Source organism: Geosporobacter ferrireducens (assembly GCF_001750685.1).
GTDB lineage: Bacteria > Bacillota > Clostridia > Peptostreptococcales > Thermotaleaceae > Geosporobacter > Geosporobacter ferrireducens.
In genome coordinates this window covers 2,076,174-2,191,516 of the sequence record NZ_CP017269.1, presented here as the reverse complement: position 1 = coordinate 2,191,516, position 115,343 = coordinate 2,076,174, and the positions used below count along the sequence as shown (strand labels likewise).

93 protein-coding genes, 4 pseudogenes and 5 riboswitches (2 of these 102 cut by a window edge) are annotated in these 115,343 nt (G+C 39.7%); of the genes and pseudogenes, 87 read left to right on the top strand and 10 right to left on the bottom strand.

Annotation, left to right across the window (positions count from 1 at the left end; genetic code table 11):
* The 21 genes and pseudogenes from Gferi_RS10425 to Gferi_RS10340 all read left to right on the top strand — a co-directional run.
* Positions 1-2,515 carry the final stretch of a S8 family serine peptidase gene (locus Gferi_RS10425; protein ID WP_069976192.1) on the top strand. The gene continues 6,059 nt to the left of window position 1, outside the view, so the window shows 2,515 of its 8,574 coding nt (coding positions 6,060-8,574); its start codon lies off the left edge, out of view; it ends in the stop codon at positions 2,513-2,515.
* Positions 2,516-2,530: 15 nt separating this feature from the next.
* A complete protein-coding gene (locus Gferi_RS10420) occupies positions 2,531-3,178 on the top strand; it encodes a hypothetical protein (RefSeq protein ID WP_069976190.1) in 648 nt (215 codons plus the stop codon).
* Between the two features lie 89 nt (positions 3,179-3,267).
* Positions 3,268-5,193: an RHS repeat domain-containing protein gene (locus Gferi_RS10415; protein ID WP_069976188.1), complete on the top strand. Its 1,926-nt coding sequence runs from the start codon at positions 3,268-3,270 to the stop codon at positions 5,191-5,193.
* A 196-nt stretch (positions 5,194-5,389) separates the two neighbouring features.
* Positions 5,390-5,818 carry a hypothetical protein gene (locus Gferi_RS10410; protein ID WP_069976186.1) on the top strand — a complete coding sequence of 143 codons (429 nt, stop codon included), beginning with the start codon at positions 5,390-5,392 and terminating at the stop codon, positions 5,816-5,818.
* Between the two features lie 79 nt (positions 5,819-5,897).
* Positions 5,898-6,659, top strand: a complete 762-nt coding sequence (locus Gferi_RS10405) for a transposase (RefSeq protein ID WP_069976184.1) — start codon at positions 5,898-5,900, stop codon at positions 6,657-6,659.
* A 50-nt stretch (positions 6,660-6,709) separates the two neighbouring features.
* The gene (locus Gferi_RS28100) at positions 6,710-6,868 is read left to right on the top strand and encodes a hypothetical protein (RefSeq protein ID WP_156782370.1); all 159 of its coding nucleotides are present in this window, start codon (positions 6,710-6,712) and stop codon (positions 6,866-6,868) included.
* A 194-nt stretch (positions 6,869-7,062) separates the two neighbouring features.
* Positions 7,063-7,539: a hypothetical protein gene (locus tag Gferi_RS10400; protein WP_156782369.1), complete on the top strand. Its 477-nt coding sequence runs from the start codon at positions 7,063-7,065 to the stop codon at positions 7,537-7,539.
* Between the two features lie 90 nt (positions 7,540-7,629).
* Entirely contained in the window at positions 7,630-8,025 is a 396-nt protein-coding gene (locus Gferi_RS10395) for an RHS repeat domain-containing protein (RefSeq protein WP_069976176.1), read from the top strand.
* A complete protein-coding gene (locus tag Gferi_RS28475; protein WP_069976174.1) occupies positions 8,025-8,747 on the top strand; it encodes a hypothetical protein in 723 nt (240 codons plus the stop codon). Before Gferi_RS10395 ends, Gferi_RS28475 begins: the two co-directional genes overlap by 1 nt.
* A 19-nt stretch (positions 8,748-8,766) precedes the next feature.
* Positions 8,767-9,093, top strand: a complete 327-nt coding sequence (locus Gferi_RS10385; protein WP_069976172.1) for a hypothetical protein — start codon at positions 8,767-8,769, stop codon at positions 9,091-9,093.
* A 316-nt stretch (positions 9,094-9,409) separates the two neighbouring features.
* A complete protein-coding gene (locus Gferi_RS28095; protein WP_156782368.1) occupies positions 9,410-9,586 on the top strand; it encodes an RHS repeat domain-containing protein in 177 nt (58 codons plus the stop codon).
* Positions 9,587-9,643: 57 nt separating this feature from the next.
* Positions 9,644-10,885: an IS21 family transposase gene (istA, locus tag Gferi_RS10380; RefSeq protein ID WP_069976170.1), complete on the top strand. Its 1,242-nt coding sequence runs from the start codon at positions 9,644-9,646 to the stop codon at positions 10,883-10,885.
* Positions 10,885-11,664 (top strand): annotated as a pseudogene (istB, locus tag Gferi_RS10375) (IS21-like element helper ATPase IstB). Before istA ends, istB begins: the two are co-directional and overlap by 1 nt.
* 46 nt (positions 11,665-11,710) lie before the next feature.
* Entirely contained in the window at positions 11,711-12,550 is an 840-nt protein-coding gene (locus Gferi_RS10370; protein WP_069976168.1) for an RHS repeat domain-containing protein, read from the top strand.
* 15 nt (positions 12,551-12,565) lie between these two features.
* Positions 12,566-12,730 (top strand): annotated as a pseudogene (locus tag Gferi_RS29460) (RHS repeat-associated core domain-containing protein); the annotation flags it as partial.
* 204 nt (positions 12,731-12,934) lie between these two features.
* The gene (locus Gferi_RS10365) at positions 12,935-13,801 is read left to right on the top strand and encodes a hypothetical protein (protein ID WP_069976166.1); all 867 of its coding nucleotides are present in this window, start codon (positions 12,935-12,937) and stop codon (positions 13,799-13,801) included.
* A 621-nt stretch (positions 13,802-14,422) separates the two neighbouring features.
* The gene (locus tag Gferi_RS10355; protein WP_069976162.1) at positions 14,423-15,400 is read left to right on the top strand and encodes an RHS repeat domain-containing protein; all 978 of its coding nucleotides are present in this window, start codon (positions 14,423-14,425) and stop codon (positions 15,398-15,400) included.
* Between the two features lie 15 nt (positions 15,401-15,415).
* Positions 15,416-15,580, top strand: a pseudogene (locus tag Gferi_RS29455) (RHS repeat-associated core domain-containing protein); the annotation flags it as partial.
* A gap of 204 nt (positions 15,581-15,784) precedes the next feature.
* Positions 15,785-16,486 carry a hypothetical protein gene (locus Gferi_RS28660; protein ID WP_236932722.1) on the top strand — a complete coding sequence of 234 codons (702 nt, stop codon included), beginning with the start codon at positions 15,785-15,787 and terminating at the stop codon, positions 16,484-16,486.
* 17 nt (positions 16,487-16,503) lie between these two features.
* Positions 16,504-16,878: a hypothetical protein gene (locus Gferi_RS10345; RefSeq protein WP_069976160.1), complete on the top strand. Its 375-nt coding sequence runs from the start codon at positions 16,504-16,506 to the stop codon at positions 16,876-16,878.
* A gap of 172 nt (positions 16,879-17,050) precedes the next feature.
* Entirely contained in the window at positions 17,051-17,812 is a 762-nt protein-coding gene (locus Gferi_RS10340) for a transposase (protein ID WP_069976157.1), read from the top strand.
* Positions 17,813-18,158: 346 nt separating this feature from the next.
* Here Gferi_RS10340 and Gferi_RS10335 read toward each other — a convergent pair whose 3' ends face one another.
* Positions 18,159-18,593 carry a hypothetical protein gene (locus Gferi_RS10335; protein WP_069976155.1) on the bottom strand — a complete coding sequence of 145 codons (435 nt, stop codon included), beginning with the start codon at positions 18,591-18,593 and terminating at the stop codon, positions 18,159-18,161.
* A 230-nt stretch (positions 18,594-18,823) separates the two neighbouring features.
* Here Gferi_RS10335 and Gferi_RS10330 point away from each other — a divergent pair, with 230 nt between their 5' ends.
* Entirely contained in the window at positions 18,824-19,738 is a 915-nt protein-coding gene (locus tag Gferi_RS10330) for a copper amine oxidase N-terminal domain-containing protein (protein ID WP_069976153.1), read from the top strand.
* Positions 19,739-20,031: 293 nt separating this feature from the next.
* Positions 20,032-21,381: a CCA tRNA nucleotidyltransferase gene (locus tag Gferi_RS10325; protein ID WP_179948122.1), complete on the top strand. Its 1,350-nt coding sequence runs from the start codon at positions 20,032-20,034 to the stop codon at positions 21,379-21,381.
* A 323-nt stretch (positions 21,382-21,704) separates the two neighbouring features.
* Here Gferi_RS10325 and Gferi_RS10320 read toward each other — a convergent pair whose 3' ends face one another.
* A complete protein-coding gene (locus tag Gferi_RS10320) occupies positions 21,705-23,009 on the bottom strand; it encodes a stalk domain-containing protein (RefSeq protein ID WP_069976149.1) in 1,305 nt (434 codons plus the stop codon).
* 590 nt (positions 23,010-23,599) lie between these two features.
* Here Gferi_RS10320 and Gferi_RS10315 point away from each other — a divergent pair.
* Together Gferi_RS10315 and Gferi_RS10310 are read left to right on the top strand one after the other, a co-directional pair.
* Positions 23,600-24,187 (top strand): RNA polymerase sigma factor, encoded by a 588-nt coding sequence (locus tag Gferi_RS10315; protein WP_069976147.1) that lies wholly within the window; start codon positions 23,600-23,602, stop codon positions 24,185-24,187.
* Positions 24,180-25,130, top strand: a complete 951-nt coding sequence (locus Gferi_RS10310; RefSeq protein ID WP_069976146.1) for a hypothetical protein — start codon at positions 24,180-24,182, stop codon at positions 25,128-25,130. Before Gferi_RS10315 ends, Gferi_RS10310 begins: the two co-directional genes overlap by 8 nt.
* A gap of 153 nt (positions 25,131-25,283) precedes the next feature.
* Here Gferi_RS10310 and Gferi_RS10305 read toward each other — a convergent pair whose 3' ends face one another.
* A complete protein-coding gene (locus tag Gferi_RS10305; protein WP_069976144.1) occupies positions 25,284-26,066 on the bottom strand; it encodes a hypothetical protein in 783 nt (260 codons plus the stop codon).
* Positions 26,067-26,203: 137 nt separating this feature from the next.
* Here Gferi_RS10305 and Gferi_RS10300 point away from each other — a divergent pair, with 137 nt between their 5' ends.
* The 13 genes from Gferi_RS10300 (at position 26,204) to Gferi_RS10240 (ending at position 46,409) form a co-directional block, all read left to right on the top strand.
* Positions 26,204-26,995 (top strand): REP-associated tyrosine transposase, encoded by a 792-nt coding sequence (locus Gferi_RS10300; protein WP_207645815.1) that lies wholly within the window; start codon positions 26,204-26,206, stop codon positions 26,993-26,995.
* Positions 26,996-27,034: 39 nt separating this feature from the next.
* Positions 27,035-30,073, top strand: coding sequence for an AAA family ATPase (locus Gferi_RS10295; RefSeq protein ID WP_069976141.1), 3,039 nt, complete (start codon positions 27,035-27,037; stop codon positions 30,071-30,073).
* 24 nt (positions 30,074-30,097) lie between these two features.
* Positions 30,098-33,205: a tetratricopeptide repeat protein gene (locus tag Gferi_RS10290; protein ID WP_069976139.1), complete on the top strand. Its 3,108-nt coding sequence runs from the start codon at positions 30,098-30,100 to the stop codon at positions 33,203-33,205.
* Positions 33,168-33,749, top strand: a complete 582-nt coding sequence (gene mocA / locus Gferi_RS10285; RefSeq protein ID WP_069976137.1) for a molybdenum cofactor cytidylyltransferase — start codon at positions 33,168-33,170, stop codon at positions 33,747-33,749. The genes Gferi_RS10290 and mocA overlap by 38 nt, the downstream gene beginning before the upstream one ends.
* Positions 33,750-34,001: 252 nt before the next feature.
* On the top strand, positions 34,002-34,286 hold the full coding sequence (groES, locus tag Gferi_RS10280) for a co-chaperone GroES (RefSeq protein ID WP_069976135.1): 285 nt from the start codon (positions 34,002-34,004) through the stop codon (positions 34,284-34,286).
* Positions 34,287-34,319: 33 nt separating this feature from the next.
* Positions 34,320-35,948 carry a chaperonin GroEL gene (gene groL, locus Gferi_RS10275; RefSeq protein ID WP_069976133.1) on the top strand — a complete coding sequence of 543 codons (1,629 nt, stop codon included), beginning with the start codon at positions 34,320-34,322 and terminating at the stop codon, positions 35,946-35,948.
* A gap of 728 nt (positions 35,949-36,676) precedes the next feature.
* Entirely contained in the window at positions 36,677-37,279 is a 603-nt protein-coding gene (locus Gferi_RS10270; RefSeq protein ID WP_069976131.1) for an HD domain-containing protein, read from the top strand.
* Positions 37,280-37,559: 280 nt separating this feature from the next.
* Positions 37,560-37,738, bottom strand: a riboswitch (cobalamin riboswitch).
* A gap of 105 nt (positions 37,739-37,843) precedes the next feature.
* Positions 37,844-38,053: riboswitch (cobalamin riboswitch) on the top strand.
* A gap of 176 nt (positions 38,054-38,229) precedes the next feature.
* The gene (locus Gferi_RS10265; protein WP_069976129.1) at positions 38,230-39,165 is read left to right on the top strand and encodes a DUF4430 domain-containing protein; all 936 of its coding nucleotides are present in this window, start codon (positions 38,230-38,232) and stop codon (positions 39,163-39,165) included.
* An 8-nt stretch (positions 39,166-39,173) separates the two neighbouring features.
* Positions 39,174-40,058 carry an energy-coupling factor transporter transmembrane component T gene (locus Gferi_RS10260; RefSeq protein ID WP_069976127.1) on the top strand — a complete coding sequence of 295 codons (885 nt, stop codon included), beginning with the start codon at positions 39,174-39,176 and terminating at the stop codon, positions 40,056-40,058.
* Positions 40,031-41,611 (top strand): ABC transporter ATP-binding protein, encoded by a 1,581-nt coding sequence (locus tag Gferi_RS10255; protein WP_069976125.1) that lies wholly within the window; start codon positions 40,031-40,033, stop codon positions 41,609-41,611. Before Gferi_RS10260 ends, Gferi_RS10255 begins: the two co-directional genes overlap by 28 nt.
* A gap of 1 nt (position 41,612) precedes the next feature.
* Positions 41,613-42,236: an ECF transporter S component gene (locus tag Gferi_RS10250; RefSeq protein WP_069976124.1), complete on the top strand. Its 624-nt coding sequence runs from the start codon at positions 41,613-41,615 to the stop codon at positions 42,234-42,236.
* 13 nt (positions 42,237-42,249) lie between these two features.
* Entirely contained in the window at positions 42,250-43,104 is an 855-nt protein-coding gene (locus tag Gferi_RS10245) for a prenyltransferase/squalene oxidase repeat-containing protein (protein ID WP_069976121.1), read from the top strand.
* A gap of 56 nt (positions 43,105-43,160) precedes the next feature.
* Positions 43,161-46,409 (top strand): stalk domain-containing protein, encoded by a 3,249-nt coding sequence (locus Gferi_RS10240; RefSeq protein WP_069976119.1) that lies wholly within the window; start codon positions 43,161-43,163, stop codon positions 46,407-46,409.
* Positions 46,410-46,449: 40 nt separating this feature from the next.
* On the opposite strand, the gene Gferi_RS10235 is transcribed toward Gferi_RS10240, so the two are convergent.
* The 3 genes from Gferi_RS10235 to Gferi_RS10225 all read right to left on the bottom strand — a co-directional run bounded on the left by Gferi_RS10235 (position 46,450) and on the right by Gferi_RS10225 (position 47,735).
* Positions 46,450-46,947, bottom strand: coding sequence for a hypothetical protein (locus tag Gferi_RS10235; protein ID WP_069976117.1), 498 nt, complete (start codon positions 46,945-46,947; stop codon positions 46,450-46,452).
* 235 nt (positions 46,948-47,182) lie between these two features.
* A complete protein-coding gene (locus Gferi_RS10230) occupies positions 47,183-47,461 on the bottom strand; it encodes a spore coat protein (protein WP_069976115.1) in 279 nt (92 codons plus the stop codon).
* Between the two features lie 52 nt (positions 47,462-47,513).
* Positions 47,514-47,735: a hypothetical protein gene (locus Gferi_RS10225; RefSeq protein ID WP_069976111.1), complete on the bottom strand. Its 222-nt coding sequence runs from the start codon at positions 47,733-47,735 to the stop codon at positions 47,514-47,516.
* A 215-nt stretch (positions 47,736-47,950) separates the two neighbouring features.
* Here Gferi_RS10225 and Gferi_RS28090 point away from each other — a divergent pair, with 215 nt between their 5' ends.
* The 16 genes and pseudogenes from Gferi_RS28090 (at position 47,951) to Gferi_RS10165 (ending at position 62,875) form a co-directional block, all read left to right on the top strand.
* Positions 47,951-48,127 carry a hypothetical protein gene (locus Gferi_RS28090; RefSeq protein ID WP_156782366.1) on the top strand — a complete coding sequence of 59 codons (177 nt, stop codon included), beginning with the start codon at positions 47,951-47,953 and terminating at the stop codon, positions 48,125-48,127.
* Between the two features lie 22 nt (positions 48,128-48,149).
* Entirely contained in the window at positions 48,150-48,341 is a 192-nt protein-coding gene (locus Gferi_RS10220; RefSeq protein ID WP_069976109.1) for a hypothetical protein, read from the top strand.
* Positions 48,342-48,487: 146 nt separating this feature from the next.
* Positions 48,488-49,638: pseudogene (larC, locus tag Gferi_RS10215) on the top strand (nickel pincer cofactor biosynthesis protein LarC).
* A gap of 231 nt (positions 49,639-49,869) precedes the next feature.
* Positions 49,870-50,007 (top strand): hypothetical protein, encoded by a 138-nt coding sequence (locus Gferi_RS28625; protein ID WP_179948121.1) that lies wholly within the window; start codon positions 49,870-49,872, stop codon positions 50,005-50,007.
* A gap of 93 nt (positions 50,008-50,100) precedes the next feature.
* A riboswitch (purine riboswitch) is annotated at positions 50,101-50,202 on the top strand.
* A gap of 163 nt (positions 50,203-50,365) precedes the next feature.
* Positions 50,366-51,826: an IMP dehydrogenase gene (gene guaB, locus Gferi_RS10210; RefSeq protein ID WP_069976107.1), complete on the top strand. Its 1,461-nt coding sequence runs from the start codon at positions 50,366-50,368 to the stop codon at positions 51,824-51,826.
* A 15-nt stretch (positions 51,827-51,841) separates the two neighbouring features.
* On the top strand, positions 51,842-53,377 hold the full coding sequence (guaA, locus tag Gferi_RS10205; protein WP_069976105.1) for a glutamine-hydrolyzing GMP synthase: 1,536 nt from the start codon (positions 51,842-51,844) through the stop codon (positions 53,375-53,377).
* Positions 53,378-53,426: 49 nt separating this feature from the next.
* Positions 53,427-53,567: a hypothetical protein gene (locus Gferi_RS28085; protein WP_156782364.1), complete on the top strand. Its 141-nt coding sequence runs from the start codon at positions 53,427-53,429 to the stop codon at positions 53,565-53,567.
* Between the two features lie 48 nt (positions 53,568-53,615).
* Positions 53,616-53,741, top strand: coding sequence for an RHS repeat protein (locus Gferi_RS29025; protein WP_169832981.1), 126 nt, complete (start codon positions 53,616-53,618; stop codon positions 53,739-53,741).
* Between the two features lie 83 nt (positions 53,742-53,824).
* On the top strand, positions 53,825-54,319 hold the full coding sequence (locus Gferi_RS10200) for an ankyrin repeat domain-containing protein (RefSeq protein ID WP_069976101.1): 495 nt from the start codon (positions 53,825-53,827) through the stop codon (positions 54,317-54,319).
* Between the two features lie 338 nt (positions 54,320-54,657).
* Positions 54,658-56,064 carry a sigma-54 interaction domain-containing protein gene (locus tag Gferi_RS10195; RefSeq protein WP_069976099.1) on the top strand — a complete coding sequence of 469 codons (1,407 nt, stop codon included), beginning with the start codon at positions 54,658-54,660 and terminating at the stop codon, positions 56,062-56,064.
* A 233-nt stretch (positions 56,065-56,297) separates the two neighbouring features.
* A complete protein-coding gene (locus tag Gferi_RS10190) occupies positions 56,298-57,470 on the top strand; it encodes a thiolase family protein (RefSeq protein WP_069976097.1) in 1,173 nt (390 codons plus the stop codon).
* A 25-nt stretch (positions 57,471-57,495) separates the two neighbouring features.
* Entirely contained in the window at positions 57,496-58,320 is an 825-nt protein-coding gene (locus Gferi_RS10185; RefSeq protein WP_069976095.1) for a BKACE family enzyme, read from the top strand.
* A gap of 14 nt (positions 58,321-58,334) precedes the next feature.
* Positions 58,335-59,105 carry a cyclase family protein gene (locus Gferi_RS10180; protein WP_069976093.1) on the top strand — a complete coding sequence of 257 codons (771 nt, stop codon included), beginning with the start codon at positions 58,335-58,337 and terminating at the stop codon, positions 59,103-59,105.
* 77 nt (positions 59,106-59,182) lie between these two features.
* Positions 59,183-61,162 carry a sodium:solute symporter family protein gene (locus Gferi_RS10175; RefSeq protein ID WP_236932721.1) on the top strand — a complete coding sequence of 660 codons (1,980 nt, stop codon included), beginning with the start codon at positions 59,183-59,185 and terminating at the stop codon, positions 61,160-61,162.
* A gap of 209 nt (positions 61,163-61,371) precedes the next feature.
* Positions 61,372-62,028, top strand: coding sequence for a hypothetical protein (locus Gferi_RS10170; RefSeq protein ID WP_069976089.1), 657 nt, complete (start codon positions 61,372-61,374; stop codon positions 62,026-62,028).
* A 397-nt stretch (positions 62,029-62,425) separates the two neighbouring features.
* The gene (locus Gferi_RS10165; RefSeq protein ID WP_069976087.1) at positions 62,426-62,875 is read left to right on the top strand and encodes a CBS domain-containing protein; all 450 of its coding nucleotides are present in this window, start codon (positions 62,426-62,428) and stop codon (positions 62,873-62,875) included.
* A gap of 240 nt (positions 62,876-63,115) precedes the next feature.
* Here Gferi_RS10165 and Gferi_RS10160 read toward each other — a convergent pair whose 3' ends face one another.
* Positions 63,116-64,009, bottom strand: a complete 894-nt coding sequence (locus tag Gferi_RS10160; RefSeq protein ID WP_069976085.1) for an AraC family transcriptional regulator — start codon at positions 64,007-64,009, stop codon at positions 63,116-63,118.
* A 120-nt stretch (positions 64,010-64,129) separates the two neighbouring features.
* On the opposite strand from Gferi_RS10160, the gene fabF reads away from it, so the two are divergent.
* From fabF to thiE, 23 genes are all read left to right on the top strand, one after another.
* Entirely contained in the window at positions 64,130-65,368 is a 1,239-nt protein-coding gene (gene fabF, locus Gferi_RS10155; protein WP_069976083.1) for a beta-ketoacyl-ACP synthase II, read from the top strand.
* A gap of 187 nt (positions 65,369-65,555) precedes the next feature.
* Positions 65,556-65,813, top strand: a complete 258-nt coding sequence (locus Gferi_RS10150) for an RHS repeat protein (protein ID WP_069976081.1) — start codon at positions 65,556-65,558, stop codon at positions 65,811-65,813.
* Positions 65,814-66,138: 325 nt separating this feature from the next.
* Complete coding sequence (prdR, locus tag Gferi_RS10145; RefSeq protein WP_069976079.1) at positions 66,139-67,905, top strand: sigma-54 dependent transcriptional regulator PrdR; 1,767 nt, start codon at positions 66,139-66,141, stop codon at positions 67,903-67,905.
* Positions 67,906-68,262: 357 nt separating this feature from the next.
* On the top strand, positions 68,263-69,549 hold the full coding sequence (prdC, locus tag Gferi_RS10140; RefSeq protein WP_179948120.1) for a proline reductase-associated electron transfer protein PrdC: 1,287 nt from the start codon (positions 68,263-68,265) through the stop codon (positions 69,547-69,549).
* A gap of 55 nt (positions 69,550-69,604) precedes the next feature.
* A complete protein-coding gene (gene prdA, locus Gferi_RS10135; RefSeq protein WP_069976076.1) occupies positions 69,605-71,476 on the top strand; it encodes a D-proline reductase (dithiol) proprotein PrdA in 1,872 nt (623 codons plus the stop codon).
* A 42-nt stretch (positions 71,477-71,518) separates the two neighbouring features.
* The gene (locus tag Gferi_RS10130) at positions 71,519-71,776 is read left to right on the top strand and encodes a CBO2463/CBO2479 domain-containing protein (RefSeq protein ID WP_069976074.1); all 258 of its coding nucleotides are present in this window, start codon (positions 71,519-71,521) and stop codon (positions 71,774-71,776) included.
* Positions 71,776-72,504: a D-proline reductase (dithiol) protein PrdB gene (gene prdB, locus Gferi_RS27565; protein ID WP_083273481.1), complete on the top strand. Its 729-nt coding sequence runs from the start codon at positions 71,776-71,778 to the stop codon at positions 72,502-72,504. Before Gferi_RS10130 ends, prdB begins: the two co-directional genes overlap by 1 nt.
* A gap of 81 nt (positions 72,505-72,585) precedes the next feature.
* Entirely contained in the window at positions 72,586-73,344 is a 759-nt protein-coding gene (gene prdD, locus Gferi_RS28990; RefSeq protein ID WP_069981378.1) for a proline reductase cluster protein PrdD, read from the top strand.
* Positions 73,345-73,357: 13 nt separating this feature from the next.
* On the top strand, positions 73,358-73,825 hold the full coding sequence (locus tag Gferi_RS28985) for a glycine/sarcosine/betaine reductase component B subunit (protein ID WP_069976069.1): 468 nt from the start codon (positions 73,358-73,360) through the stop codon (positions 73,823-73,825).
* A complete protein-coding gene (locus Gferi_RS10105) occupies positions 73,826-74,830 on the top strand; it encodes a proline racemase (RefSeq protein WP_069976067.1) in 1,005 nt (334 codons plus the stop codon). It begins immediately after the preceding gene.
* Positions 74,831-74,861: 31 nt separating this feature from the next.
* Entirely contained in the window at positions 74,862-75,740 is an 879-nt protein-coding gene (locus Gferi_RS10100; protein ID WP_069976066.1) for a sulfite exporter TauE/SafE family protein, read from the top strand.
* Positions 75,741-75,921: 181 nt separating this feature from the next.
* Positions 75,922-77,943: a methyl-accepting chemotaxis protein gene (locus Gferi_RS10095; RefSeq protein ID WP_069976065.1), complete on the top strand. Its 2,022-nt coding sequence runs from the start codon at positions 75,922-75,924 to the stop codon at positions 77,941-77,943.
* Between the two features lie 152 nt (positions 77,944-78,095).
* On the top strand, positions 78,096-79,385 hold the full coding sequence (gene hemL, locus Gferi_RS10090; RefSeq protein ID WP_069976064.1) for a glutamate-1-semialdehyde 2,1-aminomutase: 1,290 nt from the start codon (positions 78,096-78,098) through the stop codon (positions 79,383-79,385).
* Between the two features lie 189 nt (positions 79,386-79,574).
* A complete protein-coding gene (locus Gferi_RS10085; RefSeq protein WP_069976062.1) occupies positions 79,575-82,043 on the top strand; it encodes a sugar phosphate nucleotidyltransferase in 2,469 nt (822 codons plus the stop codon).
* A gap of 50 nt (positions 82,044-82,093) precedes the next feature.
* Complete coding sequence (locus Gferi_RS10080) at positions 82,094-90,634, top strand: GH36-type glycosyl hydrolase domain-containing protein (protein WP_069976060.1); 8,541 nt, start codon at positions 82,094-82,096, stop codon at positions 90,632-90,634.
* A gap of 336 nt (positions 90,635-90,970) precedes the next feature.
* Complete coding sequence (locus tag Gferi_RS10075) at positions 90,971-91,153, top strand: uracil-DNA glycosylase (RefSeq protein ID WP_069976058.1); 183 nt, start codon at positions 90,971-90,973, stop codon at positions 91,151-91,153.
* Positions 91,154-91,271: 118 nt separating this feature from the next.
* Positions 91,272-91,739, top strand: coding sequence for a hypothetical protein (locus Gferi_RS10070; protein WP_069976052.1), 468 nt, complete (start codon positions 91,272-91,274; stop codon positions 91,737-91,739).
* A 217-nt stretch (positions 91,740-91,956) separates the two neighbouring features.
* Positions 91,957-93,135 carry a 5-(carboxyamino)imidazole ribonucleotide synthase gene (gene purK, locus Gferi_RS10065; protein WP_069976050.1) on the top strand — a complete coding sequence of 393 codons (1,179 nt, stop codon included), beginning with the start codon at positions 91,957-91,959 and terminating at the stop codon, positions 93,133-93,135.
* Positions 93,132-93,656, top strand: coding sequence for a 5-(carboxyamino)imidazole ribonucleotide mutase (gene purE, locus Gferi_RS10060; protein ID WP_069976048.1), 525 nt, complete (start codon positions 93,132-93,134; stop codon positions 93,654-93,656). The genes purK and purE overlap by 4 nt, the downstream gene beginning before the upstream one ends.
* Before the next feature lie 73 nt (positions 93,657-93,729).
* Positions 93,730-93,842: riboswitch (TPP riboswitch) on the top strand.
* Between the two features lie 78 nt (positions 93,843-93,920).
* Complete coding sequence (thiW, locus tag Gferi_RS10055) at positions 93,921-94,424, top strand: energy coupling factor transporter S component ThiW (protein WP_069976046.1); 504 nt, start codon at positions 93,921-93,923, stop codon at positions 94,422-94,424.
* A complete protein-coding gene (gene thiD, locus Gferi_RS10050; RefSeq protein ID WP_069976045.1) occupies positions 94,424-95,224 on the top strand; it encodes a bifunctional hydroxymethylpyrimidine kinase/phosphomethylpyrimidine kinase in 801 nt (266 codons plus the stop codon). The genes thiW and thiD overlap by 1 nt, the downstream gene beginning before the upstream one ends.
* A gap of 22 nt (positions 95,225-95,246) precedes the next feature.
* Entirely contained in the window at positions 95,247-96,059 is an 813-nt protein-coding gene (thiM, locus tag Gferi_RS10045; RefSeq protein WP_236932720.1) for a hydroxyethylthiazole kinase, read from the top strand.
* A complete protein-coding gene (thiE, locus tag Gferi_RS10040) occupies positions 96,049-96,672 on the top strand; it encodes a thiamine phosphate synthase (protein ID WP_069976041.1) in 624 nt (207 codons plus the stop codon). Before thiM ends, thiE begins: the two co-directional genes overlap by 11 nt.
* A 141-nt stretch (positions 96,673-96,813) precedes the next feature.
* Here thiE and Gferi_RS10035 read toward each other — a convergent pair whose 3' ends face one another.
* Positions 96,814-98,805 (bottom strand): methyl-accepting chemotaxis protein, encoded by a 1,992-nt coding sequence (locus Gferi_RS10035; RefSeq protein ID WP_069976040.1) that lies wholly within the window; start codon positions 98,803-98,805, stop codon positions 96,814-96,816.
* 284 nt (positions 98,806-99,089) lie between these two features.
* Entirely contained in the window at positions 99,090-99,977 is an 888-nt protein-coding gene (locus Gferi_RS10030) for a LysR family transcriptional regulator (protein ID WP_069976039.1), read from the bottom strand.
* Positions 99,978-100,088: 111 nt separating this feature from the next.
* On the opposite strand from Gferi_RS10030, the gene Gferi_RS10025 reads away from it, so the two are divergent.
* From Gferi_RS10025 to purD, 8 genes are all read left to right on the top strand, one after another.
* Positions 100,089-103,871, top strand: coding sequence for a phosphoribosylformylglycinamidine synthase (locus tag Gferi_RS10025; protein ID WP_069976037.1), 3,783 nt, complete (start codon positions 100,089-100,091; stop codon positions 103,869-103,871).
* A 140-nt stretch (positions 103,872-104,011) separates the two neighbouring features.
* Positions 104,012-104,113, top strand: a riboswitch (purine riboswitch).
* Positions 104,114-104,370: 257 nt separating this feature from the next.
* Entirely contained in the window at positions 104,371-105,708 is a 1,338-nt protein-coding gene (locus Gferi_RS10020) for an NCS2 family permease (RefSeq protein ID WP_156782363.1), read from the top strand.
* A gap of 238 nt (positions 105,709-105,946) precedes the next feature.
* Complete coding sequence (gene purC, locus Gferi_RS10015; protein ID WP_069976035.1) at positions 105,947-106,645, top strand: phosphoribosylaminoimidazolesuccinocarboxamide synthase; 699 nt, start codon at positions 105,947-105,949, stop codon at positions 106,643-106,645.
* Positions 106,646-106,666: 21 nt separating this feature from the next.
* Positions 106,667-108,082, top strand: a complete 1,416-nt coding sequence (gene purF, locus Gferi_RS10010) for an amidophosphoribosyltransferase (RefSeq protein WP_069976032.1) — start codon at positions 106,667-106,669, stop codon at positions 108,080-108,082.
* Positions 108,083-108,093: 11 nt separating this feature from the next.
* Positions 108,094-109,137 carry a phosphoribosylformylglycinamidine cyclo-ligase gene (purM, locus tag Gferi_RS10005; RefSeq protein WP_069976030.1) on the top strand — a complete coding sequence of 348 codons (1,044 nt, stop codon included), beginning with the start codon at positions 108,094-108,096 and terminating at the stop codon, positions 109,135-109,137.
* Positions 109,125-109,793 carry a phosphoribosylglycinamide formyltransferase gene (purN, locus tag Gferi_RS10000; RefSeq protein WP_069976028.1) on the top strand — a complete coding sequence of 223 codons (669 nt, stop codon included), beginning with the start codon at positions 109,125-109,127 and terminating at the stop codon, positions 109,791-109,793. The genes purM and purN overlap by 13 nt, the downstream gene beginning before the upstream one ends.
* A complete protein-coding gene (gene purH, locus Gferi_RS09995) occupies positions 109,759-111,300 on the top strand; it encodes a bifunctional phosphoribosylaminoimidazolecarboxamide formyltransferase/IMP cyclohydrolase (protein WP_069976026.1) in 1,542 nt (513 codons plus the stop codon). The genes purN and purH overlap by 35 nt, the downstream gene beginning before the upstream one ends.
* 17 nt (positions 111,301-111,317) lie before the next feature.
* On the top strand, positions 111,318-112,577 hold the full coding sequence (gene purD / locus Gferi_RS09990; RefSeq protein ID WP_069976024.1) for a phosphoribosylamine--glycine ligase: 1,260 nt from the start codon (positions 111,318-111,320) through the stop codon (positions 112,575-112,577).
* Positions 112,578-112,853: 276 nt separating this feature from the next.
* On the opposite strand, the gene Gferi_RS09985 is transcribed toward purD, so the two are convergent.
* Entirely contained in the window at positions 112,854-113,309 is a 456-nt protein-coding gene (locus Gferi_RS09985; RefSeq protein ID WP_069976022.1) for an Lrp/AsnC family transcriptional regulator, read from the bottom strand.
* A 244-nt stretch (positions 113,310-113,553) separates the two neighbouring features.
* Between Gferi_RS09985 and Gferi_RS09980 the strand changes: the two genes are divergently transcribed.
* Complete coding sequence (locus tag Gferi_RS09980; protein ID WP_069976020.1) at positions 113,554-114,456, top strand: Gfo/Idh/MocA family protein; 903 nt, start codon at positions 113,554-113,556, stop codon at positions 114,454-114,456.
* An 18-nt stretch (positions 114,457-114,474) separates the two neighbouring features.
* A protein-coding gene (locus Gferi_RS09975) for a histidine kinase (RefSeq protein WP_069976018.1) crosses the window boundary here: on the top strand, positions 114,475-115,343 show its 5' portion. It continues 718 nt past the right edge of the window; the window shows 869 of its 1,587 coding nt (coding positions 1-869); its start codon is at positions 114,475-114,477; the stop codon falls past the right edge of the window.

Sequence of the window (115,343 nt, the reverse complement as noted above, 5' to 3'; positions counted from 1 at the left end):
AGACGGCAGCTTAGAGTCCAAGACAGACCCTATGGGACAGCGCTTCGGCTGCAGCTACGACCTGCATGGACGGCTGATCAAAGAAACCGTCAACGGCACGGTCAAAAAAGAATATACCTATGATCCCAATGGAAACCCATTGACCATGACCGATGCCAAAGGAACCGTAACCATGGCCTATGATGAAGAAAATCGACTGATCAGCAAACAAATACCTGGTCAGGGCACACTCCACTATGCCTACGATGTCACAGCGGGGGCAGGCCCGGGGGAAGTAAAAAGTACCCTAACAGATCCCGAAGGAAACACCACCACAAAAACCTTTGACAAAGCCGGAAGACTCAAAGCCGTAGAAAACAAGGGAGAGGTGACCCAGTACAGCTACAACGACAACGGAGGCCGAAAAGAAATCCTCTACCCGTCAGGCACAGAAGAAACCTACCAGTACAGCAAGCGGGGAGAAGTCACAAAACTTACCAACAAAAAATCCGACGGCACCCTCATAGACGAATACACCTATACCTATGATGACAACGGAAACCAGCTGACCAAGACAGAAAACAGGGGAACCACCACCTACACCTACGACAGCGTCAACCGACTCAAAGAAGTCCAGGAGCCCGGTGGCATAAAAACCACCTTTGAATACGACAAAGCAGGAAACCGGACCGCACAAATCGAAGTAATGGCAGGAGCCGTCAAACTGACCAACTACAGCTACAACAACAAAAATCAGCTGGAAAGAGAAACCCTGCAGGAGGCAGGAAAAACCATCGAAAAAACCTATCACTATGATGCCAACGGCAACCTGGTCAGCAAAGCAGACCATCAAATCCAGGCCCTATCCGATAAAGACCTGGAAACCGTGACACTCTCCCTGGCCGGAGACGGAATCACAAATGAATTGACCCTATATAAATATAACGAATACAACCAGCTGATAAAAACCATAACCGGGAATCAGACCATAGCCTATGGCTACAACATCGAAGGCTACCGGGATGCCAAGCATATGATAACCCAAAACAAAACAGGAAGCATCTCAGAAGAGACCCTGCTGTTCATCTACGACGGCAGCAAAGTCATACTGGAGACAGACATAACAGGAAACATCAAAGCAGAAAACACCTACGGCCTCAACCTGATCGCAAGAAAAGCAGACAACGAAAAAGCCTACTACCTGTACAATGCCCATGGGGACGTAACCGCATTAACAGATCCGGCAGGAAAGATCCTGGGAACCTACCAGTATGATGCTTTTGGTAACATAAGAGAAAAGACATACGAAAAACCAAACCCCTATACCTATGCAGGATACCGCTACGATGAAGAAATAGATTTATACTACCTCAATGCAAGATATTACGACCCGAAGATCGCCAGATTCATCACACAGGATACCTATAAAGGACAGCTAAATGATCCATTAAGCCTAAACCTATATACTTACTGTGCCAACAATCCAATCACATACCATGACCCAACGGGACACTTTATAGAGACAATTATAGGGGCAACAATAGGTGCAGCAATAGCAGCAACGAAAGCCGTAAGAGATAAAGAAAGAAGTGGTGGGGGAAGTAGTACAAGTAGCAATACAAATAATAGTGCACAAACAGGTAACAACAGCGGAAAAGTGATGAAATCAAATCAGTTTAACGAAACCATCTACAAGCTAGTCGGACTGACAACCTATTTTGCATTAAAAAGTACCAGCGATATTGCAGGAACAACTTCAGGGCGGGAAAGTATTGTAAGTGGATCAGGTATATTGGTTGCTTCTGCAAGTAAGTTTCTATCATCTGATCCAAAACACAAGGTAAATAAGGGTACGAAAAAACCTGATGTGCTCGTTGTATTTGCTGCAGGTATTAATACGAATGCTTCTGATAATCTATTTGGAGACATGCAATCAAAACTGATGGAAAGGTATGCAACCGAAGGGAAGACAGTTACATTTAAAGAAGTCTATCCTCTACAGGAAATTAAAGATACATGTGCATTAAAACAAATCAGTAAGGTTGGATTGCATATGCAATACGGTACAGGAGGCAAAGTGGTCGTAGATGCTGTTAACGAGTATATAAAGCAAAATGGTAATCCTGCACAAATAGTATTGATTGGACATAGTGGAGGAGGACAGGCAGTTGGGGATGCAATTGTTAAACTAGGTAAACAGGATGTAGATGTATATCATGCAGTACAAATTGGGGCACCTAGAGAACAGGTGGTAAAGGAATATGTAGATAAGATTACCAGAGTGCAGGTTAAAAGTGACTTTGTTTCAAATAATGTAAAAGTAGGTACGGAGGTAGTTCTTCCACCAGGTCCATATATTAAGGCTATAAAAGAGATATTTACACATAAAATGCCTGAGATTAGGTATGTTGATATAAATGTTAAAGGGGAAGCTTGGGGAGGACACTCCGCATATTTTAAATCTGAAATACTAAATAAATCTGGAGTAGATAATGTTACAACCACTGTAGATGCTTTTTGGGATAAAATTAAATAATGGAGGAGTTAGATTATGTTAAAAAAGAAAAGTAATAATTCCCAAGCTAAGTTGATTATTAGGTTAGTGGTTATTGGAAGTATATTATTAGGAATTTCAATTCTAACTTTCAGAGATGAGATAGGTAATATAGTATTAAAAAACAAGATGTATACACCAAAGGACGTATTAGTTTCTCAAGAAATACTAATGCGTGATATAGAAATTATGAAGGCTATAGAAGGAATTCAGGGACAAGTATTATTACTTAAAAATGAGGCCAATCTTAATAAGTGGTGGGAGAAGTCGTTTTTGGATAATAATGGAGAGTTAATAGAAGGCAACATTATTCATGTGGGTATAAATAACAGAATTTTTGCTGATTCGAAAAAACCTCTTGAAGTACGATTTTTAATTAGAGTAATGATTTATCTTAGAGAAAGAGAAACAGATACAGAAGTAGGCAATATTGTTGGTATAGCTGGTGGTTTTACACGAAATGCAGTTGAAGTATTTGAAGGAAGTCAATCAATAAAAATGAGTGTAGAGGAATTTGAAGAGCTATACAAAGCGGCTAATGTTTCAGGACTTGATACTAAGAAACAGATTGATATTTTGACAGATTTGTGGATAAATAAAACAGGTTATTGGAGAAGGGGATTGTTTGGTAAAGAGGAGGAATAAAATAGAGTCAAAAAGGGACGGTTCTAAATGACTCATTTCTGAAAGTGTGGATGAGAGCTAGTTTATGTGCGACAAGGAGAGATTCTCTTTTGTCGCATTTTTCTTTCATCTACAACCGTGTCAACCGACTCAAAGGAGTCCAGGAACCCGGAGGCATAAAAACCACCTTTGAATACGACAAAGCAGGAAACCGGACCGCACAAATCGAAGTAATGGCAGGAGCCGTCAAACTGACCAACTACAGCTACAACAACAAAAACCAGCTGGAAAGAGAGACCCTGCAGGAGGCAGGAAAAACCATCGAAAAAACCTATCACTATGATGCCAACGGCAACCTGGTCAGCAAAGCAGACCATCAAATCCAGGCCCTATCCGATAAAGACCTGGAAAACGTAGCACTCTCCCTGGTGGGAGAGGGAAGCACCGATGCACTGACCCTGTACCAATACAACGAATACAACCAGCTGATAAAAACCATAACCGGGAATCAGACCATAGCCTATGGCTACAACATCGAAGGCTACCGGGATGCCAAGCATACGATAACCCAAAACAAAATAGGAAGCATCTCAGAAGAGACCCTGCTGTTCATCTACGACGGCAGCAAAGTCATACTGGAGACAGACATAACAGGAAACATCAAAGCAGAAAACACCTACGGACTCAACCTGATCGCAAGAAAAGCAGACAACGAAAAAGCCTACTACCTGTACAATGCCCATGGGGACGTAACCGCCTTAACAGATCCGGCAGGAAAGATCCTGGGAACCTACCAGTATGATGCTTTCGGAAACATAAGGGAAAAGACATACGAAAAACCAAACCCCTATACCTATGCAGGATACCGCTACGATGAAGAAATAGATTTATACTACCTCAATGCAAGATATTACGATCCGAAAATCGCCAGATTCATCACACAGGATACCTATAAGGGACAGCTAAATGATCCACTGAGCCTAAACCTATACACCTACTGTGCCAACAATCCAATCAGCTACTATGACCCCACAGGCTTCGCCTATGTATGGAACCGGTATGGAGAAATCATCGGAAGCACATCAGGAAATAAGGATTATACAGACTACAGCAAAACAGCGACCGATACCCACGGCGGCAGTCATATGGCTGATAAGGAATGGAGCAGTGGCGGTAGTAAAAGTAGTAGTAGCGGAAGCAGCAAAAGCGGAAGTTCTAGTAGCTCAGGCAGCAGTTCTCAAACATCAAGCAGCAGCTATGTGATGAAACCAAATCAATTTAATGAGACGATTTATAAGCTAGTTGGGCTGACAACCTATTTTGCAGTGAAAAGTACAAATGCGATTGCAGAAAAAATGTCCAGCTATGAAGATGTTGTGTATCTATCCGCACCCGTAACATTATTTGATTTTGCTGGAGATGAAGGGTCTGATAAGGTAGACAATAAAACTACTTTTATAAGAAAAATAACAATAGATAACTCAGATATCACTTTAACTTTGTTCGGAGAACTAATCGTGAACGAGAATTTTAGCATAGATAAAGCTTGGCGAATAGGAAAGAATCAGCCTTATACTGATGGACATACTCTAAAACTATATACTTTAAATGAAGATAATAATAAATATATGCTGTTAGAAGGCCAAGTATATGTTGAAAAACCTGAGGAATTAGATATTGATGCAAGTATCCTGACTGATTTTCAAGCAAGAGTCAATAGTGGATATTATATAGATTCACTAAGTTTTGGAATTGGGAATTTGGGAGGTAGTCTAGGGACCAAAATATCTAGTTTTATAGATGGTTTTATGTATACATGCAGTAAGTATAACGAGGATTATTTTGTTGCTGATGCTAAAAGAGGTGATTTGAAAATTAGTATCAAATCGGTTGATACAGTTGGGAGAAAATTCTTGAGCAAAGGTACGTTTTATGCAACAGATTACTTTTTTGCTCCGCGTAATGACAAGCGATATTATTTATATGATAAAAGAGACTGGGGGCATATTACTAAAACTATGAATTTAGATGATTAGAATAAGCAGTATATTATTTAGACATCGTTTTTATTTAGTTGCATATATAGATACTACATAATAATTATCTATTAATATTTTTTACTTCATTCCACATAAGTACTTTAAAAATTTTAAGCTAAGAATAATTTACCTTAATATAGGCTTTTTAAAAATAATAAAAAAATGCTGAGTATTGTGATTAGGAGTTGAATATATGAGATTTATAAAAAAAATTAGACAAAAAAAATATTTATTCTTAATAGTCATACCTATATATTTGATTCTAAGTATCTCAACAAATTTATTTTTAGATAGATTACGAATTCCTGTAATAAGGAATGAATTAAAAGATCTATACTATAAAATATATAACCAAATAGAATCAAAAATGTCAATGGGGGAAGGAATAACTAAAGAGGAGGATTGGAAATATGATAACCAAATAAGGAGTTTGAATATTGATAATATGAATAAGGATGAAGTTAGGTTATTAAGAAATTTTATTATGTTATTGGATGCTAGCTTAGAATATCAAATAGCTAAAGAATTAGGCGATTTACAAGGCATGAAAAAACAAAAAGAGATTTACGATGAAGTGAAAACAAAAATTAAAAAAGTATTAGACACATCTAGAGAAAAATAACCTCCAATGAGTCAAAAGGGACGGTTCGTTGTTTGAAGGTATCTCACTATTATGCTAGCATGATGGTGAGGTGATTTTTATGCCAAGATCAGCAAGGAAAAAGAGCAAGAGTGGAATATATCATATTATGTTAAGAGGAATAAATCAACAGAGTGTTTTTGAAGCTGAAGAAGATTATGAAAAGTTTATAAATATTCTCAATACATATAAAAAAGAGATAGATTATAAAATATATGCTTATTGTTTAATGGGAAATCATATACATTTACTGATAAAAGAAGGGAAAGAAGAACTTTCAAATACCATGAAGAGAATAGGAGTCAGTTATGTATACTGGTATAACTGGCAATATGGCAGAAAAGGTCATTTATTTCAAGATAGGTATAAAAGTGAACCCGTTGAAGATGATGCATATTTTTTTACAGTATTAAGATATATACATCAGAATCCGATAAAAGCAGGATTAGTAAGTGACCTGGGAGCATATCAATGGAGCAGTTATAGAGAATACATAGGGAAAGAAAAGATTATTAATACTGATTTTGCACTTAATATGTTGGATGAAGATAGAGATAAAGTAATTCAAAGATTTATTGCCTTTAACATGGAAGTCAATAAAGATCAATGTCTTGAGATAACGGAAAAAGGAAAAAGTATATCGGATAAAGAAATAAAGCGATTAGTGATGGATAAATACAATATAGAGTTAGTAACTTTACAGAACCAGCCTCAGAAAAGCCAGATAGAAGTATTAAAATATTTAAAAGAACTGGATGGGAGCTCGTTGAGGCAGTTATCTAGACTGACGGGGTTTACGGTTAACAAAATATATAGAGCGTAGAACAGAGAACCGTCCCCTGTTCTCCACAGAGTTCTGGTGGATATGGTCCGATGGGAGCTGGAAAGCCAGAGATAGTGAAAGTTGACATTAATATAGAAGGTCAGTCTTTTGGTGGTTATTCAGCATACTTTAATAAAAAGTTAAAAAATGCAAAAGGAGTAGATAATGTTACTACAACTGTGAATGCAATGTGGGACAAAATAAAATAATGGGAATGATGAACGATATGTTAGGCAAAACTTTTAACTTTTTTTCATGCAGTAGGATTTGGAGAATAACTTTAATCTTACTTATATTTGTGTTATTGGTTTTTTCTTTACTATTTAGAAGTGAGATAAATAATTTTTTTCTAAAATATAAGAACTATACTAGCAATAATGTGTTAGTTACAGAAGATATATTAATGCGTGATATTAGTATCATTAAGGCGAAGGAAGGCGTTCAAGGACAAGTATTATTGCTCAAAAATGATAAAGAAGATTTGCATAAACTAAGAGATGAGTTATTTTTTGATAATAATATGGATATAAAAGACGGTAATATAATTCATGTTGCCATAAATAATAGAGTATTTGTTAACTCACAGAAACCTGTAGAAGTTCGTTTTATTGTTAGAACAATGTTGTATTTAAGAGAAAGAGAAACATCCGATGTAGTTGGTAACATTGTAGGCATAGCAGGTGGATTTAATAGAAATGCAATTGAACGATTTGAAGGAAGTCAATTAATAAAAATGAGTGTAGAGGAATTTGAAGAGCTATACAAAGAGGCTAATGTTTCAGGACTTGATACTAAGAAACAGATTGATATTTTGACAGATTTGTGGATAAATAAAACAGGTTATTGGAGAAGGGGATTGTTTGGTAAAGAGGAGAAATAAAATAGAGTCAAAAAGGGACGGTTCTAAATGACTCATTTCTGAAAGCGTGGATGAGATTTAGTTTATGTGCGACAAGAAGGGGATTCTCTTTTGTCGCTTTTTTCTTTCATCTACGATAGTATCGACAGACTCAAAGAAGTCCAGGAACCCGGAGGCATAAAAACCACCTTTGAATACGACAAAGCAGGAAACCGGACCGCACAAATCGAAGTAATGGCAGGAGCCGTCAAACTGGCCAACTACAGCTACAATAACAACTATAGAACCGGTATGGAGAAATCATCGGGACCACATCAGGAAATAAGGATTATACAGACTACAGCAAAACAGCGACAGATACCCACGGCGGTAGTCATATGGCAGATAAGGAATGGAGCAGTAGCGGTATTAAAAGTAGCAGTAAGAGTAGTAGTGGAGGAAGCAGCAAAAGCGGAAGTTCCGGCAGCTCAGGCAGCAGTTCTCAAACATCAAGCAGCAGCTATGTGATGAAACCAAATCAATTTAATGAGACGATTTATAAGCTAATCGGGCTGACAACCTATTTTGCAGCGAAAAGTACCAATATTATTGCAGAAAAAGTATCTACGAGTCAAAGCATGATGATTGAAGATGAGGATATTGTATATGCATCTGCACCTATGACTTTGGTTGCTTCTACTAAGTATCAGCAATTTGATGGTTCAAAAGTTGTAAAAGGAACTCAAGTTAGTTCTAACCTATCAAAACAAGCACAAGTAATGGCGTACATTTTCGCAGTAGATGATGTTTACTACTTTGGATTAGCTCAAAAACTCACAGGCACTAGTAAAGCTGATTGGGAAAGCCATGAGAGTTCAAAAGAATTTTTTGATGCTTATAATAATTATAAGACATCTATGGAGATATCCAATATATTTATAAGCGGAATGGATTCGCGTAGTCAACTCGATATAAAAGATATCCGCTTTAGAGACCCTGTATCAGGACAATATATTAAGAATCCAATTAAAGAAATGACGGAGCTCCAGAAAAAAAGCATGTCAACTACTAAAGATATAACACAAAGCGCAGAAATGGAGCAAGCTGCAAAAGAGGTTGGGGAATTGCTAAAAGATGCAAAAGAAGCTGATGCTTTTTGGAGTGCTTTTGTTAACACCGCTAAAGGGGTAAAAAGTAATACAAAATGGAAAGATGCTTTTATCCAATTGATTAAATCTATTTTCGATTAATATATTGGAGGTAAATATAATGAAAGAATACAATTTAGTTAAGGAAAAATTTAAAGTAGTATTCCTAAAATTTAAAGTATTGTGTAGGGAGAGAAATTTACCTTCAACCTATCAGCAAAAAATCCTAGATAGCTTTATTGAAGATAATTACAATAGACTTTTATACGAAATTGATGCTATGAAGAAAAATAATGCAGATAGAAATATAGACTGGGATTTTATTAATAATTTTAAAAATCTTGTGCAACAATGGCAGGAAGAATTTGAGAACGAGTACAATAATAAGAGATTAAGATTTTTCTTATCAGTACAATGGATTAAATTAAAAACTTTCCTGAAATTGTAATAAGTCAAAAGGGCCGGTTCTTGAAGGGTTCAATCGGAAGTTTTGCCCCTAAAATAAGACCTAAACATTGGTTACTCTCTAGTGTTTAGGTCTTCATATTTCCTTTAGATCATAGAACAGGGTAGCTATAGAACAGGGGACGGTTCGTTGTTTGACAGATTTAGGAGAAGAGCAAAGTGCGAAGATGCTTTTCTCCTATCTATTTTTTGATTATTTACCATAATATTTGAACTTAAACAGAAAATGCAGATTAAACAATCTTATATACAGTTAATAAGAGTATTCAATCTGCCCTAGGAAACAAAGATGAATTAATTTGAAGTTTTTGTGCAGTTTTGATCGGCATAAGGTGCTGTTTCACACCTTTGACAAAGCCGGAAGACTGAAAACTGTAGAAAACAAGGGAGAGGTGACCCGGTACAGCTACAATGACAACGGAGGCCGAAAAGAAATCCTCTACCCGTTGTCAAAATCGATGATAAAATACCAATAAAAAACGGTTGAAATTTCCCTCTGAAAAACGGTACACTCTTTCCGAAAGGAGAGAGCTATGGTACAGACAGAGGAGATGTTTATGATAAAAGATATGCGAAGTAAAGGGATGTATATTAAAGATATTGCAAAGCTTACGGGTAGAGATCCTAAAACCATTAGAAAATATATAGATTCAAAGGATCTGCCTGAATATAAACGAAGTGTCAACAAAGAATCAAAACTAGATTCATTTAAAGAATATATCTTAAATAGAATGCAGGAAGGCTGCGTTAATGCAGTAGTAATTCAAGAAGAAATAGAAGCCATGGGCTATACAGGTAAGACTACAATTCTACGGGAATTTATGAAGCCCCATAGAGAAAAGAGTTTGGCGAAAGCCAGTATTCGTTATGAAACACCGCCAGGGAAGCAAGCCCAAGTAGATTGGGGCGAATTCACTGTTGAAGATATAAATGGGAAACTAAAGAAAGTACATGGATTTCTAATGATCATGGGCTACTCAAGACAAAAGTATCTGGAGTTTACGGAAGATGAGAAGATAGATACCCTCATCGGGTGCCATGAAAGAGCCTTCGAGTTCTTCGGTGGTCTTCCTGATACAATCCTTTATGACAACATGAAAACCGTTGTAAGATATGCCCATCAGAAGGGAGAAAATAAATGGAATGAGAAGTTTTTAGCCTTTGCTAAACACCAAGGATTTTCACCCATTAGATGCCGTCCCTACGCTCCGCGTACTAAGGGAAAAGTAGAAAACGGTATCAAATACATAAAGAAGAATTTCTGGGTAAGGATCAAATCCATTAGCAGTATAGCAGACCTTAATCATATGGCACTGAACTGGGTTGTTGAGAAGGCAAACAAGCGAGTCCATGGTACAACAAAGGAAGTCCCTGAAGAAAGATTTAAAAGAGAAGTTCTAAAACCTTACAATTCTGCTCCATTCCTATTGGAATATCACGAGCAGAGAAAGGTAATGAATGATTGCATGATCTCCTATGAGACCAATCGTTATTCGGTACCATATCAGTATGTGGGGAGCTATATTGGTGTGAGAGACTTAAGAAATGGAATATTAGAGTTTTACGATGGTTCTGGAAAGTGTATTGCAAGGCATGAAAAGATAATAGGTAAAAACAAAAGCAGCTACAATAAAAAACACTTTGAGAATATTGTTTCAGGGAGTCAGAAAAAGGTTGCCGCCACAGCACCAAAACTCAATCCTGATACAACACCCAAAGTGCAAGAACGCCCACTTGAAGTGTACGATAAGCTTCTTTGTCGGGAGGTGATCTAATGCTCATCGAACGACTTAAAAGCGCCTTTGATGAACTAGGATTCATTCATATTCCACAGATTTATGACCACCTTGCAGAAGAAGCATCTAAAGGAAGTATACCCTATTTGGAGTTTCTAGACAAGCTCTTATGGGCAGAAATTGATGCAAAACAACAGCGAGCCATTAAGACTAATATGAAACTGGCAAAGCTACCCTACGTTAAAACTATAGAAGAGTTTGAATTTGATTTTCAGCCAAGTGTAGATGAAAGGTGAATAAAGGAGCTTATGACCCTGGCATTTGTAAATCGCAGTGAAAATGTGATACTGTTAGGTCCTCCCGGTGTAGGGAAAACCCACTTAGCCGTAGGCTTGGCAGTCCATGCCCTAAAGAATCGGCATACAGCCTACTTTCTCAGTGCCCATGAACTGATTGGTATAATCAAGGACAACATACGCAGTGGGAGGATAAGTAGAAAGATCAAGACCCTGCAAAAGCCTGATGTACTAATTATTGACGAAGTAGGCTATCAAGCTATGGAGGCTGAAGTCGCCCATTACTTCTTCCAAATCGTTTCCGAACGATATGAAAAGGGCTCTATCATACTGACTTCTAACAAGTCCTACGGACAATGGGGTGAGGTGTTTGGAGATCATGTGGTGGCAACAGCCATCCTTGATCGGCTCCTCCATCACTCCACAACCATCAATATCAAAGGCGACAGCTACAGAATCAAAGAAAAGAAAAAAGCTGGATTCTATGATTCCAGCAAGATTAGTGACCAACAGAAACGGTAAAAAAGGGAATTTTCGACCGATGATTTAAAGGAATTTCAAAACGTAATTGACACCGTCAGGCACAAAAGAAACCTACCAGTACAGCAAGCGGGGAGAAGTTACAAAACTTACCAACAAAAAATCCGACGGCACCCTCATAGACGAATACACCTATACCTATGATGACAACGGAAACCAGCTGACCAAGACAGAAAACAGGGGAACCACCACCTACACCTACGACAGCGTCAACCGACTCAAAGAAGTCCAGGAACCCGGAGGCATAAAAACCACCTTTGAATACGACAAAGCAGGAAACCGGACCGCACAAATCGAAGTATTGGCAGGAGCCGTCAAACTGACCAACTACAGCTACAACAACAAAAACCAGCTGGAAAGAGAAACCCTGCAGGAGGCAGGAAAAACCATCGAAAAAACCTATCACTATGATGCCAACGGCAACCTGGTCAGCAAAGCAGAACATCAAATCCAGGCCCTATCCGATAAAGACCTGGAAACCGTAGCACTCTCCCTGGCGGGAGAGGGAAGCACCGATGCACTGACCCTGTACCAATACAACGAATACAACCAGCTGATAAAAACCATAACCGGGAATCAGACCATAGCCTACGGCTACAACATCGAAGGCTACCGGGATGCCAAGCATATGATAACCCAAAACAAAACAGGAAGCATCTCAGAAGAGACCCTGCTGTTCATCTACGACGGCAGCAAAGTCATACTGGAGACAGACATAACAGGAAACATCAAAGCAGAAAACACCTACGGACTCAACCTGATCGCAAGAAAAGCAGACAACGAAAAAGCCTACTACCTGTACAATGCCCATGGGGACGTAACCGCATTAACAGATCCGGCAGGAAAGATCCTGGGAACCTACCAGTAGGATGCCTTCGGAAACATAAGAGAAAAGACATACGAAAAACCAAACCCCTATACCTATGCAGGATACCGCTACGATGAAGAAATAGAGTTATACTACCTCAATGCAAGATATTACGATCCTAAGATTGCCAGATTCATCACACAGGATACCTATAAGGGACAGCTAAATGACCCACTAAGCCTAAACCTATACACCTACTGTGCCAACAATCCAATCACATACCATGACCCAACGGGACACTTTATAGAGACAATTATTGGGGCAACAATAGGTGCAGCAATAGCAGCAACGAAAGCCGTAAGAGATAAAGAAAGAAGTGACAGGGGAAGCAGTACAAATAGCAGCTCAGGTAGTAGCGCTCAGACAGGAAACAACAGCGAATATATGATGAAATCAAATCAATTTAATGAGACAATTTATAAGCTAGTTGGACTGACAACTTATTTTGCATTGAAAAGTACCAGTGATATTGCAGGAAAAGTATCCACGAGTAAAAGTATGACCATTGAAGATGAGGATATTGTATATGCACCCATGGCTTTGATTGCCTCTGCTAAATATCAATGGTTTGATGATTCAAAAGTTGTAAAAGGAGCGGAAGTTAAAAAAGAAGATAATGATTTATATAATAAAGCAATTGAGGAAGTAAAAAAGTGGCTACATGCTGAAGGTATTTACTATGGTTCTTATTTACAATACTATGATGACATAATTAGTGATATTGAATTGAAAAAAAGCCTTGGTGCTGGTCAACTTGTGGATCTATCTACGACTGTTGGCTATGGTGCGTATCAAGGTGTTAAAGCAGGAGAAGGACATTGGAGCACCATGCTTTATGGAGGCGGAATAGGTGCATTAGAAGGATTTGCAAAGTATATCTCAGAACCAGGTTACGAATTATCTCTTGACTATGAATTAGAGAAAAGTAAGCAAATACGTGATAGTTTAGGAGACTATAGATATCTTATGAGAAAGGAGGATGATAGAAAAAAGGTAATAGCATTATGTAATAAGATTGAGGATTTTTATTCTGAAAAAGTGAAATCACTCAGTAGAAGTATTGAGTTAGGAAAAAACGACGAGAGAACTTTATATGATAGTGAATGGAATAAGGCATGGTCTATAGATGAATTAGAAGAAATTAAGAAAGAACATGAAATTAAAGTTGATTATGCTGAGAAGATAAAGAAAATGAATATTAACTATAAGCAGTCAATTAAAGCTATCAATAACCTTTTTAAAGGATTTTAAATTTGTTTGGTGATGAAAATTCGATATGAAAGTGGGTGGTCAAAATAAAAAACATAGTATATACTCTGATCATTATATTGATTATTGTGTCCTATTGCGCAAATATGATATTTAGTAAATCTGGATTTGATTATCATGAAGGTAGAATGCTAACGACAGTAATAGGCATAACTTTTATTTCCATAGTTGCCTTAGGATTTTATATTTGGTTTAAAATCCAAGAAAAAAAGTATCTTCTAAATGATAAAACAAATAATAAGGACAATGATAAATAATAGACCAAGGGGCGGTTCTTAAAGGAATCAATCAGAATTTTACCTACGAAAAAGGCTCAACAGTCAGTTGTTTACTGGTTGTTGGTTTTTTTTGTGTGCGGCAAGGAGAGGATTCTCTTTTGTCGCATTTTTTTCATCTATATATGCATAGAATAGCATAGAACAGGGGACGGTTCGTTGTTTGATAGATTTAGGAGAAGAGCAAAGTGCGAAGATGCTTTTCTCCTACCTATTTTTTGATTATTTACCATAATATTTGAACTTAAACAGAAAATGCAGATTAAACAATCTTATATACAGTTAATAAGAGTATTCAATCTGCCCTAGGAAACAAAGATGAATTAATTTGAAGTTTTTGTGCATTTTTGATCGGCATAAGGTGCTGTTTCACACCTTCGACAAAGCCGGAAGACTCAAAGCCGTAGAAAACAAGGGAGAAGTGACCCGGTACAGCTACAATGACAACGGAGGCCGAAAAGAAATCCTCTACCCGTCAGGCACAAAAGAAACCTACCAGTACAGCAAGCGGGGAGAAGTCACAAAACTTACCAACAAAAAAACCGACGGCACCCTCATAGACGAATACACCTATACCTATGATGACAACGGAAACCAGCTGACCAAGACAGAAAACAGGGGAACCACCACCTACACCTACGACAGCGTCAACCGACTCAAAGAAGTCCAAGAACCCGGTGGCATAAAAACCACCTTTGAATACGATAAAGCAGGAAATAGGACCGCACAAATCGAAGTATTGGCAGGAGCCGTCAAACTGACCAACTACAGCTACAACAACAAAAACCAACTGGAAAGAGAAACCCTGCAGGAGGCAGGAAAAACCATCGAAAAAACCTATCACTATGATGCCAACGGCAACCTGGTCAGCAAAGCAGAACATCAAATCCAGGCCCTATCCGATAAAGACCTGGAAATCGTAGCACTCTCCCTGGCGGGAGAGGGAAGCACTGGTGAACTGACCCTGTACCAATACAACGAATACAACCAGCTGATAAAAACCATAACCGGGAATCAGACCATAGCCTACGGCTACAACATCGAAGGCTACCGGGATGCCAAGCATATGATAACCCAAAACAAAACAGGAAGCATCTCAGAAGAGACCCTGCTGTTCATCTACGACGGCAGCAAAGTCATACTGGAGACAGACATAACAGGAAACATCAAAGCAGAAAACACCTACGGACTCAACCTGATCGCAAGAAAAGCAGACAACGAAAAAGCCTACTACCTGTACAATGCCCATGGGGACGTAACCGCATTAACAGATCCGGCAGGAAAGATCCTGGGAACCTACCAGTAGGATGCCTTCGGAAACATAAGAGAAAAGACATACGAAAAACCAAACCCCTATACCTATGCAGGATACCGCTACGATGAAGAAATAGATTTATACTACCTCAATGCAAGATATTACGATCCTAAGATTGCCAGATTCATCACACAGGATACCTATAAGGGACAGCTAAACGACCCACTGAGCCTAAACCTATATACCTATTGTGCCAACAATCCCATCACATACCATGACCCAACGGGACACTTTATAGAGACAATTATTGGGGCAACAATAGGTGCAGCAATAGCAGCAACGAAAGCCGTAAGAGATAAAGAAAGAAGTGGTGGGGGAAGCAGTACAAATAGCAGCTCAGGTAGTAGTACTCAGACAGGAAACAACAGCGAATATATGATGAAATCAAATCAATTTAACGAGACGATTTATCATCTTATGGGTTTGACAACTTATTTTGCATTGAAAAGTACCAATATTATTGCAGAAAAAACATCAAGTCGTGAAAGTATTATGGTTCTATCTGCCCCTGTTACATTAATTTCTTCTACTACAGATAAAAGTATTGTAAACGGAGTAGGTAGTTTAGTAGCATATAAGCCAGATGATTCTATATTAGGTGAGAACAAAACGACGGTGAATAATGGTCCAACATGGGTGGAAAAATTAAAAGATGCGGCTCTTTATATTAAAGATAAAGCAATTGACACAAGTAAACTGATACCCGCTACAATTATATTGACAGGCTACTATTTAAATGAATATAAAGAATCAATAGATTTACTCAAAGGGACGGGTAATCTTAAGGTCAAGTCACTCATCAAAGATAATAATACCTTGGTGAAAATTGCAAATAAATTTGACTCAAGTAATCCTCTCACTAAAGAAATGAATGAATTAGTTAATAAATTTATTGCAGGTAATTCAAATCCAGGAGTCGGGTCAAAGCATTTATTCAATGGAGTTTATGAACTCAGGTCAAGAAATGGTGCCCGTGTTTATTATAGAATGGTTGACGATACTATGGAGATATTAGGTAAGTCAGATAAAAATACACAACAAAAAGTGATTGATATTTTAATGAAAATGTATGATTAGTTTATGGAGGTGATACCTTGAAAATTAATAAAATTGATTACCCAGTGCCGTTATCGAACATTGCTGATATTGAGAACGATAATATTGATGTGTTTATAGAACTAGATGATGGATTTCAATATAATATGCTAGTTGTTACTCCGCAAAACCTAAATTGGTTAATGGATAAAGAGAATATGAACTATTTGCCTGCTGGAGTTCCTTTCATAGTTGTTAAGACATTAACTGAAGAGAATATTAGAAATGCTATTGAAAGTTATTTAGAAGATGATGGTTACTGGCTGAAATTATATCAACTTGCAGGTGAACGATTTGGATTATTAAGTATAAAAGAAATGGATGAAATGCTTCTGAAACTAAAAAAGGAGAATGAGGAATTATATAAAGAATAGAAAAGATACAATATAGTTCTTCATATAAGCTACCAAATTGCGACGAGGAGAGGATTCTCTTTTGTCGCATTTTTTTCATCTACAATAGTGTCTCTAGAACAGTAGAACAGGGGACGGTTCGTTGTTTGACAGTATCTCACTATTATGCTAGCATGATGGTGAGGTGATTTTTATGCCAAGATCAGCAAGGAAAAAGAGCAAGAGTGGAATATATCATATTATGTTAAGAGGAATAAATCAACAGAGTGTTTTTGAAGCTGAAGAAGATTATGAAAAGTTTATAAATATTCTCAATACATATAAAAAAGAGATAGATTATAAAATATATGCTTATTGTTTAATGGGAAATCATATACATTTACTGATAAAAGAAGGGAAAGAAGAACTTTCAAATACCATGAAGAGAATAGGAGTCAGTTATGTATACTGGTATAACTGGCAATATGGCAGAAAAGGTCATTTATTTCAAGATAGGTATAAAAGTGAACCCGTTGAAGATGATGCATATTTTTTTACAGTATTAAGATATATACATCAGAATCCGATAAAAGCAGGATTAGTAAGTGACCTGGGAGCATATCAATGGAGCAGTTATAGAGAATACATAGGGAAAGAAAAGATTATTAATACTGATTTTGCACTTAATATGTTGGATGAAGATAGAGATAAAGTAATTCAAAGATTTATTGCCTTTAACATGGAAGTCAATAAAGATCAATGTCTTGAGATAACGGAAAAAGGAAAAAGTATATCGGATAAAGAAATAAAGCGATTAGTGATGGATAAATACAATATAGAGTTAGTAACTTTACAGAACCAGCCTCAGAAAAGCCAGATAGAAGTATTAAAATATTTAAAAGAACTGGATAGGAGCTCGTTGAGGCAGTTATCTAGACTGACGGGGTTTACGGTTAACAAAATATATAGAGCGTAGAACAGAGAACCGGCCCCTGTTCTCTACGATAAATGGGACAATTTGTCATTTGAGCAACAAAGTAATGTGTGGACAGAAATTGGATTAATAGATATAAGAAGAGATTGAAATGTTGTAAGTCATAGAGTCAAAAGGGATGGTTCTAAATGACTCATTTTCGAAAGTGTGGATGAGTGTGACAATTATCAGGTATTTTAGGAATTAGTAAAGATATAATTTTTAGAGCCTAAGTAAAATCAATAGTTATGCACACTTTGCGACAATTGAGAACCGTCCCCTTGTCGGTCCCTTGCCGCAAAGTGTGCAGTCTGAACTTCATGCTAGTAAATTAAAACAACTATGATCTCTATTCGTACCATGAATAAAATTTCACATTGGACAAATCAGATTGTTTCCATGCGTATGTGATTTTGGTATCATTGAAACACTTGTAGCCAGCCATTGACATATATAAGTCAGAAACAGAACTAGGTGTATTACCATGTGGATAAATGATAACAATGTGATCGGAAGTTATACCGATAGTTGTATATCCCTGATTTGCACGGCTCTGAGCTTGGCTATAAGTTACGGAATACCAATGTGGAGTATTGTTTCCATAAAGGGCTTTCAGCATGGTAGAACAAGTTCCTGACGGCAAAGGTGTTCCGTAATCAGATGCTACATCCTGGGCAAAGATATTACAATAAGTTGTCCCATTTGGTGATGGTTGATATTTAGCTGCGTTTTCCACATCGCGGTCATCAATAGCTTTTTTGTAAGCACTTGTTGAAAAAGACATAAAAATTCCTCCTTATTAATTAAAAATTGTATTTCAGCAATGAGGCTAAAACAGCAAGTTGCCTCAAACTTTCTGTTTTATTTGTTGCTGATATTATATAAAGAAAGAATTTCTAGCTAATTTGTCAACCGCAATTACAAAAAAATAATTTTTGTCTGTGTAAATAATTAGTTGTTCTATTATTGGGTTATAATGTTTATGAAAATAAATTGAATATAAGAGGTGAGTTAATGAAAAAGAAAAAAATTATGTCATTGGTCTTATGCAGCTTGTTAGCAGTACTTGTTCCATTTACAGTTTTTGGGCAAATTGAAAATAATAACTGTTACCAGTGTACTATTGATTTAGAACTTACAGATTTTGATAACGGGGAATATTGGATACAAAAAATTACATATGAAAATGGAGCAACGACTACGATTAATCCAGTAGATAGATTTACCTTTCTTATGATAAACAATAATTTTATTCCGAATGTAGATATTAGGAATGAAAAAGGGTATTCTCTGGCTCCGATCAGACTCATCAGTGAAGAATTAGGTGGACAGGTGGAATGGGATAAGGAGAAGAATGCAGCATTCATACAATATAAAAACAATGAAATTATACTGAATGCAGGGGATGAAAATGCCGTCATAAACGGTAAAACAGTCGTTTTACCAGCAGCGGCACAGATCGTTGATGACAGAATGTATGTGCCTTTGAGAGCAGTGGCAGAGGCTTTCAGTGCGGACATTAACTATAATATAAATGGGATCATGCCCTTTGGGAATCCATTGATTTCTATAGATACTAGAATAAAAAAGGTGACAAAAGAAGAGGCTGTGAAATTAGCCGGTGCTGCTATGGAACAGGCATACACAACATTTTTAAAGAATGATAGATATGTAGATGGCACAGATAGCTCAAATAAGGTATTAGCTGAAATCAGACAAAAAATTGATCATATAAAATATAAGGATGAGTTGGCGGGATATTGGATACTGGAAGGACCTTATGAAATACTGGTAGATAAATCTACAGGGGCCCTGTTTTTCAAATATGGCACAAATGGTACCGGAGGAAGTGCCTCCTATATGGAAGGGATTTATCCGGTAGATGTGAATGATATAGATGTCTTTACCAGAGACTATTTTGCAGGATGATACGGGGGTAATTAGTGCGGCAAGGGAACGATTTGTCGCACTTTTCTTTTTTATCTTAGAGATAATATGGTATAATGAGGAAAATGTGAGACGGGAAAAATGCCAAGATATGCAAGCATGCAAAGTGTTAGCAAAATATAACACATTATGATTCGTGGGGCAGGGATCCTAAGAATTAGTAAAGATATAATCTTTAGCGCCTAAGCAAAATAAATATTTAGGAATATTTTGCGACAACTGAGAACTGTCCCCTTTGTCGCACTGATAGAAATCGTCAAAAGGAGATTGTTGAAATGAAGATTCCAATGCCTCCGGAGGTAGGGGCAATTTTAAAAATCATCAGTGGCAGCGGTTACGAATCATTTATTGTAGGCGGGTGTGTTCGGGATTCTTTATTGGGAAGGGCTCCTCAGGATTGGGATATAACTACGAATGCGAAACCAGAGACCGTTGTTGAGATATTTGAGCATAAGGGATACAAGGTGACCTTAACAGGGTTAAAACATGGGACTGTCACTTTGGTTAAGAATAGAGAACATTATGAGGTGACGACCTATCGGGTGGACGGCCTGTATGAAGATTCCAGAAGACCTGGCAGTGTCCAATTCACATCCAGCATCCAGGAAGATTTAAGCAGGCGGGATTTTACTATTAACGCGATGGCATATAACTATATAGATGGATTGATAGACTGTTTTAACGGGTATGAAGATTTGCAGAATAAAATGGTAAGGTGTGTTGGAGATCCGTTTAGCAGATTTCAAGAAGATGCACTTAGGATGATGAGAGCTATTCGGTTTACAGCACAATTGAGCTTCAAGCTGGACCCGGCAGCTAAAGATGGAATTTCCAATAATGCATATTTACTCCAAAATATCAGTAAAGAAAGGATTCGGGAAGAATTTTCTAAAATCATTACTGCGGATAAACCGTCTTCCTATATAAGAGATATGATATCCGTCGGGTTGATGAAATATATAATCCCTGAAATATATGGGTGTATAGGATTTGAACAGCATAATCCCAACCATGATAAAGATGTGTTGAATCATATTCTAGATGTGCTGGATCATACAGAGGGCGATCTAATATTGAGATTATCTGCATTATTTCATGATATTGGAAAGCCGCAGACCTTTACAATGGATGAAAAAGGCATAGGACATTTCTATACCCATCATTTAAGAAGTGCCCATATGGCTGAAGTGATCATGAAACGGCTGCGTTACGATAACAAATCCATTGAACAGGTAGCGATATTAGTTAGGGAGCATATGTCAAGGTATGAAAAACCAAGAGCAGCAGTTTTAAAGAAGTTTATTAACAGAGTGGGTATTGAGAATTTGGACAGGTTATTTAAATTACAGATAGCAGATATCAAAGGATCTGCATATAGGGATAATACAAGTATTATTATAAGGTTGAAGGAGGCAGTTGAAAAGGTATTAAATGAAAAGCAGCCTCTATCGGTAAAAGAGTTAGAGATTAGCGGGTATGATTTAATGCAGCTGGGAATATCACAAGGAAAGAGGATTGGAGAGATTTTGAACGAGCTAATGGAAATTGTGCTGGATTACCCGGAGTTTAATGAAAAAGAGAAGTTGCTTGAGCTTGCAAGAGAAATACAGGAGAGGACAGTTTAAGCCCAACGGTGTAGACAGGGGGAACGTTTGAAAATTCCTCTAAGGAAGCTATAACTGAGCGTCCTCGATCATGGACCTCGGTAATGTTGGTATAAAATTAGAGAGGGACTAAGCAAAATCATCCTGGCAATATTGTCTTCGACAACACAGGAGACTATAAAATAATTTATGGGTAAATGAAATAAGACTCCTTTCTGGCGCGTTTTACAATTACTATCAGAAAGGAGTCTTGATTTTACAGTCTCTCCAAAATCAATATTTAGGAATACTTTGCGACGATTAAGAACCCGCCCGTTCCCTCGCCGCACTGGTCTTTGCTGCACTTACTCCTTATTATAATATACTACATATTCTTTCACAAAAATTTTGTCACCATTCTCTGCAATAATAGTAACTACGTTACCTATCCCCTTTTCTTTACGGGCAATTTCATTATCTGTAGACAATTTTACGGTAATACTGAAACGGTTATTTACAGGCTTAGTTCTTGTATTAAAATTTAATGGGCTTTGTACGATTATGTATTCTGTATTTTCACAAGTGCCTGAAACGGTAAAGGATTCTTGATCTGTTACTTCTGGAATTTCTTCATCTAGATATATCACTGGTTTTTTATACTCCGTTTCTTTTTCAGGACTGCTGCTACCGTAGTAATCTTCCTCCACCTTTAAATTTTTATCATAGTAGACATCAATCTTTTTTTCTATCTTTTTATTAGATTCTTTATTTTCCGCAATGACAGTGACTATATTATTATTGGGTTGTAAGTCATTAAGCCAATATTCAAATTCCCCTTTTTTATTTGTTGAAACCTTTTTACCGTTTATTGTTACTGTATTTTCTGGATTTGTATTTCCGGTGATTAAAACCTTACCATCTTCTGTGGATTTATTTTCAGCTTCTACATTTAAATATATTTCGTCAATTATTCTTTCGATAGTAAAAGTTGTTGTTGTTTTTAACGCTTGATTATTTACAACTACTACTTCAAACTCATTTTTTATATTTTTTAGTTCGACGATATATTCATTATTAGCATCTAAATTTATAATATTGCCATTTAGATATATAGAATTTTCTTTATCTGTAATTATCTTTATTGTAGCCTGATTTTTTTCACTCTTGCTAGGGGCTTCTATCTTTACCTGAGGCTGTTCATTTTGGATTTTTTCATTATTTTCATCGATAGTATATGTAATAGATACAGTTCTTAATTGGCTATCCCAACGGACCTGACTGCCTAAATGCTCCATTATCACCCTTATAGGTAAATATATTCTGTTATTTTTTATTAAAGATGGTGCGTCATTGTCTACTTTTTTTCCATTTACGAGGATATAGGGTTCATTTATGGGCACCTCTATTTTAATGTCATTTTTTTGTATCAATACTGTTTTTGCTTCATTTTTCCATTCGACAATTGCGCCAAAGGTTTCAAGTGTAACCCGAAGAGGAACTTGAATCCTATTATTTTCATCAATAAATGGATATCCTGTTGCTTCATCAAAAGGTACATAATTGTTATTAATTGATATGTGGATTGGTTCTTGTATTTGTGCTGATGAAATCACAGGAAAGATCAATAGGGTAACCATCAACATAATAAATATTAAACTTCTTCTTAGCAACTTAAACGACCTCCTTTAAATTTACTATAATTGAAAAATTTGGAATAGCCTTCATTAGCATTCTATAACAAATCTTTAAAAAAATAAATACATATCTTAAAAATTATTCATATTGCAAAAGGATTTTTATAGTGTAGATGCAGACACGGGGCCAACGATGCTATCTTGGAAAGATAAACTTATATGGATATACTTTACATTGAGCAATGACCATGCCAAATTAGAAAAGAATAAGAAAAGAACGCAAATATTACCCGCATTGTATTTCTGAAAAATGAAAAGAAAAATATATCTCTAAGAAAGAAAGATACTGCTATTCCCTGCGGGCTGGATCAGTTATGAACTTTTTCTAACTTGATGCATACATCAGAATCCAGTAAGAATTAGATTGATAAAGGATTCTGAAGATTACAAATAGAGCAGTTATAATCCGTGTATGGGGGAAAATAGCTGTTTTTCTAATGTTGTACAGTTGCAAAAATAGACAGAAGAACCGTCCCCTTGTCTTTATGAAAAAATAAATGAACCTTTTGACGGATTTATATCTCTCTTATTATATAGGAGCTCCTAAAAAGTAAGGAGGAAAAATTTTGGACCGAGTAACTTTGATAAAACGCTGCCAGCTGGGCGATCGGGAAAGCTTTGAGCAACTTTATAGAATATACAGTAAGAATGCCATGGGTACAGCATATCTTATAGCCGGACATAAGGGAATTGCTGAAGACATTGTGCAAGAGGCTTTTTTTCAATGCTATAGGGAGATAAAGAAGTTAAAAGAACCCAGTGCTTTTGATGTATGGTTTTACAAGCTGCTGATAAGGTTGGCTTGGAAGATGTCGGCAAAGCATCAAAATATACCCTTTATTGAGAAGGGAATTCATAGGGATTTGCACTGCGACGGGACTTCTGGCACCACGGAAGACCTGATAGCAAACAGGCTGCTTATACATGAAGCGATCGAAAAACTAAGTCCGCCCTTAAAAACGGTCATTATCCTTTATTACTTTAATGATATGACCATTAAGCAGATTTCAATGGTGCTTGGCTGCTTTCAGGGGACGGTAAAATCCAGGCTGCATAACGCGAAAAAGCTTCTGCAAAAAGAACTCTGTGAGATTTTGGATGAAGATACTATCAAGATGATCTACAGGGGAAAGGAGTGTAGGATGAATGATTAACAGACAGGACCTTGATGCGAAGATCAAGTCGGAGCTTGCCATAAAAGCTAAGGAGGCTGAACTCTCAGATGAAATGTTTGAGAAGATTATAAAGCGTATCGGGACGGACACCCCTAGTGATGACAATACATGGAATACCGGATATACAAAAATATTGATAAAAAGATGGATTGCCGTTTCCTTGTGCGGTATTTTAGCTTTTACGGGAATACTGCTGACATTTTCAGTAGAAGTCAGAGCCCTTGCATTAGAGGCAGCCAATACTATTAAAACAATATTTGTGCTTGAAAAGCAGAAGGATGAATACAAAATAGTTGAAAAGCCAGATACAGATGAGATATTTAAACCAATCGTCTCTAGAGGATCTGGGCTAAGCGAGGCAGAACTGACAGAAAAGCTGGGTTTTCATGTTCACTTCCCTGAAACCCTTTGCGAAGAATATACATATGAACGCAAATCCGAAGGGGTAGGGATTACGAAACCTGTAAATGCAGAGGAGTGGAAACAGCTCCAATGGGTTATGATTAGAGCTATAGCGGATGAGGATACCTTTAATCATCTCAGTGACTATAAGCCTTATAGGGATGTACATGCTACTTATATGGATCAGAGGGGCGATAAGCTGTTTATTACTATGGAAGATGCAGACGTACCCATAGAGGAAAAAAATATAGTCTTAGTTGCCGAACCAAAGGTAGGAAGTGTAAAGGCGGCTTGGATTGAAGAAACCTATCCCGATTATAAGTTTATTTATGAAAATGGAATAGGACAATCTGATATATATACGGAGCCTGAAGGAATTATTAAGGGCTATTACTTAATCTGGTCCGTCAATGGCGTCAGATACCGGATCAATACCTTAAAAGAATTTGAGCTTACCATGGAGGAAGCTGTAAAGATTGCGAAAGCCTTCATGGAGGGGTTGAAGACAGGAAAATCATAGATGAGACAGAAAATTGTCACACAGCCTGCCGTCACTGAATGCTTCTAAAAAACTGTTGATAGGGTAATTGTTATTTTAAAATAGTAAAAACCGCTTAGATGGTGGTAAATATTTGCACCATTTAAGCGGTTTACACATTTTACGGGATAGACTCTATAAATATCCTTCTATCTTCTCATTTTCTATAAACATTTCAAGGACATCGGCCATCTTAGATTCAGACATATATTTTAACTGCTTTGCATCTAAGCCCTGCATCATTTTTTCTATTTCCTTTTCCATTTCACCGACTCTTTTAGAAAGCTCAAGCAGTTCATCTAAAAGCATTTTTTTGGCTTCATTAACGGCTTTCCAAGCGGATGAGGGATCATTCAGCAAATCTGCATTTCTAAATTGTGTAGCTAAGGAGTCTTCTTGTGAATAGGATACCCCTTCCCGTTGGGCTTTCATTTTTTCAACCGCTTCTATCAGATCAGCAATATCTTTTATACTTTTTTCAATATCATTTGCTTCCGCCAAAAGTTCATCGTTTAAATTATGGTTTTCTGGCGTTTCTTCAATTGCAGGAGTCTCCTGCTGCTCTCCGGCAGGCTCAGAGGATTCCTTTTGGTTAGCTGCTTTGTCCCAGAAGCTCTTAAAGCTGTTTAGAATTTCATCTAAAGTTTTATCTATCTCTGTTAAAAGATTTGCTTTCTGCTCAAAGGTTTTATAATATTCTTCAATTTTATTTTCCAATTTTTCTGTCCTATACAAATTTCTGATCTTAAGCTTTTGAATGGCCTCCTCGCTTAGCTCTAAGCTTACAGCTTTATTAGATATCTTGGTTTCAATCATTTCACAGACCTTATTTAATTTCTGATTTTGGCGCTGTGGATGCTCCTGTAGTGTATTTTTCCAAAGAATAGAATGCGTACTGCCTGTTGAATGGATATTCATACGGATAACCTCCCTGTGTAAAATATATAATCTCTTATTTATTTTTTCGGTATTTTATCCAAATACTTTAATAGACGAGGGGACGGTTCTCCTGTCTTGACACAATAAGCGTATATGGATATAATTTACATTGGGTGATGATGATGCCAAGGCAAAAAAGAGTAAAAAGTGAAAGTGGATATTACCACATCATACTTCGGGGAAATGAAAAGAGGAATATATTCCATAATGACGAAGATAAACAGTACTTCATAGACATCTTGGAAAGCAAGAAAGAAGGGTACTGCTATTCTATTCATGCTTTTTGCTTAATGGACAACCACCTTCACCTTTTGATGAATGAAGGAGAAGAGGATATTGCTAAAATAATGAAGCGAATTACTGTGAGTTATGTCTATTATTTCAACAAAAAGTATAAAAGAGTGGGGCACCTGTTCCAAGACCGGTTTCGAAGTGAAACAGTTGAAGAAGATCGTTATATCCTTTCATTAACCCGATATATACACCAAAATCCGGTAAAGGCTGGATTAGTAAAGCGTCCCGAGGATTACAAATGGAGCAGTTACAACGCATATATATACAATAACAATTGCTTTTCTAATGTTGTAGATACCGATACAGTCTTAGGGATCTTCTCCAAAAATGTGAAAACAGCCAAAACACTGTTTCATAAATATATGAGAGAAGAAAACGCGGATGAGTTTATTGACATAGAAGAAAAGGAAGAAGTTTTAGACGAGGAAGAGGCCAAAGCGCTTTATGAGAAGATGTTGCTAAATTGGGGACTAGATAGCAAGGAAAGTGCAAGCGCAGACCTTCCGGAAGCGTTCATTCGGGAATTCAAGACGAAAACAAACTTATCCATTCGGAAAATTGCAGCGATTACCGGTATGAATAAGGATAAGATTAACAAAACACTTAGAGGATAGACAAGAGAACCGTCCCCTTGTCTTTGAAGAGGAGCGTTTATGGATTTGATTCAGGTTAAGCTTTTTTCAACACCTACGATCACCCAAAATGGAGAAATTGTGTTTCTGCCTTTTCGGAAAGCAGAGGCCCTTTTTTATTATCTACTGGTACACCAGCAAGCTACCCGTGATGAGCTGGTGGGTTTGTTATGGCCTGAAGCAGGAGAAGAGACGGCAAAGAAGAACCTGAGACAAGCCATGTATAAAATCAGAAAGGCTTTTGATGCAGAGGTTATTATATCTCCGCAAAAATCTATGGTAATGCTGAATCCGCAGATTCCTATTGAAACGGATTTGAAGACCTTTCTCGAAGATGCAGAAAGAGGGCATGAACTCTATACGGGAGAATTTTTGCAGGGTTTTTTCCTTAAAGAAGGAAACGGCTTTGAAGAATGGCTGCTGCTCAAGCGGGAACAGTATCGCGATCAATACATTGCCAGATTGAACCGTCTTCTGGAGGAGCATTATGAAAAAAACTTGCTGGAGGATGCAGAATACTTTGGTAAGCTGATTATCACGGCCGATCCTTTTGATGAAAGAACCCATCGTTTTTTAATGCTGATCTATGAAGCACAAGGCTCTTTCCACAAAGCATTAGAACTCTATCGAAAATTGGCGGATCAGTTGTGGCGGGAGTTAGGTATCGCACCGGATCAGGAGACAACAACCCTCTATCAGCAGATGTCCTCCATGAAAAAAGCAAGAGATAAACAACCGGAGGACTTTTTCTATGGAAGATATAGAGAAATCAATGCTTTAAATCATGCATATCACCGGTTTACTGTAGGTGAGGATGGAAAAGCGGCGCTGTTGGTAGGCGAAGCAGGTGTAGGAAAATCCAAACTAAAGAGCCATTTTGTAAAAAGTCTCCAGGAAGAGAAATTGCTTGTGCTGGAAGCCAATTGTTATCAGGCAGAAGAGAGAGACTTTTTGAAACCGTGGCAAACGATCTTTGGAAAGCTTTCAGAACTGCTTATAGAGACGGATATTCGTATTCCTGCCCATTGGCAGAACATTTTGGCATATCTTTTTCCATCCTTTGCTGCAGAAAAAGGAGAGATTAAGGTAAACCCTGTGGAACAAATTGACCGGTTAAAGTTTCAAGTAGCTGAGGAAGCGGTCCTAGGTCTTTTAAAGTTAATTTCTCAAAATAAAAAATTGGTTTTTGTTTTTGAAGACCTCCAATGGATGGATCCTATGAGCCTTTCTCTCCTAAGCAGTATCCTGTTGCACAAGGAGCATAGTCCTATATGGTTGATTGCAACCTGCAGAAACAGCTATGGGAAAGAAGTGGATCGATTCATAGCCTCCATGTCTAATGTTCAGCTCATGGAAAAAATCTCCCTGTCCCGATTTACAAAGCCCGAGGTAGAGGAGTTTATTAGCGGAATGTTCCCGGAGCATATGATGACCCCTGCTCTGAAAAACCGGGTGTATCACGAGACAGAAGGAAATGCCTTTTTTCTTGTAGAATATCTCAATGCCATCCGGGGGAAAGGAAATCCAGAGCAAATGTCTGCAAAAATCCAGGATGTACTAAGGTGCAGGCTGCTTGATCTTTCTGAAGAAAGTATGAAGCTTTTGAATATTGCATCCCTATTCTTCGACAAGGTAAGCCTGAGAGCTCTAAAAATCCTCAGCAGGAAAGAAGAAATGGAGATTCTCGATATTATAGAAGAACTCCAAAGCAAATATATATTAATTGATACAGAGGAAGAGGAGAGTGCTTTTACCTTTACCCACCAGAAACTGCGAGAATTTATATATTTGCAGCTTTCGCCGGCACGAAGAAAAATTCTTCATGGTAAAGTAGCACATTTATTAGAGCAAAGCCTGCAGCATGACCACCGGGATAGGCTGGTCTATTCTAGGCTGATTTATCACTTTACCCATGCCGGGAATCGATTGGCGGCTCTCAAATACGAGATTATGAACCTGGATATCTATCTGGATTTCAGCCATGAGTTGTTTCCACTTTTAGAAGACGAGGATCTGGAGAAGGAAAAAATTCAATGGCTTAAGGAAGAAGAAGCCCTCAAACAATTCAATCATATCAACAGAAGCCTAGAGCAATTTAAAAAGGATGTAGGAGAAAAAGAAGAATATTTGGCGTTAAAGATCATGTTTCTTCATATGGAAGGCCGCTACTATATCAAGGAGGGTGAATACAGTCAAGGGTTAGATGTGATTTATCAGATGATTGAAGCTGCCCACGCAACAAAGAACAGTGAATATCTATTAAAGGGCTATCGTCAGATGATCTATTATGGTATTCAAGTTCACGATATTGAGCAAATGGCAGAGTATGTGGAGAAAGGATTAGCCCTGGCAAGGACTTTGGATCAGCAAAAAGAAATGGGCATTTTCCTGCGTTTAAAGGGATTAAATAAAATAATGGCAGGAGAGTTTGACGGTGCAGAGGAGATGTTGCATCAATCCATTGAAATTTTCCAGAGGCTGAATCGCAAGGAAGATAAATATAGTCTGAATATTGCAGCGGCCTATCATTATATTGGAGAAATCCGAAGGTATAACATGAAGTTTTCTGGAGCACTTCATTATTATGAACAGGCTATTGGAATTTGTGAAGAAAAAAATGTATTCCGGGGTTCTACCATTTTTTATACCCATGGAGGACAAGCCGCCTTTGACATGGGGGATTATCTTCGTGCCAAAAACTATTTTAAGAAGGCCATTGATACCTATAATCAACTGGATACCCTCTGGGGACGATCTACAGCAGAAGGCTATATGGCCCTGCTGCTGATAAAAGAAGGAGACTATGGAGGGGCGCTAGACAGCTTATTGCGAGCTGAAAAGTTTGGAGAAAAGCTGAAAAGCCCTTACGAACGGGCGCTTCTTTGTCGTGTAAAGGCAGAGATTCGGGTGAGTATGAAGAATAATAAAGCACTGCAGAAAGTATTTTCAGGAGTGTTGCCAGTGGAAGCAGCAGTGTATTGCAAGCAGGGGATTCAATTGCTTCAGGGAATCAGAGAAAGCTATGAAATTGATATTTTACAGGTACTAAGCAGGAGCTAATAGGTTATCAAAGGGAGGAATTGTATGTATCAAATTACTGCAAATCTATTGGGAACACCAGCGGTAGTCTATCAGGAAAAGCAAATTCTATTTCCCTTTCGAAAGGCTGAAGCACTTTTTTATTACTTATTGATTAAGAAGCAAGCCCAGCGGGATGAGCTGGTCCACCTCTTTTGGGGAGAGGCGGAGGAAGAGGTTGCAAAGAAAAATTTGCGAAATGCCGTATATATGATTCGACGCGCCATTGATGACAGCATTATTTTATCGCCCCAGAGATCCATCTTGCAAATAAATCCTTCCTGGCGTATAGATTGTGACATAGATATATTTTTAAATGGCGGAGAAGCTGGGATACATCTTTATCAGGGGGAGTTTTTGCAGGGCTTTCTGGTAAAAGATGCAGAGGCCTTTGAGCAGTGGATGTTTCAGCAGCGAGACCATTATAAAGATATATATATCAACAGCCTCCACCGGATGATTCGCATCTGTTTGGAAGAACAAGCCTATCAACAAGCAGAAAATTACTGCAAGCAGCTCATTGCAGCAGAGGCCTTTGATGAGCGGGCCTATCGTGTATTGATGAAGATCTATGGCACTCAAGGCCATTATAATAAGGGAATGGAAGTATATCATCGTCTGGTAGAGGTACTGGAGCGAGAACTGTCTATTTCTCCTGATATCAAGACGATTGATGTATATGAAACCCTGCTAAAGGAAAGAAACCTTAAGGAAGCAGAGATGAAGAAAGACTCCGGAATCTTTTATTATGGAAGAGAGCAGGAACTGAAAATATTGGGGATCAATTATAAATATTTTTTAGAGGGCTTCGAAGCTTTTTCCTGGGTGGTTTTAGGAGAGGCTGGTATTGGAAAAAGCAGATTGTTGGATCATTTCTTGAGCAGCATTAATTTAAAGGAGAGTTATGTTTTTTTATCCTATTGCTACCAAGCAGAGGAGAATTACTTGCTTAAGCCTTGGAACAAAATATTCTCTGAACTTTCGCTGCTGCTACAAAGGGAAGAAATTGAAATTTCCCCAATATGGAGAAATATCCTAGGATATATTTTCCCCGTGTTTGCTTTGGACAATCCTTCAGCGTATGTGAACCTCATTGAACAAGTAGACTTTTTAAAGTATCAGGTAGCGGAAAAAGCCATCGTAGATATGCTCCGAGAAGTCGCGAAACATAAAAAAATCATGTTGGTATTCGAAGATGTTCATTGGATGGATGAGATGAGTCTTTCCTTAATAAAAAACATTATCCAGCAGGATCAAAATCGATCTATATTAATCCTCCTGAGCTACCGGGAAGGCTACAGTAAAAAAATAGACACCTTCTTTGCAGAGATGGCTGCACTTCAGCGTATTCGCAAACTCCAATTGAAGCGATTTGATAGAAAAGAAACAGCAGAATTTGCCGCTGTTATGCTGCCGGAATATCCATTTACCGAAGAACTGCAAGCGCTTTTATATAAAGAAACAGAAGGAAATCCATTTTTTCTGGCAGCAGCCCTTAAAAATATGCAGGAAACCGGCAGTATTGGAGAGTACACTACGAAGATAGAGGATATTCTAAACAGCCGGTTTATGAATATATCTGAAGAAAGCCGTAAAATATTGAATATTGCTTCTGTCTTTTTTGACAAAGTAACTTTTCAAAACCTATTGGAGCTGAGCGGAAAAAAAGAGCTGGTATTAATAGATATTTTAGAAGAATTACAGAATAAGCATATTCTAAAGGAAGTGGGGGAAGGAAGCCGTACAGGGTTTATTTTCACCCATCAAAAGCTGCGGGAATATGTATATTCAAAGCTTTCTCTTTCAGGAAGAAGGATTCTCCATCAGCGAATTGCAAAGATGCTTGAGAAAAAACTTCGTCAGGATAAAAGCGATGTACAGTATTATTCTAAATTGATCTATCATTTTACAAAGGCGGGCAGTAAGCTGGCTGTGCTAAAATATACCATAAAAAATTTAGAAGAATATCTTCATTTCAGCCACGAAATTTTTCCCGTACTGAATGATATGAACAGGATACAGGATGGATCACTATATCTAAGCCCTCAACAGGTGTTGATTCATTTACAGAATGCAGGAAATCTCCTGCAAGAGGTACGAGAAGAGGAAGGCAGCCGTGAGGAAATCAAGAGATTGGAAATTGCTTATTATCATATGTTGGGCAGATTCCATATTCGCCAAGGAGAGTATCAGGAGGGCCTGACATTGATCCAGAAGGTTATTGATGAGGCTGTCGAAATGAAAGATTATAGGATGGCGCTTAAGGGGTATCGACAGATGATCTACTATTGTATCAACATTCAGGATCGGGAGCAGATGGACGCATTTTTGGAAAAGGCTTTGAAGATCGCTGATGAAAGTGGAAACTTAGGAGAGATGGGAATCTTGATGCGGTTAAAGGGACTGCAGAGAATCTTATCTGGCGAATATAAAGCCGCAGAGGTATTCCTAAAAGAAGCTATTGAAATATTGCAGAGCTTGAAAGAACGGGATAAATATGTTTTAAATATTGCTGCTGCCTATAATTTTATGGGAGAGGGAAAACGGCACGTTCAAGCCTTTCAGGAAGCCATAGACCACTATGAAAAGGCGATTGAACTCTGTGAAGGCAAAAAACTGATAAGAGGTCTTACTACTTTCTACACCAATGCAGGGCAGGCGGCTTTTGATATGGGAGAAGAAAAAAAAGCAAAGGAGTATTTTTATAAGGCATTAGAAATCCATGGAAAATTGGACTCCCTCTGGGGAAGATCTACAGCTGAAGGATATTTGGCGCTGCTATTGGTGCAGGAAGGAAGATATGAAGAGGCGCTGCAGCATTTGACGAAAGCTGAAGAAGATAGTAGAAAGCTGCAAAATCCCTATGAAATCGGTGTCATTTTGCGTGTGAAGGCCCAGATTCGACTGGCAATGGACTCCGATCAAAGAATAGCATCGGTATTTAAGGACTATCTGTCTGATTCTGTGACGGATTATTGCGATGAAGGCATACAGATTCTTGAGAATCTGAAGGATTGCTATGAAATAGAGATTCTGGACAGATTGAAAAAGGAGAGTAATATGAGAGGTGGCACGCATGGTTACAGGGATCATTCTAGCGGCAGGATTTTCTAAAAGAATGGGCACAGAGAAGCTGCTGCTTCCTGTGGGCGGCATACCAATGATAGAAAGAGTTATACAGGCAGTCGTCGATGGCGGTCTTGAAGAAATTATTTTTGTGTATCGACGGCAGGAGATAAAGGCCCTTGCAGATCAGTATAATTTGAAAACTGTATATAATAAAATGGCTGAAGAGGGACAGAGCACTTCTGTAAGGGCTGGATTGGAAGCTGCCAGCCAAAAATCGGAGGGATACCTGTTTTTTGTAGGAGATCAGGTTTTCCTGACTGCTTCTGTGATTCATCAACTGATGACTGCTTTTAAACAAAACCCCCAAGCCATTGTTGTTCCCGTTTATAAAGAAAAGCGAGGCAATCCGGTGCTTTTTCCGCAAAAGTTGCGGAGGGAACTGATGCGGATTGAAGGAGATCAGGGAGGAAGAATGTTGATTGAGAAATACAGGAAATCGGTAATCTGGGTACCTATAGAGATAGAGAATGCAGAAATGGATGTGGATACCGTCGAAGGCTATGAAGCGGTATTCAATAGAGAAGAATAATATATTTTGTATAATAATGAAAGAATGAGAAATCCAGATAAAATAAAGTGGTAGAGAAAGAAAAATGCATAAAAATTAAACTATTTAGCGATAATACCCAATAGTGCCAGATAATGCATGAAATTCAGGTTTGCATATATAAGTAAGATATATTAGAGTATAATTGTGATTAGCACTCAACGACAGTGAGTGCTAACAATATGAAAAAATATATTTACAACCAAAATACATAAAACACAAGGAGGGTTTCTAATGAACGTTAAACCATTAGGAGACAGAGTTGTTATTAAGAAATTAGAAGCTGAAGAAAAAACAAAGAGCGGGATTGTTTTACCATCCCAAGCAAAAGAACAGCCACAAATGGCTGAAGTCGTTGCAGTAGGACCAGGTGGAGTGGTTGACGGAAAAGAAGTCAAAATGGAAGTAAAAGCAGGAGATAAGGTAATTTTCTCAAAATATGCCGGTACTGAGATCAAATACGATGGCATAGAGTATACAATTTTAAAACAAAATGATATTTTAGCAATCGTTGAGTAAATTACAAAACTTTATTTTAGGAGGTAGATAAACATGGCAAAGGAAATTCAATTTAGCGAAGATGCACGCCGAAAATTAGAAGTTGGTGTAAATAAATTAGCAGATACAGTAAAGGTTACATTAGGACCAAAGGGAAGAAATGTAATTCTTGACAAGAAATTTGGTTCTCCGATGATTACCAATGATGGTGTTACCATTGCAAGAGAAATCGAACTGGAAGATGCTTATGAAAATATGGGTGCTCAACTGGTAAAAGAAGTAGCTACAAAGACAAATGATGTTGCTGGAGATGGTACAACAACAGCTACATTATTGGCACAAGCAATTATCCGTGAAGGATTAAAAAATGTTGCTGCCGGCGCAAACCCAATGATCTTAAAAAAAGGTATCCAAAAAGCAGTAAACGTAGCAGTAGAAGAGATCAAGAAGATTTCTAAGAACATAGAGAGCAAAGAAGCAATTGCACAGCTTGCGTCCATATCAGCCGGTGATGACAGCATCGGCAGCTTGATCTCCGAGGCAATGGAAAAAGTAGGAAAAGACGGTGTAATCACTGTAGAAGAATCCAAATCCATGGATACATCCTTAGAGGTAGTTGAAGGAATGCAGTTTGACAGAGGTTATGTATCTGCTTACATGGTAACTGATGCAGATAAAATGGAAGCAGTATTAGAAAATCCATATATCTTAATCACAGACAAGAAGATCACAAATATCCAAGAATTGCTGCCGGTTCTTGAGCAAATCGTTCAACAGGGTAAAAAGCTGTTAATCATTGCTGAAGATATTGAAGGCGAAGCATTGGCTACATTGATCGTAAATAAATTAAGAGGTACTTTCGAGTGTGTAGCTGTGAAGGCTCCTGGCTTCGGCGACAGAAGAAAGGCAATGCTTCAAGACATTGCGATTCTGACAGGTGGTACAGTAATTTCTGAAGAACTAGGATTAGAGTTAAAAACTGCTACTGTGGATATGCTTGGAAGAGCAAACACTGTAAAGGTTGATAAAGAAAATACAACAATCATTGATGGTGCTGGAAATGCACAGGATATCAAAGATAGAATCAAGCAAATCAAGACACAAATCGAAGAAACCACTTCTGATTTCGATAGAGAAAAACTGCAAGAAAGACTTGCAAAGCTTTCTGGTGGCGTTGCAGTAATCAAAGTAGGTGCTGCTACTGAAACTGAATTAAAAGAAAGAAAGTTAAGAATTGAAGATGCATTAAATGCTACAAGAGCTGGTGTAGAAGAAGGTATGGTATCCGGTGGTGGTATAGCGTTAATCAATGCAATCCCAGCAGTTGAAAAAATTGTCGGAGAGCTTTCCGGAGATGAAAAGACAGGTGCAATGATCATCAGACGTGCATTGGAAGAGCCGGTAAGACAAATTGCTGCCAATGCAGGTTTAGAAGGTTCAGTAATTGTTGAAAAAGTAAGAAACAGCGAAGTAGGCGTAGGTTTTGATGCATTAAACGAAAAGTATGTAAATATGATCGAAGCTGGTATCGTAGATCCAACAAAGGTAACCCGTTCAGCACTTCAAAATGCTGCTTCCGTATCTGCGATGCTGTTAACAACAGAAGCTGCAGTAGTAGATATCAAAGATGAAAAAGGTGCAGCAATGCCTCCGATGGGCGGCGGAATGCCAGGAATGATGTAATCAGTCCTATAAGCCTTGAAATATAAGAGGTCTAAGGCATATACAATAGTCATTGACCACATTGCAGTAAAATATCTAGAAGCTGTTCATTCGTTCATTGAACTTTTGAGCAGCTTCTTTCTTTTTTGTTTTATGCTCTCTCAAGCCAGCTATTTTATAGGATATCAAGAGCAAAAATCACAACGAGCCCTCACTGGCAGCGAGAGCCCTATATAAAAAAAGGGGGTATGATTTAAATTGCTTTATAAGTAAAGTCTAAACCAAAATTGTGAGGAAAAAATGAAAGAAGTATGAACAATTATAGAAAAAAGAACATAATCTAGCAAGCGGTTGATCTACATCTAAAGCTGAAACTGTTACTAGTATTATGCTCTTATGGCTAGTATATGATTGCAATAATAAAATATACTAACAAAAAATGATTATTCAGAGAGTTGAAAATTGCAGGAATTGCCGCCTGAGGCGTTTCAATAATATTATAGAAAGGATAACAACAAAATACGATCAAAATCTGACTAATTTACAAGGGGTGGGAAGGGCTGTACAGAAATTCCACTGTTGATCCAACAGGGGGACTGCGGGGTAAAAGTTTTTGATACGACAACGATCCATGCCCAATATGCAGTAGAAGCGGCTTTATTACAGAAATAATTTTATGGAGTTTAGGCATACTGAAAATATAGGGAAGGACACACCTTTATGCAAAGAAACGGAGATGAAATGAAAGTATGTCTATACCAAGTAGAAAAGCAGCTTTAGAAATGCTGTTGGAAGCAGGGCAAAGAAACCCTGGACCCTGGGTGGAGCATTCTCTAAATGTTGCAAAAGCTGCAGAAGCAATCGCAAAGGCCTACACTAAACTTGATGCAGAAAAAGCCTATATATTAGGATGTCTTCATGATATAGGAAGAAGAGAAGGCAAAACAAAGCTCCGACATATTATAGACGGATACGATTATCTAATGAAAAAAGGCTGTACTGAATGTGCAAGAATTTGCTTAACCCATTCTTTTCTGCTGAAGGATGTAGAGGAAGCATTGGCAGAAAATGACTGCACAGATGCTGAAACTGCTTTTATTCAAGATTTTATCACCAAAATAAACTATGATGACTATGATCATTTAATCCAGCTGTGTGATGGATTGGCACTGCCATCTAGTTTATGTATTATTGAAAAACGCTTGGTCCAAAATGCCATCAAAAAAGGCGTAAACGAATTAAGTGTTCACAAATGGAAAAAAGAACTGGAGCTTAAAACTTATTTTGAAGAGCAGATCGGCCAATCCATTTACAGGCTGCTGCCTGAGTTTGCAGATAGTATATACCAATAATGGTTTAGGATAAATTGCCTGATACGCATCATAGAGAGGAACTGTAGGTGCAGCTCTTGTGTGTGTCTGATTAATTTCAAAAAAAGAATCCCTCGATTCCGAGGGATTTGAAAATAGAGGAAAGAATTGTTTGAAATCAAAACTAGTATTATAATAAGGGAATTGAGACCCTTAGTATAAGCATGAGATAAATAAAATAAACCCTGTCACAGGACAGGGTTTTGATCATATGTATAGAGAAAATCTATCACATAAAACGCCTGACCTTCCCACCGAAGGTAGTAACATTTAGCAATAGGCAGGTCTCCTGACTCATGAATCACTCTACTCCCTCTGGCCTTCCCATTGATACAGTGGCTTAGTGAGGTTTTGTCATCATTTACAGTAGCGGGGGCTGTGACGGTATCGCACCGTACTTCCCTATTAACCCTATACGGGACCTATTGAAGTCATTTCATTTAGTTAAGATTCATTATAGCATCCATTTTTAGAATCGTCAATATAATTATTGGAAAGGTTTTGAAGCGTGAATATATTTATATAAGCTAAAAAGGTTGATAAGGTATTAATTTAGTGGTAAACTAGTATTAATTTAGCAGATTTGTCATGTTAAGGGAAAAGGGTGAAATCCCCTTGCTGTAGTCGCAGCTGTAACCGGATATGAGGATTAGAATATGTCACCGTTTATTACTCAATCTTTGATGAGGAAAGAACGGGAAGACCTAATCTGAAGATGACCCGGGAGCCAGAAGACCTAGCATGATGCTCTTCAATAGATTTCCGACTCAGAGAGATTGAAGACATATATGCTATTTCAATGACGAATGCATTCTATATGAGGGAATAGATTTCCTCATATATCAGCCGTTGAACTCATATGTGAAAATCCTCTCCCTTTTCGGAGAGGATTTTTTAAATGGGCTCTATGAATATTATCTATGGAGGTTTTTATGAAAAAAGCAAGGATATTCTCATTCTTATTAATATTGGTGATTTTGCTGGGGGGCTGCAGCCAGCCAGAGAACCAGGAAACAGGAACCGTAGAGATTATCATTACCCGAGATTTTGGAAAAGAAAAACTACATAGCAAAACAGTGAATCTTGACAAAGATACAACTGTGATGGATGTGATGGAAAAGTACTTTGATATAGAAACTGCTTATGGAGGCGGCTTTGTTAATGGGATCAATGGATTAAAGTCAGGCTTTACGGATAAGAAAAACAGACAAAAGATGGATTGGTTCTATTATGTAAATGGCTTATTAGCACAGATCGGTGCAAATGACTATGACCTGCTCCCAGGAGATATCGTTATTTGGGACTATCATGACTGGAGCAGTGATGCCTTTATGTCCAGTATTATTGGAGCTTATCCGAACAACTTTGTAAATGGTTTTGCCGGAAACATTTTACAGACAGAGATTCAATATGCTTTAGAATATGAAGAGCAGGCAAAGAAAATAGATGTTTTTTTAAAGGAACAGGGAGCACATACGCAGATTATGGCAGGGATTGAAGCCCATCTGGAGGATGAAAACAAGCATACAATTGTTATTGGCCCCTGGGAGCAAATGATTAAAAATGATTTTATCAAGGATATCTACCAAAATAAAAGCAAAGCCGGTTTATACTTTGAAATAGATCGGAAAATAAAAGCACTGAGTTTTACAGGCGAATCAGCCGGTGAATATGAAAAGGCTGCAGTGATTGTTTCTGTTCCCAAACACTATGGGTCTACAGCATCTCTTTGGATGATTACGGGAAACGATGAAAACTGCATTCAAAAAGCTGCTAAAATCCTTTATGAAAATCCGGAAAGTATAAACGGGATGTATTCTTTAATTGTAACAGAAGAGAACTTAGTATCTATACCAAGAACAAATTAGGTGATTTTATGATAAAGCTGCATCCTCTTACAATGATAATCTTTCAATTTGTTTTACTGAGCATGATCTTACTGTATATGCATCCCCTATATATTGTCTCTATTTTATGCTTTATACTGGCAGTGTTTTGCAGCATTGGGAAGTTCGAGAAAGCAAAGAGCGCCATCATCTTGGGGTTATATAACGGGCTGCTGATTTTGATTATCAATCCTTTAGTTTCTCAAAGCGGAAGGACCATACTGTATAGGACGCCTAAGATCCCAGTGTTTGGAAGAGTAAAAATAACTATGGAAGCGATAGCCTACGGTACGAATATGGGACTGAAACTGATTTGCATTTTTCTTTTATTTGTCCTCTATGGAATGATGACGGATCGGGATGAAACCTTCAGTTTTTTTTCAAAGCATGCGCAGAAATTAACTTTGACCCTGTCCCTAACGGTAAATATTATCCACCGGCTAAAAATAGAGCTGCTTAGAGTCAAAGATGTAATGGTTTTGAGAGGGGTAAATTTTCAGGCAAAAAAACTTAACGAAAAGATAAAAGCTTATTATCCTGTGTTGAAGGTGATTTTGATTTCTTCGCTGGAAGGTTCTTTGGACCGGGCAGAAGCCCTTCATTCCAGAAGCTATGGCATCGGTAAAAGAACTTCTTATGCACGGGTACATATAAAGGCGGTAGACTACCTTTTTAATGGAATCAGTTTTTTAATGGCATTTTTATTGGTTTACGGACTGACAACCGGTAGAGGCGGATATGTTTTTTATCCGGAACTGGAACCGTTTTATGCTGGGGATATACGCTATTTATTGATTATAGATTTTGTGTTGGCAACGAGTCTTTTAGTAATCTGGGGGAATAAGAAATGGAAGTTTTTAAAATACAGGACTTGACCTACTATTATCCGCGACAGGAAAAGGCGGCGCTAAAGAATATTCAACTAACCCTAAGGGAAGGAGAATTTATTCTGTTGCTTGGAAAATCAGGCTCTGGAAAGTCCACTTTAGGCAGGGTTTTTAACCGGATTGTGCCTGAGTTTTATGGAGGAAAAATAGCAGGCACGATTGAAAGTTCTGCTTCTGTAGGAATGGTATTTCAAGATCCAGAGAAACAATTGGTAATGGATCAGGTAGAAAGAGAAATTGCTTTTGGTTTAGAAAATATTGGAGAAGAATATGCAACGATGAGAAAAAAGGTATTGGAGACACTGAGCTTTTTAAACATGTGGGATATTCGAGATAAAAAGAACTATGAGCTTTCCGGCGGGCAGAAGCAAAAAGTAGCTATCGGAGCTACGCTGTCTATGGGATATAGGTTTTTAGTATTGGATGAGCCAACCTCTCAGTTAGATCCGACTACAGCAGAAGAAGTGCTTCAGATTATCAAAAGGTTAAATGAGGAATTGGGATATACCATCGTACTGATAGAGCAGCGAATCGATCGATGCTTTCATTTGGCCGATAGAATTCTTTTTATGGAGGAGGGTGAACTGGTATTTGATGGTGCCCCCAATCGGTTTTGCCATTGGAATGCTTTGCATCAAAAAAAGTTTCTACCTTCGATTGCAGATTTTTTTGTGAAGCTGGGTATTCGTGAAATACCTTTGACCATTAAAAGCGGAAGAAGAGAACTGCACCGCTTATTAGGGAAGGAAAACCCGGCAATGCAAATACCTTCAGGCAAGCATCCAAATGCCAAAGAAATAATTTCTTTACAAAAGCTTTCTTTCCGATATGAGAATGGAAAAAAGGCGCTCAAGGAGATCGACCTGAAGGTTTCAGAAGGAGAAGTATTAGCGATTATGGGGGAAAATGGAAGCGGCAAAACTACCCTGCTGAAAAACATATGCGGACTTGTAAAGCCAACCCATGGAAAGACAGAGATAAGGGGAACGATTGGATATCTCTCTCAAAATCCTAATGATTATTTGTTTAATGATACCGTCTATGAGGAGTTAAAATTTACTTTAGATAACAAGAAAATAAAGGATTATTCAAGGATTGATAAGATTCTAAAAGCACTGGACATCGAAATATATAAGGAAAAAAACCCCAGGGATTTAAGCGGTGGAGAAAAGCAAAGAGTGGCACTTGCTTCCATATTGGTTATGGAACCGGAAATTATTCTGCTTGATGAACCGACAAGAGGGTTAGACAGAGAGTTAAAGGAGCGGATGGGAAATATTATAGCAGACCTGAAGGGTCAAGGAAAAACAGTGCTGATCGTTACCCATGATGTTGAATTTGTGTCAAAATTCTGTGATCAGGTTTGCCTCATGTTTGACGGCAGCATAGCACAGCTGGGGGGGAAATATGAAGTGCTGACTTCCGGTGTGTACTACACTACGCAAATGAATAAGCTTTTTAAAGGACGCTATGACCGGATTCTTACCCAAGAGGATGCATTATATGCAGTAAATCCATTATTAAAAAAGGGAGTCATGTAACATGAACTATGGAATATTGTCAGTAGCGATCTTAATGGTGTCCTTATTCTCGGTTTTTTACTTTTATGAGAAAAGAAGGGGATATGTAAAAGAAATTGCTATTATAGCCACCTTATCCGGACTAGCCGGAATATCCAGAGTGCCTTTTGCGGCCCTGCCGAATGTACAGCCGACCACATTTTTAGTCATTTTATCGGGTACTGTATTTGGACCCTTCTATGGTTTTTTGGTAGGTGCTACAGCGGCCCTTGTGTCAAACAGTTTTCTAGGGCATGGGCCATGGACCCCTTGGCAGATGCTGGCCTGGGGATTGGCCGGTTGCAGCGCGGGACTTATTAAAAAAATAGTTCCAAATCCATCCCGGCTGCTGTTGGCTGTCTTTGCATTTTGCTGGGGGTTTTTATTTGATTATATTATGAATTTATGGCATTGGTTGTTTTTTGTATATCCTTTAAACTTGAAAAGCTTCATAGCTGTGTATGCCGCATCCTTCTATTTGGATTTGATGCATGCTATGGGAAACTTTGCTTTTGCCTACATATTGGGCAAGGACTTTATGAATATTTTGATTCGTTTTAAAGATCGACTGTCTTATTCAGAAATACCTTGTGAGAAATTAGACTAAAGGAGGCATTTATATGAGAAGGGTTTTGATTGTTGCAATGGCCCTAATACTGATGATGGGCAACGTTTCTTATGGACTGGATCTAGGAGGAGCAGTCAGCTACTTAGAAAAGCAGAAGGTGGATCATTGGGGAATCTTAGCGCTGCATGCCTATGGAAGAGATCTAAAGGGGAAATCCTTGGAAAAGGTAAACTCTGACATGACCACTGACTATGAGAGCTACATTTTGGGAGCGCTGGCCTTGGGACAAGATGCAGATGCTGTTGCAAAAAAGGTTGCTGGAGCACAGCGAAAAAGCGGAAAATTTGCTGACGCCATTGATGGAACAGGGGAAGATAATGTAGGGGCCCATGTTTGGGGGATTATTTCCCTCTATACGGCAGGGTATGACAGTTATAACCGTGACAGGGCCTTAAAATGGCTGAAAGACAACCAAAATGCCGATGGAGGATTTGCCATTTTCACGGGAGATAAAAATTCCGACTTGGACATGACGGCAATGGCCCTTGTTGCTTATAGTGCTTTAGGATTGGACAGTAAGTCTGATGAAGTAAAAAAAGCTGTTGATTATTTAGAAAAGAACCTGGGAAAAAGAGAAAGCTGTGAGGCCTATGCCTGGTATATTTTAGCTAGAAAAAAGTTAGGTTTGGATATTAATAAAACCCTATACAACAAACTGCTGGAATATCGCTTAAAGGATGGCTCTTTTAAACATCTAAAATCTATCAATAAGACGAACTATATGGCCACATGGCATGGCGTCCTGGCCCTTGCAGATTATCAGAATGAAGCTTCCATATTTGACAGATTACGCAAGGGGAAAACATCCTCGGATCAAAAGCCGGCAGTGACGCCTATCAGGAAATGATGGATTTATCCAATCAATAAAAAATACTTGAAGAGTGAAATGCGGGGGGAAACACGATGAAAATTTTTTTGAAGCAGAAAAACAAAAGCTGGGTATCCAGGCTAATGCTGGTTGTGATGATGGCGATTTTATTGGCACCCATATTGCCCTTTGGAATCGAAGGGTTTGAGGATGGCCAAGCTGTTGCTGCAGCGGTCTATGGACCATCCCAACTGAAACAGACTGCTATGGATAATAACAGGCTTAAATTCGAAAGCGGTGTTTCTTTCGATGGGGGCGGATATGATACCTTTGGTTTTTATGATATTTATATTTTAAGCCAAGCAGGAGAAACGGTGACTTCATGGGTTTATAATGGACAGTCTATGAAAGATAACGCAGTTTCTTTGGCGGATACTACTTTAGCTGATCCATCCAGTCCAGCGAAGAGAGTTGCCCAAGGATATTTGGCGATGAAAGAATTAGGAGATACAGATAGAGCGGATCAACTGCTTCAAGTTTTGAAAGGGAAACAAAAACTAAATGGTTCCTTTGACGATAATGCATTTAGTGATATACCAGCCTTTGAAGCCTTGGGCAGAGCGAAAATGAACTATGATGCTGAAGCGGCAAAGAAGATCATTGCGTACATCCTTAGTCAACAGCAAAATACTACAGGAGCATGGCCGGCAGATTGGCCGGACTTCCAGACCACAGCTCAGGCCATTCGGTCACTTGAGTATTTTAAAAGTTATGCAGCAGATTCTGAAAAGGTAAAGGTACAGACAGCTATCGAAAAAGGAACAAAATGGATGAAAGAGCAGCAGAATGCTGACGGCAGCTTTGGAGAAGTCTGGGAAGACCCTGTTGTGAATACTGCGGAAGTCATCTGTATGTTAAAACTGCTGAATGAAGAGCTGAATGGCTGGAAGATAGGTAGTGCAGGACCTGTAGACTATATGATGAACAATGCACGAAAAGAGAACGGTGTCTTTGGAATGGGCAATATCATGAGCAATACCTATGCTGCAGAGGCCTATAGGATTTTAGAAGACTCAGGCCACCTGCCAAGATATACTGCGTCCCAACTAGCCACATTGGCGGCTAAGAATAATAAATCTCTTTATGAAAAAGGAAGCCTTGTAGACGGGAGCGGAAATAATTTTAATCTTTACGATGTCTATATCTTGCAGCGGGCAGGTATTGATACTGACGCATGGAAATATAATGAAAAGTCTATGAAAAATGCAGCCATTGAATTAGCCGATACGATTCTGGCAGATCCATCCAGTCCGGCTAAGAAGCTTGCCTATGGATACCTGGCAATGAAAGAAATCGGTGAAACGGAGAAAGCAAATCAACTGCTTGATATCTTAAAAGGCAGACAATCCAATGCAGCGAATGGTGCATTTGAGGATGGCTTATACACGGTATTCAGCAATATGCCTGCCTTTGAAGCCTTGGGAAGAAGCGGAAATATACAAGTAATAGATATTGAAGCGGCTGTCGGATACATATTAGGGGAACAAGACGGCACTACAGGGGCATGGCCCGCAGACTGGCCGGATTTTCAGACTACAGCGGAGGCCGTCCGGTCACTTGTATATTTGAAGCATTATGTAGGGGATGCGAGTGTAGTGCAAGACCTTCAACAGGCTATGGACAAGGGAATTATGTGGTTAAAGTCAAATCAGGAGAATGACGGCAGTTTTAAGACCGATTGGGATGATCCGCTGATCAATACGGCAGAGGTTATATATATTTCAAAGCTGTTAAATGAAGATCCGAACAACTGGCTAAAAGACGGCAAAGGGCCTGTAGATTATATACTGGATCATGCTGCCAATGAGGACGGTACCTTTGGAACATCGAAAAACATCATGAGCAATACCTGGGCTTTGGATGCCTGCTTAATGATGGGCGGAGTGGTAGGCTCCTTGGGAGATGAAAACAATGGCGGAAGCCCTGGCGATGGAAATACCAATCCCGATGAAATTTCTGTAACGGTAAAAGTAATCGGCAAGAACAAGGAGACGCTGTATGGACCTGGTACCGTAAAGCTCCATAAAAATGACAAGTATAAACATACTCCCGTAAATGCCCTGCATAAAACAGGTCTTTCTTATAATTATTCCGGCAATATGGTGAATGAGATAGCAGGTCAAAAAAATGAGGGATTACAGGGATGGATGTATATGGTAAATGGTTCTGTACCTGGAAATGCAGCGATTGAAACGATCCTCGGCGAGGGGGATGAGGTTACTTGGTGGTACAGCACCAATCCCAATGAAGTGCCTGGCGGTGCAGCAGGGATCATTACACAGCCGGAGACTTCCATTAATGTCCATGAAGCAAAAAAAGCTGATGAAAAAGCATTAGCTGATATGCTGGCCAAGACAGGAGAAGCAAAGCTGTTATTGGGAGAACAGAGCAATGGAAAGGCCTATTTATCTCTGAAGACCATTGCTGATTTAGCAGAGAAAGATAAAAACTTAATGGTCATAAAAGATGGGATTCAATTGGAGTTTGGCAAGCAGTCTTTAATGACTGGGCAGCTGGAAGAGCACCTGAGCGAAAAGGATGCTGTTCTTGAAATCGGAATCAAAGAGTTAACAGAGGATGAACAAAAGGATCTTTTAAAGAAAGCCGGTATCGGCAGTGCATCCGGACTCTTTGAAATCGGAGGGAAAGTCGTAGCGTTAACGGTAAAAATCGTATATGCAAATGATAAAGGGGATATTACAACTACCGAGGAAATCAAAGACTTTCAGGAACCGGTAAAGGTGACCTTTGATTTATCAAAAATCAAACTTACTGAGGAAAGCATCGGAAATCTGACCGGTATACGCTATGAGGAAGACAAGAATGGAGATATTACACCCGTTAGATTAGGCGGCAGCTACCATCGGGATACAAAAAAATATGATTTCCATACAGATCGGTTCAGTAACTATGGCATATTGAGAGCAGAACAGTTAATAAAAATACAGATACAGGTAGACCATGATAAAATGACTGTCAATGAAAAACAAAGTGAACTGGATGTACCCGCTGTGATTATTAACAACCGTACCATGGTTCCTGTAAGATTTGTAGCAGAAAATCTTGGTGCAAAAGTAGAATGGCTTCAAGAAACAAAAACAGTTAAGATTACATTAGACAGCAAAGAATTAATACTGCAGACGGGCGAGCAGCTGTCAGATGCAGATACCCCTGCAGTGCTTGTGCAAGGACGCGTCCTGGTACCCCTTCGCTATGTTTCAGAGTATTTTGACGCAAGGGTACTGTGGATACCGCCCAGTAAGACAGTAGAAATCGTGAAGTAATTGAGATAACGCAAAAAAGAGAGATCATGATCTCTCTTTTTTAGTATATGTCTACTTTGCTGGCTCGATTGGTTTCTAAGTTTTTAATGACTAATTCTTTTGTGTTATCATCCAGTTTTTGGAGGATTAAGACAGCTTCCTCTTTTGTTTTAAACCAACTATGCTTCTTTATGATGGTATGCGTCAGAAAGCCTAAGAGTGCACCGGAGGCTGCTCCATAAAAGATGATTGCCAATGCTGCCAGGGTAGTGACCGTAGAGAGATTCAACAGGTTGGTATTGAAATAAACAGCTGAAAAAGCAGACAACCCGCCAATGATAAAACCTGTAAAGACACCGGTTCGGATATCTTCAAGACCTGTTGGGGCAATTTCTCTGGATCTTTTGATCAATACGCTGGAAATTTCCTTTTCAACATGCTGAGAGGAATTTTTGGGAATTACGAGCATGTGGCCTTTAATATTAGGGTTTACTCTCAAGTCTTTCATGCACCGTTTTAGATCAGGCATGCTTTTGAAAGTAGCAATAATATTATACACAAGATCAACTCCTTTCGCCTATGCAGTTTTATAACGGTAAAATAAACTAAAAATGCCTTCATACATTTAATTAAATAGATTATTCGGTTCTTTACCATTTATATACCCAGATGTTACAAGAAAATTTAGAAGATTATGTATTTACTATATTATATGTGAGAACGAAGACAAAATCAAACCTTTTGTTAAAAAAACAACAAATTCTGCCAAAAAACTAAAAGCGGCTTAACCGCTTTTAATTTAATTCATTTTTTATTTGATTATATTTATCTTTGGTCATTTGTACATCTTGCACGGATGCTTTTTTTATTGGATACCAGCCCCGTTGGTTCATTGCATTAAAAAGATCTTCTTGTGTTTTAAAGACATTTTCCTCACAGCGGACAAGGAGATTTCTTAAATTTGCACAAGAGGATTCTGTGATTCCCACAGTATAGGCAGAAGATACTTGCTTCTCCGACATTAACAGATCATACATCAATTCCTTTTCGGTAAAGCTTGGTTGATGAGCCATAAAACCTTACCTCCTTTAATCATCTGAATCCAGTTCAGGTTGTTGTTCAAATCTATTGATGTGCGTTTAAATAATCCAATAATGTATTAAAGTTTTGCTTATGCCGTTGTGCTCCTTGCTGACAAACATTCTTTAGTTCCGGATCTGTACAATAGCCAGCATATTGTCCTAATTTTTTTGCCATGATAGATTCATAATTAAGTTGATCTTCTAGTACCTTCAAATTTGGAACATCCAAATGCGGCTTTTCGAGATTTTGATTGCCGGTGAACATGGCCGTGAACCCTCCTCATAAAAAGTGCGTTTTGTTATAATCTACATTTTTATTATGTGATTTTAAAATTTTGATATGTGATGCAAAAAATGAGTAAAAATGAAAATAATAGAGTTGAATAGAAAATGTAACAATACATACATGAAACAAATGCCAGAATATACAATTCATAAGAAAAACAAGAAAGGTAAAAAATATGACAAGGAGGGAAAAGCATGGGTATAAAAAATCATCCAATGGCGGATTGGAAAAGCGTAGAAGAAGAGGTTCGCAGGCAGTGGATGGAGCAGAATAAAGATAACACCCTCGAATGGAATGATGTGGCAGAGCACGTAAGGTTTGGCTGGATCCGGGCACAGGCAGAAGAATCCAGAGTGGAGAGTATTCATTAATTACATTTTAGGAGGGCTGTAAATGAACCAATTTATGAACAAGTTATTAAATGGGCTGAACATGAATAAAGGCACAGGCAAACACAGATGGGATGATACGGCAAAACGTTCTGCTATTCTAAAGGATATGCCGGAAAATGTATTATACGGAGAAGATTCAGGGGCGATACCACCAGACGAATTTACCAATCAACTGGACAATGATATAAAATAGCAAAAACTCCCCTCCAGGGAGTTTTTGTATGAGAAAAGATAAAAAAAGCTTGAGAATTCATGATATAATTAGGTAATACAGTATTTGGGGGTTTTGTCGTGGAAAAAATATTATATTTCGATTGTTTTGCAGGAATTAGCGGGGACATGGCGCTAGGCGCATTTTTGGACTTGGGTATCGATGAGCATTACTTTATAGAGGAATTATCAAGACTCCATGTGGATGGTTTTCGGTTGGAGATTCAGTCTTCGATGAAAAAAGGCATCACGGGAACGGATTTTGCTGTTATCCTGGAAAACTCTTCCCATGATCATGCCCATTCACATCATCACCGCAACCTTTTTGATATAGAAAAAATCATTGATGACAGTGGGCTTAAAGCTGCTGTCAAGGAACTGAGCAAGAAAATTTTCAGACTGGTGGCTGAAGCAGAAGCGAAGATTCATGGAAAATCATTGGAACAAGTACATTTTCATGAAGTCGGGGCTATCGACTCTATTGTAGATATCGTAGGTGTAGCCATTTGTATGGATTATTTGGGTATGCCTGCCGTACATACATCTCCTCTTCACGTGGGATCAGGTTTTGTTCGATGTGCTCATGGCGTGATTCCCGTTCCGGCCCCTGCGACGCTGGAGATCCTTAAAGGGGTACCGATCTATAACCAAGGCGTACGGGCGGAATTGGTTACGCCTACCGGTGCTGCGATCGTTAAAGCATTGAGCAGCAGCTTTGGAGATATTCCAGCCATGGAGATTGAGAAGGTCGGCTATGGATTGGGGAAAAAAGATCTGGAAATACCCAATATGCTTCGAATCTATTTAGGTGAAAAAAAAAAGTTCAAGATCAGTTGGTAATGATTGAGGCAAATATCGATGATATGAATCCCGAAATCTATGGTTATATAATGGAGAAAGCTTTTATGCTGGGTGCCTTGGATGTATTTATGACACCCATCATCATGAAGAAAAACCGGCCAGGGACAAAACTGTCCGTACTATGCGGGCAGGAGAAGCAAGAGACTTTAGAAAGACTTGTATTAGCGGAAACGACTACTCTGGGAATAAGGAAGTATGAGGTGAACCGTACCGTGTTGAAGCGTCAAAGTGTGAAGTTGAAAACAAAGTATGGGGCAGTTTCCATAAAGATTGGCTATATGGAAGGAAAGCCGGTAAAAATGGCACCAGAGTTTGAAGAGTGTAGAGAAATTGCAGAAAACTTTGGAATTCCCCTCAAACAGGTATATGAAGATTTGATCTATACAGCAAAAAAATATTTTGAAGCAATAAAAGGATAAAAGAAAGACGAGACAATTAACCATAAATTTATAGATTCCTTCATATAGATGTAAAGATCACGAATATCTATATGGAGGAATTATTTATGTACAACAGATTATGGCAGATGGCAGCATCTGCAACAATTTCTGCTGTGGTTTTGGGTGCTGCTTATTTCATGGAGTTCTCCTGTAGATATTTATACGGAGGAGGGTAAGGCATACATCCTGCTCTGCGATTCTGCCGGGAAGATGTATCTGATTGAAGGATTGACGGGAAAGGTGTTGGATACCATTGCTCTTGGCGCTAATGTAGAAGGGTCTCCGGCAGTTTATGAAAACATTGCAGTATGGGTACGCAAGGACAAAAAATATTTGGAATACAAGTAAAGTAGCCAAGAGAAAACACAAGAAAATTGCGAATATATTAATTTCCCCTAATCCATATTGACAAGGTTTTGCATATTTGATACGGTATATAGAAAAACATAGATGAATTACCCTCATATATTTCCGGGGATAGGGCCCGGGCGTTTCTACAAGGCAACCGTAAATTGTCTAACTATGAGTGGGATTATCACAAGGGTAACGGAGCAATATTGGATGCTGCCATGGAATAATTTCACTCTCGGAATTTTTCCATGGTTTTTTGTTTGTTTTGCATAAGGAAGTAACTACTTTAGCAATCTATGAATAGAGTACAGAATTAAGGTTGATAAGTATTTTACCAAGAGAAAGGATGGGGAAGATGGAAGGAAAATTATTAAAAGAGGGTTTAACCTTTGATGATGTCTTATTGATCCCGCAAAAATCTTCAATTCTGCCAAAGGATGTGGAGGTTAAAACAAGACTGACCAATAAGATTAAACTCAACATACCGCTTATGAGTGCAGGTATGGATACCGTGACAGAAGCAAAACTTGCCATTGCTATGGCGAGAGAGGGCGGCATCGGCATTATCCATAAAAATATGTCCATTGAGAGACAAGCCTTGGAAGTGGACAAGGTAAAAAGAAGTGAGCACGGTGTGATTGTAGATCCCTTCTATCTGTCGCCGGAGCATGTGATTGCCGATGCATTAGAGCTCATGGAGCGATACCATATCTCTGGGGTACCGATCGTAGATAAAAGCATGAAGCTGGTAGGGATTTTAACCAATAGAGATATCCGCTTTGAAAATGATATGAATAAAAAAATTGGAGAAGCTATGACCAAGGATAACCTTGTAACGGCATCAGAAGGTATTTCCATGGCAGAAGCAGAAAGAATCCTAAAGAGCAGAAAAATAGAAAAGCTGCCCATCGTAGATAGGGAAGGCTATTTAAAAGGACTCATTACGATTAAAGATATCGAGAAAACCATACAATACCCTAACTCAGCAAAGGACCAAAGAGGAAGACTGTTGGTAGGTGCTGCTATAGGGATCACAGGGGATATGCTGGAGCGCACAGAGGCTCTGGTAAAAGCTGGTGTAGATGTGGTGGTTTTGGATACTGCTCATGGTCATTCACAAGGGGTGCTGGATGCAGTAAAGAGAGTAAAATCTATCTATCCTGAGCTGCAGGTAATCGCAGGTAACATAGCAACAGCAGAAGCGACTGTAGATTTGATCCAGGCAGGGGCAGATGCAGTAAAAGTAGGTATTGGACCTGGTTCCATATGTACTACCCGTGTAGTTGCAGGGATTGGGGTGCCTCAGGTTACAGCAGTATTTGATTGTGCCCAGGCAGCAAAACCTTATGATATTCCTATTATTGCTGACGGGGGAATTAAGTATTCGGGAGATATTCCAAAGGCCATTGCGGCGGGAGCCGATGTATGCATGATCGGATCTCTCTTTGCCGGAACGGAAGAAAGTCCGGGGGAAACAGTGATTTATAAAGGCAGAAGTTTTAAGGTGTACCGGGGGATGGGTTCTCTGGGAGCTATGGGAGCAGGAAGCAAGGATCGTTATTTCCAAGAGGACTCTAAGAAATTTGTTCCTGAGGGTGTAGAAGGTATGGTGCCCTATAAGGGAGCCCTAAAGGAAACGGTATATCAGTTGGTGGGCGGCCTCAAGGCAGGCATGGGCTACTGTGGAACAGCTTCTATCAAGGCATTGAAGGAAGATGGAAAGTTCATCAAGATTACATCCGCAGGATTAAAAGAAAGCCATCCCCACGATATCAATATCACCAAGGAAGCGCCAAACTACAGTCTAAGCGATTAAAATAGGAGGTTTGTGATGAAAAACCAAGAAATGATCCTAATTATAGATTTTGGCGGTCAATATAAGCAGCTGATTGCCAGAAGGGTAAGAGAGAACAATGTGTACTGTGAGGTTGTATCCTACCGGACACCTTTAGAGAAGATCAAGGAGATGAATCCTAAAGGAATCATCTTTACAGGAGGCCCTGCCAGTGTGTATGCGGAAGATGCGCCCAAGTGCGATAGGGAGTTGTTTGAACTCGGAGTGCCTGTATTGGGAATCTGCTACGGCGGACAGCTAATGGCTCAAATGTTTGGTGGAAAGGTCAATCGTGCAGCTTCAAGAGAATATGGCCGGGTAGCGCTGCATATCAACGATAACGAGGGAATCTTTAAGGGGATTTCTGATAATACAAGATGCTGGATGAGTCATACAGACTTTATTGAAATCGCACCGGAAGGTTTTACGATCACTGCCACGACAGACCACTGTCCTGTAGCGGCGATGAAAGAAGCCAGCAAAAAGCTCTATGCAGTGCAATTCCATCCAGAGGTAGAGCATACAGAAATGGGCCGTGAAATCATTGAGAACTTTGTTTTTGAAGTTTGCGGCTGTACCGGAGACTGGAATATGCACGATTTTGCAGAGCAATCTATCCGTGAGATCAAGGAAAAAGTAGGCGATAAAAAGGTTCTTTGCGCCCTTTCCGGTGGAGTAGACTCCTCTGTTGCAGCAGTATTGGTGCATCGGGCCATCGGAAACCAATTGACCTGTATATTCGTAGATCACGGTCTTTTGAGAAAAGATGAAGGGGATCAGGTGGAGCAGGTCTTTAAAGAAAAATTCCAGATGAACCTGATTCGTGTCAATGCGCAAGAGCGGTTTTTAGGCAAGTTGGCCGGTGTGACGGATCCTGAAACAAAGAGAAAGATCATCGGGGAAGAATTCATTCGTGTATTCGAAGAAGAAGCATCCAAACTTGGACAGATTGATTATCTGGTGCAGGGAACGGTATATCCGGATGTTATTGAAAGCGGTACGGATACAGCGGCAGTGATCAAGAGTCATCACAATGTAGGGGGACTGCCGGAGGACATGCAGTTTTCCCTTATTGAACCTCTGCGTCAGCTCTTTAAAGATGAAGTGAGAAAAGTCGGCGAAGAGCTGGATATTCCAGAAGAGATTGTTTGGCGTCAGCCATTTCCGGGACCGGGGCTGGCTATCCGGGTATTAGGAGAGATTACAGAAGAAAAACTGCATATTGTCCGTGAATCCGATGCAATTTTACGGGATGAGATCCGAAAAGCAGGACTCCACCGGGATATTTGGCAGTACTTCACAGCCCTGCCGAATATCAAAAGTGTAGGGGTTATGGGAGATGAGCGAACCTACAGCCATACCATAGCCCTCCGAGCTGTTACATCCAGTGACGGTATGACCTCAGACTGGGCCAGAATCCCCTATGAAGTATTGGAGAAGATATCCAACCGTATTGTAAATGAAGTAGATAATGTGAATCGTATCGTATACGACATCACCTCCAAGCCCCCATCAACTATCGAGTGGGAATAGGAAACAAAAACCCTGTAAACCTTATAACAAAGGTCTACAGGGTTCTATTTTGCTCAGACAAGGGGACGGTTCTCCTGTCTTCGAGCTTATTTTCGGAACTAAAGGAACCACCCACTACTACATAGACCAGGCAGGAAGAGTCATCGCAGAAGCCGATGGAAACGGAAATCTAAAAGCCAGCATCATATAGGGACACAAACCCCTGGCAAGAATTGAACAGGAGAAATGGTACTACTATGTGTATAATGGTCATGGCGGTGTAGTGCAAATGGTGGATGAAAATGGTAATATAGTAAATAGATACTCCTACGATGAATGGAGGAATATTCTAGAGAAACAGGAAACCATTGAAAATCCAAAATAAGATATACTGGTGAGTATTATGATGATATTGTAGAAATGCTAAAAGAGTCGGGCGAACAAGCAACGAGGAGGAGATAATTTACAATGGATACCGTCAATATTGCAAAGGCAGTTCGCAGTGCAATTAAGGAAGGAAATGTTGAAAAAGTAAGAGAATTAATAGGTACAAATAATGAAATATTAAATTTGATGACACCATTTGGAACATGGCTACACGTAGCGGCATCACATGGAAAGCTAGAAATTGTTAAATACCTTATCAATGCTGGCCTAGATGTAAATATTAAAGGAGGTACTTTTAACGCTGGAGCAATTAATCGTGCTGCAAGTGAAGGGCACGTAGAAATTGTAAAGTATCTAATGGATTGTGATGCTGAACTAGATGTTAGTGAGCCAGATAGAAATCCATTATTTGCTGCAATTTATGGCGGACATAAAGATATTGCAAAACGTCTAATAGATAGTGGTATTGATACAAGTATTAAATACTCAGGAGAAAATATGACTAATATGGATGCATATGCCTTTGCTATTGAAAGAGGCCAAAAAGAAATTGCTGTATTATTGGAAAACAGGTGATGGCTTGGACTAACAACAGAATCGTCCCCTTGTCTTTACCCTTGTCTTTATTGATTATCATACAAAATAGTATTTTACCCACATTCTGCCCACGGATTTAGATACATTCATTCCATGGGTAAATTTTTTTGAGAATAAGATAGATATGTAATATTCTAAAATATGTTTTAATGTAATTTGCCAATGATAGAGGAAAAGAATAGGATCTGCTGAATATTAAAGTAAATATGAAAATAATACTATGCATGATAAGATCCATCAATTCAATATTTTGTAGGTATACTACAAAGGGATGCGAAAGAATAGGTAGGAGGAGTCATAATTTAAGGAGGGAATTTATGGGTATAGAAGGTATAAATAATATAGACCCAGAAATTACGAAACTTATCATTGATCATTTAGATGGTGTGGTTATTACTGATGCTCAGGGAAGATATGTATACGTGAATGATACTTGGTCTGAGATGATGGGTGGAATAAAATTGGCGGATGTAAAGGGAAAATATGTGAAGGATTTAATCCCAGATACTAAAATCGACTTTGTTCTTAAAACCAAGAAGCCAATTACAGGACATATGATTACAACAAAGGGACCATCTAAGACAAAATTATTTTCCACATATGTACCTATTTTTAATAAACAAGGAAAAATAGTAGCAGGATTCATCCATGTAATTATAAAAGGTATGGAAAATGCTATTAATTTTTCATTTAGAATTAATAGCATGGCTACTCAGCTAGAATATTACCAAGAGGAATTAAAAAAGATTAGAGGAGCTAAATATACGATAGATAATATTATAGGTAATAGTCCAGAAATTCAAGAATTAAAGAGAAAAATCATTCAAGCTTCTAGAAGCAATTCTACTGTTTTAATAGAAGGAGAAACTGGAGTAGGGAAAGAATTAGTAGCTCATTCCATTCATGACCTAAGTAGTAGGGATGCATCTCCTTTCATAAAAGTAAATTGCTCTGCCATACCGAGAGAACTTTTAGAGTCTGAATTTTTCGGATATGAAGAAGGTGCATTTACAGGAGCTAAAAAAGGTGGAAAAGAAGGCAGATTTGAAATGGCGAATAAAGGAAGTTTGTTTCTCGATGAAATTAATCAATTACCTCTATTTTCTCAACCTAAATTATTAAGAGCATTACAGGAGAAGGAGATTGAAAGAGTAGGAGGTAAAGGAAGTATACCTGTTGATGTAAGAGTTATAGCTGCTACCAATATGAATCTAGAGAGAATGGTAGGAGAGAAAAAATTTAGAAGTGATTTATTTTATAGATTAAATGTAGTAAAGATTACGATACCTCCTCTAAGAAAGAGGAAAGAAGATATACCTTTGATTGTGGAAAATTTAATAGAAAAACTAAACTTTCAGCTAGGAATGAAAATTCCAGGAATATCAGAGGATGCCGAAATTAAACTTATGGAAGTAGATTATGACTGGCCTGGAAATATAAGAGAATTACAAAATATAGTAGAAAGAGCTATGAATAGTTCATGGGTGGAGACTTTAGAATGGATTCACTTTAAGGATTATTTTACAAGTAAAAACCCTAAATTCATTGACAAAGTCAGTAAAAATAATATATCAAAGATTAAAGATATAAAGGCAGAGCTAGAAAAAGAGACGATTATCAATGTTTTGGATAATTCTATAACCAAAGCAGAGGCTGCAAAAAAGTTAGGAATATCTAGGACATCCTTTTATAAAAAATTAAAAAAATATGAGATAAATAGCTAAGTGCATGTAACCTTAAGCTAGCATGTAAACTTAAGATTACATTGTAATGAAGTATTGTATTTGTTGAATATTAAGAATTTTACTTAAAAGTGTAAACTTATATTTACAATAAAAAGAAAGAACTTTTAATTCACATTGCTACAAGCAAGGAATTTCAAGGTTCTTTCTTTTTTATTCTTGGCATGATAATTGCGTAATATTATAGTAAATATTTGTAAAGGAGGATAGATTCGATGAAAAATGCTGTAATAGTTTCGGCTGTTCGTACACCTGTAGGTAGATTCAGGGGCGCTTTATCATCTGTAGAACCATATAAAATGGGAGCTGAAGTGATTAAAGAATCTATTAAGAGATCTGATATTGATAAGGCTATGATAGACGAGGTTATTTTTGGTAATTTGATGGGACATGATGTAAATAATATAGCAAGAATGGCATCATTAGAGGCAGGAATACCTATAGAAAAGCCAGCACTTACAGTAGATAGACAATGTGGTACATCTCTTAATGCTATTGCATTGGGAGCAATGATGATTCAATTGGGAGAGGCGAAAGTAATCGTTGCTGGAGGCGTTGAAAGTGACTCCCGTAGACCGTATATCATGCTGAAACAGGAAGCAGGGTATTCACATACGCCCCCTAAATTTAGCCATGATCTAAGGCTTTCACCGGAACATATAGGGAATCCCAATATGGGTATAACTGCTGAGAATCTTGTTAGCATGTATCAGCTTACAAGAGAAGAATTGGATGTCTATTCCTATAATAGCCATAAAAAAGCTGCTTTAGCAGAAGAAAAAGGTAAATTTACAGAACAGATTTTACCTATAGAAGTTGATAAGGGAAAAGGTAAGAAAGAAATGGTTTCAAAAGATGAAACTATAAGAGAAGGCATTAGCTTAGAGGCAATGGCTAAATTGAAACCAGTTTTTAAGGAAGATGGTGTAGTAACAGCAGGAAATAGTTCACCTATGAGCGATGGAGCTGCTGCAGTAGTAATCATGGAGGAAGAAATGGCGAAAGAGCTAGGGCTAGAAATATTAGCAAGATATAGAGCCTTTACTGCTGTAGGTGTAGATCCTAATATCATGGGAATAGGTCCTGTTCCGGCTACTAGAAAAATTTTAGAAAAGACAAATTTGACTTTAGATGATATTGATTTAATTGAATTAAATGAGGCTTTTGCTGCTCAGACAGTAGCTTGTATAAAGGAATTAGGCATAGACGAAAACAAGTTAAATGTGAATGGTGGTGCAATAGCCCTTGGTCATCCATTGGCAGGAACAGGGGCTATTTTAACAACGAAAATGGTTTATGAAATGAGAGATAGAGATGCTCATTTAGGTCTAATAACCTTCTGCTGCGGCGGAGGACAAGGCGTAGCCATGTTGTTAGAGAGGGATTAGGAATAATCGAAAGGAGATGAATGAAATGGCAAAAACTATTATTACAGTGGCGACAACAGGAGCTTGGCCAACTAAAAAGGATAATCCAAATATACCTTTAACACCAGAGGAAATAGCAGAGGATGTTTATCAATGTTATAAAGCTGGAGCAGCAATTGCGCATCTTCACATGAGAGATGATGAAGGAAAAGGTACGATGGATAAGGAAAGATTTGAAAAAACAGTTCAATTAATTAGAGAAAAATGTGATATCCTTTTAAATTTAACTACTTCAGGAGATTTAAATGCTACAGATGAAACAAGGCAAGCACATTTAAAATCTATAAAACCAGAATTGGCTTCTTATGATTGCGGCAGTATGAACTGGATGCATAAAACAGTATTTTTAAATACGCCAAGTTTTTTAGAGAAGTTAGGTCATACAATGCAAGACTATGGAGTGAAACCAGAAATAGAAATTTTTGATGGAGGTATGGTCTACAATTCTCTATATTATTTAAAGAAGGGTATTCTAAAGTCTCCTTTACACTATCAATTTGTTTTAGGTGCAGCGGGAGGTATGGCTGCTACTATAGAAAATCTAGTATTTTTAAAAAATTTAATACCTGAAGGATCTACATGGTCCGCTTTAGGAATCGGAAAAGGACATGTTCCTATTATGCTAGCAGCAATCGCAATGGGTGGACATATCAGAGTGGGTATGGAAGACAATGTTATGTTTAATAAAGAAGAATTGGCAAAATCAAACGCTCAGTTCGTCACTCGTGCAGCAAATATCATTCGTGAAAGTGGTAATGAGGTTGCAACACCACAGGAAGCAAGAGAAATTTTAGGACTAAAGTTAAAATAAAGGAGATTGCAGAAATGAAAATCGTAGATTTAAGTATCGCAATAGAAAGTGGATTGCCTAGTGATCCGCCAGATTATATACCACATATAGAATATCAAAATCATAAAGATACAGTATCAGACATGCTAGCGTATTTTGGGGAGGCTACTTTAGATGATTTACCGGAGGGAAATGGATGGGCAGTAGAATTTATAAGGCTATCTACCCATGCAGGAACGCATATTGATGCTCCTTATCACTATTATCCAACGATGAATGAGGGAGAAAGGGCTTGGACTGTTGATGAGGTTCCTCTAGAATGGTTTTATGGTTCAGCTGTTGTAGTGAATTTTAAAGATAAACCAGACGGATATAAAGTAGAATCAACGGACTTTGAAGAATATTTTAAAAAAATTAATTATAACTTAAAACCAGGAGATATCGTATTGGTGAATACTGGTGCCAGCAAATATTGGGGAACTAAGGAATATTTATCTAAAGGTTGCGGGATGACGAAAGCAGCTACCTTATGGCTTGTAGAACAAGGTGTTCGGGTAGTAGGAACAGATGCTTGGAGTTGGGATCGACCACTACCATTAATTGCAAAAGAATTTAATGAAACTCGTAATAAGGACATCATATGGGAAGGACATCGTGCAGGGGCAGAAAAAGCTTACTGCCATATAGAGAAACTAACGAATTTAGATGCATTGCCAATCATAGGAAGTCAGTTTTTCTGTTTTCCTGTAAAGATTAAGAATGCCAGTGCTGGCTGGATTCGTGCAATAGCCTTTGTTGAGGATTAATTTCAGAAAAGGAAATTCCTTTCTGAAATACCTTAATTATTTACTATGTCTCATAAAACTAAAAATATGGGGGTTAAATGATGGTAAATATAGCTTTTAGTATATATGCAATTATATTTCTAGCACTCTTAATAGGCTCTGGATTTATTGCTAAAAAATGGGTGTCTGATTCTGATGATTTTATTATTGCAGGAAGAGAAATAAGCTTGCCAGTTAATATTTTAGGAGTAGTGGCTATTGGTTTTGCAGGAACAAGTATCACCTTAGCACCAGGTTTTTCAGTTTTATATGGAATAAAAGGCGGTATTTTTTGGGGAGTAATATACTCTCTATTTGGATTATTGCTTTATGCGAATTTATTTGCTGATTTTATTAGGAGATCAGGGGCTCAAACCCTTCCAGAATATTTTGAAACTCGTTATGATGGAAAGGTTCGAGGATTAGTAGCAATTACATCCGTAATAGGTATGTGTGGTATTTTAGCGAATAATATTGTATCTCTATCCTCTATCGTTTCAGGCTATACAGGATGGCCAGTTTTCATAATTACAGCAGTAGGATTTTTAGTTATATTAATTTTTGCTACTATGAGTGGAATGTGGGCTACAACCATCACTGACTTTATTCAAGTTACAATAGGAACCATTGCAGTTCCAGTTTTCTTAATGATTTTAGTTCGTAAATATGGTGGTATGGAATATTTCAATACTTGGTTAAGTGGAGATTGGATTAATCAAGGATTGTCAGGCGCATCTTTACCTGGATTATCCATGAAATATCCTAGTGTTATTACTTTTGCAATATTATTTGGAACAGCATTGGTATGGGGAAATAATTATTATTGGATTAAGATTGCTTCTTGTAGAAATGAAAAGGTTGCAAGAAAGTCTTATACCATAGGTTCTCTTTATCTAATCATTGTATTTATGATACCATTATCTTTCATAGGAATTTATGCAGGGACTACAATGCCAGAAACCTTCACATTAGCTGGAGGCACCATTGCTCATACAGCAGCCTATGGCGTAATAGCAAGGGTAATTACACCATTATTAGGATCTGTATTTATCGTAGGTGCTGCTGCAGCTGCATTGTCTACATCTTCAACATCAGCAATGGGAGCAACGTCAACTGCAACACGTGATATTTATAAAAGAATGATTAATAAAAATGCAACGCCAAAAGAAACTTTAAAGGCAAGTAAAGGTATTATGGCATTAATTATTTTAGTTACATGGGGTATGACATTTTTTCCAGGAGGTCCAACCTACCTATTTGCATTTGCAAACGCTTGGCTAACACCTCCAGCAGTACTTCTATTATTAGGAGCATTATGGCCAAGATTTAACTCAAGAGGAGCTTTTTGGGGCGTTTTATCAGGAATGACCACGATGATTGCTTTAACAATAGCGGAATTGACAGGCACTTTTGTAATTGGAAATTGGACGCACATGGCAATCGTTGGATTTTCAGTGTCACTTGTTGTGGGAGTTATAGCAGCTTTAAGCACATCGCCAAAATATTATGGTATTTCTGAATGGAATATTAAAGCAAATGAAAATAATCGAAAAGATATAAAGTTAGAAGCATTTGATTTAAAAGTATTAGAAATGATTCGAATAGGACATCAGTATTTATCTGATATCACTGATGGATTAAAGGTGGATTCTAAAATTTCTAATGAATCCATTGAAAGACTAGATCAAGGAGGCTATATTGAAAGATCAGGATTAGTAGGAAGCAAATTCTTCACTTTTAGTATCACTAAAAATGGAGAAGCGATATTACCTAAATTAAATGAAAATGAAAGCAGGATGATGAAAGAATATCTTAATTCTAAATACGTAGATTTCTTAGAGATCGTTCTAGAAGATTCATACAAAGTTGGAAAGTTTGCAAAGGATCATGACATGGGTTCATTACAAATGTCCAGTATGATTTCGCATCTAACTCGCCGTGGATATATCATTGAAAAAGGTATGTTTAAAAGAAAAGTTGAAATAACAGATAAGGGAAAATCCATAGTAAGTAAATATAAGAATGCCAAACTAGCTTAAATAAATAAAAGGCCTAAACTTTCAGAAGATTTAGGTCTTTTATTGCCTATATCTTTAGACAAGGGTAGACAAGGGGACGGTTCTCCTGTCTGCGAGCTTATTTTTTTGAGACAAACCGCCCTCTTGTAGCAATGAAAAATTTACAAAGCTTCAATAATATTATAGAATATAACTATTCTATATTAAAAATTAAGAGGTGCCATCCATTTATGACTATACAAAAAGAAAGCAAACAAATACCAAAGAAAGTAGCAATAATTATAATTTCGTTATCTGTAGTATGGGCAGTGCTAATATTGGGAGGTATTACTTATTTTGTATCTAAGTCATATAAATCACCAGAAGTAAGACAAAATAGTAAAGTAGCTCAAAATCAAGAAATACGGCTTGCGACAATAAATGCTGGCGATAATGAGTACAGAGAGAAATTAACTAATGTATTAGGAGATATGGAATATGCAATAATGAAACTTACAATACAATCTGATTATATTGTTCAAATTTGGCATAATGCAATTTTTAGCAATAAAAATGTAGAGGAAAGTTTAAAAAAGGCTCTTAAGAACTCAGATGAGATTGACAAGAATACAAGTGAGGATAGGGCTACAACAAGAGAACGTATCAAAACCCTTATGCAAGAACTATCCAATCCACCAGAGGAGTTAAGAGAGGTACATAAATTAGCAATAGAAATGTACAGTCATTATTTAGACTTATATGGGTTAACAGTAAATCCGAGTGGCATATATGAAACCTATGTCAATAATGTAAATGAAGCGAAGTCGAAATTCTATAAAAATGCTGAAAAATTGCTAGTAGTTGACCCTAGTTTTGGTATTAAGAAAGAAAAAGAACACAATGATTAGTTAAAGGTTGATAGTGGAATGCGACAATTGTGAAGGTTCGTTTTGTCGCATTTATCTTTTTTTGACTTAGTGATAATAGGGTATAATAAGGAAAAAGAGAGATGTAGGGTTTTCTACTAAGGTTTAGCACAGATTTAGACAAGGGGATGCTCATTTATATGGGGACGGTTTGTTGATGAATCCTTTCTTTTGAAGGAAAAACATAATGCCAGAAAGAAAAGCAAACGCGGTATATATCATGTAATAATTAGAGGTGCAAATAGACAGAAGATATTTCATGATGATGACTGTTTACGGGTACTTGAAACATTAGCAAAGCATAAAGTGAAATAAGATATATCCATAGATATGTGAAGATGTACAATATAGTATTTAAATCGTTTAGGAGGGGATAATTATGAAACTAACAGCAAAGGATATAATGACAACAGAGGTTATATGGATAAATGAGGATAGCAGTGCTTACGAAGCAATAGAAATATTGGTATCGCTTAATGTAAACTGCTTACCTGTTCTTAACGGCAATGGTATTTTGACGGGAGTCGTTACAGAGACAGATTTGGTGTATATAGATAAAAAATTAAACAGATCATCCTACTATGCTTATGGAGAGTTAAATGTTCCAATTGATATAAGGGTTTTGAATAAGGATCTAAGTGGATTAAAAAAAATCACAGTAAAGGAGGTTATGACCAAAAAACTAATAACAGTAAAAGAGGATGCATCCTTAGAAAAAATTATAGATATCATTATTAATAAAGGCATTAAGACAATTCCTGTGATAAACGATTCTAAAGTAGTTGGTATTATAACAAGAAAAAATATTCTAAAATATTATTTGAGATAAGTATTTTCAGCGAACTGAATAATAATTTTGTTCGAAGGGATTCATTTCAGAATAACTATTTAGTGAAAAAAAACATGTCAATTAGCTCTTTTTCTAATGCGAATATTTTTCAAAGCGTTAAAGGGATTAACCAGAATTTCTGCGTGCCACAAAGGCCCAACAACCAGTTGTTTACTGGTTGTTGGGCCTTTGTGGCATACATGAAGGAGCCGCTTCCAAAGACATTGTCCGCACTTTCTCTCATAGGGTACTGCCTGCTTCTTTTATGGGTTGATAAATATCCAGCTCGCAATAATTATCATTGGCCCGTCTTGTATCGATATACTCAAATCGAAATGTATCCGCCGATTGAAACCCGGAATTGACAATCCATTTCCGATATAGATGAACCAATAGCCTTCCCACCTGCCTTCCCTTTATATCATCGGGGCGGAAAAACCCTACGAACCGAAATACCACATATTTGTGTGGCGGTATATGAACACTTGTCATTCCTTCTGGTATATGCCTCACATCAGCTACCTGTATGGAAGGAATATAATAAATATGCCCGTCATTATATTCGCTCCAGTCTGTATACCCGAAGTATACTTGAGGATTAACCCCGTTACGAATTTCATGGCTGTGATGGTAAAAGAAATCCCTGCCATGCATATTTGCAATGTTGTCCCCTGACCTGCTTAATATCTTATATTTCTTGCCGATTAGATTAAATTTCTGCTTAAAAATGTAAAAAGGTTTATAAATGATAGAATTATGCACGGATAAGATATCATTGATGTTCATCTTTTCTTTGATTTCAATGGATATTTGTTCTGTCCTTGCTTTCAAAGGCGTGTATCCAAATTTCTTTTTAAAGGCCCTGATGTAGGATTGCTCATGGTCAAATCCATATTCCAATGCGATGTCAAGCATTCTCATATTGGTATTTGCCAATTCATTAATACTGGCCGATAACTTGCGTGCCTGCACATACTCAATGATAGATTCCCCTGTCAGCGCCTTAAACATTCTATGCAAGTAGTATTTAGAAACCCCAACATATAAGGCTATATCATCCAAAGAAATTTTGCGGTGAATATTATTTTCAATATAGTTTATACATGCTTCAATGGTTTCTTTTGTATTGATCATAATTTTTGACACCTTTCCATATGAAAAAGCAATACCTGTTCATTTTTAGTTCATTATATATGTTATCGTTATATAAGTAAATATTAGCCATCCATTTTTAAGCCACAGGAGGTTTTGATGATGAAAAGACGTGTTGTCATTACGGGTATGGGAGCGGTAACTTCTCTAGGCATAGGTGCCCATAAGCTTTGGCAGTCTGTAAGAAACGGAAAAACCGGCATAAGCATGATTGAGAGAATCGATGTCTCTGATCTCCCTACCAAAGTGGGTGCCGAAATCAAGGACTTTGCCCCGGCAGATTTTATTGAAAAAAAAGAAGTAAAGAGAATGGATAGATTTGCACAATATGCTGTAGCAGCAGCCCAAATGGCTGTTGAGGATTCCAAATTGAAGCTTGATAACCTTGATAAAGAACGTATAGGTGTCATCACCGGTACGGGTGTAGGAGGCGTGGAAACCATCGAGAGCCAGCATCATACATTGCTGGAAAAAGGAACCCGGAGAGTCAGTCCATTCTTTGTACCCATGATGATCCCCAATATGGCCTCCGGACTTATTGCCATCAAATATGGCGTCACGGGCTTTAATGAATGTATTGTGGCTGCCTGTGCATCATCCACAAACGCCATTGGAGACGCCTTTAAAGTTATACAGCGAAATGCCGCCGATATCATGATTGCAGGCGGTGCCGAGGCACCGATTACACGGTTATCCCTATCGGGTTTTTGTGCGAACAAAACAATGACCACCAATGAGGATCCCTTTACGGCCAGCAGGCCCTTTGACCTTAAACGAAACGGCTTTGTCATGGGAGAAGGTGCAGGTATACTCATACTGGAAGAATTGGAACATGCCCTAAATAGAGGAGCTGACATCATTGCCGAAGTCGTCGGTTATGGCTGTACCAATGATGCATACCATATAACAGCACCCGCCGAGGAGGGTGAGGGCGGAGCAAAGTGTATGAAGCTTGCCATTGACGATGCCGGTATTGACCCATCCAATATCGGGTATATCAATGCCCATGGAACTTCAACCAGTTTAAACGATAAAAACGAAACAGCCGCCATCAAAACCGTTTTTGGTAAGTATGCATATCATCTGCCCGTAAGCTCGACAAAATCAATGACAGGGCATCTGTTGGGAGCTGCAGGAGCCATCGAAGCCATTATTACTTCTTTTGCAGTAAAAGATAAGTTTTTACCTCCCACGATTAACTATAAAACACCCGATCTGGAATGCGATTTATATTATGTGCCTAACGAAGGAAAAAGTGCAAATATTACCTATGCTTTAACCAACTCCCTTGGTTTCGGGGGACACAACGCGTCATTGGTTTTGAAGGCTATAGATTGCTAGCTATTTATATCTTGATTTTTTTAGGGTAAAGACCCCCACCTCTAAGCGTTAGCGGAGGTGGGATTTTTAAATCAGGTGGGGTAGACTCTCCAACTGATTCCCCAATGTTTCAGCTTGCTGGAACGAGTTCACTTGTAGGGTCTGCGGCAAGGGGATGGTTCTGAATGACTCATTTCTGAAAGTGTGGATGAGAGCTAGTTTATGTGCGACAAGGAGAGGATTCTCTTTTGTCGCATTTTTCTTTCATCTACAACCGTGTCAACCGGCTCAAAGAAGTCCAGGAAACCGGACCGCACAAATCGAAGTAATGGCAGGAGCCGTCAAACTGACCAACTACAGCTACAACAACAAAAACCAGCTGGAAAGAGAAATCCGGCAGGAGGCAGGAAAAACCATCGAAAACACTTACCAGTATGATGCCAACGGCAACCTGGTCAGTCAATGACGTCAGATATCGGATCAATCCCTTAAAAAAGAGATGTTTTTATAAGGGATTTTTAACAGTTTTTTGAAAATAGGACTTTTTGCTTATGCTATCAAAAGTTTACTTAATCTCCTAAGTATATTAATATATAACAGAGTGAATATTGAGACGATCTTTTGTTTGTGTCAGGATCAATCCGGAAGGATATGATGAATTGCCTTCATATAGCAGCCATGAATGATCTCCCCAAAATTCAAATTTATTGTTTTAAAACGCAACAATTCTAAAGTTATATGAATGAAGAAAGTAGATGAATAGGTGTCTGTTCCAAAATAAGGAGGATTCTATGTTTTTAAACAAGCTGGATGATTATAAGGTAACGGATATTATGGTAAAGGATTTGATAACGGTCCATGGAGATACTACTTTAAGAGAAACAATAATGAGAATGATAAACGGCAATACGGAGGAAGTACTTGTACTGGATGAAAAAGAAAATATTATTGGTATGGCTTGCACTACCGATATGATCAAGGCCATGAAAGATATTTCCTTCAAGGATAGCTTTGAAGACAAAATAATAAAATATGCCGTAAAGAATGTGGTATGTATTGACAGCAGGGCAAAGGCTTTGGAAGCTAGAAACAGAATGAAGCAAAAGGGTATAGGAAGACTGCCGGTGATAGAAAACAATAAATTAATCGGTATGATCAGAGTGAAAGACATATTAGACAAAGTATATCTCAAAGTTGATGAGATGCGGCAAACCTTTAGATATATTTTAGATAACCTTCATGAAGCCGTATGTGTTGTTGATAAAAATGGGGTTGTTATTTTATGGGGTGATAGATCGGAAAAGCTTTACGGAGTAAAGGCAGAAGATATTGTAGGAAGAAAGCTGGAGGAGTTTTTCCCAAATGGACTTCTGCTGAAGGTATTGCAAGAAAAAAAACCCATAGAAAATGTTATTCACAGTCCAAGAAAGGGAAGTTATGTAAATATCAGCGCCATACCTCTTTTTATTAATGGAGAGCTGGAAGGAGCGGTATCTACCGATAGAGATATTACAGAGGTAAGAAATTTATCTTTAGAACTGGAGGTTGCTAAAGAAAAGCTTGATTACCTACAGATGGAGGTAATCAAAGCAAATGAAGACAAGTATTCCTTCGGGAAAACCTTAGGGAAGAGTGAGGTCATTCGAGATAAAATCAATCGTGCCATGCAGGTGGCTGCTACCAATAGCAGTGTCCTGATTTTGGGGGAGAGTGGAACAGGGAAAGAGGTATTTGCAAGGACGATTCACCAGGCTAGCGGTAGAAAAGGACCTTTCGTAGCAATTAATTGCAGTGCTATACCGGAAAATCTTTTTGAAAGTGAAATGTTTGGTTATGAGGGGGGAGCCTTTACAGGAGCCTTAAATAAGGGGAAGATTGGTAAAATTGAATTAGCGAATAAAGGTACTCTTTTCTTAGATGAAATTGGAGATATGCCGCTCTACATGCAGGCAAAGCTCTTAAGGGTACTGCAGGAGCGTCAGATAGTAAGGGTAGGGGGAGATAAAGTAATTGATATTGATGTTAGAATTATTTCCGCAACCCATAGAGATTTGAAGACGATGGTAAAGGAAGATTGTTTTAGAGAAGATTTGTTTTACCGATTAAATGTTGTAAACCTGGAAATACCTAGCTTAAGAGATAGGAAAGAAGATATTCCTATGTTTGTAAAACATTTTATGGATGCGTTTTGTAAGGAAAACAATATATTTGTTCCTAGGATAGCCCCTGAAGTATTTCAAATTCTTATGAGCTATGACTGGCCTGGAAATATTCGGGAATTGAAAAACACAATAGAGCATCTGGTCATTTTTTCAAAGGATGGAGAAGTAAAAGTAGAGAGCCTGCCGGAGCATTTTTGGGGGAAAGGGGAACAACATCAAGAATCAGAAGCAGTTTACGATTTGCAGGAGAATATAAAAAGGACTGAAATAAGCACTATAATAAAGGCTATGGAAACCGCCAAGGGCAACAAAGCTCAAGCAGCAAAACTCCTGAATATACCTAGAAGCACCTTGTATTATAAAATTAAATTTTATGACTTAATAGAATATTTATAGAGAACATTTTCAATAATCGTCAGTGGGTTGACATACGTCGGCGTGCTGACGGTTATTGCTTTTTTTTGATTTAAAAGAATAAGATGTTGAAACGGCAAGGTCTTAATGATATAAAAAGAATCTGTTCCGTGTCGAAATATAAGAAATGCCGTCGCTGGATTGACACTTTGAAATACTGAAAGCCTGTTGATTAGGGACAACTGAGAAAAAATATAAAGTTAGACAAATAACAAACAATAGGAATATCAATAGTTCTACATTTCTGCTATAGAAAAAATTTATAGAAAAACTATTATTCATAGAAATTGGCATACTACTTGCTCATATATGGGGTAGGATTCAAGGAGGTGAAAAAAGGTGAAGATTGTCATATCTTTAAAGCAGCACGTGGGTGCTCCTTGTGAGGCCATTGTCAAAGCAGGAGATGAAGTAAAAAAGGGACAGCGGGTTGCTATTCCTCAAGGATTAGGTGCAAACCTTCATGCCAGTGTATATGGTGTTGTCGAGAAAATTACCAAAGAAGCAATTGTTATTATTCCCTATAATGAACAATCCGATGCGTATATAAAAATAAATGAAACGGATGACAAGCTTGAGGCTATTAAGGAAGCCGGAATTGTGGGAGCAGGAGGAGCAGGTTTTCCCACTCATGTCAAGCTGAATGTTAATCTTGATGGAGGCTATGTCATTGCCAATGGGGCAGAATGTGAGCCGGTATTAGGCCATAACTTAAAGCTGATGGAGGAGCAGCCGGAGGTTATTGTAAGAGGTCTTAAGTATATTAAGGAAATTACCAATGCCTTCAAAGGTTATATTGTCATAAAGGAAAAGCATAAAAAGGCAGTAGCGGCTTTGAAAAAGGCTTGTTCTATGGAAGCAAATATAGAAGTGAAGTTCTTGCCGGACATTTATCCTTCCGGAGATGAGAGGGTTATTGTCAGGGTAGTTTTAGGAGTAGAGTTAGAGCCAGGAAAACTCCCCATAGAAGCGAATGCGGTAGTTCAAAATGTTGAAACCCTAAAACACATTGTCAATGCAATAGAGTTAAGAAAACCTTATATTACAAAGGACCTAACGGTAGCAGGCCGCGTAAAGGATGCCAAAAAAGGCAGGGTATTCTTAGATGTGCCACTGGGAGAACCGGTGGGAAAATATATAGAGTTATGCGGTGGATATGTAAAGCCTTACGGAGAAATTGTACTGGGAGGGCCCTTTACCGGAGGCCCTGGCAGGGAAGATTCGCCTATTACCAAGACTTTGGGAGGAATTTTAGTGGCAATGCCCTTCCCGCAAGAAACAAGAAAGGTCGGAATTCTAGCCTGTGAGTGCGGGGCCCAAGAGGAAAGGTTGAAAACCATTGCCAAAGCTATGGGAGCAGAGGTAGTAGCGGAGGAAAAGTGTAAAAGAATGGTAGAGGTGAACGGTAGATACCGCTGCGACAAACCGGGGGTATGCCCAGGACAAGCAGAAAAGGTCCTAAAAATGAAGAAAAAGGGTATACAAGTACTTTTAACAGGTACCTGCGGCGATTGAACGAATACCGTCATGAACGTAGCTCCTAGGTTAGGAGTTCCAACTTATCATAGTACAGATCATGTCCTTAGAGCAGTAGGGCAAAGACTGGTTAGAAGAAGTAAAGAATAAATAGAAAATGATTTAAAACAATTCAATGAAAAAACCTGGATAGGAGGCGGATAAAATGGCAATAACTCCAGAAACTGCAAGAGAACATGCAAATGACTTAGCAGTAGTATGCTGTAGAACAGAGGCAGGAACAATTATTGAAGCAAGCAATCTCGAAGATCCGGCAATTTTTCCGGATTTAGAAGATTCGGGATTATTACAAATACCTAAAAATTGTCTTAAAATAGGTGAGGTTTTAGGTACAAAACTCATCAAAACAATCGACTCTTTAACACCACTAACGCCTGAATTGTTAGATGGCGTACAAGTGATGAAGGAAGAAGTGCAAGAGGAGACGGTAGAAAAAGTCCAAGCTCCCGTGACAGCACCAGTGGCTTCAGTGGTACAAGCTGTAGGCAGCGTAGTAAAGATTCATATCGGTGAGGGAAAAGATATTAATCTTGAGATTCCATTGTCCGTAGCTGGTGGAATGGTGCCAGGGGCACAAGTGGTTGAGGCACCTGCAGTACCGGAAACTGCAGCAGGGGAAAACAAAGAAAGAAAAGAAGCTGCTATAGAGGCAAAACCTATCAGAAAACTTATGAAAAAGCACTTCAAGATAGAAAAGGTAGAATTTGGACCGGAAACAAAAATCCAAGGAACTACCTTGTACATTAGAAATAATATCTGCGATGATGCTGTAAATGCAAGTAATCTTGTTACATCCATAAAAGTAGAAATCATTACCCCGGAAGATTACAACAAATATAGTGAAACCATCATGGATGTTCAACCCATTGCTGCAAAGGAAGGGGAGAGCAAGCTAGGAGAAGGTGTAACCAGGGTGCTGGATGGTGTAGTAATGGTTGTAACAGGAACCGATGAAAAGGGTGTGCAAATTGGTGAATTTGGTTCTTCCGAAGGAGTTCTTGAAACCAACATTATGTGGGGAAGACCGGGCGCGCCGGATAAGGGTGAAATCTTCATCAAAACGGAAGTAGTGATTAAAGAAAATACCAATATGGAAAGACCGGGACCATTGGCGGCCCATAAAGCAACTGACTATATTACTCAAGAAATCAGGGATGCTCTAAAAAAGACAGAAGAGACTTTGGCAACCGAAATAGAAGAGTTAGTTCAATATAGAAGACCCGGTAAAAAGAAGGTAGTGATCATCAAGGAGATTATGGGACAAGGGGCAATGCATGACAATTTAATCCTTCCTGTAGAGCCGGTAGGTGTTATTGGCGGCAAACCAAACGTTGACTTGGGAAATGTTCCGATTGTCCTTTCTCCATTAGAAGTACTAGATGGTGGAATCCATGCATTAACCTGTATTGGACCTGCATCTAAAGAAAATTCAAGACATTACTGGAGAGAACCGCTGGTAACAGAAGTAATGAATGATGAAGAGCTAGACCTGGCGGGTGTTGTATTTGTCGGATCGCCTCAAGTGAACAATGAGAAGTTCTATGTTTCTGAAAGATTAGGAATGATTGTTGAGACAATGGACGTAGATGGTTCTTTTATTACGACAGAAGGTTTTGGAAATAACCACATTGATTTTGCCAGCCACCACGAACAAGTTGGTATGAGGGGAATTCCAGTTGTGGGAATGTCCTTCTGTGCCGAGCAAGGTGCTTTAGTTGTAGGAAATAAATATATGAAATATATGGTGGATCTAAACAAATCAGCTCAGGGCATAGAAAATGAAATTCTTTCCAACAACACCTTATGTAAAGAAGATGCAATCAGAGCGATTGCTATGCTGAAAGCTGCCATGGCTGGAGAAGAAGTGAAACCTGCTGAAAGAAAATACAATGTGAATGTAAAAGAAAATAACATTGATATGATCCAACAGCAGACAGATAGAGAGATTAAACTGGTTGAAAATGAACAAATACTGCCAAAGAGCAAAAAGAGAATGGAAATCTACGAGGCTGAATAGAAAATACCATCTATTGCGGAAATAGATAGAAAAGGTGATTTTATGAAATATGGAGACAAAATCATATATATCGAAGGGATCGTAGTAGAGGTTCACGATGGCTCCATATCAGTTGACCTTAAAGGAAGACTAGGGTTTTTAAAGGTGCCTATGCGAATGGTTATTAGCGATCATCCTATTAAGGTAGGACAAGAAGTGGCACTAAAAATGAGCTTTCTGGAAGTGATTCGTGAAGAAGTAAATGAAAAGTATATCAGTAATATTGAAAAAAGAAATAGGGACAAAAAGGAGGTAGAATAATGGCTAATTTAACAGTAGTAAAAGGCCTGCAATCAGAAATATTCGTACCAATTACTCCTCCCCCGGTATGGGCGCCTGTAACAAAAGAACTCAAGGATATGACAGTGGCATTGGTTACGGCAGCAGGAGTACATTTAAAAGCTGATAAAAGATTCAACTTAGCTGGAGACTTCACTTTTAGAATAATTCCAGGGGATGCTCCGGTAAGTGAAATGATGGTATCCCATGGGGGATATGACAATGCAGATGTTAATAAAGATATCAACTGTATGTTTCCAATCGACCCAATAAGACAATTAGAAGCAGAAGGTTTTATCAAAGCGATTTCCCCTGTAAACTTCGGGTTCATGGGCGGAGGCGGAGACCAAACAAAATTTAGAGAAGAGACAGGTCCGGAAATTGCCAGACAATTAAAAGAAGCTGGCGTAGATGCAGTTCTTCTAACCGCTGGCTGAGGTACCTGCCACCGTTCTGCTGTACTGGTACAGAGAGCGATAGAGGAATCGGGGATTCCTACAATTATAATTGCAGCTTTACCTCCGGTAGTTAGACAAAACGGTACACCAAGAGCAGTTGCTCCATTGGTTCCAATGGGTGCAAACGCTGGAGAACCTAACAATCCGGAAATGCAAAAAGCCATTTGTGTAGATACTTTAAAACAATTGGTGGAGATACCAAGTGCCGGAAAAATCGTTTCGCTGCCTTATGAATACGTTGCGAAGGTATAGGCCATAGAGAAAACTTAGCCTATCAGTCCCACCGGGGAAGGATAGGCTAAGTGTATAAATAAAAGGGTGGTTACAGTGAAACTGGAAGAAAAAGTGCTAAGAAGGCTTGTAATTAAAACTTATCATATAGAAGAGGTAAAACTGGGAGATAAGGTTTTGATTGATAACAAGAGTCTTCAAATTTCTATGGGAAAATTTGATAAAAATTTAACAATAACCAAACTGATACAAAAAATAGAAGTAGACATTATTCCTCCAAAAGATCATGACCGATGGACCAACAGTATTATGGATATCATTCCTATATCTACCAAGGTGCTGGGGAATCTGGGCGAGGGGATTACCCATACGCTGACAGGGGTTTGTGTTATGCTGACAGGAATCGACGAGGCCGGAAATCAGGTAGCGGAGTTTGGCTCCTCGGAAGGGATATTAAAAGAGAAATTATTCCTTAATAGAGCTGGAACCCCTACAGATAAAGACTTTATTATTTCGGTAAATGTTACGCTGAAAGAGGGACAAGGTACCAACCGGGCAGCTATTTTGGAGGCTCATCAGGCTTGCGATTTGTTCATTCAGGAAATTAGGGACAAGCTTAAAAATGTGGATGCTAGGGGTTATACAGAGAAACACGAGTTCTTTGACAAAATTCGCCCAAATAAGAAAAGGGTAGCAATTGTGAAGCAAATAGCCGGGCAAGGAGCCATGTATGACAACCGGATCTTACCACAAGAACCCAGTGGCTTTGCCGGAGGACGTTCTATTATTGACCTGGGGAATGTACCCATTATGTTAACTCCTAACGAATACAGGGATGGAGCTCTTAGAGCAATGACTTAAAGAAGGTGATTGAATGGGGATAGGACCATCAACAAAAGAAACAACGTTACATCACTTTAGAGACCCTCTCTTAGATGTTGTAGCTAAGGATGATGATATTGATTTGGTAGGGATTATTATTGTAGGTACACCACAACACAATGAAGAGAAATATTTCGTTGGGAAACGTACTGCCGCTTGGCTGGAGGCAATGCGGGTGGATGGAGCCATTATATCGGTAGATGGATGGGGAAACAGTCATGTTGATTATGCCAATACCATTGAAGAGATTGGAAGCAGAGGGATTCCTGTGGTTGGATTAAGCTTTATCGGGAAGCAGGGAAACTTTGTCGTGAAAAATCAATACATGGATACAATTGTTGATTTTAACAAGTCATCGTTAGGTATTGAAACGGAAGTAGTAGGAGAGAACACGCCTGATTATTTAGATGCAAGAAAGGCACTGGCATTTTTAAAGCTTAAAATGAGGGAGGTAGAATAAATGAAATTTATTAGAAGCATTCATACTGTTGACTCCCATACCATGGGGGAGCCTACCAGAATAGTTGTAGGTGGGGTACCAAGAATACCGGGAAAAACGATGGCGGAAAAAAAGAAGTATTTAGAAGATCATCTGGATTATGTAAGGACATCATTAATGCATGAACCTAGAGGACATAACGATATGTTTGGTTCTATCATTACCAACTCAACAATAGAAGAGGCTGATTTTGGAATCATCTTTATGGACGGCGGCGGATATCTAAACATGTGTGGACATGGGTCCATAGGCGCAGCCACAGTAGCAGTGGAATCCGGTATGGTAAAGGTGGAGGAGCCTTATACGGATATTGTTATGGAAGCTCCGGCAGGGTTGATCAAAGCAAGGGCTAAGGTGGAAAATGGTAAAGCGAAGGAAGTGTCCATTACCAATGTACCGTCTTTCCTTTACAAAAAAGATGTAGTGATTCATGTACCATCTGTTGGAAAAGTAACTTTAGATATTGCCTTCGGCGGAAGTTTTTTTGCTATTGTAGAAGCAAAGCAGTTGGGGGTTAAAGTAGACACAGCCCAATCTGATATTTTAATAAAGCTAGGATTGGAAATAAGAGATATTATAAACCATTCTGTAAAAGTACAGCATCCGGAAAAACCGCATATCAACAGCGTAGACCTAGTAGAAATTTTTGATGAAGCCACTCATCCGGAGGCTCATTACAAAAACGTTGTTATTTTTGGACAAGGTCAGCTGGACCGTTCACCTTGCGGAACCGGAACTAGTGCAAAATTAGCTACGCTATATATAAAGGGACATTTAAAGGATGGTGAAGACTTTATCTATGAAAGTATTACAGGAACGATGTTCAAAGGTAAAGTTGTAGGGCATGTAAAGGTAGGCGAATTTGAAGCAATCATACCGGAAATAACAGGAAGTGCATACATTACCGGATTCAATCATTTTGTTATTGATCCGGAAGATCCACTGAAATACGGTTTCTGCTTGTAATTAAAATATAAAAATAAAAGGGGGAAAAGAAATGATAACAGGAATTTTAGGAGTTCTAGGTCTGTTAACAGCATGGTTCAGTGTTGAATTTGCGAAGGACCTGTCTAAAAATAAAGCTAGCTTAGAAGGTGAAACCAGCTTTGCTGCTTCCAGTGCTATCGGATTTACCACAAACTTTTTTGACACATTAGGTATCGGAAGCTTCGCGCCTACAACTGCGTTGCTAAAGGGATTTAAACAAATTCAAGACAGAGTAATACCGGGGACCTTGAATGTATCCTGCACGATCCCTGTTGTTGCAGAAGCATTTATCTTCATTACTGTAATTGAAGTGGAACCCATCACCTTAATTGGTATGCTGGCGGCGGCAACAATAGGTGCATGGTTGGGAGCAGGAATTGTGTCCAATTTGCCGGAAAAGAAAATTCAAATGGGTATGGCAATTGCATTGTTTGTAACAGCCTTCTTAATGTTCTCCGGTATGATGGGGTGGATGCCTGGTGGTGGGGATGCCATCGGATTAACAGGCATCAAGCTAATTGTTGCTGTTGCAGCTAACTTTATATTAGGAGCATTAATGACTCTTGGTATAGGAATGTATGCGCCTTGTATGGCATTGGTTTATTTCCTGGGCATGAGTCCAACAGTAGCCTTCCCAATCATGATGGGTTCCTGCGCCTTCTTAATGCCTGTAGCATCCGTAAAATTCGTTAGAGAAGGATCTTATAACAGGAAAGCATCTCTAGCGATCTCTGTGTTTGGGTTAGTAGGAGTATTTATTGCAGCGTACATTGTAAAAGCTTTGCCACTGGATATTTTAAGATGGCTGGTTATTGCCGTTATACTATATACATCCATGACAATGTTTAAATCTGTGGGTAAGTCAGCGGCTGCTGCTAAAAATAATTAATAAGACACATAGAGTAGAAACAGTAGAGTTTTAGAAGCCTCTCCATTGCTTTTATGTAGAAGGTTTCTAAAACTTTTTTTGGAAAAAGGGAAGGGAATAATTTGCTTGTATGCTAAAAGACGACAATAAATACAAAAGAATGCAAATTGTACTAAGATTGACAAAGAGAGGAATGATGTAGATGTTGCGTGTGGGCAAACAATCCTTAGCAAGAAAAATAATCGTCAGTGTGATTCTTTGTTTAATTATGGTTATAGGATCTACTACAATTTTATCGATAAGAATAGCAAAAGAGAATCTCTATAAAGAGATGGAGCTCCAAGGTAAGGAAATGGTTAGATTAGCATTGTATCAAGCCCGTATGCAGGATGTAATGCTTGATGACATCGAAGAGATACTGAACAACTATCTGTATGATTCTGCTTTTAGTATTGCCAGTATGAGTACATATAGTAATGATATACTGGAAGCATTGTCTCAAAAGACTGGATTGACAGAGATTAATATTATCAATGAGAGTGGAAAAATTGTCTATTCAAACATGGTGGGCAATATAGGATACATCTACGGGGAAAACCATGCAATGCAGCAGGTTTTAAAAGGTAATCAGGAAAAGATAACAGAAAGTATCAGGCAAAGTGAAGTGGACTCAAGGTTTTATAAATATGGAGGAGTAAAGCTTATCCATGGTAAAGGGGCTGTGCAAATTGGCATTGCTGCCGATGAGATAGAAAAAATGAAGATTAATTTCAGTATTCAAAGATTGTTGGAATCTATGGGGCAGGAGGATCGTGTTGTATATGCTTTGATAGTAGATAAAAGCCTAACAGCCATAGCCCATAGTGATAAAGAACGAATTGGAATGGTGTTTGATTATCCGGGAGAAAGAATGGCTGTTGAAAAAGGAGAAGAACATACAGGAATCTTCCATTCAGAGGAAAGAGGTATGAATATATATGAGGTCATTCTTCCTTTTCATAATCAATCCGGAGAAATTATTGGAGCGATCAATATGGGGTTATCTGTAGCACCGGTGGAAGATGCGGTAAAAGAGATGGTTTTTCAAAGTATTATGGTTGCTGCTATAACTTCTATGATAGGGATATTGTTTATTTTATTATTCATACAAAGACTGATAAAGCCGGTAAAATATTTAGCTGCTGCTGCTAATCAAATTTCTCTCGGGGACTTAAGGGAGAAAATAGAGGTGGACTCTAAGGATGAAATTGGCAGTTTAGCCCATTCCTTTTCTACCATGGTAGATAGTGTTAAGAATATAATTAAAAAAATCCTGAATACCTCTGCGGATATGAATACCTTTAGTGATGAACTGGTGGCTTCAGCACAGCAGAATGCTGCTGTGGCGGATCAAATTGCCAAAGCTACGGAGGCTGTGGCCGCGGGAGCATCGGAGCAGGTGAAAAAGACTAACGGGGTAAAAGAGAAGGTAACTATTGTTTCGGGTAAGATAGAGGGTGTTGTTAATAATATAGAAGAATTAAAAGCATCGACTGAAGGAATGGTGCGATCATCGAGGGAAAGTAGAGCAGAACTATTAGAAATGAACCAACAGATGGATACTATTCGTCAATCCTCTCATCTTTCCAGCAGCACTATCAAGAACTTAAACAATACATCTCAAAAAATAGGAAAGATTGTAGATGTTATTAAGCAAATCGCCGATCAGACAAACCTTCTGGCTTTAAATGCGGCCATAGAAGCTGCTAGAGCAGGAGAAGCCGGAAAAGGATTTTCCGTTGTAGCGGATGAGATAAGAACCCTTGCTGAACAATCGGTAAGATCAGTAGAAGACATTACGAAATTAATTGAAGAAACACAAGAAAAAAGCCAAGTTGCAATAGTAACCATTGATGATAGTGTAAGTGAAGTTGATAAGGGTATGCAAATTGTTGAAAAGGTAGTAAACTCTTTTGATACAATCAGTAGTACTATAAATGAAAATCAACAATTATTTTTTCAACTTGAAAGTGCAATGGCGGATTTAAACGATAATTTTAATAATACGATGGTATTAATAAATGATATTGAGTTTATTGCAGAAGAAACCGCTGCTAATACGGAGGAGGTGGCAGCATCAACAGAAGAACAAATGGCTTCTATTCAGCAAATTACCTCTTCTATTGAGCACTTAAATATGATGGTTGGAGAATTAAATAATCTAATTGCACAATTTAAGATATAATAAAAAAGTATTCCATGTAGATATTCAGGGGCTGTTCATCTCTCATCTCCGGCTTAATAAAAGCGGGAGTTTTAGAACTGGTGATCGGATAAAAAGCAAGTTACAGAGAGTGATACAATCCTTTATAACAATTTTTTACTGGAGGTAGAATAATGAATTTGGAAAAGTCAAAAAAAGCCTTTATAGAAGCTAATCAATACATACCCGGTGGAGTCAATAGTCCCGTCAGAGCTTTCAAATCTGTAACGATAAACCCTCCTTTTATCAAAGAAGGAAAAGGTTCTAAAATTTATGATATTGACGGAAATGAATATGTTGATTATGTCGGGTCATGGGGCCCTCTAATCTTAGGGCACTGCCACCCAAAAGTTGTAGAAGCTTTAAAAAATGCAGCTGAAAAGGGTACTAGCTTTGGTGCTCCCACGGAAATCGAAACCGAAATGGCAAAACTTATTTGTGATGCTGTCCCATCCGTTGAGATGGTTAGGATGGTAAACTCAGGAACTGAGGCTACTATGAGCGCACTAAGACTTGCCAGAGCCTATACGAATAAGGAAATTATCGTTAAATTTATTGGTAATTATCATGGTCATTCTGACAGCCTTCTTGTAAAGGCAGGCTCTGGTGCTCTAACCCATGGCGTTCCGGACAGTCCGGGAGTTCCAGTGGATATTGTAAAAAATACTATATCCGCTAAATATAATGATATAGAGGATCTAAAGAATATATTTGATACTTGTGGAAATAATATCGCTGCAGTAATTATTGAACCTGTAGCTGGCAACATGGGTGTTGTACCTTCCACGAAGGAATTTATGACAGCTTTAAGAGATATTACATACAAACATGGTTCATTACTGATTATGGATGAAGTTATGACGGGCTTCAGACTTAGTTATCATGGTGCACAAAGCTTATACAGTGTATCTCCTGATATTACATGCTTTGCTAAAATAATCGGTGGTGGCCTTCCAGTAGGCGCTTACGGCGGGAAAAAGGAAATCATGGAGATGATCTCCCCCTTAGGACCTGTTTACCAAGCGGGAACATTGTCTGGAAATCCACTGGCCATGGCCGCTGGTGTTACTACACTAAAGAGGCTTAAGGAAAATCCTGAAATCTATAAAAATATTGAAGAAAAAGCCAAAAGACTTGAAGAAGGATTTAAAGCAAATGCTTCAAGCCTCGGGATTGAAACTACAATAAATAGAGTAGGCTCTATGCTCTGCCTATACTTCACAAAACATAAAGTAACTGATTTTGATAGTGCCGTAACAAGTGATATAGGAAAGTTCGCAAAATACTTTGAAGAGATGCTCAAAGAAGGAATTTATCTTTCTCCTTCACAGTTTGAATCACTATTCATATCCTATACCCATACAGATGAGGATATTGAAAAAACGATAAAAGCAAACTATTATGCCATGAAAAAACTTATATAAAAAAACAGTAAAAGGGACGGTTCTTAGACAAGGGGACGGTTCTGCTGTCTGCGATCTTATTTTCGCAGACAGCAGAACCGTCCCCTTGTCTTTTGATGAAGAGGTATAGATCGCCGTAAAAATCACAAAATAATTAAGATATGGCTATATCAATTTCAATTCAAAAAAATATAAGGAGGAAGTAATTCTATGAAGGCTGTCATAATGGCGGGCGGCAAAGGAACGAGACTAAAACCGATGACTTGTAATCTACCAAAACCTATGGTACCAATTTTGAATAAACCTGTCATGGAGTACTCCATTGAATTGCTAAAACAATATGGGATTACTGATATCGGGGTTACTTTGGCGTATATGCCTGCATCTATAATGGATTACTTTGGAAATGGAGAAAAATGGGGGGTAAATTTATATTACTTTATTGAAGAAACACCTATGGGAACAGGAGGAAGCATAAAAAATGCGGAAGACTTTATCGATGGAACATTTATTATTATCAGCGGAGATGCACTGACAGATATCAATATACAAAAAGCAGTAGATTATCACCATAGGAAGCATTCAAAGGCCACCCTGGTTTTAAGGAGTGAAGAGACACCTATAGATTATGGCGTTGTTATTACCAATAAAGCGGGAAAGATTATGCGCTTTCTTGAAAAACCAAGTTGGGGAGAGGTTTTTAGCAATACCATCAATACGGGAATATACATATTGGAACCGGAGGCATTAGATTACTACAAAAAAGGGGATGTATTTGATTTCAGCAAAGATTTGTTTCCAAAACTGCTAGCAGACCAAGTGCCGATGTTTGGTTATGTAATGGAAGAATATTGGTGCGATATTGGAGACCTGCGCTCCTATAGACAAACCCATTTCGATATCTTGGAAGGAAAGGTAAGCCTTCCTTTAAAAAGTAAGGAAGTCAGAAAGGGGATATGGATCGGAGAGGGGACTGTGCTGGAAGAAGGTGTAAATCTCCAGCCTCCTGTATACATCGGCAGCAACAGCACGATTAAAAACAATACGGAGCTGATAGGACCGGCCATAATAGGTGAAAATTGCTTTGTAGGAGAAAGAACGACAATAAAAAAGAGTATTCTCTGGAATCATGCAAATATTGATCAAGATGTAAGTTTGCGGGGAGCCGTACTATGCAGTCAAACGAATATTAAAAGCATGACAAAAATACTGGAGAATGTGGTAATCGGTGAAGCAACGGTTGTTGGCAATGGCGCAGTCATAAAACCGGAAGTCAAAATTTGGCCCCATAAACGAATCGAAGAGAATACAATTGTAAATCAAAATCTTATCTGGGGAACAAAAATATCGAAAACCCTTTTCGGATACCGGAATATTTCCGGTGAAATCAACATAGAACTCTCTCCCGAATTTGCAGCAAAGTTAGGGGCAGCCTTTTCCTCTGCGCTGAAGGATCGTTCCCATATCATCGTCAGCAGTGATGGAAGCAATGAGGGCAGGCTTATCCAAAATGCCATTATAGCAGGGATCGCTTCAACCGGCGCCCAGGTTATGGAGCTGAGGGAATCCTTACTGCCGATGACCCGGTTTGCTGTCCGGTACTATGAAGCCGACGGAGGCATTCACATACGGACAAATTCCAATGTGAACACCGGCTCCATTGAGTTTATAGATCATTCCGGCAGCAATATCTCCAGAAGTTTAGAGCGGGAGATAGAGAATCTGTTTAGCCGGGATGAGTTTAAACGCTGCAATGGAGATCAGGTAAGAAGACCTATAGAGGTTATCAACTTTAATTCGATTTTTTTAAGAGAAGGATTGAAGAAGCTGCAAAATCAACATCAAATAAAGCAATCGGGCAGCCGCCTAATTATTACATCTCTATCTATAGGTGTATTGTCGGTAGCTGAATCATTTCTCAAGGATATGGGCTGTCAAGTAAAAGTCCTTTATCCCTATGGTCGTCATATGGAAAGTGAAGCAATGTTTTCTGCCTTAGTAGAAGAAATAAATAACACGCAAGAAGCTATCGGAGTTTTTTTCAGTCACTGCGGTGAAGAGATTGTTCTGGTGGATGAAGCCGGTAGAGAGATTGGTGAAGAAAAATATAATATTCTGGCAACACAGATGCTTTTAAAGGAAGGAAAAACAAGCAAAATCATTCATCCCTACATATCTTCAAGAATAATAGATCAATTGGCTAAAAACCATGGTGTTGAATTGGTAAGAACCAAGTCTGATCCAGCCAGTATTATGAGTGAGATGCTAAAGGATTATGTCAGGCCACAGACGCCAGATCAGTTTATTTTAAGGTTTAATGGGATATGGGCAATCGGACGGATTATTGATTTTTTAGCAGCGCAGGGAACGAAACTGAGTACCATTGCAGACCAAATACCGGAGCACTACTTTATGAAAAAGGAAATACCCTGCAGCTGGCAGGATAAGGGCAGGGTAATGAAGGAAATGATTCTATCCCATCAGGCGGACAATATTGAGTTGTTTGAAGGAATTAAAATAGACAAGAGAGATGGATGGGCCCTTATTTTGCCCGATAGTGAGAGGCCTCTGGTAAATATCTATTCGGAAGGATTTTCACAGGAATATGCAGAGGAACTTTCCACGGTCTTTTCAGAGAGGATCAAAAACCTGATAAGTCACTCAGATAAATCCTATTAGTGTATTCGTGAACCTGACTTGTAAAATTTAGGAAGGGGATGCTTCAATAGATGCTTTCAGATTTGAAACGTTATTGGAAAAATGACTATAAAAAAATAGAAAAGCTGCAGGATGTATTGTTAAGTCTAGAGGATTTAGAAAAGCACAGCAGGGAAGTAGCAGTATCCCATTCTACATCCAGTCAAGTAAAGTCAACAAAATCCTTATTGCACCGGTTGGATCATCATTATCGAACCATAGGAGCCGTATATCAAGAGGTAAACAACTACACAAAGAATCAAGAGGAGGTTTCTCCTGCTTCCCAGTGGCTTTTAGATAATTTTTACAAGATAGAAGAGCAGGTAAAGGACATTCGATTGAATGTACGCAGAGAGCGATTTTTAAAATTACGGGTACTGAGTGAAGGCTATTTGGAGGGCTATCCCAGGATTTATGCCATTGCTTTAGAGCTGGTATCTCATACTGATGGGAGATTGGATGAGGAGACGATTAAATCCTTTATCCGGGCCTATCAGAGTCAACAGGTGCTGACCATTGCAGAAATCTGGTCCCTTTCCCTCATGCTTAGAATTGCATTAATCGAGAAGATCCGGCTGCTTTGTGAGAAAATTAGAAAGACAGAGACCGCTTGGAGACGGGCAGAGGCTTTGAGTAAGTGTGAAGACACTGAAATTTTAAATGGGATCAAGAGTGTCTTCGATACCAGCGAAAGGGTTAATTATTCATTTGTGGAGCATTTTCTGAGAATTATCAGGAGACAGGCCGGCGATAAAGAGCATCTAATCAGTTATATAGAAGAGCGGCTTAAGGAATATAACAGAACCCTGGAATATGCAATAGAAAATGAGCATCAAAGGCAAGCGGCAAGAAAAGTATCTATGGGCAATACCATCGTGAGTCTGGGGTTAATTGGCGTGCTGGATTGGAATGAGGTTTTTGAAGAACTGTGTATTGTAGAGAGCATCCTCAGAAAAGAGGCAGCAGGAATCTACAAGCAAATGGATTTTGAATCCAGAGACTATTACCGGAGTCAAATCGAAAAGATTTCCCACCGGTATCATGTCTCTGAAACAAAGATCGCCAAGGCGGCTGTAAGGTGTGCGGATAGGGAAAAGGACCCAGCGGCCCCAAAATACAATCATGCAGGATATTACTTAATAGATCGGGGAAAACAAGCGCTGTTTCATGAACTGGAAATTAAGGATAGCCCTGAGTATAGGAGAGATGTATCCTTATCAGCCTATGTACTGCCGGTTGTTACCATAACCATAATCCTCACGGTTTTGCTTGCACTATATACCTATAGATCTGCTGAACGCATGCCTGCTGCATGGGGACTGACGGCCGGCTTAATTGCGCTTATTCCCATTAGTGAGATCGTCGTCATGATGGGGAACAGAATCGTGACAAAAACTGTACCGCCAGACTTTATTCCCAGATATGACTTTCAGGAAGCAATACCCTCAGAATTCAGAACGCTGGTGGTTATACCTACCCTGTTGCCGGATGCCAAAAGGGCATTGGATCTATTGGAACAACTGGAGGTCTATTATCTTTCAAACAAAAAGGAAAACATCGTATTTGCAGTGGCTGGAGACTATAAAGACAGTAGCAGGGCAGAGGAACCTAATGACCAGATCGTTATTCATGAAGCATTAAGAAAGGTAAAGGAGCTGAATGAAAAATACGGTAATGAGATTTTCTTTTTCTTTCACCGCCACAGACAGTATTCAAAAGGGCAAGAAAGGTGGATGGGCTGGGAACGGAAGCGGGGTGCACTGATTGAACTGAATAAGCTGTTAAGCGGAAAAACAGATACTTCCTACTCTATTGTGTCAGGAAATCCAAAGGATGGAGGACCTATAAAATATATCATTACCCTTGATGCAGATACGCGTATACCCATAGATACCGCAAAAAAACTGATTGGGATGATGGCGCATCCATTAAACGAGCCAATCATTAATCAGGATAAGGGAATTGTTGTTGAAGGCTATGGTTTAATTCAGCCTAGGGTTGACGTAAGTGTTGAGAGTACAAATGCCTCCCTTTTTTCCCAAATATATGCGGGACAAGGTGGGATCGATCCCTATACAACTGCCAATTCCGATGTATACCAAGATCTATATGGAGAAGGCATATTCACCGGTAAAGGAATATATGATTTAGCAGTTTTTAACGAAGTACTAACGGATGTGATTCCTGACAATCTGGTACTCAGCCATGACCTTTTGGAAGGGAGCTATATACGAACAGCTTTAGCCAGTGACCTGGAATTTATCGATGACTATCCCGGAAAATACGGCAGTTATATGATGAGGCTGCATAGATGGGTAAGAGGAGATTGGCAGCTGCTTCAATGGCTATCGGGCAGAGTGAGAAATGGTGAGGGAAAAGTGGTCCCAAATCCTCTGTCAATCCTGTCGAAATGGAAATTGCTCGATAACCTGAGAAGGAGCTTAATTCCTATTGCCATGTTACTCACTTTTAGTATCGGGGTAGTGCTAATGCCTGGCAGCGGATGGCTGTGGCTTGCCTTGGGAACAGTTACCCTATTGCTTCCCTTTATGATCAGCCTAATGGATGCAGTTAGAATGAAAGCCAGGGCACAGGTTTATGGGCTATGGGGAAACTTTTTTCTGGAATCTAAACGCACATTGTACTTAGCGGTTTTACAACTGTTCTTCTTGCCCTACCAGGCATATATGATGGCCGATGCGATCTTTCGCACCCTATATCGGCTATATATATCGAAGAAAAATTTGCTGCAATGGGTGACGGTTGCAGATTCTGAGAAAAATTTAAAGAATGATTTGAATGGCTATTTGCGGAGAATGGCTGCAATATATCCAATCCTTATTTTGTTGTCTATTCTTATGATAAGCAGAAATTTGCTCTATACAGCAGCCATTATAGGACTATGGGCGGTCTCTCCATGGATCGCCTGTAGGATTAGCAGTGAAAGGGTTCGTACCATTGAAGCATTACCTGATGAAGAGCAAAAAATTCTTAGAAGGATTGTCAGAAAAACCTGGGCGTATTATGAGGATTTGGTAGGTGAAGAGGATAATTTTTTGCCCCCGGATAACTATCAGGTTTATCCGCCTAAAGGAGCAGCTCACCGGACATCTCCGACAAATATCGGGTTTTATCTGTTATCTATTCTTAGTGCCCGTGATTTTGGTTATATTACTACATCAAGAATGCTGGAAAAGATTTATGGAACCATGAAGACCATTAAAAAAATGGAAACCTGGAAGGGGCATTTATATAACTGGTATGACACGCAAACCCTTGAGGTATTAAGACCCCAATATGTATCTACTGTTGACAGCGGCAACTTTATTGCCTACTTGGCAGTACTCAGGGAAGGTATTCAAGAATATTTAAATCGGCCTGTTTTTGACAAAAACATGTTGGAAGGACTCCTAGATACAATCTTCATGGAAGAGAGCAATCATGAATCAGAAATACCTATTGTTCGGGATGCGATTAGGCAGGAAGAGCTTGCCTTAGATCAATATGCAGCCGTAATCGACGGGCTAATGCTGAAACAGGAACAAGAACTCAAACAAAATCAGAGAAGCTTAGGACAGCTAATGCTTATGAAAAGAGAAATGGAACAGTTTTTCCCACCGGTTGTCTATAGCGGACAAGGAAGCTGTCCAAAAGAAACCATAGATTTTATAAAGGAAAATTGGGAAAAGGGGAAAATACCCTCCTTGGCAGAACTCCGGAAAATATATGAAAAGCTTCTGTATCAGCTGGATCAAAAGCAGAATAATAAGGCATTGAAGGAGGAGCTTTTGAATCATAGGCAAAATGTTATTCAGACAATAAAGCAAGCCAACGGATTAATGGAGCAAATCGACAGCATGATTGCTGCCGCGGACTTTAGTCTTTTATATGATAAGAAAAGACAGCTGCTTTCTATCGGCTATCATGTGGAAGAAGGGAAATTAACCAGTGCCTATTACGATTTATTAGCCTCCGAGATTAGGATCACCAGCTACTTGGCTATTGCCAAGGGGGATATTCCTAAAAAGCATTGGTATAAGCTGGGACGGACCTTTTCTATTATTGACAGCAGCCGAGCCCTTGTATCCTGGACGGGGACAATGTTCGAATACTTTATGCCCTATCTGACGATGAAAAATTATGAAAAAACACTGCTGGATGAAACCTATCATGCGGTAATCAAAGCCCATAGAAACTATGGAAAAAGAAGAAATATTCCATGGGGAATTTCTGAATCAGGTTATTATGGGTTTGATATGCTGCTCAATTATCAATATAAAGCATTTGGTATTCCAGAACTTGGTTTGAAGCGGGGGTTAATCGATGAGGTGGTTATTTCTCCTTATTCTACCCTTTTAGCGCTTCCGCTGAGTCCAAAAGCCACAATGGAGAATATAAAAAAATTAATTGCCGATGGCATGGAGGGAATCTACGGATTATATGAGGCGGTGGACTATACTTTAGAAAGACTGGGAGAGAATAGTAAGCGGCAAATCGTACAAAGTTTTATGGCGCACCACTTGGGAATGAGCTTTGTCTCCTTAAATAATTATTTTCATTCCTATATTATGCAGAAGCGCTTTCATCGCAATCCGATAGCAAGGGTTGGTGAAACGCTGCTACAGGAAAAGCCGCCCGTCCGTGCGATTATTACAAAGGAATTAAAGGAAACTCTTGCGGAAAACTATCTCCAAGAAGGAAATCTTGCAGGTGTGGTGAGAAGATACGGCTTGCCGGAGGAGCTGCCGCCAAAGTGTCATATTTTGTCTAACGGACATTATTCGGTCCTATTGACCGATGGAGGCAGCGGCTATAGTGTAAAGGACGAATTGCAGATTACCCGCTGGCGCCAGGATCCAATCCTGGGCAGATTTGGTGCATTTATTTTTATTCATGACCTTAAGGGAAACCATATGTGGTCTACCACTTATGAGCCATTGAGGGATGAACCGGATGGTTATAGAGTAATCTTTGGACAGGATAAAGCAGCGTACCATAGAACAGATGAGAATATCAGCACCCATACGGAGATCATTGTTTCTCCGGAGGATCCCGTAGAGATAAGAAAGGTTACCATTACAAACCACGGAACAGAAGAAGCATTGTTACAGGTTACCAGTTACTATGAAACCGTAATGGCTAATCAATCTGCAGACGTAGCCCATCCTGCTTTTAGTAATTTGTTTGTGAGGACAGAGCTGATGATGGAGTATGATGCTTTGGTAGCTTCACGAAGACCCCGTGGGCACGATCAGACAACAAAATGGTTGTTCCACTGTATGAAAGTGGAGGGAGATGTTCAGGGAGGCTTACAATATGAAACGAATCGCAATAACTTTATCGGCAGAGGTAAAAATATTGAAAATGCCATCGCCCATAAGCATCCTTTGAAAAATTATACAGGCATTTCCATCGACCCAATCATGAGTCTCCGAAGAACGATAAAAATAAAAGGAGGAGACAGTGCCGTCATTATCTATACCACCGGTTGCGAAGACAGTAAAGAAAATCTCATAGAACTGGTTAGGAAATATCAAGACGCCAGTGCCGTTCAGCGGGCAGCAGAGCTTGCGCTGACAAGAAGCCAGGTAGAGTTGACCTATTTAAATTTTAAACCGGAGGAAATTGAAATATTTCAAGAAGCAATGCCTTATTTGATCTATCTAAATCCGGGCAGAAGAGCAAATGAAGAAATTTTGAAGCACAACCGTAAAGGACAGTCGGGGTTATGGGCATATGGGGTTTCAGGAGATATTCCCATTTTACTTGTTACCATAAAAAGAATAGAGGATATTGATGTGGTGGAAGAAGCCCTAAGAGCCCATGAATATTGGCGCACGAAAGGATTAAAGGTAGACTTGGTAATTTTAAATGAAGATGAAAGCAGCTACTTGCAGCCGCTACAGCAGTTGATTCATGAGGTAGTCTATAACAGCAACGAAAGGCATTTTTTAAATCAGCCCGGTGGAATTTTTATTCGAGACGCCAACGTAATACCAGAGGGAGATAGAATATTGCTGCATACCGTTGCCCGGCTTATGATCAGGGCAGAATCCGGTCCAATCAGAAAGCAGTTGGCCAATATACCTAAGGCAATCGTTTTTCCACCAGAAAAATTATTTAGCAGCAGCAGGTTAGAATATCTATCTTCCGACATTCCTATTGATGTAAATTTCTATAATGGATATGGCGGATTCAGCAAAGATGGTCAAGAATACATTATTAAGCTAAAGGGAGAAACCCATACACCTGCACCGTGGACCAATGTTGTGGCGAATCGAAATTTTGGGTTCATCGTAACAGAGAGTGGATCAGGATTTACCTGGTCAGAAAACAGCCGTGAAAACAAAATTACTCCCTGGTCTAACGACCCTGTATCCGATAATCCCGGTGAAATCATCTATATTCAAGATGATGAAACCGGAGAGGTATGGTCAATGACCTCTCTCCCCATTAGAAAAGGAGAAAGTCATGTAGTAAAGCATGGCATGGGGTATTCTACTTTCCTGCATAACAGCCATGGTATAGAACATCAGCTTCAGATGTTTATTCCTGCTGAGGACCCTATAAAAATTAATCATATTACTTTAAAAAACAGCTGTTCCATAAACCGGAGACTGAGGATTACCTACTATATAACTCCAGTGATGGGTGTAAGCGATGAAATGACCCGGCAATATATTGTTACTGCAGGAAACGCAGAAGATGAAGGTATTTTGTTAACCAACTCCTTCCAGAATGATTTTCCTGGACGGATAACTTTTATGGATACATCAGAGCGGATTGTAAGCTTTACAGGAGACCGACAAGCTTTCTTTGGTTTAAAAGGAAATGCTGCTTCGCCGGAGGGATTAAGGCGGGTTCACCTGAACAATCAAGTCGGTGCGGGGCTAGATCCTTGCGGTGCTATTCAATGTGAAATTGAATTAAAGGGGAATGAACAAAAGGAATTGGTGTTTTTGCTGGGACAGGTTAAAGAAAAGGAAGTAGTAAAAAATCTGGTTGCACAGTATAAAAATATTGAGAACTGTAAAGCTGCCTTAAGAGAGATTCAAAACCGGTGGAAGGGATACCTCCATAAGATTCAGGTAAAAACCCCAGATCCATCAATGGATTTAATGCTTAACGGATGGCTGATATATCAAACCATTGCCTGTCGTCTTTGGGCAAGATCCGCTTTCTATCAGTCTGGAGGAGCCTATGGCTACCGGGATCAGCTGCAGGATGCAATGAATGTAATCTATCCATATCCGGAAGCCATAAGAAAGCAAATTCTGCTTCATTGTGAGCATCAATTTGTAGAGGGGGATGTTCAGCACTGGTGGCATCCTGGTGCAGGAGAGAAAGGGATTAGAACAAGATTTTCCGATGATCTGCTTTGGCTGCCTTATGCAACGGCAGAATATTTCCATCATACGCAAGATCAAGCACTGCTTCATGAGCAAAGACATTTTTTAGAGGAGGAGCCGCTGCAGGAAGGAGAGGATGAACGTTATGGAATTCCTCGGATTTCTCAGGAAAAGGATTCGGTTTACGGGCATTGCATACGTGCGATTGAGAGATCCCTGCAGTATGGAACCAATGGCATTCCTTTAATGGGTTCTGGGGACTGGAACGATGGAATGAGTACGGTAGGGAATAAAGGCAGGGGAGAGAGTATTTGGCTGGGCTGGTTTCTGTGCAAAATATTAAGGAACTTTGCGCCTATTTGCTCACTCATGCAGGAATCTGACCGGGCTGAGAGGTACATGAAAACAGCAAATGAAATTGCCCAAAATATCGACAAAAATGCATGGGACGGAGAGTGGTACCTGCGGGCCTTTTATGATGACGGAAGCCCTCTTGGATCCTCCAAAAATGCAGAGTGTACGATAGATTCCCTTGGTCAATCCTGGGCAATCATATCTGAAAGTGGTGATCCTCAAAGAAGCAGAGCTGCTATGAGAGCAGTAGAAAACTATTTAATTAAAAAGGAGGAGGGTTTAATTCTTCTCTTTACGCCTCCCTTCGACGAAAGTGACCAAGAGCCCGGATATATCAAAGGGTATGTCCCGGGAGTAAGAGAGAATGGAGGTCAGTATACCCATGCTGCAACCTGGGTAATAAAAGCTTTTGCCATGATGGGTGAGGGAGAGCGGGCATGGGAGCTTTTCCATATGATCAATCCGATCAATCATACCAGAACACCTTTCGAATGTTCCATATACAAGGTAGAACCTTATGTTATGGCGGCAGATGTCTACGCTGTCAGTCCCCATACTGGAAGAGGCGGCTGGACGTGGTACACGGGAGCTTCCGGTTGGATGTATAGTGTCGGAATTAGTGATATTTTAGGTCTAAGGAGAAAGGGGAATATCCTTTATCTCGAACCCTGTATACCAAGGGATTGGGCAGAGTATGAGATTCGGTATCAATATGGGAATTCCTCATACCATATAACGGTTAAGAATCCAAATGGCGTGAATGGTAAGGTCTATACCCTTTCTTTAGATGGCATGAAACTGGAAGATAAAAGCGTACAGCTGGTAGACGACCAAAAGGATCATTGGATTGAAGTCGTCTTAGGAGATTGAGATGAAGCGTGTTTTTACTATAGTTCATTAACTGCCGATAGCCTTCCAGGCAAGTGGAAGGCTATCATTTGGCTGCAGTAAAATTCTTTAATAAGGCAGGTACCTGTGTGACTGCCGGCTTTATTTTGGAGACAATATTATTTTATTTTGCTTTATTTCAATGAAAAAGATGACGCTTATATGGAGGTAAAACGGGGGGAATTAGAGAAATATTATTATATTTCAGATCTGTATGATCATTATTTCATTTGAGTAAAAGTCATATTTCCAGCAGATAAAAAATTTACCGACGGTCATAAAATAGGAAAAAGACAGAAAAAGGGAGTTTGTTTTATAATGAGGCAAGAAAAGGTATATTGTAAAAGATGCAAGCATTTTTATGTAACATGGGATGTGAATTTTCCAAACGGATGCAAATTGTTTGGCGCAAAATCCAGACAGCTGCCTTCCCTGATTGTCTATCAATCTACGGGAAAAAAATGTGAGTATTTTTCAGAAAGAGCGTATAAAGCAAAATAATGTGTATTTTTATATACTCACCAGATTGCTGCCTTGAGGTCGAAAGGTAATCGGTTTATGGCATAATATCCATGCAATATTCACATATTAAAGGAATAGGACAGAGGCAGGTGATTGCATGGATTGGATTGGATTTTTTACTATATTGATTCTGCTTCTTTTGATCGCAGGTTGGCAGGTAGTGAAGAAAAGAGTAAGCTTTGCAGACGCAATGATGGCACATATGGCCGTAACCTTATCCTTTGCCTTTGATATGATTATCTGCAAGCAGCTTAAAATGTATCATTATGTAAGTTGTAAATATGGAGCGGTCAATTCTTTATTGGTAGGGTTGCTTGCTTTTCCGGCTATCTCTATTATTTTTACTTCCTTTCTGCCAAAAACAAAAATGAAAATAGGCATGTATATTGGAATCTGGACCATTGCACTGACTCTATTAGAACTATACATTGCAAAACCTTTAGATATTATTCTGTATGACAAGTGGAGGATCCTTCCCTGGTCACCGGTGGTATATATCGTGAGCTTTATTTTGCTGCTAGGTTACAGGAAAATCATTCTGAATCATGTGAAACATGGCAATTAAACACATCTATAGGCATATTAATTTTTTTAATGGTGATCTCTCCTGAAAAAATCAATAACCTGCGATCATAGAAATGAGGGCCTGTGTTAAAGCAGGCCCTATTTATATAAGCAAAATTAATATGCATTATTATTTTCATTAATTATTCTTATGAAATCATTTATGATAAAATAAGAGGGAAAACAGCGGATAAAATAGCTTTCAGGAGGTGCTGCAGATGATTCCTGCAGGAGATTTGGGAAAAAGAATTGGTATTATAGGCGGCGGACAATTGGGGAAGATGATGCTTCAGGAGGCGAAAAAGATGGGGATATATGTTACCATACTAGATCCTGTGCCTTATTGCCCCGCGCATAGTCTGGCGGACGACCATATTGTGGCAGATTTTCATGATGAAGGGGGATTGCGGCAGCTGGCTGAAAAGTCAGATGTGATTACCTATGAATTTGAGCATATCGGAGTAGAGATCCTTCAAAGACTGGAGCAGGAAGGACATGCCATCTATCCGACAGTGAAAAGTCTTGAAATCATTCAGAATAAATATCTCCAAAAGCAAGCCCTACTGAATGCGAGGCTGCCGGTTCCTGAATTTCAACCTCTACAAGAAGAATGTGATTTGTGGAAGTTGGGAGATACTTTAGGATATCCTTTCTTGCTGAAATCCTGTACAGGGGGATATGATGGAAAGGGGAATGCATTGGTTCGAGGGCCGCAAGACCTGGAAAGTGCCTATAGATCCTTAGGCGCTGGAAAGATGCCCCTTATGGCAGAAGCTTTCGTGGCATTTGACAAAGAAATTTCCGTATTAGCCTGCAGGGGAATATCGGGAGAAATTGCGGTATATCCTGTAGGAGAAAACTTTCATCAGGATAATATATTGATTGAGACAAGGGTTCCTGCAGCGCTTCCTGCAGCAGTGACCCAAAAAGTTCTGGAGCTGGCCCAACTGGTCATGGAAGTTTTTGAAGGTGTGGGCATGTTTTGTGTAGAAATGTTTGTTACTGAAAATGGATCCATCTTAATTAACGAAGTAGCACCGCGGCCGCATAATTCAGGTCACTACTCCATTGAAGGCTGCGTGACCTCTCAGTTTGAGCAGCATATACGGGCTATTTTAGGATTGCCTCTAGGTGATACTACGCTGATCAGGCCTACGGTGATGCGAAACCTGTTGGGCGAAGAAGGCTATGCCGGAAAGATATCGGTGGCAGGAGTTTACGAAGCCCTAGCGCTTCCCGGCGTAAAGCTGCATATCTATGGAAAGCGGGAAACGAAGCCGAAAAGGAAGATGGGTCATATAACGGTGACGGCAGCGGCGATGGAAGAAGCTGTGCGGATTATAGAAGCTGCTGCAGAACAGATAAAAATACAATCTGGAGAGGAGGATGTGCAATGAAACCCATTGTCGGCATCATTATGGGAAGTGATTCGGATCTGCCGGTAATGGCAGAGGCTGCAGCCATGTTGGAGGATTTTCAGATACCCTATGAATTAACGATTGTATCAGCCCATAGAACACCAAGGAGGCTGTATGAATATGCAGAAACTGCAAAAAGACGAGGCCTTAAAATTATCATTGCCGGAGCAGGCGGAGCAGCTCATCTGCCGGGGATGGTAGCATCCCTTTCTACCGTTCCTGTAATCGGAGTGCCTATAAAGACTGCAGCGCTGGGCGGAGTAGACTCCCTATACGCTATTGTGCAGATGCCTCCCGGTATTCCTGTTGCTACTGTGGCGATCAATGGAGCAAAGAATGCAGGAATTCTAGCAGCCCAGATTCTGGGAAGTTTTGATGAAGCCATTGAACAAAGAATTGCTGCCTATAAGGAGGACTTGAAAAAATTGGTAGAGGACAAAGGAAAGAGTTTGGAAGAAATCGGTCATGCTGCGTATTTAGAGACAATGAATAAGAAATAAAGCAAGAAAATAAACCTGCATTGATTATTATTTATATTTATGATAATATTGCTGTGAGAGAAAAAGTGAATCACTATCGCACTGGGAGAGCTGGAAAGGCCAGCTGAGAAAAAGACCCGAAAATGTCTTTGATCCCTATTACCTGATCTGGATCATGCCAGCGTAGGAAAGTGTAATTGACAAGATTTATCATATGTCGTTAAGCACAAATCCTGCATTTGGATTTGTGCTTTTTATTTTGATAAAAAACTGGAGGTGATAAAAATGAATACAAGAAAATTAACAGCTGCGGCATTCATGACGGCTATTGGGGTAGCCAGTGCCCACTTAATTTATATTCCTGTAGGGGTTGCAAAGTGTTTTCCGGTACAGCATGCAATGAATCTTTTAGCAGCTGCTTTGCTTGGACCCGGTTATGCAGTAGGAATGGCCTTTTCCATATCCCTATTGAGAAATCTTTTAGGGCTTGGATCCTTGCTGGCTTTTCCGGGGAGTATGATGGGTGCATTATTGGCTGCACTGCTTTATAAAAGAAGGAGAAGTATCTATACTGCAGCAGCAGGGGAATTGGTTGGTACAAGTATAATTGGTGCACTGATTTCCTACCCTGTAGCAAAATACTTAATGGGAAGAGAAGCAGCCATGTTTTTCTTTGTAGGGCCATTCTTTTTTAGTTCAGCTGCAGGCGTAATACTTGGATATGTCATCTTTAGAGCCATTGATAGGTTGAATTTGTTTCAAGAAAATTCTTTTGAGGAGGGGAAATAATGAAAAAGGTATTGACCATTGCAGGATCTGACAGCTGCGGAGGGGCCGGAATTCAGGCAGATCTTAAAACATTTTCTGCCCATGGCTTATTTGGAATGAGTGTCATTACTGCAGTGACTGCACAAAATACGCAAGGAGTCTTCGGTGTTCAGGATATTTCTACAGAATTAATCCAAAAGCAGATTGAAGCAATTTTTGATGATATCTCTGTAGATGCAGTGAAAATTGGGATGGTTTCTATTACAGATACCATCAAGACCATTGCAGAAACGCTAAGCAGATATCAAGTGAAAAATCTTGTAATAGATCCGGTTATGGTTTCTAAAAGTGGATATCACTTGCTGCAGCCTGAAGCAAAAGAAGCATTGATTCGGTATCTGCTGCCCATGGCCAGAGTGGTTACCCCAAATATTCCAGAAGCTGAAGTGATTACCGGCATGAAGATCAATCATCTGGAAGACATGAAAAAGGCAGCGGTTCAGATCTATCAAATGAAACCGGAATATGTACTCATAAAAGGCGGACATTTAGAGGAAGAGGCCATTGACCTGTTATATGATGGTCAAGACTTCAAATATTATCATTCACAGAGAATAGACACAAAAAATACCCATGGTACAGGTTGTACATTGTCTTCTGCTATCGCATCAAATCTTGCAAAAGAAATGTCTGTAGCTGATGCGATTGAGGCAGCAAAAGCCTATATAAGTGTAGCCATTAAACAGTCCTTTTCTATTGGCAAAGGGGTAGGACCTACCCATCACTTTTATGAATTATATAAAAAAGCGGGATTAATATAAATTTTAAAGGAGGATGAGGCTCGTGTTATTTCCATATTTTCGTGAAATATTTGAAACGATTAAAAAAGATAAACCGCTGATCCACCATATTACAAACTATGTTACCGTTAATGACTGTGCAAATACCGTATTGGCATTAGGGGGATCTCCGGTGATGGCGGACGACCTTGCTGAAGTAGAAGAAATGGTTTCATTGGCTTCTGCTTTGGTGATGAATGTAGGAACCTTGAACCAACGAACCATAGAGGCCTTTGTTCTGGCAGGGAAAAAGGCAAACGCTCTGGGAACTCCTGTAGTGTTGGATCCTGTAGGCGTTGGAGCTACGGCACTCAGGACACAGACCGTCCAGCGAATCCTTGAGGAAGTACAGTTGTCTGTGTTGAGGGGGAATATGTCAGAGATTAAAAGCATCTATGGACAGGGAGGGAAAACCCGAGGGGTGGATTCCATAGATGACTCTTTGATGGGCGGCAGGGAAATCGCACTGGAGCTTGCAAAGAGATTAAACTGCGTCGTCGTCATTACAGGGGCAACGGATATTGTTTCTGATGGAGAGCAGGTTTTTTATATAGAAAATGGTCACGAGATGCTGTCAAGGGTTACGGGAACCGGCTGCATGACCACTTCTTTGATCGGGCTTTGCGTCGGGACAAAGAAAAATCCTTTCCATGCAGCCATTATGGGGACGGCAGTCATGGGGCTTGCAGGAGAAAAGGCATATGAAGCGCTGCCACATAAGGAAGAAGTAGGTACCTTCCGGGTTAAGCTGATGGATGCTATTGGCAGCTTTTCCATAACACTTATGGAAGAGAGCGTGAAAATTCATGAAGCATAATATCGATTATGGACTCTATTTGGTAACCGACCGGGATATTTTGAAGGGGAGGAGCTTCATCAGCACTTTGGAAGAAGCCATAGCAGGCGGTGTCACTATAGTGCAGTTGAGAGAAAAGAATGCAACCTCCCTGGAGTTTTATCAAACTGCTGTGCAAGTAAAAGCGTTGACATCAAAATATGGGATTCCGCTGATGATCAATGACCGTCTGGACATTGCGCTGGCAGTGGATGCCGAGGGCTTACATGTAGGGCAAAGCGACCTGCCCGCCAGTGTAGCCAGAAAGATACTAGGAGAAGGGAAGCTTTTAGGGGTTTCCGCTGCAAATATAGAAGAAGCTTTAAAAGCCCAGGCGGAGGGTGCAGATTATATTGGTGTGGGTGCTCTTTTTCCGACAAACACAAAGACAGATACCCGTTTGGTAAATCTTGCACAATTAGCAGAGATCAAGAAAGCGGTGAATATTCCTGTTGTAGGTATTGGCGGCATCCAGGAAAATAATGTGACGGCTGTGGGGGAGACGGGAATCGACGGAATTGCTGTGGTATCTGCTATACTGGCTGCCGGCTCAGTTAAAGAAGCTGCAATGAGATTAAGAAAGCATTTTATGTAAATCATCCTATTTCACCAAGGCTATTGGCAAATGAATCATTTCCGGCGGGATTTGTTTGCTGGCTGTAGGGGTTCACAAGGCTAAAGCAATGGAATGGCGTTATAACAAATGCGATAGGGGTTACCTATCGCATTTGTCTTTTTAATATTTAAATTTTAATATGTATTGCTGCAGGTCCTGTGCAAGGGATGCCATACTTTCGCTGGAAGAGGATATCTCCTCCATAGATGCAGTCTGTTCTTCGGTAGCTGCGGATATGTTTTGGATTGATCCGGAAACCATTTTGCTGGCATTTTCTACCTCATTGGCAGAGGTAACAATATGCTGTGCACCATTGGATACTTGTTCGATAGATTCGGTAATGGTTGAAATCTGTTGGTTAACTTGACCAACCAATTGAGAGATTTTAGAAAAGGTTTGTTGTGCTTTATTCACGATCACAATACCTTCGTCTACATTTTTTGAACCTTCGTCCATTGCAGTTTTTGCCTGATGAATATTCTGCCGGTTGATTTTAATAAGACTGTTAATTTCATCGGTTGCCCGTTGTGACTCTTCCGCTAGTTTTCTAACTTCATCGGCTACTACTGCAAAGCCTTTACCATGCTCACCGGCTCGAGCTGCTTCAATAGCTGCATTTAGTGCCAGCAGATTGGTCTGTGATGAGATATTTGCAATAACCTCTGTGAAAGTATTCATATGATCTGAACTGCTCGAAATATCACCCAATGTAGCTTCAACCAGTTTGGTACTGTTGTAGATGGATGTCATCTGATGAATGGCTCTGTCAATCTCGGTTCGGCCATCATTAGATTGTATCAGCACATCCTGGCTGGAGGCATTAATCTCCTGTATGTGTCCAAACACCTCTTCAAGGCTGGCGGAGATTTCTTCTATGGAAGCAGTGGTGTTGACTACCTCAGATATTTGGCGGTCTGCAGACTGGGCAACTTCACTGGCAGAAGCGGCAATATGCTCGGAAGCCATGGCAGATTGCTGCGCTGTAGCGGTAAGTTGCTCGGAGGCGGCTGCTACCTGCTGGGAAGAGTCTGCAATTTGCTTCACAAAATCCCGGAGACTGTTGGTGATGGATTGCAGTGCATTGGTTAGTTTGCCCACTTCATCCTTCCGCCTTAGATCCTTCTGGGAAAGGTCCTTTGAAATATCTAAGGAAGCAATCTGGACAGCATGGTGTATGCTGGAAAGGATCGGCTTGGTAATAGAGTTTCCAATGATGAATGCTAGACAAATTCCTATAATCAATAGGATAAAGGTTGCAATTAATATATATCTTTGCAACTCTTTTAGACCGGAAAGTATGTCGGCTTGATAGCCGCCTACTGCAATGGACCAATTGGTTCCCCGGATAGGAGCAAAACCCATATAACGAATGCTCCCCTCATAAGTATACTGATCGACGCCTGTAGTTCCTTGAGTCATTTTCGTAAGTACATTGGCTAAATCTACATATGTAACATCGGACTTGGATTCTTCTATGTAATTAACTCCATTTAAAACTAAATCTTCATTTTTATGTCCAATCATAGTACCCTGTTCATTGATGATAAAGGCATAGCCGGTTTCTCCAAACCTGATGTCTGATACGATTTTACTCAAGACGGTACCGTCGGCAAAGGCAACCAAGACAGCTGCTGGTTTATTGTTTTCATTATGAACGGGAACAGAATAGGCCACGATAATAGATCCATCTGCCTTACTTACGATGGGATCAGAGATATTAGGAATTCCCAATAATGCGCTCTGGAAATATTCACGGTCCGATATCTGGGCACTGCTGCCGTTGCTAAATTGTAAAGAACCTTCCAAATCGCTGATGCCAATAGATTGAAAACCCAGGCGTTTGGCTTCCAGATCCAAAAAAGACATTTGGCTTTCCAGGTCTAGGGATATAAGGTATGGATTATTGGCTAAAGTTGTAAGAGATTTCAGGTGTCCTTCATTGATTCCTGCAACGGTTTTTGCAACATCTTCTGCCTTTTCAGGCAAGATTCCTTCGATCTGCTGTATAATCGCATCAGAAGCTCGATCATAAGCAATAAAACTAAGACCGCTACATATTGCTAAAATAAGGATTGAGAAATAGATGATTAATTTTGTTCGAATGCTTTTCATGGATAGGCTCCTCCCTACATATGTGATTTTATGGTGTGGTGTGGAAATTCTGTGCGACCTGAAATCTCTTGAAGACTATTGAGTCTAATACTTGTTACGACCATTCTATAGCGTAATCTGTATTTTAGAATAGTCCCAATTGAGCCTCCAGAAAAATCGACAAAATTCAACATAATACTACATCATATTATATATCCGAATCAAACAAATTGAAACAAAAAAAAATACCATCGTTCTGAAAATTAGGACAATGGTATTAGAATGAATTGAGGATGCAGTTGAACTTATCGTATAAGCAAATCTAAAAATCTGCTTGCAGCGATGGGAACAGGGAGATTTGTATGGGACAGAACGGCAAGATTCCTTTGCGGCAGCTTTTCTTTGATCTTTAGTAAAAATAAATCCTTACTGGGCAAAATGCCCTTTAGACTATCCTGCATAACAAAGGATATGCCGAGGCCGATTTTAGCGAATTCAATTAATAAATCGACACTGCTGATTTCGATTTCGGGTATAATTTCAACCTGACTTTGCAGCAGGAATGCATCCAGCAGGCTTCGGGCAGTTGTATTTTTTTCCAAGGTAAGAATCGGATATCTTTCTAATTCTTTCAGGGGTATTTCCCGATCTTTTAGATCCATAAAAGCTTCTCCTGCTATAAAGGCATAACGGACCTTAGCCAAATGGTTTATATGAAAGCTTGTTTCCAAACTTTCTTCGGGAAGGTTTACCACTGCAAGATCTACAAGATCTTTTTTCAAAAGCTCGATACACACGGGAGAGGTGCGGTTGGTGATGTGGATGCGAACCTTCGGATATTGGCGGTGAAATTCTTTGATAAAAGGGAGGAGATAGTACTTGCAGATGGTATCACTGGCTCCGATGCGCACCTCTCCCTGTTGCAGCAAATGAATCTGGTGAATGTTTTTCTCTCCATTTTTGATAAAATGATAGGCTTGTTCGATGTGCCGGTAGAGAGCTTCGCCTTCTTGGGTAAGACGAACCTGCTTTGTATGCCGAATAAAGAGACGGCAATTTAGCTTTTCTTCCAACAGCTTTATGGATTGACTGACTGCGGACTGGGAAATATAAAGTTGTTGAGCTGCCTCTGAAAAACTCAGCTGTTTTGCTACATGATAAAATACCTTATAGAGTTCAAAATTAATATCCAATTATTATCACTCCTAATAAAACGCATTAATAGCATTAATTTTAATTATTAATTTTATTATGCTACAATGGACTTGTAAAGATGTAAATTCACAGAAAGGCTGGGATAGAGAATGAAACAAAAGGTACGTAGAATTTTTGTGGAGAAGAAAAAGGGTTTGGATATTGAGGCGCAGCATTTACTTGCAGATTTAAAAGAGAATCTGGGAATGAAAGCACTGGAAAATCTTCGGATTGTCAATCGCTATGACATTGCGGGCATTGGGGAAGAAGCCTTTCAAAAAGCGCGCAATACTATTTTTTCAGAGCCCCCAGTGGATGAAGTGGTGGATGAAGTATTGGAAATTGGTGAAAATATCCGATGCTTTGCTGTGGAATATTTGCCGGGACAATATGACCAGCGTGCAGACTCTGGCGCTCAGTGCATACAAATTCTCACACAACAAGAACGTCCGGATGTTGTTTCAGCGAAAGTAATTCTTTTAGAAGGAGATCTATCTCAAGCGGATTTTGAAAAAATAAAAAACTATTGTATCAATCCGGTAGATTCCCGGGAGGCTTCTATGGAAAAACCGGAAACCGTAGAAATGATGGTTCCAATTCCAGGAGATGTAGCGGTGCTGGAAGGATTTATCCACATGGATCCGGCAGCGTTGAGAAGCTATCGGGAAGAGATGGGTTTTGCCATGAGTGAAGAAGACCTTGCCTTTGTGCAAGGATATTTTCGGGATCAAGAAAAACGAAACCCAACCATCACAGAGATCAAGGTAATTGATACCTACTGGTCGGATCACTGCCGCCATACTACATTTCTTACGAAGATTGAAAGCGTAGAGATCCAAGAGGGGAATTTTACAGAACCTGTAAAAAAGGCCTACGAGACTTATCTTGCTGCAAGAGAAAGGGTTTATAGAGATACAGAAAGAGATATATCCTTAATGGATATTGCCGTTATAGGTATGAAGGAGTTAAGAAAGGCAGGAAAATTAGAAGATTTGGATGTATCCGATGAGATAAATGCCTGCAGCATTGAGATCGATGCGGATGTTGAAGGACAAAAGGAAAAATGGCTGCTAATGTTTAAAAATGAAACCCATAATCATCCTACAGAAATAGAACCCTTCGGCGGCGCGGCTACCTGCCTGGGTGGTGCCATTCGAGATCCGTTATCGGGGAGAACCTATGTATATCAGGCCATGCGTGTAACGGGCAGCGGTGATCCCCGTGCTAAAATTGAAGAGACTTTGTCCGGAAAGCTGCCACAACGAAAGATTACAACAGGAGCAGCGGCAGGATACAGTGCTTATGGCAATCAGATCGGTTTGGCTACCGGACAGGTGGCTGAGCTTTACGATGAAGCTTTTGTAGCAAAAAGAATGGAGGTAGGCGCAGTAATCGCAGCAGCGCCGAAAGCCAATGTTGTAAGGGAAAAGCCCAAAAAAGGAGATATTGTGATACTTCTGGGCGGAAAAACAGGAAGAGACGGCTGTGGCGGTGCAACCGGCTCTTCTAAGGAGCATACGGAAGAATCCATATTTACCTGTGGTGCAGAGGTGCAAAAAGGAAATGCACCTACAGAAAGAAAAATTCAGCGGCTTTTTAGAAATCCTGAAGTCAGCCGGTTAATTAAGAAGTGCAATGACTTTGGTGCAGGCGGCGTATCTGTAGCCATAGGAGAATTAACCGATGGTCTAATGATTGATTTAGATAGGGTGCCGAAAAAATACGAAGGTTTGGATGGAACGGAGCTGGCCATTTCCGAATCTCAGGAAAGAATGGCGGTTGTGGTGGCTGCGGATCAAGCAAATACCTTTATTCAACTGGCAGCGGAAGAAAATCTGGAAGCTGTGGTGGTAGCCTGGGTAACCGATGACCGCAGGATGAAGATGCAGTGGCGGGAAAAAACTATTGTAGATTTGAGCCGGGATTTTCTGGATACCAATGGGGTAAAGCAACATACCCGGGTATATGTGGAAGTGCCGGAGGAAAAACAAAACTATTTCAAGCAGCTGCCCGCGGCAGTCGAAAAACACAAGCAGGATGTAGTGGAAGCATGGCTGGCCAACTTACAAGATATTAATGTCTGCAGTCAGAGGGGGCTGGTGGAGCGCTTCGATAGTACGATAGGTGCAGGTACGGTTCTAATGCCTTTTGGAGGTAAATATCAAACGACACCGGCGGAGGGTATGGCAGCCAAAATTCCTGTTCTGACGGGAGATACAACTACTGGCTCGCTGATGAGTTTCGGTTATAATCCGAAGATTGGGAAGTGGAGTCCTTTCCACGGAGCATTGTATGCGGTAGTGGAAGCGGTGGCAAAGATCGTTGCCATGGGTGGAAATCATAAAACTATTCGTCTGACTTTCCAAGAATATTTTGAAAAACTTGGCAAAGAGCCAAGCAAATGGGGAAAACCCTTCAGTGCATTGTTAGGGGCTTATATGGTACAGCATGGACTTGGTATTCCTGCCATTGGAGGGAAGGACAGTATGTCCGGAACTTTTAAGGATTTAAATGTGCCTCCTACCTTGGTAGCCTTTGCAGTGGCTACAGAAGATGTAAGAAAGGTTATTTCTCCAGAATTTAAAGAGTGGGGGAGCCAGGTTGTCTGGATTCCCATTGAACGAGATGCACAGGAGATGCCGAATTTCCAAACGATAGACCAAATCTATGGAAAAATTACCGAGTGTATCCACAAAGGAAAGGTTTTAGCAGCCCATAGCGTGCGTCAAGGAGGATTAGCAGCCGCCATTAGTAAGATGTGTTTTGGAAATCAAATAGGGCTTCGATTTGAAGCACATATGGATGCAGAAACCCTTTTTACACCTCATTATGGTTCAATCATCTTGGAACTTCCGAAGAATGAAGCCGTAAAAGCCCTGCTGGCAGACATTCCTTACAGGGTGTTAGGTTCCACAACGGCAGATCGGATCATTTCCTTCAATGATGATACAAGCATCTCCTTGGAGGAAGCACTGAAAGCATGGGAAGCGCCTTTAGAGAAGATATTCCCCACAAAGACAGCTTCAATTCAAGGAACTGCGCAACAAATTTCCTATGCAGACAGAAGCCGGTGCAAGCCGGCTGTTAGGATTGCGAAACCAAGAGTTTTCATCCCTGCTTTTCCGGGAACCAACTGTGAAGTGGATTCTGCAAGAGCCTTTGAAAAGGCAGGCGGAAAAGTAGAGACCTTTGTATTTAGAAATCTAAGCGCGTCGGATATAGAAAATTCTATTGCCAAGATGGCAGAAGCTATTGAACAGGCCCAGATCATTATGCTGCCGGGAGGATTTAGCGCCGGAGATGAGCCCGACGGGTCAGGCAAATTTATTGCTACGGTTTTCCGAAACCCAAGAATCAAGGAAGCTGTGATGGAGCTGCTCCAAAAGCGGGACGGGCTAATGCTAGGGATATGCAATGGATTCCAGGCGCTGGTCAAGCTAGGGCTGCTGCCTTATGGGGAAATCTTCGATATCCATGAAGATTGTCCAACCTTAACTTTTAACCGGATTGGGCGGCATGCATCCCGGATGGTGGAGACAAGGGTGGCTTCTACCCTATCGCCGTGGTTTGCAAACCTGCAGGTAGGGGATATTCATAGGATTGCAGTTTCTCATGGAGAAGGCAGGTTTGTAGCGAAGGCAGAAGTCTTGGAGGAAATGATTCAACGTGGACAGATTGCTACCCAGTATGTAGATCCTAGCGGTAATGCATCCTATGATATTGCTTATAATCCAAACGGGTCCGTACATGCTGTAGAGGGGATCACCAGTCCTGATGGTAGAATATTGGGCAAAATGGGGCATTCAGAAAGAACTGGAAGCAATATCGCAGTGAACGTGCCGGGAGAGAAGGATCAACAGATTTTTCGGGCAGGAATTGATTATTTTAGATAAAAATAGAATCATAAGATGATAAATTGAATTAATGTTCGTATTTAGTCAAATTAATTGATCGGTTCCTATAAAAACATTCGTAAAAACTATTGACGATAGCGGGTACCTTTGGTATGATTAGTATGCAAGAACAAACAAAAAACAACAACATAATGTTTGCTCATATAGTTTCGGAGATATGGTCCGAAAGTTTCTACCAGACAGCCATGAATTGTCTGACTATGGGTGAAAGTGTATCTAGGGTTCCAATCGTTGAACAGCATATCATTGTAGAATGATTAAATATGGACATACTATTTAATAACTACGATTGAATAGGCAGGATTCAATGATGTTTGGTCCAAGTGATACAGGTATTGCAGTTTTGTAATACTACACCGAGGGGATAAAAGCCCGGACGGGAAGGTTTCACTATGATGAGCGTCTAACCTTCCCATCCGGGCTTTGCTATTGACGCCGTCTACTGATGACCTTCCTAAATCAGATGAGGAGGATGAATATGGAACTGACAAACAAAAAACCTGAAGCAGGCATATTGAACCAAGTATTTAAACTTTCAGAAAAAAAGACGAATGCGAAGACGGAGATCATCGCGGGAATTACAACCTTCATGACCATGGCTTATATTTTGATTGTAAATCCGGATATTCTTAGTGCTACGGGCATGGACAAAGACGCTGTATTTACAGCTACCGCATTATCTGCAGCGATTGCAACCCTTTGTATGGCACTTATGGCCAACTTGCCTTTTGCTTTGGCACCAGGGATGGGACTAAACGCATTCTTTGCTTTTTCTGTTGTAATTGGTATGGGGTACAGCTGGCAGTTTGCATTGACTGCTGTTTTAATAGAAGGATTTATTTTTATTGCACTGACCTTACTGAATGTCCGTGAAGCTATCATCAATGGAATGCCTATGGTGATAAAAAATGCAGTAAGTGTGGGAATTGGATTATTTATTGCATTTATTGGATTCCAAAATGCCGGAATTATTGTAAATAATGATGCGACTTTGGTTGGATTGGGAGATTTAGCTGATCCGGGAGTATTGCTGGCGATCATGGGTATTTTAGTTACAGGATTCTTACTGATTAAAAATATTAAAGGCGGTTTATTAATCGGTATGATTATCACAACGATTCTTGGGGTCTTCGTTGGAAAGGCTACACTACCTGTAAATCCAGTAAGTGCGCCGCCATCTATTGCACCGATCTTTATGCAGTTCGAATGGCACAATATTCTTACCTTTGATATGCTGCTAGTAGTTTTTACTTTCTTATTTGTGGACTTATTTGATACATTAGGTACTTTAATTGGTGTTTCTACAAAAGCAAATATGTTAGACAGCCAGGGAAGAGTACCAAATGCCAAGCAGGCACTGATGGCAGATGCGATAGGGACTACCATCGGAGCTGCCTTAGGAACCAGTACGGTTACTACTTATGTTGAAAGTGCTTCCGGAGTAGCAGAAGGCGGAAGAACCGGATTGACAGCGCTGACTACAGGAATCCTGTTTTTGACAGCAACTGTATTTTCTCCAATATTTACTGCCGTACCGGCAGAAGCAACAGCACCTGTACTCATCTTGGTTGGTTTATTTATGATGAGTCCGATTTTAAAAATCAATTTTGACGATTTTACAGATGCGATTCCTGCATTCCTGACAATCATCATAATGCCATTAAGTTATAGTATTGCAGAAGGTCTGACCTTCGGTGTTATTTCCTATGTAGTGTTAAAAACATTATCTGGAAAATCAAAGGAAGTACACCCAATGATGTATATCATTGCGGTCCTGTTTGTAGTAAAATACTTTGCAGACCATTTGGCAGGCTAAATTGAATAGCCCGAAATAGATGATGCAGTCTATATCGGGCTTTTTTATATAATAGATAGGGGTTGTAGGGGATGAAATCCCCTGCCGTACTAAGGAGGGTGCTCAGACTGCGATAGCAGTCGTCGAAGGGAACCTAGGGTTCCCTAGCGAAAGCGTCGTAGACGCTTTTTTTATCCCATTTTTACTTAAATAAAGAAGGAAATGAATTTTCTGAACAAGAAATGAGGAGGAGAGTAAAATGACAAAGCTGGAGATGCTTTATGAGGGTAAGGCCAAAAAGGTATACAAAACAGAGGTCGAAGACAGGTACATTGTTGCCTATAAGGACGATGCCACTGCCTTTAACGGTGTGAAAAAGGGCACTATTGCGGAGAAAGGCGTCGTGAACAACAAGATGTCTGCACTTCTTTTCAAGCTCTTAGAGGAAAAAGGCATACCTACCCATTTCGAAAAGCTGTTGAGTGATCGTGAAATGTTGGTAAAGGCGGTAAAAATACTGCCGTTGGAGGTTATCATCAGAAATGTAGTAGCCGGTTCTCTAGCCAAAAGACTGGGTTTAGAAGAAGGAGCAGTGCTGAAAAATACAGTTTTAGAGTTTTGCTATAAGAACGATGAGTTAGGCGATCCAATGGTTAATGAAGATCATATTTTAGCTGTAGGACTGTCTACGGAAGATCAGCTTCAGACGGTTAGAAAGTATGCATTAAAAATCAATGAGATTTTATGTCCCTTCTTTTTAGAAAGAGGACTGAAGCTGATTGATTTCAAGCTGGAATTCGGTATCCATGAAGGAAAAGTAATCCTTGCCGATGAGATTTCCCCTGACACTTGCAGACTGTGGGATGCAGCTACCAATAAAAAGATGGACAAGGATCGGTTTAGAAGAGATCTAGGAGATGTGGAAGAAACCTATCAAGAGGTTTTGGCGAGATTGTAAAGCCTTAGACTGGAGGATATCATGTACAATACTACAAATCTGGATAAGTTAAAGGAAGAATGCGGAGTAATCGGGATTCATGCACCGGGGAGAGGGCAGCTGGCCCGATTGGCCTATTTCGGCCTTCATGCCCTACAGCACCGGGGGCAGGAAAGTGCAGGAATTGCTGTGAATAAAGAAGGCAGCATTACCTACTATAAAGAAATGGGCTTGGTGCAGGAAGTTTTCTCAGATGACGTTATTAGCAGACTGGAAGGGGATATTACAGTAGGTCATGTGCGCTACTCCACCACAGGAGAAAGCTATGTGATCAATGCCCAACCATTAGTGGTTCGTTATAAGGGAGGCAGTATCGCCCTCGCCCATAATGGAAATCTGATCAACGCGGGGGAAATACGGGATGATCTGGAAGATCAAGGGGTAATTTTCCAGACCTCCATTGACAGCGAGGTCATTGCAAACCTCATTGCAAGATACAATGCCTTCGGAATTGAGAAAGCCATTCAAAAGACCATGGAGCAGATTCGAGGCTCTTATGCTTTGGTGATTACCTATGGAAACAAGCTGATTGGCTTAAGGGACCCCAATGGCCTGAGGCCTTTGTGTATCGGCAAGATAGAGGGCGGTTACGTATTGTCTTCTGAAAGCTGTGCCTTTAATGTGCTGAATGCCGAATTTGTACGGGACGTAGCGGCAGGAGAAATGGTAATCATTGAAGACGGACAAATTCGAAGCATTCAGTATGCTGGTGGAGAAAAAAAGGCCCTATGTTCATTTGAATTTGTATACTTTGCAAGACCGGACAGTGTATTAGACGGACAAAGTGTGTACATCAGCCGCCGAAATGCAGGGAAAATGCTGGCAAAGGAGCATCCTGTGGATGCAGACGTAGTCATTGCAGTGCCGGATTCGGGCACCGTGGCGGCTATTGGTTATGCAGAGGAATCTAAGATTCCCTTTGGTGAAGGGTTGATTAAAAACCGGTATGTAGGCAGAACTTTTATTCAGCCGGATCAAAAAATGCGGGAATTGAGTGTACGATTAAAGCTGAATGTATTAAAGGAAAATATACAGGGAAAAAGAGTCGTACTCATTGACGACTCCATTGTACGAGGAACAACCAGCGGCCGAATTGTAGAAATGCTGAAGAATGCAGGGGCTACAGAGGTTCATTTGAGGGTTTGTTCTCCTCCCGTAAAGTATTCTTGTTATTTTGGCATTGACACCCCAAACAGAAAAAATCTGGTAGGGGCTACCCATTCCATAGAGGAAATTAGGAAGATGATAGGAGCCGATAGTCTGGGCTACCTGAGCATTGACGGATTATTAAAATCAATTGATGAATCAGGAGCAGGACTATGCAGTGCTTGTTTTAGCGGGGATTATCCGATGGAAGTACCAAAAACGAGCAATAAATACCTATTTGAAAAGAAATAGAGGTGATGATAATGGAGAACAAGGGTTTAACCTACCGGGATGCCGGTGTAGATGTGGATGAAGGCGCCAGGGCTGTAGAGCTGATGAAGCAGCATGTGAAGAAGACTTTTACCAAAAACGTCCTATGTGGATTAGGTGGATTTGGCGGGTTGTTCGAGCTGGATTTGACAGGGATTGAACAGCCGGTACTGGTCTCCGGAACCGATGGGGTTGGAACAAAACTAAAGATTGCTTTCTTGGCAGACCGGCATGATACTGTAGGGCAAGATTGTGTAGCGATGTGTGTGAATGATATATTGTGCCAAGGGGCAAAGCCACTGTACTTTTTAGATTATTTGGCTACAGGAAAGCTCCAACCGGAAAAGGCAGCGGATATCGTAAAGGGGATTGCCGATGGCTGCCAACTGGCGGGATGTGCATTGATTGGCGGAGAGACTGCAGAAATGCCCGGGTTTTATGAGGATGGAGAATATGATATGGCAGGCTTTGCCGTAGGGATTGTGGATAAGAAAAAGATCATTGACGGCAGCAAAATATCTCCGGGGGATCTTTTGATCGGACTGCCTTCCAGCGGGATTCACAGCAACGGTTATTCTCTGGTACGAAAACTCTTCTTTGAAAAGATGGGATTGACCGCTGCAGATTTAATTGAGGGCCTGGAGGGCACCTTGGGAGAAGTATTGCTGACACCTACCCGTATCTATGTAGAGGTTTGCACAAAGGTATTGGAGTGTTTTTCAGTAGCAGGGATGGTTCACATTACCGGAGGAGGTTTTTTTGAGAATATTCCACGGATTATCCCGGCAGGTTTGGGAGTGGAGATCCATCTTGGAAGCTGGCCGATACTGCCCGTATTTACACTGATGCAGCAGCAAGGAAGCATTACCGATGAAGAAATGTTTAAAACCTTTAATATGGGGATCGGGATGATTCTAATAGTAAAGAAAGAAGAAGCCGGCAAGCTGCTTCAATCTCTAGCGGATATGGGAGAAAAGGCCTATACAATTGGAGAAGTAGTACAGGGCAGTCCTGGGGTGAGATTATGTCAAAAATAAGGATTGCCGCTTTGGTATCTGGGGGTGGAACCAATCTTCAGGCAGTGATCGATCAGATCGAGGCAGGGAATATTCCTGCTTCCATCGAGGTCGTTGTATCCAGCAGAGAAGATGCCTATGCATTAGAGAGAGCAAGACGCCACGGCATAGAGCACCTTTATATAGGCAGTAAAAATTTTCCGAACTTAAAAGAGAGAAATAATAAATTAGAGAAAATCCTTGAAGAGAGAGAGATTGACTTAATTCTGTTGGCAGGCTATATGCAAATCCTTGGGGGGAGCATCATCGAAAAATATCGGAACCGGATCATCAATATCCATCCTTCCCTGATTCCCAGTTTTTGCGGTCAAGGATTTTACGGGGAGCATGTCCATCGGGCAGTGCTGGAGTATGGGGTGAAGGTTACCGGGGCTACGGTACACTTTGTAGATGAGGGTACGGATACCGGGCCGATCATTTTGCAAAAAGCAGCGGATGTAGAAGCGGGGGATACGGTAGAAAGTCTTGCAAAGCGGGTGTTAGCAGCAGAACATGAGCTGCTGCCTTTAGCGGTAAAGCTCTTTGCAGAGGGAAGACTGCTTGTAGAGGGAAGGATTGTACGAATTAAAGGAGGTTATTTCATTGGTGAAGCGTGCTTTGATCAGCGTATCAGATAAGTGTGGGATTGTGGATTTTGCAAAAAAACTTCAGGAGATGGGGGTAGAAATCCTATCTACGGGAGGAACCGCAAAAACTTTGATGGAAAGCGGTATTTCCGTAATATCTGTCTCTGATGTAACAGGATTTCCAGAGTGTTTAGACGGTAGAGTAAAAACTCTTCATCCGGCTATTCATGGAGGCCTGTTAGCCATTCGGGAGAATGAGGAACATATGGCACAATTGAAAAATCTCGGAATTCAGCCGATTGATCTGGTCGTTATTAACCTTTATCCTTTCAAGGAAACGATTAAAAAAGAGAATGTAATCCTGGAAGATGCCATTGAAAATATCGACATCGGAGGTCCAACGATGCTTCGGGCAGCCGCCAAGAATTATCAGGACGTGGCGGTGGTGATAGATCCGGCCGATTATGACCGTGTAATTGAAGAGCTGGAGCAGTCAGGCGCCCTGTCAAGGGATACAAAGTATCGGCTGGCTCTAAAGGTATTCGAACATACAGCACACTACGATGCCCTGATAGCCCAGTATTTGAGAGAACAAATACAAGGGGAGTTCCCTGAGGTGCTGACCCTTACCTACGAAAAAGTACAGGATCTGAGGTATGGAGAGAACCCTCACCAGCAGGCTGTATTCTATAAAGAATCGGGAAAGAATCCGGGATCACTGGTAAATGCAGAACAACTTCATGGAAAGGAATTGTCCTTTAATAACATAAACGATGCCAATGGGGCATTAGAGCTCTTAAAGGAGTACTCGGAGCCTGCCGTAGTAGCTGTAAAACATACCAATGCCTGTGGTGTGGGAAGCGGATATGATTTGTTTGATGCCTATCATAAGGCCTATAGTTGTGATCCAACCTCTATTTATGGCGGAATTGTAGCGGCTAATCAAAAGGTGGACAGAAGAACAGCGGAGGAAATGAATAAGATATTTCTTGAAATTATCATTGCACCGGATTTTGAAGCAGATGCACTGGAAATTTTAAAGGGAAAGAAGAATATAAGGTTGATGAAACTGCCGGAAATTCAAAGCAAACAGCCGGAGAATGCCTTGGATCTAAAGAAGATCAACGGCGGTTTGCTGATCCAGAATGTAGATGGGCAGCTTCACAAAGAAGAAGAACTGAAAGTTGTGACACAGCGGATTCCTACAAAAAAAGAGATGGAAGATATGCTTTTTGCCTGGAAGGTCGTGAAGCATGTTAAATCTAATGGAATTGTGCTTGCCAAGGACCTGCAAAGCTTAGGCATAGGACCGGGACAGGTAAACCGGATATGGGCCGTAGAAAATGCCATTCGACAGGCCAATCTTCCGATTAAGGGAAGTGTATTGGCTTCGGATGCTTTCTTTCCCTTTGCCGACTGTGTAGAAGCTGCGGCTAAGGCTGGAATAACCGCGATTATTCAGCCGGGGGGGTCTCAAAATGATGAAGCTTCTATTGAAATGGCTAATCAATATGGGATCGCCATGATCTTTACCGGTATGCGGCATTTTAAACATTAGGCGGAGGAGGTTATAAAATGAAGGTTTTGGTAATCGGCAGCGGCGGCCGGGAGCATGCCCTCGTGTGGAAATTGAAAAAGAGTCCTAAGGTAGATAATATCTATTGTGCACCGGGAAATGCGGGAATCGGAACCCTCGCAGAATTAGTAGATATTCCTGCGGAGGCGGCAGAGGCATTATGCGCTTTTGCCAAGGAAAAACAAATAGATCTAACCATTGTAGGGCCAGAGGGGCCTCTGGTAATGGGAATTGTAGACCGTTTTGAAAAGGAAGGATTGAAGGTCTTTGGCCCCAATTGGCAATGTGCCCAACTGGAGGGCAGCAAAGCCTTTGCCAAAGACTTTATGAAGCGTCATCAGATTCCTACAGCCCGCTATGAGGAATATACCGATTTAGAAGCAGCGAAAAATGCTGTAGGCATCTATGGGTATCCCATGGTAATTAAAGCAGATGGACTGGCAGCAGGAAAGGGTGTCGTGATTGCCCAAGATGAAAAAGAGGCATTAGAGGCTTTGGAGCAGATGATGGCAGAGAAAAAGTTTGGTGCGGCAGGGGATAAAATTGTTATTGAAGAGTTTTTGGAGGGGATAGAAACTTCCATATTGTGTTTTGTAGACGGAAAGACCATCGTGCCTATGGTGAGTGCGCAGGATTACAAGCGGATTTTTGATGGGGATCAGGGACCTAACACCGGGGGGATGGGAACCTATTCTCCGAGTCATATCTATGATGAAAAGCTGGAGCGTACGGTGGCAGAAACTATTTTGACACCCATTATTGACGGCTTTAAAAAGGACAGACTGGATTTTAAAGGAGTGCTTTTCATTGGGCTGATGATTACCCAGGAAGGGCCGCGGGTGCTGGAGTTTAACACGCGGTTTGGAGATCCTGAAACTCAGGTTATTCTGACAAGACTAGAAAGCGATTTAGTAGAAATTATTGAGAGTATTTTAGAGGGAAAATTGGCTGAGCAGAAGATTCAATGGTCACAACAAGGGACGGTATGTGTTGTGCTCGCTGCAGGGGGCTACCCTGAAAGCTATGAAAAGGGAAAACCGATCAGAGGATTAGGAGCGATTGATCCGGATGCAGTTGTATTTCATGCTGGGACCAAGCAGCTGGGGCAGGAGGTTGTCACCCATGGCGGTCGTGTTTTAGGTGTGACAGCCTGGGGGGACACCGTAGAAGCAGCAAGAAAAAAGGCATATGAAAATATAGAAAAAATAACCTTTGAGAAAATGCAATATCGAAAAGATATTGGAAAATCGATTCAGTAATATAGCAAAAGCCCTAGAGACTATGGTCTCCAGGGCTTTTCACTAGACTCTTTCGGCTTCTGCTGTTGACTGCATCTCTTGCTCGGTTGTTTTATTTGTCTGGACAATAAAGACACTGATTAGGACAATGGCAGCGGAGAATAGGATAGAGAAAGAAATGGATTCTCCCAAGACAACGCCGAGCCCGCAAAGAGCAACGCCTGCAGAAAGCATTTGAATGCCGATGTGGGAAAGTGTGGAACCGGAGGCAGTAAAGCTTTTAGAATCCCTCCCTATTTATTTTTTATACCGGTCTTCATTTTCCATAAGGGTAGATAAGATGAAGGTAGTAGAGGTTTCACGAATTCCCTCTATTTTGCAGATCTCATCTATTAAGACCGTAATATCATCGGGACTGCAGGCTCTCACCTTTATTACGGCACACCATTCTCCTGCGAGCCTGTAGAAATCTTCGACACAGGTATTTGGAACCTGTATTTTCATAATCTGTTCAGTGATTCGATCGAAAACATGGGAATGAAACTTGATAAAGATAAGAACTTTTATTTGGTAGCCAAGTGCTTTCCAGTTAATCTGTGCCGTATATCCTCTAAGGATGCCGCGATCTTCCAGCTTGCTGATTCGCTGATGAATAGCAGGCCGGGATATATGAAGAATTTTGCTGATTTCCTCGTGGGAGATCCTGCCCCTTTCATTGAGCAGCTTTAGAATTTTCATATCCATATCATCCATAATGTTCCTCCTGATTACGATTCATAATACTATTCTATGATAAATTGACCATAAGTAAATAAAAATAAAGATAAAATTACGAAAAGAAATAAATTTTCTGATTGGAGGAGATCTTTTTTGAAGATTCAACAGAAAATTATGAACAGCCTTACGAAACGTAACCCGAAAGGAGAAATACGGAAGGGAAAGTGATTATTTTCAAGAATAGTAAATAGAATAGATATGCTGAAGGAGGATGAGAGAAATGAGGATTGGAATCATTGGTTTAGGAGATATTGCACAGAAAGCTTATTTGCCCATCCTAATGAACAGGGGGGATATAACGCCCATACTATGCACGCGAAATGAGGAAACCTTAGAAAGACTTTGTACCAAATACCGTGCTCCAGCATCGGTACAGAGTATTGAAGCTTTGATAGATCAAGGTATTGAGGCAGCCTTTATCCATACAGCCACCGAGGCCCATGGCGATGTTGCAAGGGAACTATTAAGGCAGGGGATTCATGTTTATATCGATAAACCACTGGCCTATCATTATGAAGATGCCCAACAGATGATTGAATTGGCGGAACAAAAAAATAAAATCCTTAGGGTAGGTTTTAACCGGAGATTTGCACCGATGATTATGAAACTGAAAGAGCAGGAATCTGCAAATATCATTATCATACAAAAAAATAGACCTCATTTGCCGGACCAAATTCGCCGGTTTATTTTTGATGATTTTATTCATGTAGTGGATACCCTCCGCTATTTATTGCCTGGAGCTGTGGAAGAAACGCAAATTCAAGGGCGAATCGAGAATGGTTTGCTGCATCATGTTGTGTTAACCCTTTCGGGAAAGGGATATACAGCAATCGGTATGATGAATCGGGATAATGGCACTGCAGAAGAAGTGGTAGAATATATGCACCCGGGAAACAAGTGGATGATAAAAGATTTAACACAGGGTATTCGGTTTCACCAAGGAGAGGAAGCACATTTTAAATTTGGAGATTGGGAACCGGTACTGTATCGCCGAGGATTTTATCAAATCATTGATCATTTTCTCCAATCTGTGAGAAGTGGTATTATTTCACAGACAGATGCTGGAGATGCATTGCTGACCCATGAAATCTGTGAGACAATTGTACAAAAGCTTGAAAGGTAGGACAAAGGGGGCATGAGGATGGCAAAAAAGAATATTCAGGAATTGGAATGGGGAGAGATTGAATGGATTTATGAGCCTGAGTCAGAGAACTCTCAAAATGCAATGAATATTGGTATTGTCACGATTTATCCAAACAGCAGCCAAAATAAACATATTCATTATGGAGACGAGCAAGTGCTGTATGTTTTATCAGGAGTTGGAAAACAGTTAATTGGAGATAAGATCAGCCATATCCAAGCAGGGTCCCTGCATCATATTGAAGTAGGGTCTATCCATGAAACGATCAATTTGGGAGATGAACCGATAAAGGAACTTCTTATTTCTATTCCGGTTCACCGTGACCAAAACCTTCCGATTCCCAGAAAAACACAATCTATGATTGTGGAGGGCAGTTTATCGGAAAATAGGGTTACAGTTAATGAAGAAATCGGTTATATATACAATGGGATTATTGAGCTGCTGAAGATACCCGTTGCGATCTTTGATGAGGAAGGAAATACTGTAATTACAGGAAGATATTATCCGGAGTTGTGCAGAGAAAAGTGCGGTATTGAAGAAAATGTGAAAAAGTGTCCTATTTATCAAATGCGTGATGAATATACACCCCCGTATTACTCAGATCCTTCAGCTTACGTCTGCCCTTATGGATTAACGATTTTTATTATGCCGATTGTTTTTGACAACCGGGTAATCGGCTTAATTAAGGGGGGGCATATCAGAACCTCCCAGATAGATATGCATATTAACCAGTATACGCAGATTAAAAAAAATATTTTAGGAGAAGCTGCTTATGCTGCAATGCACATCGTACCAAAAGGTACAGTGAATGCAATCTTGCAGCAGATCAAAAAACTAAGTAAAAACATCGCCAACTATTATCTATTTAA

Excerpts from the sequence above, each read along its gene's own strand:
- purD (WP_069976024.1), top strand. The coding sequence starts at position 111,318 with ATGAAGGTTTTGGTAATCGGCAGCGGCGGCCGGGAGCATGCCCTCGTG.
- Gferi_RS10305 (WP_069976144.1), bottom strand. The coding sequence starts at position 26,066 with ATGAATATCCATTCAACAGGCAGTACGCATTCTATTCTTTGGAAAAAT.
- Gferi_RS10260 (WP_069976127.1), top strand. The coding sequence starts at position 39,174 with ATGATAAAGCTGCATCCTCTTACAATGATAATCTTTCAATTTGTTTTA.
- Gferi_RS10170 (WP_069976089.1), top strand. The coding sequence starts at position 61,372 with ATGACTATACAAAAAGAAAGCAAACAAATACCAAAGAAAGTAGCAATA.
- Gferi_RS10365 (WP_069976166.1), top strand. The coding sequence starts at position 12,935 with ATGATGAAATCAAATCAATTTAATGAGACAATTTATAAGCTAGTTGGA.
- Gferi_RS10165 (WP_069976087.1), top strand. The coding sequence starts at position 62,426 with ATGAAACTAACAGCAAAGGATATAATGACAACAGAGGTTATATGGATA.
- Gferi_RS09985 (WP_069976022.1), bottom strand. The coding sequence starts at position 113,309 with ATGGATGATATGGATATGAAAATTCTAAAGCTGCTCAATGAAAGGGGC.
- Gferi_RS10290 (WP_069976139.1), top strand. The coding sequence starts at position 30,098 with ATGTATCAAATTACTGCAAATCTATTGGGAACACCAGCGGTAGTCTAT.
- Gferi_RS28475 (WP_069976174.1), top strand. The coding sequence starts at position 8,025 with ATGAAACCAAATCAATTTAATGAGACGATTTATAAGCTAATCGGGCTG.
- Gferi_RS10105 (WP_069976067.1), top strand. The coding sequence starts at position 73,826 with ATGAAATTTATTAGAAGCATTCATACTGTTGACTCCCATACCATGGGG.
- Gferi_RS10340 (WP_069976157.1), top strand. The coding sequence starts at position 17,051 with ATGCCAAGATCAGCAAGGAAAAAGAGCAAGAGTGGAATATATCATATT.
- Gferi_RS10180 (WP_069976093.1), top strand. The coding sequence starts at position 58,335 with ATGAAAATCGTAGATTTAAGTATCGCAATAGAAAGTGGATTGCCTAGT.
- hemL (WP_069976064.1), top strand. The coding sequence starts at position 78,096 with ATGAATTTGGAAAAGTCAAAAAAAGCCTTTATAGAAGCTAATCAATAC.
- Gferi_RS10295 (WP_069976141.1), top strand. The coding sequence starts at position 27,035 with ATGGATTTGATTCAGGTTAAGCTTTTTTCAACACCTACGATCACCCAA.
- istA (WP_069976170.1), top strand. The coding sequence starts at position 9,644 with ATGGTACAGACAGAGGAGATGTTTATGATAAAAGATATGCGAAGTAAA.
- thiD (WP_069976045.1), top strand. The coding sequence starts at position 94,424 with ATGAAAAAGGTATTGACCATTGCAGGATCTGACAGCTGCGGAGGGGCC.
- Gferi_RS10190 (WP_069976097.1), top strand. The coding sequence starts at position 56,298 with ATGAAAAATGCTGTAATAGTTTCGGCTGTTCGTACACCTGTAGGTAGA.
- guaB (WP_069976107.1), top strand. The coding sequence starts at position 50,366 with ATGGAAGGAAAATTATTAAAAGAGGGTTTAACCTTTGATGATGTCTTA.
- Gferi_RS10230 (WP_069976115.1), bottom strand. The coding sequence starts at position 47,461 with ATGGCTCATCAACCAAGCTTTACCGAAAAGGAATTGATGTATGATCTG.
- Gferi_RS09980 (WP_069976020.1), top strand. The coding sequence starts at position 113,554 with ATGAGGATTGGAATCATTGGTTTAGGAGATATTGCACAGAAAGCTTAT.
- purK (WP_069976050.1), top strand. The coding sequence starts at position 91,957 with ATGATTCCTGCAGGAGATTTGGGAAAAAGAATTGGTATTATAGGCGGC.
- Gferi_RS10220 (WP_069976109.1), top strand. The coding sequence starts at position 48,150 with ATGAACCAATTTATGAACAAGTTATTAAATGGGCTGAACATGAATAAA.
- purC (WP_069976035.1), top strand. The coding sequence starts at position 105,947 with ATGACAAAGCTGGAGATGCTTTATGAGGGTAAGGCCAAAAAGGTATAC.
- Gferi_RS10020 (WP_156782363.1), top strand. The coding sequence starts at position 104,371 with ATGGAACTGACAAACAAAAAACCTGAAGCAGGCATATTGAACCAAGTA.
- Gferi_RS28985 (WP_069976069.1), top strand. The coding sequence starts at position 73,358 with ATGGGGATAGGACCATCAACAAAAGAAACAACGTTACATCACTTTAGA.
- Gferi_RS10330 (WP_069976153.1), top strand. The coding sequence starts at position 18,824 with ATGAAAAAGAAAAAAATTATGTCATTGGTCTTATGCAGCTTGTTAGCA.
- Gferi_RS10325 (WP_179948122.1), top strand. The coding sequence starts at position 20,032 with ATGAAGATTCCAATGCCTCCGGAGGTAGGGGCAATTTTAAAAATCATC.
- fabF (WP_069976083.1), top strand. The coding sequence starts at position 64,130 with ATGAAAAGACGTGTTGTCATTACGGGTATGGGAGCGGTAACTTCTCTA.
- Gferi_RS10195 (WP_069976099.1), top strand. The coding sequence starts at position 54,658 with ATGGGTATAGAAGGTATAAATAATATAGACCCAGAAATTACGAAACTT.
- Gferi_RS10095 (WP_069976065.1), top strand. The coding sequence starts at position 75,922 with ATGTTGCGTGTGGGCAAACAATCCTTAGCAAGAAAAATAATCGTCAGT.
- Gferi_RS10200 (WP_069976101.1), top strand. The coding sequence starts at position 53,825 with ATGGATACCGTCAATATTGCAAAGGCAGTTCGCAGTGCAATTAAGGAA.
- Gferi_RS10400 (WP_156782369.1), top strand. The coding sequence starts at position 7,063 with ATGCGTGATATTAGTATCATTAAGGCGAAGGAAGGCGTTCAAGGACAA.
- Gferi_RS10100 (WP_069976066.1), top strand. The coding sequence starts at position 74,862 with ATGATAACAGGAATTTTAGGAGTTCTAGGTCTGTTAACAGCATGGTTC.
- Gferi_RS10420 (WP_069976190.1), top strand. The coding sequence starts at position 2,531 with ATGTTAAAAAAGAAAAGTAATAATTCCCAAGCTAAGTTGATTATTAGG.
- Gferi_RS28625 (WP_179948121.1), top strand. The coding sequence starts at position 49,870 with ATGTATCTGATTGAAGGATTGACGGGAAAGGTGTTGGATACCATTGCT.
- purF (WP_069976032.1), top strand. The coding sequence starts at position 106,667 with ATGTACAATACTACAAATCTGGATAAGTTAAAGGAAGAATGCGGAGTA.
- Gferi_RS10130 (WP_069976074.1), top strand. The coding sequence starts at position 71,519 with ATGAAATATGGAGACAAAATCATATATATCGAAGGGATCGTAGTAGAG.
- Gferi_RS10250 (WP_069976124.1), top strand. The coding sequence starts at position 41,613 with ATGAACTATGGAATATTGTCAGTAGCGATCTTAATGGTGTCCTTATTC.
- Gferi_RS10185 (WP_069976095.1), top strand. The coding sequence starts at position 57,496 with ATGGCAAAAACTATTATTACAGTGGCGACAACAGGAGCTTGGCCAACT.
- prdA (WP_069976076.1), top strand. The coding sequence starts at position 69,605 with ATGGCAATAACTCCAGAAACTGCAAGAGAACATGCAAATGACTTAGCA.
- groL (WP_069976133.1), top strand. The coding sequence starts at position 34,320 with ATGGCAAAGGAAATTCAATTTAGCGAAGATGCACGCCGAAAATTAGAA.
- Gferi_RS10410 (WP_069976186.1), top strand. The coding sequence starts at position 5,390 with ATGAGATTTATAAAAAAAATTAGACAAAAAAAATATTTATTCTTAATA.
- Gferi_RS10270 (WP_069976131.1), top strand. The coding sequence starts at position 36,677 with ATGTCTATACCAAGTAGAAAAGCAGCTTTAGAAATGCTGTTGGAAGCA.
- prdR (WP_069976079.1), top strand. The coding sequence starts at position 66,139 with ATGTTTTTAAACAAGCTGGATGATTATAAGGTAACGGATATTATGGTA.
- Gferi_RS10265 (WP_069976129.1), top strand. The coding sequence starts at position 38,230 with ATGAAAAAAGCAAGGATATTCTCATTCTTATTAATATTGGTGATTTTG.
- Gferi_RS10035 (WP_069976040.1), bottom strand. The coding sequence starts at position 98,805 with ATGAAAAGCATTCGAACAAAATTAATCATCTATTTCTCAATCCTTATT.
- purN (WP_069976028.1), top strand. The coding sequence starts at position 109,125 with ATGTCAAAAATAAGGATTGCCGCTTTGGTATCTGGGGGTGGAACCAAT.
- Gferi_RS28660 (WP_236932722.1), top strand. The coding sequence starts at position 15,785 with ATGATGAAATCAAATCAATTTAACGAGACGATTTATCATCTTATGGGT.
- groES (WP_069976135.1), top strand. The coding sequence starts at position 34,002 with ATGAACGTTAAACCATTAGGAGACAGAGTTGTTATTAAGAAATTAGAA.
- Gferi_RS28100 (WP_156782370.1), top strand. The coding sequence starts at position 6,710 with ATGGGAGCTGGAAAGCCAGAGATAGTGAAAGTTGACATTAATATAGAA.
- Gferi_RS10175 (WP_236932721.1), top strand. The coding sequence starts at position 59,183 with ATGATGGTAAATATAGCTTTTAGTATATATGCAATTATATTTCTAGCA.
- Gferi_RS10025 (WP_069976037.1), top strand. The coding sequence starts at position 100,089 with ATGAAACAAAAGGTACGTAGAATTTTTGTGGAGAAGAAAAAGGGTTTG.
- Gferi_RS10240 (WP_069976119.1), top strand. The coding sequence starts at position 43,161 with ATGAAAATTTTTTTGAAGCAGAAAAACAAAAGCTGGGTATCCAGGCTA.
- Gferi_RS10085 (WP_069976062.1), top strand. The coding sequence starts at position 79,575 with ATGAAGGCTGTCATAATGGCGGGCGGCAAAGGAACGAGACTAAAACCG.
- Gferi_RS10070 (WP_069976052.1), top strand. The coding sequence starts at position 91,272 with ATGGATTGGATTGGATTTTTTACTATATTGATTCTGCTTCTTTTGATC.
- purM (WP_069976030.1), top strand. The coding sequence starts at position 108,094 with ATGGAGAACAAGGGTTTAACCTACCGGGATGCCGGTGTAGATGTGGAT.
- Gferi_RS10245 (WP_069976121.1), top strand. The coding sequence starts at position 42,250 with ATGAGAAGGGTTTTGATTGTTGCAATGGCCCTAATACTGATGATGGGC.
- Gferi_RS10405 (WP_069976184.1), top strand. The coding sequence starts at position 5,898 with ATGCCAAGATCAGCAAGGAAAAAGAGCAAGAGTGGAATATATCATATT.
- Gferi_RS10150 (WP_069976081.1), top strand. The coding sequence starts at position 65,556 with ATGAGAGCTAGTTTATGTGCGACAAGGAGAGGATTCTCTTTTGTCGCA.
- mocA (WP_069976137.1), top strand. The coding sequence starts at position 33,168 with ATGGTTACAGGGATCATTCTAGCGGCAGGATTTTCTAAAAGAATGGGC.
- Gferi_RS10255 (WP_069976125.1), top strand. The coding sequence starts at position 40,031 with ATGGAAGTTTTTAAAATACAGGACTTGACCTACTATTATCCGCGACAG.
- Gferi_RS10080 (WP_069976060.1), top strand. The coding sequence starts at position 82,094 with ATGCTTTCAGATTTGAAACGTTATTGGAAAAATGACTATAAAAAAATA.
- Gferi_RS10335 (WP_069976155.1), bottom strand. The coding sequence starts at position 18,593 with ATGTCTTTTTCAACAAGTGCTTACAAAAAAGCTATTGATGACCGCGAT.
- guaA (WP_069976105.1), top strand. The coding sequence starts at position 51,842 with ATGAAAAACCAAGAAATGATCCTAATTATAGATTTTGGCGGTCAATAT.
- Gferi_RS10385 (WP_069976172.1), top strand. The coding sequence starts at position 8,767 with ATGAAAGAATACAATTTAGTTAAGGAAAAATTTAAAGTAGTATTCCTA.
- Gferi_RS10160 (WP_069976085.1), bottom strand. The coding sequence starts at position 64,009 with ATGATCAATACAAAAGAAACCATTGAAGCATGTATAAACTATATTGAA.
- Gferi_RS10225 (WP_069976111.1), bottom strand. The coding sequence starts at position 47,735 with ATGTTCACCGGCAATCAAAATCTCGAAAAGCCGCATTTGGATGTTCCA.
- Gferi_RS10310 (WP_069976146.1), top strand. The coding sequence starts at position 24,180 with ATGATTAACAGACAGGACCTTGATGCGAAGATCAAGTCGGAGCTTGCC.
- Gferi_RS28090 (WP_156782366.1), top strand. The coding sequence starts at position 47,951 with ATGGGTATAAAAAATCATCCAATGGCGGATTGGAAAAGCGTAGAAGAA.
- Gferi_RS10300 (WP_207645815.1), top strand. The coding sequence starts at position 26,204 with ATGATGATGCCAAGGCAAAAAAGAGTAAAAAGTGAAAGTGGATATTAC.
- purE (WP_069976048.1), top strand. The coding sequence starts at position 93,132 with ATGAAACCCATTGTCGGCATCATTATGGGAAGTGATTCGGATCTGCCG.
- thiW (WP_069976046.1), top strand. The coding sequence starts at position 93,921 with ATGAATACAAGAAAATTAACAGCTGCGGCATTCATGACGGCTATTGGG.
- Gferi_RS10075 (WP_069976058.1), top strand. The coding sequence starts at position 90,971 with ATGAGGCAAGAAAAGGTATATTGTAAAAGATGCAAGCATTTTTATGTA.
- thiE (WP_069976041.1), top strand. The coding sequence starts at position 96,049 with ATGAAGCATAATATCGATTATGGACTCTATTTGGTAACCGACCGGGAT.